At 62.9% G+C, this 115,343-nt stretch carries 92 protein-coding genes (1 of these 92 running past the window's edge); 40 read left to right on the top strand and 52 right to left on the bottom strand.

Annotated elements, in window-relative coordinates; genetic code table 11:
* The 20 genes from JF616_03015 to JF616_02920 all read right to left on the bottom strand — a co-directional run.
* Positions 1–522: the start of a hypothetical protein gene (locus JF616_03015; GenBank protein ID MBW8886706.1), read on the bottom strand. Its footprint begins 909 nt before the window's first position; the window shows 522 of its 1,431 coding nt (coding positions 1–522); the start codon lies at positions 520–522; the stop codon falls past the left edge of the window.
* 49 nt (positions 523–571) lie between these two features.
* Positions 572–1,819 (bottom strand): glycosyltransferase, encoded by a 1,248-nt coding sequence (locus tag JF616_03010; GenBank protein MBW8886705.1) that lies wholly within the window; start codon positions 1,817–1,819, stop codon positions 572–574.
* 2 nt (positions 1,820–1,821) lie between these two features.
* A complete protein-coding gene (locus JF616_03005; protein ID MBW8886704.1) occupies positions 1,822–3,255 on the bottom strand; it encodes a GNAT family N-acetyltransferase in 1,434 nt (477 codons plus the stop codon).
* 36 nt (positions 3,256–3,291) lie between these two features.
* On the bottom strand, positions 3,292–4,422 hold the full coding sequence (locus JF616_03000; GenBank protein ID MBW8886703.1) for a glycosyltransferase: 1,131 nt from the start codon (positions 4,420–4,422) through the stop codon (positions 3,292–3,294).
* Between the two features lie 76 nt (positions 4,423–4,498).
* Positions 4,499–5,737 (bottom strand): type III PLP-dependent enzyme, encoded by a 1,239-nt coding sequence (locus JF616_02995; GenBank protein ID MBW8886702.1) that lies wholly within the window; start codon positions 5,735–5,737, stop codon positions 4,499–4,501.
* A gap of 13 nt (positions 5,738–5,750) precedes the next feature.
* Entirely contained in the window at positions 5,751–7,334 is a 1,584-nt protein-coding gene (locus JF616_02990) for an acyl-CoA ligase (AMP-forming), exosortase A system-associated (GenBank protein ID MBW8886701.1), read from the bottom strand.
* Positions 7,335–7,358: 24 nt separating this feature from the next.
* Entirely contained in the window at positions 7,359–8,339 is a 981-nt protein-coding gene (locus JF616_02985; GenBank protein MBW8886700.1) for a hydrolase 1, exosortase A system-associated, read from the bottom strand.
* Positions 8,340–8,344: 5 nt separating this feature from the next.
* Entirely contained in the window at positions 8,345–9,175 is an 831-nt protein-coding gene (locus JF616_02980) for an alpha/beta hydrolase (protein ID MBW8886699.1), read from the bottom strand.
* A gap of 7 nt (positions 9,176–9,182) precedes the next feature.
* The gene (locus JF616_02975; protein ID MBW8886698.1) at positions 9,183–9,341 is read right to left on the bottom strand and encodes an acyl carrier protein; all 159 of its coding nucleotides are present in this window, start codon (positions 9,339–9,341) and stop codon (positions 9,183–9,185) included.
* 83 nt (positions 9,342–9,424) lie between these two features.
* Positions 9,425–11,380 (bottom strand): hypothetical protein, encoded by a 1,956-nt coding sequence (locus JF616_02970; protein MBW8886697.1) that lies wholly within the window; start codon positions 11,378–11,380, stop codon positions 9,425–9,427.
* 32 nt (positions 11,381–11,412) lie between these two features.
* Positions 11,413–13,287 (bottom strand): asparagine synthase (glutamine-hydrolyzing), encoded by a 1,875-nt coding sequence (asnB, locus tag JF616_02965; GenBank protein ID MBW8886696.1) that lies wholly within the window; start codon positions 13,285–13,287, stop codon positions 11,413–11,415.
* A 138-nt stretch (positions 13,288–13,425) separates the two neighbouring features.
* Positions 13,426–16,743: a hypothetical protein gene (locus JF616_02960; GenBank protein MBW8886695.1), complete on the bottom strand. Its 3,318-nt coding sequence runs from the start codon at positions 16,741–16,743 to the stop codon at positions 13,426–13,428.
* 245 nt (positions 16,744–16,988) lie between these two features.
* Positions 16,989–17,747 carry a class I SAM-dependent methyltransferase gene (locus JF616_02955; GenBank protein ID MBW8886694.1) on the bottom strand — a complete coding sequence of 253 codons (759 nt, stop codon included), beginning with the start codon at positions 17,745–17,747 and terminating at the stop codon, positions 16,989–16,991.
* Positions 17,748–17,975: 228 nt separating this feature from the next.
* The gene (wecB, locus tag JF616_02950; protein ID MBW8886693.1) at positions 17,976–19,076 is read right to left on the bottom strand and encodes a UDP-N-acetylglucosamine 2-epimerase (non-hydrolyzing); all 1,101 of its coding nucleotides are present in this window, start codon (positions 19,074–19,076) and stop codon (positions 17,976–17,978) included.
* Positions 19,077–19,089: 13 nt separating this feature from the next.
* Complete coding sequence (locus JF616_02945; protein MBW8886692.1) at positions 19,090–19,704, bottom strand: polysaccharide biosynthesis/export family protein; 615 nt, start codon at positions 19,702–19,704, stop codon at positions 19,090–19,092.
* A gap of 91 nt (positions 19,705–19,795) precedes the next feature.
* Positions 19,796–20,680, bottom strand: a complete 885-nt coding sequence (locus JF616_02940; GenBank protein ID MBW8886691.1) for an SGNH/GDSL hydrolase family protein — start codon at positions 20,678–20,680, stop codon at positions 19,796–19,798.
* A gap of 3 nt (positions 20,681–20,683) precedes the next feature.
* A complete protein-coding gene (locus JF616_02935) occupies positions 20,684–21,286 on the bottom strand; it encodes an acyltransferase (protein MBW8886690.1) in 603 nt (200 codons plus the stop codon).
* Entirely contained in the window at positions 21,286–22,098 is an 813-nt protein-coding gene (locus JF616_02930) for a class I SAM-dependent methyltransferase (GenBank protein MBW8886689.1), read from the bottom strand. Before JF616_02930 ends, JF616_02935 begins: the two co-directional genes overlap by 1 nt.
* On the bottom strand, positions 22,095–23,087 hold the full coding sequence (gene nadE, locus JF616_02925) for an NAD(+) synthase (protein MBW8886688.1): 993 nt from the start codon (positions 23,085–23,087) through the stop codon (positions 22,095–22,097). The genes JF616_02930 and nadE overlap by 4 nt, the downstream gene beginning before the upstream one ends.
* Positions 23,088–23,100: 13 nt before the next feature.
* Complete coding sequence (locus tag JF616_02920; protein MBW8886687.1) at positions 23,101–23,367, bottom strand: acyl carrier protein; 267 nt, start codon at positions 23,365–23,367, stop codon at positions 23,101–23,103.
* A gap of 97 nt (positions 23,368–23,464) precedes the next feature.
* On the opposite strand from JF616_02920, the gene JF616_02915 reads away from it, so the two are divergent.
* Complete coding sequence (locus JF616_02915) at positions 23,465–25,021, top strand: AMP-binding protein (GenBank protein MBW8886686.1); 1,557 nt, start codon at positions 23,465–23,467, stop codon at positions 25,019–25,021.
* Positions 25,018–25,944, top strand: coding sequence for a peptide chain release factor N(5)-glutamine methyltransferase (locus JF616_02910; GenBank protein ID MBW8886685.1), 927 nt, complete (start codon positions 25,018–25,020; stop codon positions 25,942–25,944). The genes JF616_02915 and JF616_02910 overlap by 4 nt, the downstream gene beginning before the upstream one ends.
* Before the next feature lie 58 nt (positions 25,945–26,002).
* Here the strand turns inward: JF616_02910 and asnB (JF616_02905) are convergent, their stop codons facing one another.
* A complete protein-coding gene (gene asnB, locus JF616_02905) occupies positions 26,003–27,922 on the bottom strand; it encodes an asparagine synthase (glutamine-hydrolyzing) (GenBank protein MBW8886684.1) in 1,920 nt (639 codons plus the stop codon).
* 120 nt (positions 27,923–28,042) lie between these two features.
* Here asnB (JF616_02905) and JF616_02900 point away from each other — a divergent pair, with 120 nt between their 5' ends.
* Together JF616_02900 and JF616_02895 are read left to right on the top strand one after the other, a co-directional pair.
* A complete protein-coding gene (locus JF616_02900) occupies positions 28,043–29,086 on the top strand; it encodes a FemAB family PEP-CTERM system-associated protein (protein MBW8886683.1) in 1,044 nt (347 codons plus the stop codon).
* Between the two features lie 2 nt (positions 29,087–29,088).
* Entirely contained in the window at positions 29,089–30,351 is a 1,263-nt protein-coding gene (locus tag JF616_02895; protein ID MBW8886682.1) for a TIGR03087 family PEP-CTERM/XrtA system glycosyltransferase, read from the top strand.
* A gap of 63 nt (positions 30,352–30,414) precedes the next feature.
* Here JF616_02895 and JF616_02890 read toward each other — a convergent pair whose 3' ends face one another.
* From JF616_02890 to JF616_02855, 8 genes are all read right to left on the bottom strand, one after another.
* On the bottom strand, positions 30,415–31,110 hold the full coding sequence (locus tag JF616_02890) for a hypothetical protein (GenBank protein MBW8886681.1): 696 nt from the start codon (positions 31,108–31,110) through the stop codon (positions 30,415–30,417).
* 177 nt (positions 31,111–31,287) lie between these two features.
* Positions 31,288–31,455: a PEP-CTERM sorting domain-containing protein gene (locus tag JF616_02885; protein ID MBW8886680.1), complete on the bottom strand. Its 168-nt coding sequence runs from the start codon at positions 31,453–31,455 to the stop codon at positions 31,288–31,290.
* Between the two features lie 461 nt (positions 31,456–31,916).
* Positions 31,917–33,662, bottom strand: coding sequence for a PQQ-dependent sugar dehydrogenase (locus JF616_02880; protein MBW8886679.1), 1,746 nt, complete (start codon positions 33,660–33,662; stop codon positions 31,917–31,919).
* 546 nt (positions 33,663–34,208) lie between these two features.
* Positions 34,209–35,414: an L-2-hydroxyglutarate oxidase gene (lhgO, locus tag JF616_02875; GenBank protein MBW8886678.1), complete on the bottom strand. Its 1,206-nt coding sequence runs from the start codon at positions 35,412–35,414 to the stop codon at positions 34,209–34,211.
* Positions 35,415–35,422: 8 nt separating this feature from the next.
* Positions 35,423–36,661 (bottom strand): VanZ family protein, encoded by a 1,239-nt coding sequence (locus JF616_02870; protein ID MBW8886677.1) that lies wholly within the window; start codon positions 36,659–36,661, stop codon positions 35,423–35,425.
* 68 nt (positions 36,662–36,729) lie between these two features.
* Positions 36,730–37,968, bottom strand: a complete 1,239-nt coding sequence (locus JF616_02865) for a GNAT family N-acetyltransferase (GenBank protein ID MBW8886676.1) — start codon at positions 37,966–37,968, stop codon at positions 36,730–36,732.
* 141 nt (positions 37,969–38,109) lie between these two features.
* Entirely contained in the window at positions 38,110–39,066 is a 957-nt protein-coding gene (locus JF616_02860; protein MBW8886675.1) for a decaprenyl-phosphate phosphoribosyltransferase, read from the bottom strand.
* A complete protein-coding gene (locus tag JF616_02855; protein MBW8886674.1) occupies positions 39,054–40,391 on the bottom strand; it encodes an FAD-binding oxidoreductase in 1,338 nt (445 codons plus the stop codon). The genes JF616_02860 and JF616_02855 overlap by 13 nt, the downstream gene beginning before the upstream one ends.
* Positions 40,392–40,487: 96 nt before the next feature.
* Here JF616_02855 and JF616_02850 point away from each other — a divergent pair, with 96 nt between their 5' ends.
* From JF616_02850 to JF616_02840, 3 genes are all read left to right on the top strand, one after another.
* Entirely contained in the window at positions 40,488–41,192 is a 705-nt protein-coding gene (locus JF616_02850) for a urate hydroxylase PuuD (protein MBW8886673.1), read from the top strand.
* Between the two features lie 10 nt (positions 41,193–41,202).
* Complete coding sequence (locus tag JF616_02845) at positions 41,203–41,610, top strand: cytochrome c (protein ID MBW8886672.1); 408 nt, start codon at positions 41,203–41,205, stop codon at positions 41,608–41,610.
* Positions 41,611–41,680: 70 nt separating this feature from the next.
* Positions 41,681–42,778, top strand: a complete 1,098-nt coding sequence (locus JF616_02840; GenBank protein MBW8886671.1) for a hypothetical protein — start codon at positions 41,681–41,683, stop codon at positions 42,776–42,778.
* Here the strand turns inward: JF616_02840 and JF616_02835 are convergent.
* Positions 42,767–43,834: a 3-hydroxyacyl-CoA dehydrogenase gene (locus JF616_02835; GenBank protein ID MBW8886670.1), complete on the bottom strand. Its 1,068-nt coding sequence runs from the start codon at positions 43,832–43,834 to the stop codon at positions 42,767–42,769. The two genes, JF616_02840 and JF616_02835, sit on opposite strands and share 12 nt — an antisense overlap.
* Before the next feature lie 122 nt (positions 43,835–43,956).
* Here JF616_02835 and JF616_02830 point away from each other — a divergent pair, with 122 nt between their 5' ends.
* On the top strand, positions 43,957–44,592 hold the full coding sequence (locus tag JF616_02830; protein MBW8886669.1) for a superoxide dismutase: 636 nt from the start codon (positions 43,957–43,959) through the stop codon (positions 44,590–44,592).
* 6 nt (positions 44,593–44,598) lie between these two features.
* Here JF616_02830 and JF616_02825 read toward each other — a convergent pair whose 3' ends face one another.
* From JF616_02825 to JF616_02810, 4 genes are all read right to left on the bottom strand, one after another.
* Entirely contained in the window at positions 44,599–46,353 is a 1,755-nt protein-coding gene (locus JF616_02825; protein ID MBW8886668.1) for a hypothetical protein, read from the bottom strand.
* 246 nt (positions 46,354–46,599) lie between these two features.
* Positions 46,600–47,430 carry an RNA polymerase sigma factor RpoD/SigA gene (locus JF616_02820; GenBank protein MBW8886667.1) on the bottom strand — a complete coding sequence of 277 codons (831 nt, stop codon included), beginning with the start codon at positions 47,428–47,430 and terminating at the stop codon, positions 46,600–46,602.
* A gap of 108 nt (positions 47,431–47,538) precedes the next feature.
* Positions 47,539–47,865, bottom strand: a complete 327-nt coding sequence (locus JF616_02815) for a DUF971 domain-containing protein (GenBank protein ID MBW8886666.1) — start codon at positions 47,863–47,865, stop codon at positions 47,539–47,541.
* An 8-nt stretch (positions 47,866–47,873) separates the two neighbouring features.
* A complete protein-coding gene (locus JF616_02810; GenBank protein MBW8886665.1) occupies positions 47,874–48,986 on the bottom strand; it encodes an Mrp/NBP35 family ATP-binding protein in 1,113 nt (370 codons plus the stop codon).
* Between the two features lie 75 nt (positions 48,987–49,061).
* On the opposite strand from JF616_02810, the gene JF616_02805 reads away from it, so the two are divergent.
* Positions 49,062–50,357 carry a nucleotide sugar dehydrogenase gene (locus tag JF616_02805; GenBank protein ID MBW8886664.1) on the top strand — a complete coding sequence of 432 codons (1,296 nt, stop codon included), beginning with the start codon at positions 49,062–49,064 and terminating at the stop codon, positions 50,355–50,357.
* Between the two features lie 38 nt (positions 50,358–50,395).
* Here JF616_02805 and JF616_02800 read toward each other — a convergent pair whose 3' ends face one another.
* Positions 50,396–50,755: a hypothetical protein gene (locus JF616_02800; protein MBW8886663.1), complete on the bottom strand. Its 360-nt coding sequence runs from the start codon at positions 50,753–50,755 to the stop codon at positions 50,396–50,398.
* Positions 50,756–51,065: 310 nt separating this feature from the next.
* On the opposite strand from JF616_02800, the gene JF616_02795 reads away from it, so the two are divergent.
* The 3 genes from JF616_02795 to JF616_02785 all read left to right on the top strand — a co-directional run bounded on the left by JF616_02795 (position 51,066) and on the right by JF616_02785 (position 52,879).
* Positions 51,066–52,079 carry an NAD-dependent epimerase gene (locus tag JF616_02795; GenBank protein ID MBW8886662.1) on the top strand — a complete coding sequence of 338 codons (1,014 nt, stop codon included), beginning with the start codon at positions 51,066–51,068 and terminating at the stop codon, positions 52,077–52,079.
* A gap of 64 nt (positions 52,080–52,143) precedes the next feature.
* Positions 52,144–52,323, top strand: coding sequence for a hypothetical protein (locus tag JF616_02790; GenBank protein MBW8886661.1), 180 nt, complete (start codon positions 52,144–52,146; stop codon positions 52,321–52,323).
* Positions 52,313–52,879 (top strand): hypothetical protein, encoded by a 567-nt coding sequence (locus JF616_02785; GenBank protein MBW8886660.1) that lies wholly within the window; start codon positions 52,313–52,315, stop codon positions 52,877–52,879. The genes JF616_02790 and JF616_02785 overlap by 11 nt, the downstream gene beginning before the upstream one ends.
* Here JF616_02785 and JF616_02780 read toward each other — a convergent pair.
* From JF616_02780 to JF616_02765, 4 genes are all read right to left on the bottom strand, one after another.
* Positions 52,859–53,566: an SIS domain-containing protein gene (locus JF616_02780; GenBank protein MBW8886659.1), complete on the bottom strand. Its 708-nt coding sequence runs from the start codon at positions 53,564–53,566 to the stop codon at positions 52,859–52,861. The two genes, JF616_02785 and JF616_02780, sit on opposite strands and share 21 nt — an antisense overlap.
* A 150-nt stretch (positions 53,567–53,716) precedes the next feature.
* Positions 53,717–53,917 (bottom strand): hypothetical protein, encoded by a 201-nt coding sequence (locus JF616_02775; protein ID MBW8886658.1) that lies wholly within the window; start codon positions 53,915–53,917, stop codon positions 53,717–53,719.
* Positions 53,918–53,927: 10 nt separating this feature from the next.
* On the bottom strand, positions 53,928–54,362 hold the full coding sequence (locus JF616_02770) for a hypothetical protein (protein ID MBW8886657.1): 435 nt from the start codon (positions 54,360–54,362) through the stop codon (positions 53,928–53,930).
* Positions 54,362–56,185, bottom strand: coding sequence for a carbamoyltransferase (locus JF616_02765; protein MBW8886656.1), 1,824 nt, complete (start codon positions 56,183–56,185; stop codon positions 54,362–54,364). Before JF616_02765 ends, JF616_02770 begins: the two co-directional genes overlap by 1 nt.
* A 103-nt stretch (positions 56,186–56,288) precedes the next feature.
* On the opposite strand from JF616_02765, the gene JF616_02760 reads away from it, so the two are divergent.
* The 22 genes from JF616_02760 (at position 56,289) to JF616_02655 (ending at position 87,971) form a co-directional block, all read left to right on the top strand.
* Complete coding sequence (locus tag JF616_02760; GenBank protein ID MBW8886655.1) at positions 56,289–57,974, top strand: hypothetical protein; 1,686 nt, start codon at positions 56,289–56,291, stop codon at positions 57,972–57,974.
* Positions 57,975–57,982: 8 nt separating this feature from the next.
* Entirely contained in the window at positions 57,983–60,310 is a 2,328-nt protein-coding gene (locus JF616_02755) for an SLBB domain-containing protein (protein ID MBW8886654.1), read from the top strand.
* A complete protein-coding gene (locus JF616_02750) occupies positions 60,307–62,460 on the top strand; it encodes a bi-domain-containing oxidoreductase (GenBank protein MBW8886653.1) in 2,154 nt (717 codons plus the stop codon). The genes JF616_02755 and JF616_02750 overlap by 4 nt, the downstream gene beginning before the upstream one ends.
* Positions 62,461–62,616: 156 nt before the next feature.
* Positions 62,617–66,195 (top strand): acetylxylan esterase, encoded by a 3,579-nt coding sequence (locus JF616_02745; protein MBW8886652.1) that lies wholly within the window; start codon positions 62,617–62,619, stop codon positions 66,193–66,195.
* 124 nt (positions 66,196–66,319) lie between these two features.
* Positions 66,320–66,754, top strand: a complete 435-nt coding sequence (locus tag JF616_02740; protein MBW8886651.1) for a hypothetical protein — start codon at positions 66,320–66,322, stop codon at positions 66,752–66,754.
* 3 nt (positions 66,755–66,757) lie between these two features.
* Positions 66,758–67,891, top strand: a complete 1,134-nt coding sequence (locus JF616_02735; protein ID MBW8886650.1) for a DegT/DnrJ/EryC1/StrS family aminotransferase — start codon at positions 66,758–66,760, stop codon at positions 67,889–67,891.
* Positions 67,888–68,646, top strand: coding sequence for a methyltransferase domain-containing protein (locus JF616_02730; GenBank protein MBW8886649.1), 759 nt, complete (start codon positions 67,888–67,890; stop codon positions 68,644–68,646). The genes JF616_02735 and JF616_02730 overlap by 4 nt, the downstream gene beginning before the upstream one ends.
* 236 nt (positions 68,647–68,882) lie before the next feature.
* On the top strand, positions 68,883–69,815 hold the full coding sequence (locus JF616_02725; GenBank protein MBW8886648.1) for a glycosyltransferase family 4 protein: 933 nt from the start codon (positions 68,883–68,885) through the stop codon (positions 69,813–69,815).
* A gap of 7 nt (positions 69,816–69,822) precedes the next feature.
* Positions 69,823–70,476 (top strand): methyltransferase domain-containing protein, encoded by a 654-nt coding sequence (locus JF616_02720; GenBank protein MBW8886647.1) that lies wholly within the window; start codon positions 69,823–69,825, stop codon positions 70,474–70,476.
* The gene (locus JF616_02715; GenBank protein ID MBW8886646.1) at positions 70,469–71,617 is read left to right on the top strand and encodes a hypothetical protein; all 1,149 of its coding nucleotides are present in this window, start codon (positions 70,469–70,471) and stop codon (positions 71,615–71,617) included. Before JF616_02720 ends, JF616_02715 begins: the two co-directional genes overlap by 8 nt.
* A 143-nt stretch (positions 71,618–71,760) precedes the next feature.
* The gene (locus JF616_02710; GenBank protein ID MBW8886645.1) at positions 71,761–72,537 is read left to right on the top strand and encodes a class I SAM-dependent methyltransferase; all 777 of its coding nucleotides are present in this window, start codon (positions 71,761–71,763) and stop codon (positions 72,535–72,537) included.
* Entirely contained in the window at positions 72,524–73,639 is a 1,116-nt protein-coding gene (locus JF616_02705) for a GNAT family N-acetyltransferase (GenBank protein ID MBW8886644.1), read from the top strand. Before JF616_02710 ends, JF616_02705 begins: the two co-directional genes overlap by 14 nt.
* The gene (locus JF616_02700) at positions 73,636–75,093 is read left to right on the top strand and encodes an oligosaccharide flippase family protein (GenBank protein MBW8886643.1); all 1,458 of its coding nucleotides are present in this window, start codon (positions 73,636–73,638) and stop codon (positions 75,091–75,093) included. The genes JF616_02705 and JF616_02700 overlap by 4 nt, the downstream gene beginning before the upstream one ends.
* A 1-nt stretch (position 75,094) precedes the next feature.
* Positions 75,095–76,999, top strand: a complete 1,905-nt coding sequence (asnB, locus tag JF616_02695; GenBank protein ID MBW8886642.1) for an asparagine synthase (glutamine-hydrolyzing) — start codon at positions 75,095–75,097, stop codon at positions 76,997–76,999.
* Between the two features lie 16 nt (positions 77,000–77,015).
* Positions 77,016–77,798 (top strand): class I SAM-dependent methyltransferase, encoded by a 783-nt coding sequence (locus tag JF616_02690; GenBank protein MBW8886641.1) that lies wholly within the window; start codon positions 77,016–77,018, stop codon positions 77,796–77,798.
* 31 nt (positions 77,799–77,829) lie between these two features.
* Entirely contained in the window at positions 77,830–79,404 is a 1,575-nt protein-coding gene (locus tag JF616_02685) for a glycosyltransferase family 4 protein (GenBank protein MBW8886640.1), read from the top strand.
* A 58-nt stretch (positions 79,405–79,462) separates the two neighbouring features.
* Entirely contained in the window at positions 79,463–81,649 is a 2,187-nt protein-coding gene (locus JF616_02680; GenBank protein MBW8886639.1) for an alginate lyase family protein, read from the top strand.
* The gene (locus tag JF616_02675; GenBank protein MBW8886638.1) at positions 81,637–82,611 is read left to right on the top strand and encodes a hypothetical protein; all 975 of its coding nucleotides are present in this window, start codon (positions 81,637–81,639) and stop codon (positions 82,609–82,611) included. The genes JF616_02680 and JF616_02675 overlap by 13 nt, the downstream gene beginning before the upstream one ends.
* A gap of 3 nt (positions 82,612–82,614) precedes the next feature.
* Positions 82,615–83,727 carry a glycosyltransferase gene (locus tag JF616_02670; GenBank protein ID MBW8886637.1) on the top strand — a complete coding sequence of 371 codons (1,113 nt, stop codon included), beginning with the start codon at positions 82,615–82,617 and terminating at the stop codon, positions 83,725–83,727.
* Positions 83,724–85,088: a hypothetical protein gene (locus JF616_02665; protein MBW8886636.1), complete on the top strand. Its 1,365-nt coding sequence runs from the start codon at positions 83,724–83,726 to the stop codon at positions 85,086–85,088. Before JF616_02670 ends, JF616_02665 begins: the two co-directional genes overlap by 4 nt.
* Positions 85,085–87,043 carry a right-handed parallel beta-helix repeat-containing protein gene (locus tag JF616_02660; GenBank protein ID MBW8886635.1) on the top strand — a complete coding sequence of 653 codons (1,959 nt, stop codon included), beginning with the start codon at positions 85,085–85,087 and terminating at the stop codon, positions 87,041–87,043. Before JF616_02665 ends, JF616_02660 begins: the two co-directional genes overlap by 4 nt.
* 28 nt (positions 87,044–87,071) lie before the next feature.
* Positions 87,072–87,971: a glycosyltransferase family 2 protein gene (locus JF616_02655; GenBank protein MBW8886634.1), complete on the top strand. Its 900-nt coding sequence runs from the start codon at positions 87,072–87,074 to the stop codon at positions 87,969–87,971.
* A 13-nt stretch (positions 87,972–87,984) separates the two neighbouring features.
* On the opposite strand, the gene JF616_02650 is transcribed toward JF616_02655, so the two are convergent.
* Complete coding sequence (locus JF616_02650; protein MBW8886633.1) at positions 87,985–89,115, bottom strand: glycosyltransferase family 4 protein; 1,131 nt, start codon at positions 89,113–89,115, stop codon at positions 87,985–87,987.
* 218 nt (positions 89,116–89,333) lie between these two features.
* Here JF616_02650 and JF616_02645 point away from each other — a divergent pair, with 218 nt between their 5' ends.
* Together JF616_02645 and JF616_02640 are read left to right on the top strand one after the other, a co-directional pair.
* Positions 89,334–90,404, top strand: a complete 1,071-nt coding sequence (locus JF616_02645) for an NAD-dependent epimerase/dehydratase family protein (GenBank protein MBW8886632.1) — start codon at positions 89,334–89,336, stop codon at positions 90,402–90,404.
* Positions 90,401–91,207, top strand: coding sequence for a WecB/TagA/CpsF family glycosyltransferase (locus JF616_02640; protein ID MBW8886631.1), 807 nt, complete (start codon positions 90,401–90,403; stop codon positions 91,205–91,207). Before JF616_02645 ends, JF616_02640 begins: the two co-directional genes overlap by 4 nt.
* Positions 91,208–91,261: 54 nt before the next feature.
* Here JF616_02640 and JF616_02635 read toward each other — a convergent pair whose 3' ends face one another.
* The 9 genes from JF616_02635 to gmd (JF616_02595) form a co-directional block, all read right to left on the bottom strand.
* Positions 91,262–92,050, bottom strand: coding sequence for a class I SAM-dependent methyltransferase (locus JF616_02635; protein ID MBW8886630.1), 789 nt, complete (start codon positions 92,048–92,050; stop codon positions 91,262–91,264).
* Positions 92,051–92,320: 270 nt separating this feature from the next.
* Complete coding sequence (locus JF616_02630) at positions 92,321–94,570, bottom strand: carboxypeptidase regulatory-like domain-containing protein (protein ID MBW8886629.1); 2,250 nt, start codon at positions 94,568–94,570, stop codon at positions 92,321–92,323.
* Between the two features lie 13 nt (positions 94,571–94,583).
* Entirely contained in the window at positions 94,584–97,139 is a 2,556-nt protein-coding gene (locus tag JF616_02625; GenBank protein MBW8886628.1) for a hypothetical protein, read from the bottom strand.
* Positions 97,136–98,011, bottom strand: a complete 876-nt coding sequence (locus JF616_02620) for a TIGR02147 family protein (protein MBW8886627.1) — start codon at positions 98,009–98,011, stop codon at positions 97,136–97,138. Before JF616_02620 ends, JF616_02625 begins: the two co-directional genes overlap by 4 nt.
* A gap of 81 nt (positions 98,012–98,092) precedes the next feature.
* Complete coding sequence (locus JF616_02615; GenBank protein MBW8886626.1) at positions 98,093–100,396, bottom strand: hypothetical protein; 2,304 nt, start codon at positions 100,394–100,396, stop codon at positions 98,093–98,095.
* A 154-nt stretch (positions 100,397–100,550) separates the two neighbouring features.
* Positions 100,551–102,137: a hypothetical protein gene (locus JF616_02610; GenBank protein ID MBW8886625.1), complete on the bottom strand. Its 1,587-nt coding sequence runs from the start codon at positions 102,135–102,137 to the stop codon at positions 100,551–100,553.
* A 104-nt stretch (positions 102,138–102,241) separates the two neighbouring features.
* Entirely contained in the window at positions 102,242–103,783 is a 1,542-nt protein-coding gene (locus JF616_02605) for a hypothetical protein (GenBank protein ID MBW8886624.1), read from the bottom strand.
* A gap of 9 nt (positions 103,784–103,792) precedes the next feature.
* Positions 103,793–104,833, bottom strand: a complete 1,041-nt coding sequence (gene gmd / locus JF616_02600; protein MBW8886623.1) for a GDP-mannose 4,6-dehydratase — start codon at positions 104,831–104,833, stop codon at positions 103,793–103,795.
* 65 nt (positions 104,834–104,898) lie between these two features.
* Positions 104,899–105,933, bottom strand: coding sequence for a GDP-mannose 4,6-dehydratase (gmd, locus tag JF616_02595; GenBank protein ID MBW8886622.1), 1,035 nt, complete (start codon positions 105,931–105,933; stop codon positions 104,899–104,901).
* 102 nt (positions 105,934–106,035) lie between these two features.
* Here gmd (JF616_02595) and JF616_02590 point away from each other — a divergent pair, with 102 nt between their 5' ends.
* Complete coding sequence (locus JF616_02590; GenBank protein ID MBW8886621.1) at positions 106,036–107,331, top strand: homoserine dehydrogenase; 1,296 nt, start codon at positions 106,036–106,038, stop codon at positions 107,329–107,331.
* Positions 107,332–107,346: 15 nt separating this feature from the next.
* On the opposite strand, the gene JF616_02585 is transcribed toward JF616_02590, so the two are convergent.
* Positions 107,347–107,781: a hypothetical protein gene (locus JF616_02585; GenBank protein MBW8886620.1), complete on the bottom strand. Its 435-nt coding sequence runs from the start codon at positions 107,779–107,781 to the stop codon at positions 107,347–107,349.
* A 283-nt stretch (positions 107,782–108,064) separates the two neighbouring features.
* On the opposite strand from JF616_02585, the gene JF616_02580 reads away from it, so the two are divergent.
* The gene (locus JF616_02580) at positions 108,065–109,507 is read left to right on the top strand and encodes a sugar transferase (protein ID MBW8886619.1); all 1,443 of its coding nucleotides are present in this window, start codon (positions 108,065–108,067) and stop codon (positions 109,505–109,507) included.
* A gap of 303 nt (positions 109,508–109,810) precedes the next feature.
* Complete coding sequence (locus JF616_02575) at positions 109,811–111,010, top strand: hypothetical protein (protein MBW8886618.1); 1,200 nt, start codon at positions 109,811–109,813, stop codon at positions 111,008–111,010.
* Between the two features lie 7 nt (positions 111,011–111,017).
* Here JF616_02575 and JF616_02570 read toward each other — a convergent pair whose 3' ends face one another.
* Positions 111,018–111,911, bottom strand: a complete 894-nt coding sequence (locus tag JF616_02570; protein ID MBW8886617.1) for an HAD-IB family phosphatase — start codon at positions 111,909–111,911, stop codon at positions 111,018–111,020.
* Between the two features lie 48 nt (positions 111,912–111,959).
* Between JF616_02570 and JF616_02565 the strand changes: the two genes are divergently transcribed.
* On the top strand, positions 111,960–113,897 hold the full coding sequence (locus JF616_02565; protein ID MBW8886616.1) for a DUF4954 family protein: 1,938 nt from the start codon (positions 111,960–111,962) through the stop codon (positions 113,895–113,897).
* A 402-nt stretch (positions 113,898–114,299) separates the two neighbouring features.
* On the opposite strand, the gene JF616_02560 is transcribed toward JF616_02565, so the two are convergent.
* Positions 114,300–114,614: a hypothetical protein gene (locus tag JF616_02560; GenBank protein MBW8886615.1), complete on the bottom strand. Its 315-nt coding sequence runs from the start codon at positions 114,612–114,614 to the stop codon at positions 114,300–114,302.
* Between the last annotated feature and the right edge of the window lie 729 nt (positions 114,615–115,343).

Here is a 115,343-nt window from a genome sequence, read left to right as displayed (position 1 = left end):
CTGGTACTTGGCCGTGTAGATGGCATGGAAAACGTTGTTGGCGTCCATCTGCGCCGACAATTGGTAGAAGCCGCCGCCGCTGCCGAGCGTATCGAGCGTGCTGCGGTGCCAATCGTGGCCGTCCGACCAGACGTAGTAGACGTAAGCGTATTGCCAGTCGTGGTAGATGATGTGGGGATTGCCGTCCTTGTCCAAGGCCATGTCGATCTTGGCGTCGGATCCCGCCCCGGTGTCGATGGTTTGCTTTTGCCAATTCCGGCCGTCGAACTCCGCGAAGCGTACGTCGTAATGCCCGCGATAACCCACCTTGAGCTTACCGTCCGGGGCGTAACGCAGCTTTGAATAAAACCCGATCTCCTTGCCGTCCTGATGGCTGGAGTCCACGGCGTAGTAGTACCAATAGAACGGGGCGACGTCGGCCTTCCGGGCCGGGGCCGCCCGCTTGGCCGCGGGGCCGCCCTTGGCGGCGAAGGCCGCGCCTATCAGTGAGCATAAAGCGAGAAGTCGGATCAGGTTGCGCATGGGGATCCCTTATGGGTGATGACTGTGTTTTCGATTTCGGTTTCCGGTTTCATTTGGCATTGCCGAGGCCGGCGAATATCCCGGCCAGACGCTGGGCCTGGTTCTGGCGCGAAAATCCGCGCGCGGTCCCGGCGCTGGCGGCGGGCAAAGCCTGGCCCGCTTGCACCGCACGCACCCATTCGGTGACGGCCCGCGCGATCGGTTCGGGATCTTCCGGCCGCACCACCGTTCCGGAGGCGGTCTCTTTCACCAAGCGGCCGGTTTCGCCCTCATGGGTGGTCAAGGCGAGGATGGGGCGGCCAACGCGCATGTATTCGTACAGCTTGGCGGGAATCTGCGCTTCGCAGCTGGGCCCTTGGAAAAGCAAGAGGATGTCCGACGCGGACATGATGTCGATGGCTTGCGCGTAAGGCACCGGCGACTTCAGCCGGACCACGTCGCCCAGGCCCAGATCGGCGATTTCCTTTTGGTAGATGGCATCGTTGCCCGTGCCCATCAGATTGACTTGCAGTTGTTCGCGGCGGATGCCGCCGCGATCGATGGCCAGCTTAATGCCGCGGAAGAAAGGCACCGGGTCGCGATCGACTTGTTCCAGGAGGCCCGCATGCGTCAGAGTCACGGGACCGGGCGCGCGCGCGCCCGAGTGCGGCGGCAGCCGGGAGAAATCGTTCTCGTCGAAGCCGTTGGAGATGACGGTGAGCTTTTCTTTGGGCAGTTCGGGATAGCGTCGGTAGAAAAGATCGGCGATGCCTTGCGTGGTGGTCAAAGCCTGCGTGCACTTGCGTATGGCGGCGGCTTCGATGCGCTTGCGCGCCCACAACACGGGCTTGGGCACTTCCAGGAATTCGTCCCACATCGGATCGCGGAAGTCGGCCACCCAGGGCAAGCCCGTCCATTTGGCCAGCGCATGGCCGATGACGTGCGCGCTGGGGATGGGATAGGTGGAGTAGATGGCTTCGATCCTCTTTTTGCGGATCAGGCGTTTGCCGTCCAGCACGGCGGCGGGGATCCAGGAGGCATGCTTGTCGGGAATGCCCAGGAAGGCGGGGTAACGCCCGGCTATGCCCATGTGCTTCTGCGCGTCCAATCCGAAGCTGCGATGCACTTCCACTCCGGCGGGCAACTGGTTCACCGGTTTGGGATCCACGGCCACGTAAGCCCGGGGGTTCACCGTAAGCACCGTCGGCTCGATGCCGTAGTCCGGCAGGTAGCGGGCGAACTTGAGCGTGCGCAAAAAACCGCTGCTGCCTTGGATGGGGGGGAAATGGAAAGCGATGATGAGAACACGCTTAGCCACCCTTACGCGCTTTCCAAGGACATGTATTCGTATTTCGGGAAGATCTTTTCCAGATCGAGCAAAGCCCCGTCCTTCGCCAGGAATAGCGACTTGGCCAACCGATGCGTCCGGGTGAATTCGCTTTTATATTCGTCGCCGCCATACCCGAAATCATAGAACTTGAATCCCTTGGCGATGGCGTCCTGTACGGTATGCATGACCAGCAGCTTGCCGGCCCGGAGGTCTTCCAGCTCTGGAGTGCGGCCGGAAAAAAAGTACTCCCGGCGGTTGCCGATGTCAAAGCAGGCATGGGCCGCGATGCGGCGGCCTTCCACTTTGGCGAAAAACAGATGGAATATACCGATCTTAGCCCCTTCCATCGCTATCTGCCGGTGGAAATCGATGGTGGAATCGTTTACCGCCACCGAGTCGCTGCCCCAACGCTGCCGATGCAAGGCCAAGTATTCTTCCACGTCCGCGCTGGACAGGTCCGCGGGGGCGATGTCTTCGAAGGAGCCGTTCGCCTCCAGGAATTTCTTCAGGTAGCGGCGGAAATAATAGCGGCGACTGGAGCTCAAGGTTTGCTGGAACTCTTCCACCGATGCGGGCAGCTTCAGATGCGGGTAGATGATCACGTCGGATGCGATGGCCTCGCGCGCTTTGCGGGCCGCCTCGCCGGGAGCGCCCTCCGCCGGGATGCGGCCAAGTAAGGATTCCAGTTCCTGCTCCAGGCCTTTGCGCGTGGCCTGGAAGGTCAGCAAGGTGGGGCCTTGCTTCCCTAGCTTTTCCTTGAGCGCCTCGATCGATTCGCACAACGCCGCATCGGCCGGGACGGTTTCCTTAAGCCCCGCCAGCGCCGAGTCCAAGGGATGCAAGGTCCAGGGATATACGCCGCCGCGATAGCGGTTGGTGACCAGGCCGCCTTTCCAGCCCGCCTGCAAGCGCGCCTCCGCGGCCTTTTTCAAGCCGGGAAGATTGGGCGAATCCTCCGGGATGTACCCGAGGAAAAGCAGCATGTTCTGCTTCTCGGCATGCGCGCACAGGAAATCCAGCAAGGCCGCGAGGGTATCTTCGCGGTTACCCGGGTGGATCAGCAGATCCTGGTAGAAGACCGTGACCGAGTCGGCGCAAAAGCAGAGCACCTTAAGGGGAGGGGCGTTGGATTTCACGGTGACGGAAAAGACCGCGAGCGGGGCCAGGCCTACCAACTTGCCGTCGGATTCCGCCGCTGCGAAAAAGCATTCTTCCAGGCGGCTGCGCATGCCCAGGAAATTGCGCATGCGCTTGCTCCCGAAATCGCCCTCTCCGGGTTCGCTATGGAATTGCTTCCACCAGGCCATGGGCACGGGCAATTGATGGAAGGTGAGGTTGCTTTCCGCCTCCCGCGCCAATACGCGCGCCGGCTCGAGAAGGGCGTCCCTTTCCGCCTGGGTTTCCGCCAACCTCACTTCAATCATATCCGCCTCCTGGCCATGCAACCGGCCCCGACGGGCCTAGCTTGCGGCATGGCCCGATAATTCCGTGTAAAGTCCGGCATAGGTTGCGAGGAACCGCCTATTATCATATTCCTTCTCGACCTTCGCACGGTTGCGCCGTCCCATTTCCGCCCGGGAGGCCGGGTCGTCCCGCAAAGCCAGGATGGCCGCGGCCAAGGCCGCATCGTCGCCGCTTTCGAAAAACCTCGCGTTCTCCCCCTCGGCCAGCCAAGCGGCATTGCCGGGAACGCGGGAAGCGATCAGCGGCAGGCCGCAGGCCATCGCTTCCAGCAGGGTATTGCTCATGCCTTCGTAGACGGAAGTATTCAGGTACAGGTCGAAACGGCCGTACCAGGCAGGTACGTCGGCGCGGGCGCCGGCGAAGTCCACCATTTCCGCAACGCCCATGGCGCGGGCCTCATCGGCCAGCTTGGCCTGCAACGGCCCGTCTCCCACCAGGGTCAGGCGCATGCCCCCGGCTTGGCCCGCGGCTTTGAGCCTTTGGAGCGCCCGGAGCGCGCAACCGATATCCTTGACCTCGTCCAGCCGCCCCACCATCCCCATCTCGAATCGCGCCGGGTCGCGTGCGGAGTCGCCGCGCGTTTCCTTGGCATGGAAGCGCGACAAATCGACGCCGTTGGGAATCACGCGCGGGATACCGGCGGCCAGCCGCCAATGCTTGCATACGTAGGCGGCGATGACGCCGTTCACGGGGACGATGGCGTCGGCCATGCGGCAGAGGATGCGCTGGGCCCATAGCCGCTTCCAAGGGATGCCGGCCAGGTCGGACCGGTTCAAGCCATGTTCGCCGTGCAGGATGACCGGGCGGCGCGCCAACCAGGCCGCCGTTATGCCATAAAACATGGTCGACCAGTTATGGGTGTGCACCGCGGTATAACCGCCCGCGCGTATGAAGCGCGCCAGCCGGAGGATGCGCAGGGGATGCAGGCCGGAGGGGACGGGGAAATAATGGTGGGGGGTGCCGGGAGGCAATTCCAGGCGGCCGCTTTGCGGCGGGCGGAAGCTCAGCACCTCCACCGCGAAACGCCCGCGATCAAGCCCGCCGGCCAGGCGGGCGATGCGGTTTTCCATCCCGCCTATTCCCAGCGATTGGATGATGTGCAGGATGCGGATGGACGGGCGCGGCATGGATGATTCGGAAAGGTATCAATTGCTCTGATCCGCGAGGGGGCGGTCTCGGCCGCGCCCCGCCTCGCGAACGGCTTCAGAGCAGGACTTCCCGGGGCGGCGGATGGCTGAGGAACCCCACCGGGCTCATGCTGGGCCCGTAGGCCCCCGAATTCGGGATGGCCACGAAATCGCCCTCGTCCAGGGCCGGCAGCTCGATGCCCATGCCGAAGGTATCCAAAGGGGTGCAAAGCGGCCCCACCACGTTCACTTTTTCCGTCGGGCCGTTCATCTTGTTGGCCGCCGCCAGCACCATCTGCCGGCGGATGGGGCTTTGGCTGATATTGCCCGAGGCGGCGAGATGATGATGCATGCCGCCGTCGAGGATGAGGAATACCGTGCCGCGGGATACCTTCCGGTAGCGCACCTGCGAAACATAAATCCCGGCCTCGCCCACCAGGAACCGTCCCAGTTCGGTCTTGAAGCGCGTGCCCGGCAGCTTGGGCGCGTACTCGGCGAAAAGCCTGCGCACGCCTTCGCCCGCGCGTTCCAAATCCAGCGGGGCATCGCCCTTGAAGTACGGGATGCCGAAGCCCCCGCCCAGATTGAGGATGTCGATTCGGCAGCCCGTCGCCGCCTTCAGGCCCACGGCATACTCGAGGATCTTGCCGAACGCCTCCACGACGGAATCGGCGTTCAGATTCTGGGTTCCGGAAAAGATATGGATGCCTTTGAAGCGGACGTTTTTGGAGGCTGCCAAGCGCTGGATGAGCGCGGGCACGCGCTCGCTGTCGATGCCGAATTGCTTGGAGCCGCCGCCCATCTTCAATCCCGAGCGCGAGAATTCGAAATCGGGATTGACGCGGATGAGCGCCTGGGTGGTCTTGCCGGTTTCGGCGCAGATGGCCTCCAAGTGGTCCAGTTCCCTTTCGCTTTCCAGGCTCAAGGTCCCGATGCCGTTGGCCACCGCGAAGCGCAATTCCTCCCGCGATTTCCCGGGGCCGGCGAAGCTCATCTTGGCGCCGGGGACGCCGCCCTTGAGCGCCACTTCCATCTCGCCTTGCGAGGCGAGGTCCACGCCGTCGTACCATTGCCCCAAAAGCCGCACAATGTCCGGGTTGGGATTGGCCTTGACGGCGTAGGTGATCAGCAATTCCTTCGGCAGCACCGCGCGGAGGGCGTCATGGCGCCAGCGAAGAATGCCGGTGTCGTAGATGAAGAGAGGCGATCCGTATTGGCGCACGATGTCGGCGATGGGCTTTCCCGCGACCGCCAAAGCGTCCCCGATGCGGCCGAAGCGGGTTCCGGGGAAGAATTCGGTGGCGGGGCTCAGCATGGAAGGGAGGTTTTCATTTCGGAGCGATCCCCAATTTGGCGTACACCTGCGTTTTGATCAAGGCGCGATCCAATTTGCCGTTGGCGTTCCTGGGCAGGTCCTCGCGGATTTCGACGTGTTGGGGGATCATATAAGGCGGCATGGATGTTTTGCAATAATCTAGCAACTCCCTCTCTTGCAAGGCGGCGCGGCCCTCCGCGGGAACGATCACGGCGTAGACCGCCTGGCCGTAAACCGCATGGGGAATGCCCAGCGCCATGGCGTCCTTGACCATGCCGGAGGCATGCAACTGCTCTTCCACTTCGGTGGGGCTGATGCGGTTCCCGGAGCACTTGATCATTTCGTCTTTGCGTCCCACGAAATACAGCAGGCCTTCTTCGTCGATGCGCACTTGGTCGCCGGAGAAAACCGCCATTTCCGGCACCGGCACCTCCGCCGGCTGTAACGGGCTGCGGCGGTAGCGGACAGCGGTGAGATCGGGCGCGTTCCAATACCCTTGCGCCACCAGGACGCCGCGATGGACCAGCTCACCGGTTTCCCCCGGCCGCACGGGCTTGCCGTGTTCGTCGACGATGATGATCTCTTCGCCCGGAATGGCTTTGCCCATGGAAGTGGGATGGCTGTCGACCAGGGCTGGATCCAGGAAAGTGGATCGGAAGGCTTCCGTGAGGCCGTACATCAGGAAGATGGACGTGCCGGAAAGGTTCTGGCGTAGCTTACGCACCACGTTCTCCGGGACCGCGCCCCCGGAGTTGGTGATGTACCGCAGCGAGGGGAGGTTGCCTTGGTTGAGGCCGGGGAGATCCACTAATTGGATCCAACCGGCGGCCACGTTGGCGATGCCCGTGACCGCATGCTTGCGCGCCACGGAAACGACATCCCGCGGGAACAGGTATTCCATCAGCACGATTTGCGCCCGGTTGAGGAACGCGGTGGTCAATTGGTTGAGGCCGTAGTCGAAACCGAAGGTGAGCAGGCTGAGGAGGCGATCGTTTTCCGTGAGCTGGAGGAATTCGGATACGATACGGGCCCCGGCCACGATGTTCAAATGGCTGAGCACAACGCCCTTGGGTTTGCCCGTCGATCCCGAGGTATACAGGATGGCGGCGAGATCGGGTTCCACCACGCGCGGCCCGCGCCGGGTATCCGGAGCCGCGGCCATGGCGGCGCTCCAATCCAGCACCTGCACGCCCGGCAGCGCCGCGCCTTTGCCCTCTTCCGGCTTTCCGATGGCGACGATCAACTTCAGGCAGGCGGCCTCGCCGAGCACTTCCGCGATGGCGGGAAGGCGCGCGTAGGTGGTAATGAGCACCGTGGTGCCGCTGTCCCGGATGATATGCGCGGCCTGATGCCCCAGGTTCTGCCAGCGGATGGGCACGAATACGCCTCCCGCCATGGAGATCCCGAAAATGGCATTCACCTTTTCGATGCGCTTTTCCAGGTAGAAGCCCACGCGATCGCCCTTGCCGATGCCCGCCTCCATCAGGATGGCGGCCAGCTTCGCCGAATCCGAGCGCACGCGCGCGTAGGTCCAGGCATCATCCTTGTGCAGGACGGCGTTCTTGTTCGGGCAGGCCTCGGCGGCCGCGGATAAAATGTCGTGCAATACCCTTATCACCGCCTATCCCTCCCGCCCGGGCGTCTTGTCCCAGGCCTCCATGGTCAAATCGCATACGGCCTTTTTCCATTCCGAAGCCGTAAAGGTATGATCGGCCCCGTCCACGATGCGCATATCCGTGCGATGCCGTCCCCGGCGTTTTCCGGTATCGCGCTCGCGGTACAAGGCCAGGAATTCCTGCGCGGTAAAATCGTCCGTGCTCATGATCAGCGTTAACGGACCCGCGTAGGCCTCGAGGGCTTCCATCACCAACTCGGGCAGTCCTTCCGGATCATCGCCCGGTCCCACCAGCCCGGGAGGCGCGGCCGGCGCGGGAGCGGCAACCGGGGCGGAGGAGCTGCCAGCGTCGGCGGCGACCGCGGCGGAGGGGACGCCGGCGTCGGCGGGTCCGGTTTTAGGGGAGCGCGTATCCGATGCTTGCGTCGCGCTTTTGGCCAAGCCGAAAAAGGAGGAGAGCACCTTGCGCGGATCCATCCGGAAGGAAAGCAGCTTCTTCCAGAACGCGGGATCCATGATGCGCTTGCGGTAATAGTGCTTGAGCAGCGCCTTCGCGTGGCCCTGCTGCGAATGCACATAAGGGTTGCATAAGATCATCCCGGAAACGCGGCGCGCCGCCTGGCGCGCGTTCAGGGCGCAAGCCGCCGAGCCGTCGCATAGGGACCAGAGCACGGTTTTGCGTAGGCCCGGGAAACGCTTGTGCAGGTAATCCAAGGCGGCTTCCAGGGAGGGGCCGGCGTAGGCGAAGCCGGCGAAATCCCCTTCGCCGTCGCCGATGCCGGCATAGTCGAAGCGAAGCACGGCCAGGCCCCGGCGGCAGAGCTCCCGGGCGATGAGGGTATAGGAACGGTGGCTTCCGACCCGCGTTTGCGGACCCCCCACGATCATGACCAGGACCTCTTCCGCCTGCGCCGCGTCCTGCGGCAAATGCAGGATGCCGTACAAGGCCTTGCCCGAGGCGAGGAAGCGGACGGGTTCCTCCATCATGGCTCCTAGGCTACGGAGGCTATCCAGCCGGACGTGAGCTGCGGCAGGGAAGGGGCTTCCCAGCGCCAATACCGATCCCAAAAAGGCACTTCGCGGGCATGCTGCAAAGGCGCGGGCCGATTGGAGGCGCGCAAGCCCTCGGCCATCCGCTTGAGGGCGTCCGGGGGCGCATCCGCTTCGGTGATGGCGGCCAGGCAAAGGGGGAAGGGGAATTCGCAGGCGGATAACGGAGGCGTTTTCGTCGCGAAGCTTTCATACAGGCGGCGAGTCACCGGATAGCCCATGACATCGAGGGTTTCGCCCGCCTCCAGCCGCTTGACCAGGCCCTTCACGGAAAAGCCTTCGGCGTTGCCGGCGGCGAGTTCGGAGCTGAACTTCTGCCGCAAGAACTGGGTCATGCAGGTTTTGAGATCGGGCAGGGGCTGCCACAAGACCGCGAAGGCCACGTCGCTGCGGCCGGCGGCATATAAGGCGGCCAGGTTGGCGCCGGCCCGCAAACCCCACAGGCCCACGCGCGCGTTCCCGGTGCGCTTCCGCAGCCAATCCGCCGCGCAACCCACTTCGGCCACCCAATCCTCCGCGGAGGCATCCTGCAAATCGCCTTCGCTGTCGCCGCAGCCGCTGAAATCGAAACGCAGCACGGGAATGCCGGCCGCGGCCAGGCCGCGCGCAGTGCGGACGATGACCGCATGGCTTTGGTTCTTCTCTTCCGCGAAGGGATGGCAATACACCACGCCGCCCCGCCGGGCGGGCCCCGCCGCCGGGTGGAAAAAGCCGAGCAGCCTTTTTCCGCCGACGCCGTCGAAGAAAAACATCTCTTCGCTGGATCCCGTCATCCCGCCCTTAGAGCTTTCTTTTCACGAGTTCCGCCAGCGACTCGACGGTTTCGAAGGACTCGGCGGAAAGTTCTTCGTCCTCGAAGGCGAATCCGAAATTCTCCTCCAGCGCCACGATCAAGCTGTTCACGGCCATGGAGTCGAGCAGATTTCCGATCAACTTCATGCCGTCGGGGATGGGCTTGTCCCGGTATTCGCCGCCCACGCTGCGGGCCACGATCTTCCGTACGCTTTCCTTGATGTCTTCCGTCATAGGTCCCTTCCCGATGAGCCCGGAACCCCGGCGGCGGCGGAGAATCGCGACGATGCGCGGCTGGCGCTCCCGTCGACATGTTCCCGCAGCCAGAGTTCCAGGAAAAAAATGTAATAAAGGAAGTATCCGAAATAGGCCGTCTTGTCCGCCTGGGCCCGCTTGTACAGGCCGTCCACGAAGGCGTCGTGGAAGATGCCGCGCGCCTTGAGGCGCCCATCGAAAAGCGCGTCGCGCAGCATGTCGTTGAATCGTCCCTTGCGGAACATCCACTGCACCACCGGCAGCCCGAAGCCGTGCTTCTTCTTGTTGATGATCTCCAGCGGCAGGATATCCTTGAAGGCTTCCTTGTACAGGTAGCGGAGCGCGCCATCCTTCACCTTGAGGTTGGAGGGGATAAGCCCGGTGAACTCCACCAGTTCGGTATCGAGGAAGGGATAGCGCACCTGCACTCCCGCCAGCTCGGTCATGGTGTTCACCTTGCGGAGATCGTTGTCCATCAAGGTATTCTTCAAATCGTGATACAGGTAACGATCCAATTCATCCGTGGTCTCGGCGCCTTCCAGGATGCGGCGCGCGATTTCCTGGGCGTTCAGGAACTGGCCCTGGCCGGCCAGGAAACCGGCGGCGAAGATGTTCTCGCGTTTGCCGAAATAGAAGGACAAATCATACGCGTGGATGCGCTCGTGCAAAGGCGCATGCTTACGCGCCAGGTAATTGGCCACCTTGCGCATGGGGCCTACCTGGGCCCACTTGGGGGTCGCCCCCACCGCCAGCGACATCGCCATTTCCACGGCGGGATTGAAGCGGTGGAAATCCTGGTAATAATCGCGGTAGCGGGAGTTGCCTCCGAAAATCTCGTCGCCCCCGTCCCCTCCCATGATCACGCGCACGCCGGATTCGCGCGCGCGCCGGGCGCAGAAATAGGTGGGGATGACGGAGGAGTTGGCGAAAGGCTCGTCGAAAGCGCGCACGATCAGGGGCAAGGCGTCGACAATATCGTCCCGGGTCACGTAGTATTCGTCGGCCTTGGTCTTGAAGCGGTTGCTGGCGATGCGGGAAAATTCCATTTCATCGTAGCCGGGCTCTTCGAAACCGATGGTGAAGGTTTTCGCCCGGCCCGGGTTCAATTCGCTGAGCAAGCCGGCGATGAGGCTGGAATCGGTTCCGCCGCTGAGAAAGGATCCGAGTTCTTCCGGGGTCTTCACCCCGAGGGCGGCCTGGCGCTGCACCGATTGCCGCATCAGGCGCCGCATGCCGGCGATCATTTCGCCTTCGTCCGCCAGCTTCGGCTCGGGGTATTTCATGTTCCACACGCGCGCCGTTTCCGTCCGCCCGCCGGAAATGCGCAAGACATGGCCGCCTTCCAGCTTGCGCGCCGAACGGTAGATGGTGAAAGGCGTGGGGATCATCTCCATGAACAGGTAGCTGCACACGGCTTGGTGATCGAGCGTAGCCTGGAAGCCCGGCAATCCGGCCAGAGAGGCCAAATACGTGGCCACCACGATGCGCTCGTCGTCCTCGTGGACGATCAAGGGCCGCACGCCCAGGCGATCGGAAAAGGCCAATCCCTTGCGCTTGCCCTTGTCGTATATGAAGACCCCGTAAATGCCGGCCACCTTTTCGAACCACGATTCCCCATGCCGCCGGTACAAAGCCGCGATCAAGGCCGCTTCGCCGGCGTTCTCGGGGACGCCGGCGCTACCGGCCAATTCCTTGCCGTTGTAAATCTCCGCGTCGCAAGCCACAAGCACGGCTTCGTCCTCGTACAGGCATTGCCCGGAATCCCCCTTGAGGGCGTCGATGGCGCCGGCCGCCACGTTGGAAAAGGCCCGGCTGGCGGGCGCGGGAAGCGGCTGGGCCGGATTCCCGCTGCGGGCGGCCACGGCTTCCCGGAGCATGGCGTCCACGACATCGGTGCGCGCCGGCTCGCTTTCCCGGCGATTGACTATCACGCAAATTGCTCCCATACGCGCTCGCTCTCCGCTCAGATTTTCCGGGTATCGCCGTCCAGGAAGGCCTGGTTCCACAGTTCGAAATTGATAAGGCTCCAGATCCAGATGCTGTAGTCGCGGGATCCCCGATCATGCTCGCGCAGCATCATTTCGACCATGTCCTGGCGGAAGAATCCCCGCTGCCGGAAGCGGGGGCTGGTCAAAATATCGCGCGCGAAATCGCGCAAGGCGCCCTGGAACCACTTCTCGCGGGGGATCGCGAATCCCTGCTTCTTCTTGGCCAATACCCGGGGCGTCAAAAAGCGCCCGGCCAATTTGCGGAGGATGTACTTCCCCTTGCCGTCCTTGATCTGCAATGCGGGCGGGATGGAAGCGGCGAATTCGACCACGGTATAGTCCAGCAGGGGCGCACGCGTTTCCAGGGAGTTGGCCATGGACATGCGATCGACCTTGGTGAGGATGTCCTCGGGCAGATAGACCTTGGTATCCAGGTATTGCAGGCGGCTGAGGCCGGACGCCGGGGCGCCCTCCCAATAAGCGAAGACGGAGGCGGGATCGCGCTCGGTCAGCTTGCGGCCCCATTCGCGCGCGTACAGGGCTTCCTTGATGGGCGGGAATAACTCGGGGATGTCGCCGCGTTCGAAAGCCTCCAGGTGCCCCAAGCGGCGCATCAGGTTGCGGCCCGGCGCGTTCCAGGGCAATAGGCGCCCGGCCGTCCCGCAGACCATGCGGCGCAGGGGGGCCGGGATGGCTTTGTACTTATCGTAACGATCCCGCCCCAAATAGGCGTTGTAGCCGGCGAACAACTCGTCGCCGCCGTCGCCGGAAAGGATCACCGTCACCTCGCGGCGGGCCGCCTGGCATACGTAATAGGTGGGCACGGCGGAAGAGTCCGCGAAGGGCTCGTCGAAATGCCATACCAGGGACGGCAGGATGGACAAGGCGTCGGGCCGCACGATATGCTCGCGATGCAGGGTGCCGAAGGCATCGGACACGACGCGCGCGTCCTCCAGCTCGTTGAATTCCTTCTCCTCGAAGCCGATCGTGAAGGTGCGCACGGGCTCGCCGGAGACGCGCGCCATCAGGCCCACGATGACGCTGGAATCGAGGCCGCCGCTCAGGAACGCGCCGAGCGGGACGTCGCTGATGAGGCGGCGCTTCACGGCCGCCTGCAGCAGGGTTTCCAGCTTGTCGACGTAATCGTTTTCGGTTTTGCAATCGGGGTCGGGCGCATAACGCACGTCCCAGTACTTCTCGACGCGGGTTTTCCCGTCTTCCCAAAGCAGGAAATGGCCCGGACGCAGTTTCTGCACATCCAGGAAAGCGGTGCGCGGCGCCGGTATGTAGCCGAACGAGAAGAAATCGTCGATGGCCTCCGGGTCCAGGCGGCGCGGCACTTCCGGTTCGGCCAGTAGCGATTTCATCTCCGAGGCGAAAATGATCCGTTCGCCGGTGGCATGGTAGTAGAACGGCTTCTTGCCCATGCGATCGCGCGCGGCGAAGAGCACCTTGCGCTTGTCGTCCCACAACGCGAAGGCGAACATGCCGTTCAGCTTCGCCAGCAGCTTGGTTCCGTAGGCGGCGTAGCCGTGCAAGAGCACTTCCGTATCGGAGTTGGTGCGGAAGGAATGGCCTTTATCGATCAATTCCCGCTTGAGTTCGGGGAAGTTGTAGATCTCGCCGTTGAATACCACGGTGAGCGATCCGTCCGGGGTGGCCATGGGCTGCGCGCCGCCGGCCAAATCGATGATGCTAAGCCGGCGATGCCCCAGCGCGGCCTGGCCCTGGATCAGCACGCCGGAGCCGTCCGGGCCGCGATAGGAAATCAGCCCGCACATGGCCTCGAGCACCTGCCGCTTGCTTTCCGCCGACCCCGAACGGAGCACGTATCCGGTGATGCCGCACATCGATCAGCCCAACTTCGCCGCAAAGGCGGTACGGTTCATCGCCCGGTACCAAAGAACGTTCTTGTTTTCAGGATGACTCCGGAATGGGCGGAAAACGCCCGCAAATCTAGAAAGAATGGCCCGGATTGGGTCATTCCTTCAGGGGCGCGTCAGCACGATGCTGTCTTCGACATCGGTTCCGCTCACCAGTCGGCAAACGAATTTCTGCCCGCCGATTCTCCTGCCTTCGCCGTCGCGGCCGTCCCAATATACGGAACGGGCTCCCGGGGCCAGCGATCCCACCTGGAGAACCTTGATCAAGGCGCCGCGTATCCCGTAGAAGCGCAGGGAAAGCGGGGAGGCGCCGGCCCCCTCGGGAACCCGCAAGCGCAAGCTGAAGCCGGCCCCATCGGCCACCGCGCCCGGCCGCGCGAAGGCGTAACCGGCGTGTTTCCCCGCGGGCTTATGCACGGCCAATTGCCCCGCCTTGATGAAAGCCACGTTGGAAATGTCCGAAACGTTGCCGACATCGTCGTAGGAAACCATGGCGAAGTAATAATCGGCATTGCCGGGGATATTGATGGGCTTGAAGGTTTCCTTGGCGCCCACCGATTGCGGTGCGGGCTCCCCGGTCGTGTTTTCCGCTCCCCAGAAGGACACTTCCTGCTTCTCTTGGTAGGCTTTCGCCTTGAGGAGCAAGGCGGTATCGGTAGCGGGCAAAGGATCGTTCAAATCCGGCCAGCCGGTCTTGGTGGTTGCATCCCAGCGCTTGGGGAAATCCACGATGGGCGAGAGGCCGTATTTCACCTGGTACTTGGCGGCCTTGCCGGAACCGCCGTCGCCGCCCGGAGCGGTCCAACGCAATACCAGCCGATCCCCTTCCTGCGTCACGGCCAGATCGGTGACCTTGGCGGGGGGCACGGTATCGAGTTCGCGGCTCCGCCAATCCGCTTCCCACAAATTGATCAATTTCATTTCCACGGCGCTGCCGTAGGTGTATGTGCTCGCGTAAACGAGCTTGCCGTCGTTCACCACCTTGAGCAAATCCTTCCGGCCGCTGGCGAGGTATCCGTTGATGAGCCCCTGGAAGCCCTCCGAGGCCGAACTCGTGAAGCTGCCCGCGAGGCCCACGTCGGTATAGCGCTTACCGTCCGATAGGTAATCCGCCCAGCCGTCGTAGGAAAAACCCGTGTACTTGCCGGCGACCAGGCCCGAGCGCCACTCGAAGGATTTCCCGGCGAAGATGACCGCGTCGCTGATGTTTTCGTCATGGGTGGCTTCCCAATAATTCCGCAGGCAGCGCACGGCTATGCCGATTTGGAAATCCGATCCGGAGAAGAAGGCAGGCGTGGCCACGCCGAGATGGGCGGCCTTCCAGACGGTTTCGATGTTTCCCATGTACAGCTTGTCGTTTGCCTTGGCGATATAGCCGATGGGATTGAGACGCGCGAGATTGCGGTTGGAATAGGCGGCGATTTTCGCCGGGTACAGATAACGATCATCGCCGGTGATTTCGTAGCCGTGCATGGCCACCACGCCGGGACGGGCGATATAACGGGGCCCGTAGGAGAAGATGGCGACGGTGTTCACGTCCAGCTTCGTGCCTTTGTGATCGCGGTAAGGCCAATAACCGTAGTAGCCGTAGGCGCGGAAGAACACGTAGCACACGGCCCGGATGGCGGCGCTTTCCACGCCGTCGCGCACGCCCGGATCCCCGGTCAGCAGGTAGTATTCCAGGCCCTCCATATTGATCATGTGGCCGGAATCGGGAAGGTTGTCCCGGTTCCGGGCATAGCCGGGATAGGCGGTGATCTTGATCGAGTAATTGTTCTCGGGCGTATCCATGTTGGAAATGCCGGGCGCGGAAAGGTGGTCTTCGGGCGCGGCCATGAATTTCAAATCGTCCCAGCGGTTATATCCGCTCTGGATGGGCATGACTTCCGTGTAGTACTGGGCGCGGCTTTCCCATAGCTCGTACTCCTTGGGATTGCCGGTCAGCAGGTACTTCCAGAAGCAGCTCGTGAGGTTTTCATGATCGCCGCCGCCGTTCTGCTCTTCCAGCTCGCCCCAGGTAAGCCAAGTCGTCGCGGCGGGCTTGGCCAGGCGCTGCCATGCCGACGGCGCCATGCGGTTCCAGGAAGCGTCCGGGGGGATGCCGAAGCCGCCGTCCCAGGCCAAGGTGGCGCGGTACCATTCCCGCGGCGCCAGCAGCTTTAGCGGCGCGTCCACGCCTTTCCAGAAATCGGTGAGGGCGCCGGCGGCGGCCGCCCCCTTGGTGAACGCCAGGCGGAAGCGGTGGCTCTTGAGGCTCATGGGATCCAGGGATTGCGAAGCCCCGGAAGCGGCGAAGAGTTCGAGCGAGAGCTTTCCCTTGGAAATGGAAATCCCTTGCGGAGCGTTGGGCGCGAAATCGCGCACCGCCGCCATCACCGTTACGCTGCCATCGCTGAGGGCGCCCGCTCCCTTGGCGGCGGTCCCTCCCGCGCCCCCCGTAACCGTGTAGGCGCTCGAGCCCTGGTGCAAGGTGGCCGCGGTCGCCCCCGCCGTGCCCTGCGACTCGGTTTCGCCCAGCAAGGTATAAGTCTGGGAAGCGCCCAATTTCAGGTTCAGGTCCAGGCGGTATTGCTTGAAGGGCCAGACATACGCCACATAGGGAGTGGAGCCGGTGCCCGGCTCGGTGCCCTCCAGATAGGTGTTGGTCAATGCCCATTGCACGTCCACGAACGGCAGTCCGGCATAGGCGGTGATGAAAGCGCGGTATCCGTACAATCCCTTGGTCGCGCCCCCGGAAGCCGCGTAATGGCGGCCTTCCACGCGGATGACCACTTTGACCGGGCCTTGCTCTTCGATGACCACGCGTTCGGGAGCCTTGGTGGCGGAGGAATGCTCCTGATCCTCGGTGGCGCCGCCGGCGGCCCAATCCGCCGCGGTAATGACGGCCGCATTGGCCGCGTCCGGAGCGATGATCTGTTCCGCGTCCGAGAATTGCCCGTTCCCGTCCGAATCCAACCATAGCGATTCGAAAGGACCCGAACGTTTTTTCGAGACGATGAATTTCAAGGGACCGGTTTCCACGGTGACGCCGTCGGCGGCGTCGGTGACCTTGATCCCGGAGGTGGCGGCGGAAGGGGCATCGTCCTTGAGGCTATAGGCGGCCACGGCTTGGGAACCCGCATTGGCCTGGAAGTCGCAAAGCACCCATTTGGCGGAAGGGTTGGCGCTGCCGAGATCGTTCTTCTCGTACCACCACCGGCTTAGGGCCTTGAATTGGGCCGGCACGTTCTTGCCCGCGGCGTCGACGATGCGCAATTTGGAGAGATCGGTAACGGCGCCGGCGGGCAGAGGGATGCCGGCCGTAACGGGTTCGCCCGATCGGGCTACGGCGGCCCAATTGTGTACTTCCAGGGGGACGTTGAGCGCGGCACCGGAAATGGCGGCGGATGCGAGGAGAATAGCGATGAAATTAGAACCGTTCATGGTGACTCCCTGCAATTCCGTGCCTCGTAAACGGCGAGGACTTGAACAATCGGCGCCGGCTAGAGATTATAGCCCCGCCTTAAGGCCTAAGCAAGCGCATTACGCCCCATGTTTCCGGCCCTGAAACCGTTATTTCGGATGAAAAGGCCGTAAACGCGGGAATCAAAATAAGACATCTACCGGGATTGAACGGTAACAAGTCCCTGGATTTTGACTTACCCAAGGCCTATTGGCAGATGTCTCGCTTAGCGGCTCGGATCGACGCTGTAGAGTACGTGCATCCAATTCGAGCGGCGCCCGGTGACGGCGACCTGCGCCCGCTGCAAGTGGGTGGCGGCGAAGGCGAACGCCCGCTGGGGAAGGCTGCGTTGGGCGGGACGGACCAGCTTGGCTCCGCAATGGATGCAAGGCTCGTCCTGTTCATAGGTCCCATACGGGTTCGCCGCCCAATCGTACAGCCGTGCCGAAACGCCGTTGGTGCGCTCCTGGCTTTCCCCCACCAGCTCCGTCTTCTCGGCGCGCAATTCGGGGAACAGGCATTCCAGATTCAACTCGTTGAAAACGTTCACGTGGCCGTAAGGGGGATTCTTGCCTCCGCAGGTCGCGCAAGTGGTGCGGCCCAGGCGGAGATCCTGATCGTACGGCACGCCGATGATCAGATTGCGCCGGGTGACGCGGGTCAGTTCCGCGCAAACCCTGCGCAGTAAACGCTCGGGAATATGCTCGAGCACTTCCACGCACATGACCAAATCGAAGGCGCGATCGGGAAAAGGCAGCCTCGCCGCATCGCCCACCACCCAGGCCAGGGAAGGCGGAACGGAGGCCGGTTTCTCGAGATCGCAGGCGATGACGGTTTCATAACGTTGCGACAGGCGCACGCTCAGGAACCCGTCCCGCGCCCCGATGTCGAGGGCGGTCCCGCCGCGTTCGGGGATGAGGTTGAACAGGGCGGCGATGCGCGCTTGCTCCCGCGGCGAATACCGGAATGCGGCGGCGCCGGGCATGACGGCATCCTCCGTCGGGGTCGCCCCCATCGTAGGCGGAGATTCGCCCCGCATGGATTCCAAAGTATTACTCATATTTCGTCCGCGGCCATAATCAGTTAATTATTCCTCAAGAGAGGATCCAGCCTTTTCTTGCAAACCGTTCCAACGGAATAAATCGGAAACAGGTTATTCCCTAAACCGTGTCGGAAAATCTTACTATCGCCGCTATGGCTGGGAGTAAAGCGCTCACGCGCCGAGGTAGTTTTCGACCAAGCGCACGATGCGCTCTCCGGCTTTGCCGTCCCAGCCTTCCGGGGTGCCGCCCTGTTTCCACCGGCCCGCGAGGATCCGATCGACGGCGTCGATGATCTTCGCGGGATCGTTGCCCACCACTTCGCTGGTCCCGATGGACACCGTCACCGGCCGTTCGGTGTTGTTGCGCATGGTGATGCAAGGAATGCCCAGGACGGTGGTTTCTTCCTGGAGTCCGCCGGAATCGGTGAGCGCGAAGCGCGAATTCTTATTCAGCTTCAGCATCTGGTGGTAATCCAGGGGTTCGCACACCTTGATGCCGGACATGGCCTCGAACCGGCTCCCCAGCCCGAACTCGCGGATCATCTTCATCGTGCGGGGATGGGCCGGGAATACGATGGGGATCCGCTTTTGGATATGATCGAAAGCGCCCAACAGGCCCGATAGCACTTCCTTATCGTCCACGTTGCTAGGGCGATGCATGGTCAGGAAGCAATATTCCTTCGGCTTAACCCCCATCGTTTCGAGGATGGGATTGTCCTTGGAATGCTCCACGTTGTCCAGCAAGGTATCGATCATCACGTTGCCGGCGAAGAGGATGCGGTCGGCGGGCGCGCCGGAACGCCGCAAGTTCTCGTTGGCATCGGGATCGGTGGTGAAGAACAGATCGCAAAGCACATCGGTGACGACGCGGTTCACCTCTTCGGGCATTTTCATGTCCCATGACCGCAGGCCGGCCTCGACGTGGGCGACGGGAATCCAAAGCTTCTTCGCGGAAATGGTGCAAGCCATGGTCGAATTGACGTCGCCGACCACGATCACCAAATCCGGCTTTTCCCGCTGGCAAACCTTCTCGAACTCCACCATCACCTTGCCCGTCTGCTCGGCATGGCTGCCCGATCCCACTCCCAGGTCCACGTCGGGTTTGGGGATATGCAATAGATCGAAGAATGACTTCGACATTTTCTCGTCGTAATGCTGGCCGGTATGCACCAGGTAGGGTTTGAGTTTGCCGGAAGCGTTCATCGCCTTGATGATCGGCGAGACTTTCATGAAGTTCGGGCGCGCCCCGCAGACAAGGATGACCTTTTTCATAGGATGGATACGCTTAGCGCCCGTTCTGGTTTTGGAGGACGAGATAGGTGATGTAGAGGGTGATGACCCCGGTAACGATGCTGGTCACCTGGGCGGTTACGCCGATGGTTTCCTTGAACCAATACCATGCGCCGGTATTATCGCGCGGCACCGGAACCACGATGATATCCCCGGAGAGGAAACCGGCGTTGGCGAGGGTGCGGCCCTGGGAATACATGTCCAGGAAGGGGATATCGACCAGATGCCCGCCCCGCCAGATCACGATCTTATCCAAGGTCCGCTCTCCCGCGATGCCTCCCGCCATGCGCGTGGCCTCCCACACCGTCGCGTTTGGGGGAACGTAAAACTGGCCCTGATGAGCGAAGTGGCCGAGGAAGGTGATGCGCCAGGCCGGGGATACCTTGAGATGGGTGTCCTTCAGGTAGTTGGCCAAGCGTTCGGAGAGGAAGGTCTCGACTTCTTCCTGGCTGCGGCCGCCCACCTCGATCCGGCCCACGATGGGTAAATCCACGAAGCCGGTCGAATCGATCGGATAACCGCCCCGGATGATGCCGGCGGTGTCGAGGGGGATTTCGATGGTAAGCGCCGCTCCGGCTACGAAGTGTTCCGAGCGCGGCTCCGTCGGCAAGGGGGCGGCTCCCGCATGGATCGCCAAGACGAGCGCTGCCGCGAAAAGGACGGAGATTGGGAATCTGGGGGAAACCATCTTCCGGGGAAAGCTAAGAATTGGGCCGCGGCCCGCCAATGGCTCCCGCGTCGCCAACGGGCACCGGGCGGGACGGGACGCGCGCCAAGGTACGCAACAATGCGCGCGCGGCGACCTTGCGCCCCAAGGCATTGAGATGGCCGCCATCGGAAGAGTATTCCCGCGCTAGAGCCTCCACCAATCCCCCGCGGCCGTAACGGACGAGGGTCCCGTCGGGACGGGTCGATTCGATCGCGGCCAGGTCGAAGATGATCCGATCGCGGAAGCTATCCCGTATGCGCGCGTTGAAGCGCGCGCGGCGCGCGTTGTCGTCGGGCCGGCCGAGCCAGCGGCCAAGCATCCCTTTGAGGGCGTCGAGCCTACCGCGCGCCCCGAAATCGGGAACGGTCAACGGCGAGGTAACCGGAACCACGACGAGGCCGGGATGTTCCGTTTCCAGATCGAGTACGGTCCGGCGGTACGCCCCGAACAGGGAGTCCGGATCGACTCCGGCGCCGGCCGCCAGATCCACGTAGCAGATCTTGACGAGCGCCACGTTCACCTTGCCCCGCAAGGGCCCGTCCAACCGAAGCTTGAAGTCGGAGAGTTTCCCGATGGGATCGCCGTTCCTGCCCACCTTGGCCTCGGCGAAGAAGGCCGGGGGCAAGGCGGAATCCCCGGTGCCGTGAATCACGCGGAAGGCAGTATCGCCCGCTTGGGAACGCAACTCTTCCAGCCCGTCAACGATGTTGCCGCCCACGCTTTGATGGCCGAAGAAAACGCGCAGGGCTGATGTCTTGGCCAGATCGGCGGCCAATCCGGGATCCGGGACGAAAGCGGTCACGGACGCGCTACCGGTTTCCTTGTCGCAGGAACACAGGGCGAGCAATGCGATTCCGAGCGCCATGATTCTGCGCATGCTTCATTCCTCCGCCTGGGATTCCGCTGCGGCGAGCTTCTGGCCGATGCCGGGCTTTTCCAGCGGGGACCCCCCGCCCTCGGGCCGCTTGCGCCAACCCACCACGCGTCCGGGATTTCCCGCCACGATGGAAAAGGCCGGTACCGATTTCGAAAGCACGGTGCCGGCGGAAATGATCGCTCCCTTGCCGATGCGAACGCCTGGCTTCACGAAGACGGAGGCGCCCAGCCACACGTCGTCCTCGATGACCACGGGGTTTTGCTCGTATCCTTGTTCCATCCAAGGGATATCGGGATCCTCGAAGCGATGGTTCACCGACCAGATCTTGACGTCGGGACCCGTCGCCACGAAATTGCCGATGGTGATGCCGCCGCCCGCGGTGAAGAAGGTCCCGTCGGCGAAGGCGCAGGAATCCCCGATTTTCAGGCGTTCGGGATTGGTGATGCGGATGTTGGTGTGGAAGACCGGATTGGTTCCGCAAGCCCCCAGCCACCGCGGCAGGAACACCTTGCGCAGCTTGATGCCCGTCTTCCCGGGGAGGCGGTTCAGGAACCAGAAGAAGAACTCGGGGATTTCCGAGCGCATCGTCCAATACCAATTCTTCATCAGCCGCGCCTCCGGCAGACGAGCATCTCGAAGGACGGGCCTTCGCGCAGGACCATGCCCAGCGCGCGGTCGATAGCATAGGTGAAGGCCCCGGCGGCGCCCGGAGCCCGTTGGATGAGGCGCGCCGTAAAGCGGTCCCAAATGGCGTCCATGCGTTTTTGCGCTTGCTCGGAAAGGTGGTCGTGGGTTTGCACCGCGAAGAAGAAAGTGGGCGTGCGCGAGACGATGTCGAACCCGGCCTTATCCAATGCGCGGACGAAGGTTTCCAAAGTCCGCAGCTTGAGATAACCGAAATCGAGCTCCTCGCGATGGGGGAACACGTCGTGGATGGCGAGCAGCCCTCCCGGCTTTACCGCTTCGGCCATATTCGCGAGGGCTACCGGAAACCGTTCGTCCTCCACGATATGGTAGACCATGTCCACCGCCGTGACCAAGTCGAAGCCCGTGCCGGTGAGCTTGGCCAACCCCGGCTCGCCCAGATCCCGCTTGTGGAAGGAGTAAGCGGGGAAACGTACGCGTAGGGCATCCGTGGCGGCTTGGCTGATGTCGATGCCGACCAGGCGGGCCACGCCGGCGCCCTTCCAAGCCTCCACGTAGACTCCGGTGCCGGTCGCGATTTCAAGTACCGAGGCGCCTTTCGGGTGGAAGCCGGCGCGGCGCAAATCACGCATTAGGCATTCCACCTTGCGGCGGTAAAGCCATTTGTTATAGGCGACGGGCAAATCGATATGGCCCGATTTGGTGAGATCGATGACGCGGTAACGTTCCGCCCAATACTCTTCGCGATCGAACGGCTTGGCCGCAGATGTCATGCCTTCGCTCCCGTCTCGGTAACGGCCTCGACCAGCCTGGGGCCAAGATGCAGGTAGCGCGTCGCGCTGCGCTTGGCATCGATATCCTTATAGACACGTTCCACTTGCTCGGCGGTAATCCCGACCGAGGGAGCCACTTCCGCGGGCGCATACCCGCGGTTCTTGCCCAGAAGGCACAAATCCATCTGGGCGTAAGGGAGCGCGAAATAGAATTCGTCCTGGCCCTGGGGGAGGGAATAGGTATCGGTGGTGGGCGGCCGGCGGCGGATTTCTTCGGGTACGTTCAGGTATTCGGCCAGCGCATAGACTTGCGTCTTATACAGATGGGCGATGGGCTTGATATCGGCCGCGCCGTCGCCTTGCTTCACGAAGAAACCCTGATCGTATTCGAGGCGGTTCGGCGTGCCCGTGGTGGCGTAGTTGAGCCGATCGGCATGGTAATATTCCAGCATCTTGCGGATGCGCTGCTTGAAATTGCTGGCGGCCACCACTCCCAGATACGCCTCTAGGGGCAGTCGTTTCTTGGTCTGGGTGCCGTCGGGGGCTTGCGCCACCACGTGGAAAACGTTGAGGCCGCCTCCGGAGACCCCGCCGGAGAGCACGATTTTGCATTTCCAATCGGCCGCGTATTCGGGAATCACGGTGCGGATGGCGGCATCGCGGCGACGGTAACATCCGGCGGCATCGAGGAGCGCGGTGATGTCTTCCACCTCGGAAGCGACGCTGAAATGGCGAGCGACCGACTGGCTCAGGTCCAGGGTGTCTTCGGAGGAATCGCGCTCGGGCATATGCAGGCCGAAGACGCGTTCGGCGCCGATGGCGCGGACGCAAAGGGCCAGGGTAACCGAACTGTCGATGCCTCCGGAAAGCCCGATTACGACGCCCTTGCGGCGCACGGAGAGGAGATAATCGCGCAGGGTCGCCGCGATGCGATCGGCTTCGGATGGGTAGTCGAGGACTAAAAGCGCGGGGGAAAATGGGGCCGGCATGTGCTGCGCCCGCTCAGGCTTTCGCGGCTTTGCGGAGTACGAACGCGGTCAGGTTCTGCAGAGTGTCGAAATTCTCGGGCAACAATTCTTCGTCGGCGACGGAGATGTTCCACTTTTCTTCCAGGAATCCGACGAACTCCAGGATTCCTGTCGAATCCACCAAGCCGCTGTCCAGGAACGAATCCTGATCGCCAATCGTCTTGGCGTCCTTCCCGAGCAGGAAATTCCCGGCCACGAAATCCCGCAAAGCGGACTTGACCTGATCGGATGTGAAACCCATGACGACTTACCTCTTTTAGATTTACTACTTACACAATTATTCGACCGGATCAAGATAAAGCTAATTTTACCGGTTCACCAGGGAGAGATTCAGCCAAATGGATCACCGATACCAGAGATTATTGCACGACAGCCTGCTTGACTCAAGTACGCGCTTTCCTTCGAAAACCGCTTTGGTTGTGGAAGGAAAGCCATACCGCTACGACAATTTGAGGGAGCAAGCTTGTAACCTGGCCTCCTTCTTGTGTCGGGAAGGTTTACAACGCGGGGATCGCGTGGCCATCTACATGGATAATACCTGGCCCTGCGTCGTATCGATTTTCGCGATCCTGATGGCGGGCGGAACCTTCGTGGTGGTGAACCCGCAAACCAAACCCGATAAGCTGCGCTTCATCCTCAACGATTGCGGCGCCCGGTTCCTCTTCAGCGACGGGCACATCGCAACCGCTTTCGTCGAAGCCCTGGCGGACGCGCCTTCGATCCAATCGGTCATCGCTTCGGGAACCCTTCCGGCCGCATGCCCGCGCCCCTTGATCGCTTTCGATTCGGCTGTCGCTACGCCTGCCGGGAAGTTGCCGAGCCAGATCATCCCCCTGGATCTGGCCGCCCTCATCTATACCTCGGGCAGTACCGGCAATCCCAAGGGCGTGATGATGACCCACCAGGCCATGACATTCACCGCCGGGAGTCTAATAGAATATTTGCGCTTGCGCGACACCGATCGCATCCTGAACGTCCTGCCTCTCGCCTTCGACTACGGCCTCTACCAATTGCTGATGGCCATGCGCCTGGGCGCCACGCTCGTGCTGGAGCGTTCCTTCACCTATCCCGCCCAGATCCTGAACCGGGTGCAGTCCGAAGGGGTCACCGTCTTCCCCGGGGTGCCCACCGTCTACATGACCCTTTTGGGAATGCACGCGCGCAAGCCCCTTTGCTTCCCTTCGGTGGAGCGCGTCACCAACACGGCGGCGGCCCTGCCGGCCGACATCGTGCCGAGGTTGCGCGAGATCTTCCCCAATGCCCTCATCTTCCGCATGTACGGCCTTACCGAATGCAAGCGGGTGTGTTATCTGGAGCCCGAGTTGATCGACGTCAAGCCCGAATCGGTCGGGAAAGCCATCCCGGGCACGGAAGTCTTCCTGCTCTCCGAGGACGGCAAGCCCGTGCCGCCCGGCGAAACCGGCGTCCTGTACGTGCGCGGCCCCCACGTGATGCTCGGATACCTCAACCGTCCCGATCTATCCGCGGAGATGCTGAAACCGGGGAAGCTGCCGGGCGAACGCGTGCTTTGCACGCAGGATTTCTTCCGCATGGACGCGGAAGGCTTCCTCTACTTCGTGGGCCGCAGCGACGATATCATCAAGAGCCGCGGCGAGAAGGTGAGCCCCATCGAGGTGGAGAATTGCCTACACGGGATTCCCGGGGTGCGCGAGGCCGCCGTGGTGGGCGTCCGCGACGCGCTCATGGGCGAAGCCATCCGCGCCTACCTGGCCTTGGAAGAAGGCGCCGCGCTTTCCGACAAGGAGATCAAGGCCCATTGCCTGGCGCGCCTGGAGAATTTCATGGTACCCAAAGAAGTGATCTTCCTGCCGGAGTTGCCTAAAACCGCCACGGGGAAAATCCGCAAGAAGGAATTGTCCCGGGAGCCGCTATGACCGACCTTTCCGGCTTCGATGCGGCAGCCGAGGCCCGCCTTTCCGAGCTGCAATCCTTTTGGTCCCCGGCCCCTGACATGCCCGAGGAAACAGCGGAAACGGTTTTGAAGGCCTTGTGGCTGGCCGCCGCGGGAAGCCCCGCCTCGGCGGTGCGCGCGGCCACCCTGCCCTTGCCCCCTCTCGACGACGCGGCCCAGGCTCGCCTCTCGGCCCTGTTCGAGCGCAAGCGCGCGGGCGAGCCCCTGGCCCACCTTACCGGCCGGCAGGACTTCCTGGGCCTGGAGCTTTTGGCCGGGCCCGAGGCCCTCATCGCCCGCAAGGAAACGGAAATCCTGGCGCGCGCCGCCTTAGGCAAACTGAAGGCCATGGCCGGCCGGGAATTGCTGGTGCTCGAACCCTGCACCGGCAGCGGCAACGTGGCGCTGGCCATCGCGGCGGGCGAACCGCGCGCCCGCATCTTCGCCTCCGATCTTTCCCCCGAGGCCGTCGGCCTCGCCCGGCGTAACCTGGAGGTTACGGGTGCGGGCCGCGGGGGGGACGGGACGGGCCTCCGGGTGGAGTTCCGGGTCGGCGATTTGCTCTCCCCTTTCGAAGAGGAACGCTTCCAGGGCAGCGCCGATCTGGTCGCCTGCAACCCTCCGTACATCTCTTCCGCCAAGGTGCCCGATCTTCCAAACGCGATCGCCCGCGAGCCCTCCATGGCTTTCGACGGCGGCCCTTTCGGGGTATCCATCCTGATGAAGCTGATCAAGCAGGCCCCGCGCTTCCTGAAGCCCGGCGGCTGGCTTTGTTTCGAAGCCGGATTGGGCCAAGGCGAACCGATGGCCAAGCAATTGCGCCGCTCCTCCGACTACGATCTGGTGGAAACCGCCTGCGACGAGGCGGGGGCCGTGCGGGCGCTCATGGCGCGCAGATCGGCTTAGCCCGCGGCCGAGGCCGCCGGACAGGGAACCGGTACCGGAAGCCGGAGCCCTGGATCCCTTAGGACAAAAAATGATGGTGCAGCAATTGGGTGGAGGCCATGGCCACCACCCCCATCTCTTCGCGTTCGCCGAGATGGCCGCTTTCGCTCTGACGGGCCTTGTCCAGAAGCCGCGTCGCCGCTTGCGGGTCGAAATAGCCCGTGGCCTGGAGCGCCTCCGGGGTCAATAGCGAGGCGGCCAGGTTCTTGCCCGGATCGGAAAAGCAACGGCTGATCGGGGCCCGGTAGGGATGCTTGGGCCGATTCACGATGGCGGGGGGCAGCACGTCGGCGTAGGCCTGCTTGAGGATGTACTTCTCGGTCAAGGTCTTCACCTTGTACTTGGGCGGGATGGTGGCCGCGAATTCGATCAGGCGATGGTCGAGGAAAGGGAAGCGCCCTTCCACCGAATGCGCCATCAGCATGCGGTCGCCTTGCGAGCAGAGCAGATAGCCCGACATGAATACCGCCATCTCCAGGTATTGCGCGCGGCAGAGCGGATGCCAGCGGCGCATCTCGGGATCGACGTAGGCGTCCAGATCGGCGATCAGTTCCTCCTCCGTCCCCAGGCTTTCGCGGAAGGCGGGAGCGAACAGGCCCTTGATCCAACCGGTATTGCGCCAGCGGATCAGATGCGAGTAATAAGGATGATCGACGTCGGTGAGGCCGCGCTTAAAGAACTGGCGCCAGAAGGCGCCGGCCGCGGCGTTCTTCGCCACGTACCCGTATAGGCCCGAAAGCGGCAGGGAGCGCCAGACCGCTTCCGGGCTGCGCGCCCAGAAACGGCGGATCTTATCCTCCCGGAAGATATTGTAGCCGCCGAAGATCTCGTCCGCCCCTTCCCCGGTCAGGACCACCTTCATGCCGTGCTTGCGTACCAGACCCGAAAGCGACATCAACGGGGCGGGGGCCGTACGCGTCATCGGTTTTTCCGCGAAGCGGACCACGTCGGAAAAGGCTTCGCCGATATCGGCGTAATCGACCTCCATGATATGGTGATCCGTGCCGAGGAACTCCGCCATCTGCTTCTGGTAGGCCCGCTCGTCGTAGGCCGGATCGGCGAAGCCGACGGAAAAGGTGGTGAGGCCGGGATTATGGTGGCGCTTCACCAAGGAGGCGATGATGGAGGAATCCAGGCCCCCGCTCAGGTAGGAGCCGACCGGCACGTCCGCGCGGAGTTGCAAGGCGGTCGCATCGTGCAGCAAGGCGCGCAGGCGCTCGATCCACCACGATTCCGGGTGATCCTCATAGCCGCCGCGATCGGGGAAACGGTGCTTCCAATAGGCGTGGATGCGCATCGATCCCGCTTCCGCGACCAGCACGTGGCCGGGAGGTAGTTCCGAGACTCCTTTGAATACGGTGCGGGGCGGGATGTTGGCCCAGAAGGTGAAGATTTGCCCCAGGCCGCGGGGATCCATTTCCGCATTAAGGCCGGGATAGCGGAACAACGCCTTCATTTCGGAGGCGAACAGGAGGGCTCCGTCCGGAGCGGTGGCATGGAAGAGGGGCCGGATGCCCACCCGGTCGCGCGCCAGGATCAGGCGGCGCTTAGGCTCGTCCCAGACGGCGATGGCGAATTGGCCGTTGAGATGGTTGGGGAAATCCAGGCCCCATTCCTCGTAGCCATGGACGATGACCTCGGTATCCGTCTTGGTCTTGAAGCGGTGGCCCAGCGCCTCCAGCTCGGCCCGGATCTCGACGTAATCGAAGATTTCCCCGTTGAAGACCACGGCAATGGTACCATCCTCGTTGTAGATGGGTTGACGGCCGCCGGCCAGGTCGATAATGGACAAGCGCCGCTGGCCCAGGGCAATCCCGGGCTCGGCATGGTAGCCTTCCTCGTCCGGGCCGCGATGGATGAGGGCGCGGGTCATCGCCCTCAAGACCTCGGGATCGGGAGGGCGCCTGTCGGGATAGACGAATCCGGCGATTCCGCACATAGAAAATCAACCTCCGGGACGGGACAACCAAAGATAAACAATAGGCGCGGAAACCCGCGGAGCCCTTTCCCGAACGCTTGTCAATTATTCAATTTCCTTACTTCCGAAATCCGAGGACGCTTGCCCATCCAGACCTGGACTCCCAAATCCCCTCTTAGCGGCAATGACGCCGCCGCGTGGGACGCTTATGTGGCCGGCCATGCGGGCGGCACCGTTTTCCACTCTACCACGTGGCTGGAAATCCTGGACCGTAGTTACCGGCGTCCCTACCATCACTTCGCGGTGAAAGAGGACGGGCGCATCCGCGGATTGGTGAGCGTGTACCGGGTGCGCGGCCTTTCGGGAAAGAAAAGCCTGTACTCCTTGCCCTTCACCGCCTACGGGGGCGTCCTGGCCGACGATGCGGCCGTGGCGCGTCAGCTCCACGACGCCTGCCTGGAAGAGGCGCGGAAGGAGGGCGCGGGCATGGTCCATCTTCGCAACACGGTGGCTTCGGGGCTGGACTTGCCCACTTCCGATCTCAACGTGCAATTCTCCAAGCCCCTCCCCGATACCGAAGAGGCCTGCCTGGAATCCATTCCGCGCAAGTCGCGGGCCACGGTGCGCAAGGCCATCCAGAACCATGGCCTCGCTTACGTCGTCAATCGCGACGTCGATCTGTTGTGGCATCTGCATGCCGTGAATCTCAAGAAGCTGGGGACGCCCGTTTTCCCCAAATCCTTCTTCCGCGCCATCATGGAAGCGATGGGCGAAAAGGCCGACATCCTATTCGTCCTCCAGAAGGGCAAGGCGGTGGCCGGCGTGATGAACTTCTACTTCCGCGACATCTGTAACCCCTACTTCTCCGGCTCCCTTCCGGAATCCAATTCCACCGGCGCCAACAATTACATGTATTACGCGCTCATGTGCCACGGCCTGAAGAGGGGATGCAAGCGATTCGACTTCGGCAAAAGCCGGCGCGGCAGCGGATCCTTCGACTTCAAGAAGAACATGGGTTTCGAGCCGCAACCCTTGCCGTTCCAATTCATCTTCAACACCCGCAGCGAGCTGCCCACTTTCAACCCATCCAACCCCAAGCTCGCCCGGTTGCTGGATATCTGGTCCCGCCAACCGCTCTGGACCTCCAAGCTCGCCGGCCCTTTCCTGAACCGTTTCCTGCCTTGACGATGTCCTCCCCCCGCCTCCTCTACATCGCCCACCGCATCCCCTATCCTCCCAACAAAGGGGATAAGATCCGGTCATACAACGAGGTGCTTTTCCTTTCCAAGCGTTACGAAGTCGATCTGGTTTGCTTTCTGGAGGGCCCGGAGGACATCAAACACCTTAGGGTACTGCAAGATCTCTGCCGCACGGCCACCGGCTTCTATCGCGGCCCGCTCCTCAAGGCCTGGCGCCTGTTCACGGGCTTCCTGACCGCCCGGCCGTTGAGCGTGGCCATTTACGATCATGGGGCGATGCGCGCCAAGATCCGCCGCCTTATCGGCGAGCACGAATACGCCCGCATCGTGGTCTTCTCGAGCCAGATGGCCCAATACATCCCGGACGAACGCCTCCCCGGCACGGTGCTCGATTATTGCGACGTGGACTCGCACAAGTGGGACAATTACGCCGATCGCCTGCCCGTCTATTTCGCCTGGTTCTACCGCCTGGAGGCCCGCCGCCTCTTCGCCTTCGAGAATGCCGCCAGCCGCCTGGCCCTGGCCACCCTGTTCATCACGCCCGCCGAGCGCCAGATCTACCTGGGGTTGGGCGGCCAAGGCAATCTCCTGGTGATGGGGAACGGCGTCGATACCACCTACTTCGTCCCGAGCGAAGCCGGGGACGGTAAACCTGAAGGCGGAGCGCAGGGAGGCGAGGCGCCTCGGGGCGGAGCGCCCCGGCCCGAACCGGGCCGCATCCTCTTCACCGGGGCCATGGATTATTTCCCCAACGAAGAAGGCGTGGCCTGGTTCGCCAAAGAAGTATTCCCGTACGTGCTCAAGGATCATCCCCATGCGCGCTTCGTGATCGCCGGCAGCAATCCCACCGCGCGGGTCCGGGCCCTGGCCCGCGTCGACGGCGTGGACGTGACCGGTTTCGTGCCGGATATGCGCGCCGAACAGGCGAAGGCGCATATCGTGGTAGTGCCCTTGCGCATCGCGCGCGGCATGCAGAACAAGGTCCTGGAAGCCATGTCCAGCGGCAAGGCCGTGGTGGTGGGCAAGGCCGCCATGGGCGGCATCCACGCCGAGCATGGCCGCGATCTCTTCGTAGCCGAAACGCCGGCGGAATTCCGGTCTTGCCTGGGCCGCCTGCTATCCGATCCCTCCATGGTGGAGTCGATGGGCAAAGCGGCGCGCGCCTATATCGTCGAGCATCTGTCGTGGGAAAGGAATCTGGAACACGACCTGCTCCCGTTGCTGGCCGGAAGCACCGCTCCCGGCCCCTAAATCCGGAAACCTCACTCGCATCCGATGCGGGCGGGGGCGGCCCAAAGGGCTACCGGAAAAGGCTCATCTCTGCAGGGGTTGGGGATCCGGTCGCGTTCCGGGCGCTGCCGACGGGGCCGAAACGGCATCTTCAAGGGGATTCGCGGCCGAGGCGAAAGCCGGCGCGCCGGCGCCGGCCAACCCGAAGAGCTTGGAATTTTCGTGACGCACCGAGATGATCCGGCCCGGATTCCCCCCGACCAGGCAGCCGTCGGGAACGCTGCGCGACAGCACCGTGCCGCAATTCACGGTCACCCCGTCGCCTACATGGATGTTCCCGTACAGGATGCATCCCGTTCCGATCCACACGTTATTGCCCACGATAGGCAGGCGGGGGAGGCCCCCGGAGAGGCCGGTCCCGATGGTCAGGTTATGCGTGACGCTGACGTTCTCCCCGATGCGGGTCCTTCCGATGTAAATGGTTCCCAGATGGCCGATGTAGAATCCGGGTCCAATCTCGGCAGCGAAGATATCCACGTGATGGAAGAACCTCACCAGAAACGCGAGGTATTCCGAAAGGATGAAAATGGGAGCGGCCCAAATCCGGCCTTCGCGCAAAAGGGCCCGGCAATACCGGGTCAGGCGGTACACGGCTACGCATTGCAAGCCCAGATGGGTGGACCAGAGCTTGGCTTTCCGCCAGAACGTGACGGTCTTCCCGCCGAATTCGATTCGGTAGTATTTCTCCAGATCGGCTCGGAAAGGGCGGGTAGTTTCCATTTTGCATCGGAATCCGATACAGGATTGCCGAATGATCAAAATTAACGTTCGCGGAAACCCCTGAGCCAGGGAAATCCGAGGATGGAAACGGGAAACGGCCGTACGCGATTACGGCGGTTAGAGGACATTTTCGCGAACATCAACGGGCCGCGCAGGTGCGACCCGTGGTTCCCCGCTTTATTGATCCTTGAGCAGTCCGCGCGCAGCCAAAAGGCCTAACGCTCCCGCCCCCAGCATCGCCAAAGATCCCGGCTCGGGTACTGCCGGGATAGGGTTCGCGTTCCGGTCCAAGTCCGCGGTGGCGGCAATCCGCGCATCCGATCCGTCATCGCCTGGCTGTGTCACGTCCAAGTCCGGCGTCTCCGAATCAGGGCCCTCTAACGGATACTGCGACAAGCCCGTACCGACCGCGCCTCCGCAAAGCCGCGACGGGATCGGGTAGCCTTCATCCATTCTTCCCAGCCCGAAGGGGAGGTTCGCCGCCCCATAGCCGCCATGGTCTTTCGCAAGCCCCCTGTCCCGCGGAGCCAATCCAGGCGAACGATGCCCGCGGTGGCCGATCCACCCGGGGGCCCAGGGATCATAAGTAGCCGGCACGGTCCAATACCCCCCGTGCCCGCCTACGGAGGTTTCCGAGTGGATGGGCGCCGAGAATGATCCCGTAGCGAGGACGAGAAGGAGACCGGCTGCCGCCGGGAGTGAGTTCATCGGTCGCATTCGGACCACCTTACTTTAGAATCTGTTAAAAACCTAATTTGAATCTGAATAAACCTTTACTGGCCGTCGATCACAATATGGACTTTAACTCACGGTGAAACTGTAATCCCCGTCACAATCTTTCCTGATTCCGGGAAGGTTATGGTGATGATGCTCACACCTTGACCCGGCCTGCCCAAAGAGTAGGTTTGGGGCCCTGTACCGCGCCAAATCCCGATTTCACGCCCTTTCAGGTCCTTCTCGCGCACTACATGACTGCCCGCTTCACGGATTTCCAATGACCGCGCGCCCAAGCGGATGTCCGGTTGCCGGCCCGGGAGCCTGCGGATCGCTTCGGAAGCCCCCGGATGGCAGGACCCCGTGTACTCGAAGCGGCCAATCTGGGTATTCGGGGAGGTTGAGTGCCAACCGTCCCCGTAATCGACCACATAAATTGCCCCATCCGCGCCTTGTTCCACATCCAGGGGACGGCTCAATTGCTGGTCCGCGCTAACCATAACCGAATCGATCACGTAAGATCCGGTTTCGTCCAATTGCAGCACGCGGAGGCTTTTGGTAGCCCGTTCGGCCAGGAACCAGGCCTTGTCGAAATGCGGCGGGAACTTGATAGTCGAAGGCGATTCCGGGTCGTAATGGTAGAACGGGCCTACGGTGGGATGGTTGCCGACCAGGAATCCGTAGTTGAGCAGGTTGCTGTAAGCGTAGCGCGGGGTATCGGCGGGCGGCAGGGTTTTGGGCCCGTCGTTCCAGACCGAATTGTTCATCGGCGCTTTGGGATCGGGATTGTTATCCACCCACGGATGCATGCCTTCGAGCAGGAACTCGTTCTTGCCGGCCCAATAGGGATAGCCTCCGTAGACGGGATGCATGGCGACATTGTCCTCTTCGACGCGGGTCATGCCCATGCGGTTGGGGCCGAACTCGCCCCAGGTCACCCAGCCCCGCACGGGATCGACGGTGATGGAGTAGGGATTGCGGACGCCTTTGATGTAGATCTCCGGCTTCACCATGGACGTGTCGGCATAGACGCCGGCCAGGCTGTCCTGCCCCTTCTGCTTGAACCAATCCGAGTAGTATTCGGCGAAATTGCCTTTGGGGATGGTATAGCCTTTGGGCGAATCGTCGGGATGGATGCGCAGGATCGCTCCGCGCAGATTGCGCAGATAGGAAGAGGTATACTCGGCGCTGAAATCGCGGTACTTCTCGTTCACCGAAGGCGAAAGCTCGGTATTGGCGCCGACGTTGATGAGGAGGTTGCCGTCCGGATCGAAGGCCATGCCCGCGCCGCCCAGCACTATCGCCTGCAAGTGGGTATGTTCACGGACATAGGGGATCTCCAGGATCACCTTTTCCGAAGCCATGGGGATGGAGTCGCCGTCCACTTCGAAACGCGAGATGCGGTATACCGGTTTGTCCCAGGGCTCGTAGCGGAGAAAGATGCGATGGTTCTTGCCGAAGCCGGGATCGAGGGCGATGGCTTCCATGCCCGTTTCGGCATCCGGACCGGTACTATCGACCTTGTCGGGGGAATCCGTCCAGGTGTTCAGGGAGAGCAAGGTGCTGACCGTGCTGTCATCGGGGTTCCATCGCTTCACCTTGCCATGCCGCTCGATGAAGTAGACGTCCACCTTGCCGTCCCCGCGCAGGGCGGTGGCCAGCTTCAGGGGTTCATTCAAGGTGGAATCGGTCGTCCCTTGGCTGATCAGCTTGGCGTAACGGAATTCGCCCGGCTTCCAATCGGAACACGCCGGGGTCGTGAAGGCCGCCCGCACGGGCGCGAAAGCGATGAGCAAAATGGACAGGAAGAACGCCGGCGGCAAGAACGATTTGGACATGGTTCTCTCCCGATCCCGCATGGGATCCATTCGATTCAGGGCGTCGAACCCCCGTGGACGGGGTCCATCAGGTGATGCGACGGATTTTTTGACGAAGCGCTACGGAGGGAAAATACGCTTTCGCTTGGGGGTATGGAAAAGAAATCGAAGACTGGTTGTGGGCGCTGCGCGCGTGGGTCTCTGCGGGTTCGTCCCGGCGGGGACACCGGGCGCGCACGGCGCTAGGCCGATCCCCGGGTCTTTCCACGTTCCGGGAATAGGCAGGCCCGCGAATCTTTCTTCGGGGCCGTGGATGCGCGTTCGCGGGCCATCGGTAAACCGGTTATCGCCTATTTCCGGAACGTGCCCGCTTGTTATGCGCCCGGCGCCCCCGCCGGGCCGACCCCGCGCGGTCCCGCGTCGCTTGACGGCCAGCCGCCTTCGCTTTGTGTTGCCGTGTCGGGGCTGGCGCCTTCTCCCTCATCTTACGGGGGAACGGAGAGAAATGCCGAGTTGAGGGGGCGGGATTATGGGGCGGGGTGGACGGGACGATCGGCCCCGGCGCGCTCAGCGGGTAGCGGCGGTGTAGCGGGAGACGATTTCTTCGCCGATGGCCAGGGAGGCGGTGGCGGCGGGGGAGGGGGCGTTGAGGACGTGCAGGCTGCGTTTGCCTTCCGCGAAGGCGAAATCGTCGACGAGGGATCCGTCGCGCTTGAGGGCTTGGGCCCTCACGCCCGCGCCGGCAGGCGTCAGCATCTCCGCGCGTACTTCGGGTAAGAGGCGTTGCAGGGCTTTCACGAAGGCGGCCTTGGAGAACGAGCGATGGAATTCGCCCAGGCCCATGCGCCAATGGCGCGCGGCCAGCTTGCGGAAGCCGGGGTTCAGCAGCACCTCGGCCAAATCGCGCGCATCGAGATCGGACTTCCGGTAGCCTTCGCGCTTGAAGGCCAACACGGCGTTGGGGCCGCATTCGATGCCTCCGCCGATCATGCGCGTGAAGTGCACGCCCAGGAAGGGGAAGGCGGGATCGGGAACCGGATAGATGAGGTTCCGCACCAGCGGGGCGGCGGCGGGGGACAAGTCGTAATACTCGCCGCGGAAAGGGACGATGGCGATCTTGGGATCGAGCCCGTCCAGACGCGCCAAGCGGTCGCTCATGAGGCCGCCGCAATTGATGAAGAAGCCGGCGGAGAACTCCGCCTCTCCCGCGCCCACCACCTTGGCGTCGGGCAGATCGCGCAACGAATCCACACGGCTCGAAAGCCGCACCTCGCCGCCCAGGGAACGGATCCCGGCGGCCAGGGCCTCCGACACCTTTTTATAGTCCACGATGCCGGTCTCGGGCACGTGCAAGGCCCGGATGCCCCCCGCATGCGGTTCCCGCTCGGCGATGGATTCCTTTTCCAGCACGCGCACCCCGCGCAGCCCGTTGGCCTCCGCCCGCTGCCGCAAGGTTTCCAGTTGGGGCAGCTCGGCATCGGAAAGCGCGACCACGATCTTGCCGCAGATCTCGTGGGGGATGCTTCTCGCTCGGCAGAACTCCACCATCTGCGCGTAGCCGCGGCGGCACAGCCGGGCCTTGAAGCTTCCCGGCTTATAGTAGATGCCGGAATGGATGACGCCGCTATTATGCCCCGTCTGGTGGCGCGCCACGCCGGCTTCCTTCTCCAGAACCAGCACCTTGCGGCCGGGATGGGCCTCCAGCAAACGGAAGGCGGTCGCCAACCCCACGATGCCGCCGCCGGCGATAATGACGTCCGCTCTTTCGCCCATGCGCCGGCTTACACCTGCTCGTCGTCGTCCCGGGCCATGTATTCCCTGAAGGCCGGCCAGCCGCGCGAAAGGGCCAAAGCGCCGGCGAAGCCGCCCAGCACGGCTCCCAGCACGTCGGTGGCATCGGCGTAGCGGCCGGGCACGAATCCCTGCAACGCTTCCACGACGAAGGCGAGCGCGCCGGATAGCAAAACGCCCTTGGCCTCCATGCGGACCCCGGGGTGGAAATAGGCCAGCAGGAATCCCAAGGGGAAGAACAGCATCGCGCTTTCGATGAAATCCCCCAGGGCCTGGAAAGTGGTGTGCTCGTAGTAGGGCATGAATAGCACCCAGTTGAACCCGGAGTAGTGGGACGAGAAATGATAGGGATACCACGCGCGCGCCGCGGACGACAGGAAGATCATGGCCGCGCCGGCCAGGGTCCAGGTGCGCGGGCGGAGATGGAAACCGGGGAAGAAGTAGGCGATGCCGCCCGCCGCCGATCCCAGCATGGCAACCAGGGCGTCCTGGACCTCGGGCAAGCGGGATTGGATGAAGGCTTGGGAAAGCTCGAGCGCCCCTCCCAGGGCGCCCAAAAGGATCGCGCCCCACAACGCCGGCAGCCGGAGACCCGCTTCCGCGAACAGGCGGCACATGAAGAGCGAAGCCAACAGGAACCGGATGAAGCTCATCAGATCGTCATCGGGATTGGCGAACGTGAAGGGATGGCGGATGAGGGGCTTGAGATGGGAGATGACGAGCCCCACGTCCAGGCTGAAATCGAAAGGCTCCCAGCAACCGGCGATCACCAGGCCCAGGAAGATGATAGCGGGGAAGGCGGAGGGCGCGTCCAGGAAGCGGCGCGCCAGGGGATGGGTCTTGAAGCCGAGCACCGACCGCTTGAAGGACATGGCGACCAAAAGGCCGACGGCGGTGCCCACGGTATTGAAGATGACGTCGGACAGGGCGGGATAGCGCACCGGCGAGAAGATCTGCAGGAACTCCACGCTGGCGGAGAGGGACGCGCCCATCAGCACCACGGCGGCCTTGCGGGCCAGGGAGCTCTTGTAGATGAGCGAGAAATAGCCCAGGAAACCGAAGGGCATGAACAACATGATGTTCTGGACGATATCGGAAAGGATGATGTTGTCCGCGGTACCCCCCAGCGGGCGCCAATTGATGCGCTGGGCCTCGCGGAGGAATCCATGCCATCCGATGTCGAAGCGGAAAGGGAAAGTGGTGCCGTACACGACGAACACCGCGAACATGATCCACAGCAGGCGGGCGGTCTTTTTGCGGGGGCGGGCCGCCCCCGCCGGAGCGGCGGAAGGCGCTCTCAGGCCGAGATGCTTCCCCGCACCATGGGGCCCAGGGCGTTTGCCAGCTTCAAGGGGAGCTTCGCCCATACGTTTCGGGTCCATCCTAGCTTGCCCTGCGAAACGTGCCAGGCCCGTTCCAGGAAGTGGCCTTTGTCATCGAATTGGTAACGATACAAATTACTTTCCCGGGCCAACCACTGCTTCTTGAACCGGTAGGTGCCTTCGTCCTTGGTGCTGCGGCCGAAATCGACGCGCGCGCAATCCCGTTCGAAGGCGAACTGGATGGCCTCCCAGTAGAGCGCGTTATTGGGGCAATGCACCCGTTCCTCCTTAAGGGTCGAAGCCCAGGGGATGACCAGCTCGTCCTTCCACAGGATGCGGAAAAGCCCGCCGATGCACTTCCCTTCGCGATGGGCGATGCCGATGGAAGCGCCCGGGAAATGCTTGAGGACGGCGGCGAAGAATCCCTTGGCGTGGGTGGGCGAGCCCAGGTCGCGCATGTTCACGCAGAAAACCTCGTAGAATTCGTCCAGATGTTCCTCGCGGCCCCAGCTTACGGTCACGCCCGATTTCTCCGCCTTACGCACCTGGTTGCGCACCTTGGCGTCGAGGCTCTTCCAGTAAGCGTTGGCGCCGTGGTCGGGGGCCGGCTTCGCGCCGCCCTGGCCCTTACGCGTCCCTGTCTTGATAGGATAGGTGGCCGCATCGACGGGTACGGCCCCATCCCATTCCGACCAGACCGCCCCTTCCGCTATCCAGGGCTCCTCGCTCTCCAGGCCATCTTCCATTTCATCGGCCGCGACGGGGGTCCAATCGGCCTCCGGGGACTCTTCGGGCGGCTCTTCGCGCAAGGGCAGGATCATGCACACCTTCCCGTCCTCGGGAACCGGCAGGCCGGCGAGGGGAAAGCGGCTGCGGATCTCGAGGCCCGCCTTGCCGCGTACGGCTTCGGACAAAAGCTTCTCGCGCAGCACGTCCTCGCTGTCGAGATCTTCGGCCAGGATGCCGCCGTAATCCAGATAAGGCAGCGCCACCAGGTGGCGCCCGAAGGCCGCCGAGGCCAGGTGGCAGGCGGGGGCGTAGCCCCGTATCTTCCCGGTTACGGGGTCGGTCCGCACGAAGGCGAACGCTTCCTTTCCGTAGGCTTCGCGTATTACGTCGAGCCAGGCGGGGTCATGGCAATAATTGGCCTTCGGGGATCGGTCCAGGAAATCCCGGCAAGCCCGTTCCAGGCTCGGGTCGTAAATGCGAATCATATGCTACTCCTCACGGAGAGGTAAAAGGCGCGCTAGCGCCTTGGCCGCTGGTCTCCCCGCCGCTTAAAAACGGGGCGATGCGTCATTCTGTTAGGGAAGATAAATTCCGGTCGAAGGAGCGCAAAGATTGCCGACGATGCGTCAATCGGCCAATAAAAGCAGGCTTACGACCACGTATACCGCGCATGCGAGCAGAAGCGGAATGTCCTTGCGCACGTCGGCTACGGTATTTTCGCCGTAACCCTTTTCCATTACCAGATACAGGTAGCGGAATAATCCGAACAAGGCGATGGGCAAGGTATAGATGAGTCGCGCATGGGGATGGACCAGCGCGGTGCGTGGGCTGGTGGTGTAGAGGCCGTAGGTGATCACCGTGGAGGCCAAGGTGATGGCGAGCAAGGTGCGCAGGAACTCGGGGGAATAGCTGCGCAAGACTTCCCGCTTCGCCTCCAACGGCCGCACGGGATCGACGCGTTCCGCGTAACGCTTGGAGAACCCCAAGAACAGGCTCAGGTTCAGGGTGCAGAGCAGGAACCATTCCGATGGCTCTACCCCGATGCCCCAGGTTCCTGCCAACAAGCGCAGCAGGAAGCCGGCGGCGATGCAGAATACGTCCAGCAGCACCATGCGTTTGAGGATCCGGGAATACAAGGCATTGACCAAGCCGTATGCGAAGAGGCAAACCTGCAATCGCGGGCCGGCGATCATTCCCGCTCCCAGCGCCGCCGCTCCCAGCGCCGCCGCAAGGGCGAAGGCCGTCGCGGCGGACACCCTTCCCGATGCCACCGGCCGAAGGCGCTTGCGCGGATGCAGGCGATCTTCGTCCGCGTCGAGGGCGTCATTGAAGGCGTATACGGCGCTGGCGGCCAGGCAGAAGGCGACGAAGGCGGCGCCCGCGGCCCGCAACACCTCGGGATCGCGCCAATCCTTGGCGAAGAAGGCGCCGGCCAATACGAATATGTTCTTGAACCAATGCGATGGCCGCGCCAGTTCGACCAGGGCCCGCCAAAGCGGGGACGGTAAACCCGCGGGCGAAAAGGCCGACGCGTCGGAGGAGGACGCCTCGGGGCCGCGTCCGGAAGGGCTCAGACCTGCCATAGCCCTAGCCTTTGCGCCAGGCGGGAATCGCAGCGGCGGCCGCCGCCCGCTTCGGGATTGTAATGGCGCACGGTCGCCATGAAGGCGGGAGCCTCCGGGTACATGGCGCGGAAGGCCGCCGGCGAAAGGCGCGCGTCCTTGGTCAGGTACACCCGGCCGCCATGGCGGATCACCAATTCGTCGAGGCGATCCAGGGCCGCCAAGGTGGCGGGCCCGCGGTAGGGCACGTCCAGGGCCAAGGTATAGCCGCGCTTGCAGAAGGGAAGCAGCGCCTCATCATCGCCGCAGCGCTTGAGCACCGAGAGGAAGGCCCCCAGGCGCTCGCGGGCCAATAGATCCAGGACTTCCGCCATCCCCGCTTCGCCGTTGGGATCGGGTATGGCGCATTGGTATTGGAAAAAGCCCCGCCGTCCGTAGAGCCGGTTCCAGTCGCGGATGCGATCGAGAGGATAGAAGAAGGCCTCCAAAGGCTCCCGGGAACGGCCCGCGCGGGAGAAGCGGTAGAAGAGCCCGTTGAAAGCGGTCAGGGCCGGGCGGTTGAAGGCGAACCCCGGCAGAGCGAAGGGCACGGCCAGGGCGCGCCGCGGGCGCAGCGCCAAATCGGGGCCCGGCTGTCTGCCGCTCGGGGCGGCGTGGTTGCCGAGCATCAGCACGCCACGCCCCAGGCTGCGCCCTCGCGCCAGCGTGTCCAGCCAGGCTACGGAGTACTCGTACGCGTGGTCGTGCCTCGCGAAGAGCGCGAACATCGCTGCCAAATCGGGCGCGCGCAGGCGTAGGGCCTCGACTTGGGCGGTCGCCACCCGTACCAGCCGCAGCTTGGCCCGCACGATGAAGCCGGTGAGGCCGTAGCCCCCCACGGTGGCGCGGAAAAGATCGGGGCGTTCGGAAGGGGAACAGGTGAAGGTCCCGATAGGGGTGGCCACCTCCGCTTCGATCACGAATCGCTCGATCGATCCCGCGCGATGGTGATTCTTGCCGTGGACGTTGCTGGCCAAGGCCCCGCCTAAGGTCACGTCCATGGTACCCGGGGTTACGGGGAGGAAAAATCCCCGCGGCAAAACGAGGGCCAAAAGGGTCTTGAAGGTTACGCCCGCCTCGGCATCCACCACGCCCGCGGCGGCATCGAAGGAGAGAATACGCTGGAAGCGGCGGGAATTGACGGCGCGGTGGCCGGAAGCGGGCAAACCCGCATCCCCGTAGCTGCGCCCGCGGCCGCGGGGCAGGTAAGGCGATCCGATCAGATCCGATAGCCCGGCCCGGCCGTCGGGCTCCATCTCTTCGACGGAAAAGCGGGGGCGGCCTCCCCATCCGGACAATTCCCGCATGACCGTTATTATACGGAGATTCCCGGCAAGGAATGCACGCGGCATTGTCAAAATGTCCTGATTGGTTATATTTCGCCGTCATTCACGGAGGTATCGATGCAATGGGCTCTATTCAGCTTTGACGGGTTGTTATTCCTGCTTCGTTGGGGTCACTTCATTTTCGGCATCGCCTGGATCGGCATGCTCTGGTACTTCAACTTCGTGCAAGGCCCGTTCTTCGCGAAAGCGGATGCGTCGACCAAGACCGAAGCCACCAAGGGCCTCGTGCCGCTCGCGCTCTGGTATTTCCGTTGGGGCGCCATGGGCACCCTCCTGACCGGCTGGCTCATCATCATCCTGCGCGGCAGCCAGGGCGGCCACGACATCTTCATGACCAACTGGGGCGCCACCATCATGACCGGCGCCATCCTCGGCACCATCATGTGGTTCAACGTCTGGTTCGTGATCTGGCCCCGCCAGAAGAAAATCATCGCCTCGGCCAATGGCGAGAAGGTGGAGAACCTGCCCGCCCTCGCGCGCCGCGCCTTCCTGGCCTCCCGCACCAATACCCTCATGTCCATTCCCTTGCTGTTCTTCATGGGCGCCGCCAGCCATCTGGCCATCGCCGTGGATCCCGCCAAGGTGGGGATGTGGCTGGGCGTCGTGGTCGTGATCGCCGGCCTTCTGGAAGCCAACGCATTGCTGGCCGACAAGGGCGCCACCACCAAGCTCATCGAAAAGCCCGTGGGCGTCATCCACATGGGATTGTTGCTCGCCATAGTCTTCTACGTCCTGGCCGAAGTCATCCTGCATCCTCGCTAAGGAGGCCCTTTTGCCCGCATCCCATCATTCCGAAGGCGTCCCCCGTGGGCGCCTTTCCTTTTTGCGGCCGGCCCGGCTGATCGCCCGCGCCGTGGCCGCGGCCTTCCTGGTGGCCTGCGTTTTGCAATTGTGGACCGCTTGCAATAAGAAGGAAGCGGCCGGAGGCGATTCGGACGTAGCCATGGGCCGCGCCATATTCATGTCCCACTGCATCGCCTGCCATAACGTGGATCCCTCCCGGGACGGGTCCCTGGGCCCCGCCATCAAGGGCTCGTCCCTGGAGCTGGTGCAGGCGCGCGTCATGCGGGGGGAGTATCCTCCCGGTTACACCCCCAAGCGGACCACCCACATCATGGTGAAGCTCCCGATCACCGATGAGGACGTGGCGAAGATCCACAAGTTCCTGAATGCTCCGTGACCCTAGCGCGGATGCCGCGTGGCTATAGCGTGGATGCGCGTTGACCTTGGCGTGGAAGCGCCCTGACCCGATGGCCGACGCGCCTTCCCGCCCCGGACGCTTTTGGCCGCTGTTCCTGCCGCTGGCGGCCATCCTCTTGCATTTCTATTACGGGTCCATGGACTTCGCGGCCCATCCCGAGGCCGACGCCAAGTTCTACGTGACCATGAGCTCGGGCGGCCCCGCATCGGTACCGGCGCCTTACGGCTACCGGATCCTGGGGCCTTGGCTGGCCGGCGCCATGCCGATCGACGTGCATCTGGCGTTTCGCGTGCTGACCGACGCCGCAGCCGCCGGCTGCGCGCTCGCGCTCTATCTCCTTTTGATCGCTTTCGGCAACCCGGCCGCGGCCGCGGGCATCACGGTGATCCTTTGGCTGCTCAACAAATACCTGGCCGGTTTCGAGATTTGGAATTTCTACCAGCTGGACGATTTGCTGGCCCTCCTCGGGATGCTCGTCGCCCTGTTGGCCTTCGAACGCAAGCGGTGGTTCCTGTTGGCCGGGGCTTTCCTGGCGGGCATACTCGCGCGCGAAGCGCCCATCCTGCTTCTGCCGGGTTTCGCCATCGCGGCCTGGATGCGCAAATCCGGTCGGCGGGAATGGATCGCGCTCGGGCTTGCGCTCGTCCCCGGCCTCCTGGCGGCGGCCTGGATGCGCGCCCACTACCGGCTCCCCGCCGAAGCGGGCTACCTGGGGCTTCTCAAGCTCTATGGGATTAAATGGTTCTCGCCGGTGACGCCGGCACGGTACTTCGTGAACGCGTGGATCCCCATTTCCTTTTTGCCCTGGGTGTTCTTCCGGGACACCCGCGAATTCCTGCGGCGCCGTCCCGATCTCCTCGCCCTGGGGGCGGGAACCCTTTTCGCCGCGTCCCTGGGCGGCGATATGGAAAGGCTACTGCTGCCCGCCATCCCCCTGGTTTACGCCGTGGCGGCGCATCTCCTCGCGCAGCGCCCCCGCCTGGCTCCCGGCCTGGTGGCCTGCGCCGTGATCTCCCTGCCCCACCACATGTTCGGCCCCTGGATCCTTCCCAATCGGAACTGGACCCTTTTCTTCAGCCTGCTGGGGACGGCCTTGGCGGCGGCCTGGGCGTTCCGGGTGACCAGAAAACCTAGTCTAGCGGAATAGGCCGGGAATCGGGAAGAAGGCCTGGAAGGTTCGGCCGTCCTGGACGGGCGCCCTGCGTTGCCCCAAGGCATCGACGCGGGCCTCGATGGCGCGCGCGGCCGTCCCGCGCCGGATCGGTAAGGACGGCAGGGAGACGGGTTGCGTCCCGGCAGCGGGCACGAAGCAGATGCCGGTCAGGGTCGCGCCGGCGCGCGCGGGAATGACCGCTTCCTTTCCCGTCCCGTCGAGATTGGCGCGCCACACGGCCCCGGTCCCCGATTCCGTCGTGAACAACTTCCCTCCCGCCAAATCCAAGGCGATGCCGATGGGCGTATTGAGGCCGCGCATCAGGGTCTCGATGTCCTTCCGCGTCGCCGCCGTCTGCCCCGCCGGGATTTCGATGCCCGCCCGATGCACCGTGCCCTCGTCGCGATCGGTCCAATAGATCTGCTTTTTGCCCAGGTCGATGCCGACGTCGATGGGCTGGTCCAAGCCCGAGATCAAGGTCTCCACGTCCGTGCGTTTGGCGGCGGTTTGGCCCGCGGGCGGCATGGCCATGGGCGCCCGCTTGAGGGTGCCGCCATCCTTCTCGCTGAAATAGAACACGCCGCCGGCCGTATCCAGGGCCATGCCCACGGGATGGTCCACGCCCGAGATGAGGACTTCGTTCTGGCTCCCGTCCAGGTTGCACCGTTGGATTTTCAGCCCGTCGCGATCGCTCCAATAGGCTTTGCCATGGATGAGGTCCAATTGGATTTGCTTCGCGAAATAGGTGCCGGCCTTGGGCACCACGTATTCCACTTTCGATCCGTCCAGGTTGGAACGCTGCACGCTGCCATTGCCGCCCGAACCCATGTTGGTCCAATAAATCTTGCCGGCAACCGCATCGACCGCCACGCCGTCGGGGCCGTCGTTCAAGGGGACCAGGGTCTTGGCGTCGGAGCCGTCGGCGTTGGCGGAATGCAAGCCGGTGAATTCGAGCCAGTAGATACGGGCTTGCGGGGCCGCGCCCCACGCCATCCCGGCGGCGCAGAGGCAGGCCAGGAAAAGGCGCAAGGGGCGGGAAGGGACGGGCATGCCGCCAATATAGCCCGGAACCGGGCGATACGGGCGGGTTTCAGGGCATCGAAATCGTTGCGCCCCGACCCGCCAACCCGTATTTTCCCCCCTACTCCTTCAACCTATCCACGGAGACCGAAATGGCCTATTCCCTTCCTCCCCTCCCCTATGCCCTCGACGCCTTGGAGCCCTTCTACGACAAGGCCACTTTGGAAGTCCATTATGGCAAGCATCATGCCGCCTACGTGGAGAAATTGAACGCCGCCCTGGCCGGCGAAACCTTCTTCGAAGGCAGAGCCATCGAGGAGGTGCTGGCCGATCTGGATGCGGTGCCGTCCGCGAAGCGCCGGGCCGTGATCAACTTCGGCGGTGGCCATGCCAACCACAGCCTATTCTGGATCACCATGGGTCCGGGTAAGGGCGGCGAACCTAAGGGCCGCATCGCCCAGGCCATCCAGAAGGAGTTCAAATCCTTCGCCGATTTCAAAAAGCAATTCACCGCCCAGGCCCTGGACCTGTTCGGCAGCGGTTGGACCTTCCTGACCCAGGACCAGGAAGGCAAGCTGCATATCCGTAATCTCGCCAACCAGGACAGCCCCATCAGCCTGCTTGAGAAACCATTATTATTGGTTGATTTGTGGGAGCATGCGCATTACCTGAAGTGGAAGAACAAGCGCGCGGATTGGGTGGATACCTGGTGGAGCCTGGTCGCGTGGGACCAGGTGGAACGCTTGTACGCGGAGGAGCCGGCCTGGTTCGTGGAGCAGCCGGCGTAGCCGCCTTTACTTCCAGGTATCGTCGCGCAGGAACACTGCCAGATCGCAGAGACGGCGGTTTTGCGGCAGGAAGTCCCGGCCCATGCGGACCAGGCGCACGCGATGGTCTTCGCCCTGGAACTGGGCCATGAACTCGAAGGTGTCGTCGTTCTCCCAGATGGCGCCTTGGAATGCCTTAAAGCCGTTGCACTTGGCTTCGCCCGTGCCCTTGCCTTCGCCGGAGATCTTGGCCTTGGTCGTGATCACCCGCCCGAAGAGGTCGCTCGAAACGCCCCCGCTGTCGGTGACCCAGGCGCGCACGCCCCATAGCTTTCCCTGGCGGAAGGCCAGCAGGTATTCGTGGCGGACCCCTTCCTGATCGAACACGTCGAGGAGGTTGCCGTTGGCCAAGGTGCGGAAGATCTTCTTGGGGTAAGCCTGGCGGAGTTCGGTGGGCGTGCTGCCCCAGGGTACGCTGTAGGTGCCGAGCAAGGCGATGCTGCCCGGTATGACCACCGGAGCTTGTTCGTCCGCGGTCGGGCCCGCGGATTTGCGGGCGGGAACTCCCCCGGTCGGCGCGGCTTGGCGCACCAGCGCCTGATAGGCGGCATCGCGCTTTTCGGCCAGGCCGGGGAGCACGGGATCGTATTTGAGGCTGGAGTCGAAGGCTTCGGTGGCCATCCCGAAAAGGCCGCGCCGGTAATAGGCCTGCCCCAGGGCCATCCACAGCGGCGGGTTCTGCGGATGCTGGCGGGCCAGGGGATCGAGCAAGGAGATGGCGAAGGCGGCCTCGGCGTCCGGCGCCGCGTTCCCTTCGCGGCTCGCGGGCTTCCAGCCCAGGGTGGTCAGGGCCTCACGGAAATCGGGATTGCCGGGATCCTTGGTTTGCCAGGCGCGGTAGAGGGAGTCGGCCTTGGCCAGGAATCCTCGGCTCTCCCACAGCCAGCCTTGCACCAAAGCCATTTGCCCGCTATGGACGCCGCGCTCTTCCCCGTATTCCAATGCCATGCGCGCGCTGTCTTCGGCTCCGCCTTGGAAGAACAAGGCCGCCAGCAAATCGATGGGCTCGTGTTCGGCGGTGGGCAAGGCCGATGCCGGCCCCTGCTTGTAGGCCTCCGGGTCGGATTCCAGGAGGCCGATGGCCATGCGGAAGTTGAGGCGGGCGGTGCGCGCCTCGCCGCGCTGCGCATGCACGCGCCCCAGGCCCACGTAGGGAAAGGCGAACTGAGGCGAGACGCGCACGGCGCGCGCGTAATGGGCTTCGGCCGAGTCGGGTTGTCCCAGGGCCTCGCAGACGCGGCCGGCCGCGTACTGCCCGAAGGGATGGACGCTGTCGGCGGCCAAGGCCGCGCGGTAGGCCGTTTGCGCGGCGACGAGATCGCCGCCTTCCCTCCCCGCCGCTTCCAGCAGGGCATAGGCGGCCAAGGCATGCGGCAAAGGGTATTCGGGATGTTGCTTGCGTAATTCGCCCAAGCCGGCGGCGGCCTGGCCGGCTTGGCCGGCGTTCAGGGCGTCCAACGCCTTACGGTAGCCGGCGCGATCGGGATCGCTCCAACGGCGCATTTCCTTGATGCCGGCGAAGTCGCGGCCGCGGGAAATGTTCCGGGCGGCGTCCAGCCCGAAGGCCGATTCCTTGATCCGCACCGTTCCGAAGGAGGCGAATCGGGAGAGGCCGAAGCCGGCGGCCAAGCCTATGAGGCCGGCCAGCACGGTGGAAGAAGGCAGTAACCAGGCACGGCGGGGCGCGCCTTCGGGCCCTTCCCCTTGGCGGCGCGGCTGCACACGCCTTTCCTGGTTGCGCCGATCGGAAATGCGGCGGTCGGTCCGCTCGCGGCGCTCCGAGCGCTCGCGTTCCTCGGGCCCTGGATCCGCGCTCGATTGGATGAATTCCTCTTCCCCCATATCAGCCGATTATAGCATTATGGATTTTTGGGGATCCGCAAGGAAAGGACGGGCCGGAGAGAGGGCGGAGGGCGATTTCAGCGAATGGCGGGGCGCGGGACCGCAGGGCGGGGCCGCAGGGCGGGGTCAGTTTTCGGAGACGAAGGGCATCAGCTTGTCCTTCGACTCCTTGGAGCGGAGCAGCTTGCGGAGGGATTTGTTCTTGATCTGGCGCACGCGTTCGCGCGTCAGCTTCAGTTCCTTGCCGATTTCGTCCAAGGTGAACTCGCGGGAATAGTTGATGCCGTAGTACATGCGCAGCACCTTCTCCTCGCGTTCGGACATCTGCCCGAGCACCGAATCGATGACGCGCGAGAGCTCCGCCTTCTCGTTGTCGGGCTCTTGGTTGCCCTCGTTGCCGAGCACGTCCATCAGGGTGGTGACCGGATCGCGGCCGTCGCTCTCCGCGCCCAGGGGCGCGTTCAGGGAGACGTCGGCGATCTTCTCCATGATCTCGGCGATTTCCTGCTCGTACTCGACGAAGTCGGGAAGCGAGATGGTCTTCTCGTAATCGCCGCCGTTCTGGACCAGCGCCTTCTTGAAGCGGTTGACCATGGCCAGCTTGTTGGGGGGCACGCGCACGGCGCCCACCTGTTCGAACAGCGCCTTCTGGATCGATTGGCGGATCCACCAGACGGCATAGGAGATGAACTTGACTTCGCGGGAAGGATCGTAACGCTTGGCGGCCTTATAGAGTCCGAGGTTGCCTTCGTTGATCAGCTCGAGAAGCGAAAGCCCTTTGCCCTGGTAGCGCCGGGCGATGGAAACCACGAAGCGCAGGTTGCCCAGGATGAGGCGATGCATGGATTTGGAATCGCCCCTCTTGATGCGTTGCACCAAGTCCTTCTCCTCATCCGGCGTGATGATGGCATGCCGATAGAGATCGCGGAAATAGAGCTGTTCGTTTTGATCGACCAATGCTGTGCGACTCCCCCGCCAAAAGCGATATCGTCCGTCTAATCTACAATTCTAAGTCGGCGTCCCTCAAGCCTTTGCAAGGGGAGGGCCTATTCCCCGTCGGTGCCGTCAGGGGCCGGGGCTTAACTTCCTCAAGTAATCGTAGGCGTAGATCCCCGTCTTGTGGCCATCGGACCAGTGGATGGCCATCGCGTAGCGGCCCACCGAGATCAGGCGTACGGGGTGGATGTCCTTGGGGATGCGGGCTTCGTCCAGCATCTTCTCGCCGGTCCATTCGTTCACGCAGGCTGCGCAGGGGCAGGCGGACCGCAAGAAACGGGCTGGGTAGCGCGAGATCGATCCGTCGTTCCATGCGACGACCAGGATATCGGGTTCGGCGCGGGACAAGGAGGTGGGTGCGATAACCTTCGCGAAGGATTGCTGGGGATCGGCCATAGTTCGTTTCAAGCGCTCGCTTTCGGGAGGCTGTCCCAGGCGTAGTCGAATTCCCCCAGGACCCCGCTCTGGGCCGCGGACAAGACCGAGAGTTCGGAGGCGAGGAGCCCGGCGATGCGGCGGTAGGCCGCGGCTGATTCCGATGCGGGGTTCTTCTCTACGATGGGCAGCCCCGCGTCCCCGCCTATGGCCACTTCGGGCTCGATGGGGATTTCCCCGAGGAACGGGACGCCCAGGGACTGGGAGATGCGCCGACCGCCCCCCTGCCGGAAGATGTAATGCTTCTTCTCGCAGTTGTCGCAGATGAAGTAGCTCATGTTCTCGATGATGCCGAGTACGGGCACGGAGACCTTCTGGAACATCTTGAGGCCCTTTTTGGCGTCCAGCACGGACACGTCCTGCGGCGTGGTCACGATGACGCCGCCGGATATGGGAGCGCTCTGGGTAAGGGTCAATTGCACGTCGCCGGTGCCCGGGGGCATGTCGATGAGCAGATAGTCGAGGGAGCCCCAGACTACGTTGTGGACGAAGTTCTGGATCATCTGGGAGACCATGGGGCCGCGCCAAATGACCGGCTTCTCATCGTCGGCGAACATGGCCATGGAGACGATCTTGATGCCGTTGACCACCACCGGATGCAACTTCTGCTTGTCGTCCAGGACCGGGGACTCGCGTACCTGGAACATCATGTTCATCGAGGGGCCGTAGATGTCGGCATCGAGTACGCCTACCTGGGCGCCAGTCTGGGCCAATGCGACCGCCAGATTAGCCGTCGCCGTGGACTTGCCCACCCCCCCCTTGCCCGAGGCCACGGCTATCACGTGGCGTACGTCCTTGAGCAGATCGGTCTTTTTCGAGGTGGAGGTGCGGGTTACCTGGGCCGTCATGTTGACGTCTACGGAGGTCACCCCGGGGATGGCGTTGACGGCCTGGATGCATTGGGCCTTGAGGTCCTCTTTTACCGGGCAGGCGGGAGTGGTCAACTGGACGTCGAATTTCACCGCCCCGCCGGTGATCTTCAAATTCTTGACGAAGTCAAGCGCGACGATATCCTTATCCAAGTCGGGATCGTTTACGCTTCTTAAGGCTTCCAGGACTTGGTTTTCGGATACGGCGGGCATGGGGGGACAAAATATAGCTTTCCGATTCTATCTTAGAAACCGCTCTGTGGTTCGGGTTACGGAAAGGAAACGGGAATGAGCAAGAATCGTCAAATCGCCGTGGTCGGCCTCGGTTATGTGGGCATGCCCATCGCGGTTTACTTCGGACGGGTCCAGCGCGTCATCGCGTTCGATATCAACCCCCAGCGCATCGATGAGCTCAAGCGCAATATCGACCGCAACCACGACGTGAACTCGGAAGAGATCGCGAAGTCGACGGTGGATTGGACCTTGGATGCCGCCCGCATCAAAGAAGCCGATTTCGTCATCGTCACCGTGCCCACGCCGGTGGACACCGCCAACCGCCCCGATCTCACGCCGCTCAAGAAGGCATCCCTCACGGTCGGCCGCAACCTCAAGAAGGGCGCCATCGTGGTCTACGAGTCCACCGTTTATCCCGGCGCGACCGAGGAAGATTGCGTTCCAGTCCTGGAGAAGGAATCGGGGATGAAATGCGGGGTGGACTTCAAGGTGGGCTACTCCCCCGAGCGCATCAACCCCGGCGACCATGAGCATACCTTCACCCGCATCACCAAGGTGGTTTCCGGCATGGATGCGGAGACGCTGGACATCGTGGCGGAGACCTATTCCCAGGTGGTGACCGCAGGCGTGTTCAAGGCCTCGTCCATCAAGGTGGCGGAAGCGGCCAAGGTCATCGAAAACACCCAACGCGATCTGAACATTTCCCTGGTGAACGAATTGTCGGTGATTTTCCATCGCCTCGGCATCGACACGAGCGACGTCCTGGCCGCGGCCGGCACCAAATGGAACTTCCTCAAGTTCCAACCGGGGCTGGTGGGCGGGCATTGCATCGGAGTCGATCCTTACTATCTCACCCATAAGGCCGAGCAGGTGGGCTATATCCCGCAGGTGATCCTGGCGGGCCGCCGCATCAACGATAGCATGGGCCGCTTCATCGCCCGCGAGATGACCAAGGAACTCCTGAAGCTGGGCAATGTCAGCTTCGACGGCAACCGCCCGGTCATCACCGTGCTGGGCCTTACCTTCAAGGAAAACGTTTCCGACATCCGCAACACCAAGGTGGTGGACATCATCGCCGAGCTGCGTAGCTTCGGTTTCGAAGTGCAGGTGACCGATCCGATGGCCTACCCGGAAGAGGCCAAACACGAATACGGCGAGGATCCCATTCCGTTGGATAAGCTGAAACCGGCCGTGGCCGTGGTGCTAGCGGTCGCCCACGATCAATTCAAGAAGGAAGGTTGGGCGTTGCCCCAGCGCCTTCTGAGGGGCGGCAAGGGAGTGGTCGCGGACATCAAGAACCTGTTGCCGCGCGACAAGATTCCGGCGGGCATCACCCTCTGGCGGCTATAGCCCTGCAGGGTTGTGGCCCTATCCTCAGGGTTCCAGCCCTATCCCTCTTCTTCCCCCACTGCCGCGCGAGCTTGCCGCTTGATCTTCAGGCTGGCAAGCCTCTCTTCCTCTAAGCTGATTTCGCGCTTCAGAATCTCGACAACATAGGTCCTGAATTTGGCGGCCCGCATGCGGGCCAATGCCTTCAGTTTCATCACGTCCGTGCTGCTGATCCGCATGCTGATGCGGATATCCTTCCGCTGTTCCTTGGCCCATTCCCGGTAAAGGTCGATTTCGGTCCGAGGCCTGCGCCCGTACGCCGCCCGACGCAAGGCTTCCTTGAATTCCGCATCCGTGCGTGGTTTACCGGGGCGGTACTCGTCCTCCATCCAATCCCATCCGAACTCTCTTTCCGTCACGATTCCTCCCTTTCATATCCCCCGGCGCATTGGGGTCTAAAACCGTGGCGCGCCATTGGAGCTACATCCGGCGCTCCAATGGCGCGCCCGCTCAGTACGTCAATCCGCTGTATCCGAAGGCATCAAGCCAACGTTCGGCGCTACTTTGGCGCGCCGAATGGCGCTCCATTGGCGCGCCAGCCCTTTCTGTAGTGCACCTACCCCGCCCCATGGCATCCGCAAACCCGAAGCGACAACGGCCATTCATTTTAACCCTCTCCAACAATCCCCGAAGTGCGGACGGCCACGTTCTTTTTTACGTTTTCCTTCCATGCCCGAAACCCTGCTCATTACCGGCGCGGCCGGATTCATCGGATTCCATCTCAGCAAGCTTTGCCTGGAACGCGGGCACACCGTGGTGGGCTTGGATTGCGTCAACGACTACTACGATCCCGCCTTGAAGCAGGCCCGATTGGCGCAGCTCACTCCCGACAGCCGGTTCACTTTCGAAAAGGCGCAACTGGAGGACAAGGCGGCCATCGAGCGGATCTTCGTTACCTACCGCCCGACCAGGGTGGTGAACCTGGCCGCCCAGGCAGGCGTGCGCTACAGCATCGAAAACCCGCGGGCCTATATCGATGCGAATATCGTGGGCTTCCTGAACATCCTGGAGGCCTGCCGCTACCACAAGGTGGAGCACTTAGCCTATGCCTCGAGCAGTTCGGTGTACGGCGCCAACACCACCTTGCCCTTCTCCATCCACCATAACGTGGATCATCCTTTGAGCCTCTACGCGGCGTCTAAGAAGGCCAACGAGTTGATGGCCCACACCTACAGCAACCTGTTCGCGCTGCCCACCACGGGCCTGCGCTTCTTCACCGTCTACGGGCCCTGGGGCCGCCCCGACATGGCCCTCTTCATCTTCACCAAGAATATCCTGGCCGGCAAACCCATCGACGTTTTCAACGGCGGCCACCACCGGCGCGACTTCACCTACGTGGACGACATCGTCGAAGGCGTTTACCGGGTGACCTTCAATACCGCCAAGCCCAATCCCGATTGGAGCGGGGCGCATCCGGACCCGGGCACTTCCAAGGCGCCGTACCGCATCTACAATATCGGCAACAGTTCCCCGGTGGAATTGATGCACTACATCCACACGCTAGAGGACAAGCTGGGGAAGAAGGCGCAAATCAACATGCTCCCCTTGCAGCCGGGCGATGTGCCGGAAACCGCCGCCGATGTCTCCGATCTCGTGCGGGACGTGGGCTTCAAGCCCGCGACCACGGTGGAGACGGGGATCGGGCGCTTCGTGGAATGGTACCGGGGCTACTACAAGGTCTGAAAACGGGAGCGGTCTAAGCGGAACCGGGCTTCCTTCTCAGGTCAAAACGCGGTATCTTTAAGCCATGCTGTCCAAGAACGCGGATTTCCTGAAGGCGGGCCTGATCGAGCAGGCGCGCAGGCTAACGCCGGCCCAGCGGCTGGATCTCTTCGTAGAGCATTCCAAGCTCATGCGCAAACTGCGAGAAATGGGGGAACGCCGTCGCGGGGCAACCGCCATATCGAAATACCCAGATGAGCAATAAGTTCGCCGACTCCCCGCATCTCCTAGCCGCAATAGGAAAAGTTCTGGATGAGGCCGGGGCAAACTGGGCCGTAATCGGCGCGATGGCTGTTGCTTACCATGGATGGGTACGAGCCAGTTTGGACGCGGATGCCCTGCTCAGTTTACGCGGGAGCACATTCGACATCGACCAGCTTGCGGAACGTCTCAGAAGCAATGGTTTTCAAACCGAATTGAGAATGGGCGAACCCGGTGATCCCCTTGGATTCGTGGTTAGGATCAAGGATGAAGCCGGCAACCAAGCGGATTTGATCGGCGGAATAAGAAAGCTCGAATCGGTATTCTGGGACAGGGTGATTGAAGAGAGCTGGGACGGGATGCGCTTGCGAATCGCTTCCGCCGAAGATCTCATCGCGCTCAAGCTCTACGCTGGAGGCCCAAAGGATCTAGAAGACGCCGAAGGGGTTCTTCGCGTGCAAGCGGGCCGTCTTGATCTCGATTTGATCCGTAAGCTCTGCAAAGGGTTCGGGGCCCGGTCCGCTAAGGCTTGCGAGCGTCTATTGGCGAAGACGACGTGAGGCGCGTTCCGGAGTAGTACGCGGCGCCCAATCCTGAGGACGATCGTCCCCTCGGGTTTGCTCGGCAGACTTAGGCCGATCGTCCGCCTTAGGCCGCCCATCCGCGGAAGCCGCTTCCGCATAATTCTCCGGGAACATCTCCCGCTCCACCCCTTCGATCAGGATGTGCAGGACCTGCATGTGGATTTCCTGGATGCGATCGGAATTCAGCCCTGGGACGATGATCTCGAGGTCGCCCTGTCCTTTAAGGGCGCCGCCCTCCCTGCCCAACAGCAACAGGATTTTCAAGCCGGCGCGGCGGGCCGCGATGGCCGCCTTCACCACGTTGGGCGAGTTACCGCTGGTCGATAACAACACCAGCATATCGCCCGGCTTCCCGTAGGCTTCCACCCCGCGGGCGAATACTTCGTCCCATCCGTAATCGTTGGCCACGCAGGTCAAGTGGCCCGACTCCATGAGCGGGATGACCGGCAGCGGCCGGCGTTCCTTGCGGAAGCGGCCGGTGAACTCTTCGGCGAAATGCAGGGCGTCGCAAGCCGAACCCCCGTTGCCGCAGGCCAGCACCTTGTTCCCGGCGGAAAAGCAAGCCGCCAAGGCCGCCGACATGGACGCCATGGCGGCGATGTTTTCCTCATGGCCGAGGAAATCCTCCAAAGCCCTCAAGCCTTCCGCCAGCGAAGCGCGCATGCAGGCGCGTAATTCCGATGAGTCCATTGCAACGTCCCGGTTACCCCTATTATCCGTTGCGGCGGACCCGGGAAGCCAGCGCCGCGGGGCCGGCAACGGCTTCGGGAATGGGGTCTTAGGCTCCGGAAAGGGGCCTTAGCGGCCGGGGGGCTAGAAAAGCGTGTAAATGAAGGGGGCGAGGGCGGTATGTTGGCCCGCCAGCAGGAGCAGTCCGCCGATCAGGATCAGCATGACGATGAGCGGGATAAGCCACCACTTCTTGTTCTCGCGGATGAATCCGAAGAATTCCGACCAAAGCCCCGGGTTCTGGAGCTCGTCTTCGGGCGACGGCGGGGACGGTTTGCGGGCCATGGGTTTCCCTTCAATATTGCCGGAGCAGGCCCTCGCGCTCGGTCCGCTTGGACACGGGCGCGCGCCAGTAGGTGGGGGCCTTGGGATCGGGCTTGAGCCCGAGCGGATCGCGGCGGCGCAGGCGGGATAGGAGTCCGAAAGGGGTCACCACCAGGAAATACAAAACGCCCAACACCAGCGGCGAGACGATGCGCCCCAGGGCATCGCCCAAAGCCGTCCAGGCGCGATGGATTCCCCGGGCCCGCTCCCCGAGGGCCAAACAGCATAGTCCCGCGGCCGCGAAGGCGGCGGCGGCCTGCCAGGGCCAATGACCCGCACGGGCCTTCCAGGCGGAAAGGGCGAAGAGGATGAGGGCCGCCGCCAGGAAGATGAGCCCTAAGCGGCGGACTTCGGCGGCGGTGACGGGGCGGGCGTATTTCGCGCCGGTTCCAACGGGATTCGTCATCAATCCGACTCCGGCCGCGCCGCCATGGCTTCCGCCTCGGGCAAGCGCGGCTGTTCGGATTTCCGGACCACGAAATTCCCCATCACCAGCAGATCCAATCCGGTGCGCATGAAACAAAGATAGGCATCGTAGGGCGTGCAGACGATGGGCTCGCCGCGCACGTTAAAGCTGGTGTTCACCAGCACCGGGCAGCCGGTCTTGCGTTCGAAGGCGCGCAGCAAACGGTGGAAGGAAGGATTGCGCTCCGCATCCACGGTCTGCACCCGCGCCGAGCCGTCCACGTGGGTCACGGCGGGAATGGCCCCGCGCACCGACTTCAGCATGTCGAAGCCATGCACGTCCGCGGGCACGGGCGCGCCCCGCTTGTCCTCGCGCACGGGCGCGGTGAAAAGCATGTAGGGCGAATCCGTCTGAAGGCCGAACCATTCTTCCGCGCGTTCGCGCAGCACGGCGGGGGCGAAGGGCCGGAAGCCTTCGCGGAACTTGATGCGCAGATTGATTTCGCGCTGCATCTCCGGGCGGCGCGCATCGGCCAGGATGCTGCGGGCCCCCAGGGCGCGCGGGCCGAACTCCATGCGTCCCTGGAACCAGCCGATCACCTCTCCCTGGGACAAAGCCTCGGCCGCCGTATCGTATAGATCTTCGCCGGCGAAACGGCGGTAGGGCGCGCCGCGCTCGCGCAGGAGAGCCTCGATGGCATGGTCTTCATAGGCCGGCCCCAACAAGGCGCCGCGCATGGAGTCCTGCGGATCGGGCGCGCGTGCGTTGCCGCGGAAGCGGTGATGGGCCAACAGGGCCGCGCCTAAAGCGCCCCCCGCATCGCCCGCGGCCGGCTGGATCCAAATCCGATCGAAGCGCCCGGAACGCAAGAGCTTTCCGTTGGCCACGCAATTCAAGGCCACCCCGCCCGCCAGGCACAGGTTGCGCGATCCGGTGAGGCCGGCGGCCTGACGGCAAATACGCATCACCGCGAGCTCGATCACTTCCTGAACCGATCGCGCCAGGTCCATCTCGCGCTGCGTCAAAGGCGACTCGGGCTTGCGCGGCGGCCCTCCGAACAATCGGTGGAAGCGCGCATTGGTCATGGCCAGGCCGCCCAGGTAACCGAAATATCCCATGTTGAGGCGGAAGGATCCGTCCTCGCGGAGGTCGATGAGGTTGTCCAGGATGGTTTTTACGTACTTAGGGTCGCCATAGGGCGCCAAACCCATCAGCTTGTATTCCCCCGAGTTCACCTTGAAGCCGGCGTAATAGGTGAAGGCCGAGTAGAGCAGCCCCAGGCTATGCGGAAAACGGATCTCGGAGAGGATCTCGAAGTCGTTGCCCTTGCCGTGGGCGATGGTCGTGGTCTGCCATTCGCCCACGCCGTCGAGGGTGACCACCGCGGCCTCCTCGAAGGGCGAAGGCAGGAAGGCGCTGGCGGCATGGGATTCGTGGTGCATGGGGAACAGGATGCGGCCTTGGTAGCCGAGATGTTTCTTAAGGGCGTTCCGCATCCATAATTTGCCGCCGGCCCAAGCGGGCAAGGCGGATCGGAAGGAGGGCAGGCCTTTAGGGGCTACCGCGAGCCAGGTATCGACGATGCGGTCGAAGAATTTCAGGAAGGGCTTATCGTAGAAGGCGACCAGCCCTACGTCGGCGATGGAGATGCCGGCCTCGCGCAGGCAGTAGGCGACCGCGCGCTCGGGGAAGGCGTCGTCGTGGCGCTTGCGGGTGAAGCGCTCTTCCTGGGCGGCCGCGACGATGGCTCCGTCCTTGAGGAGGGCGGCGGCGGAGTCGTGGTAAAAGCAGGAGAGGCCGAGGATGAAGGGGGAAGACGCCATTCTCTTCGGAATTATAATCGGAAATGTACTATTTCCCTCGGTGTTCCGAAATCCAAGAGCGAGCATTGGCCTTCTGATCGCGCTTACGGCGGCTTCCGGATCCATGGAAGCCGCGGCCGGGGAAATATGGATCCCCGCCGAACCGATTACCTCCGCTTCGGACCCGAAATTCCCCCGGGAGGACTACTCACGGCTCGCTTCCGGCGCCGGCATCGGCAAGGCCGCGCCGGCGACTTGGGGAGAGCTCTGCGGGGATGCCAACCCGGATTCCGTTCCCGAATCGACTCCGGCCGCCGAAACGCGACGCGGCGATTGCGCCGTCAAATCGGCCCGCCATCCTCTCGACCTCGGAATCGACCTCGGTTTCTATCCTCCCATCGGCCCCCGCCAGGCCATCCGGCCTTTCGAAAGCTTCGACGGCACCTGGCAATCGGCCCGCGTCGACCCGGAGCGCGGCGCCCAATGGACCCGGCTCCCCCCCGTCGCCGCCGTGGGTCTGCGTTATCCCCTCACCGTCCATTCCATGGTCGCCTTCCGAATCGGATTGCGTCGCGACATTTCCGCCTGGAACGGGGATGCCTCCGGCTCCAACCTGCCGCTTTCCGATCGCGAGGTCGATCTCAACGAACCGTCCTTGGGATACTTCCACGCCGAAGATGAGCATTACGCCTTCACCCTGGGCCGCTTTCCGGTCCATTGGTCCCCCTCCCCCGAATACGGGCTCGCGCTCAGCCGCTCGGTCCCTTACCATAACGGGGCCGAGTTCGCCCTCAAGATGCCTCGCCTACGCTATCGCTTCCTGGCCTCCAGCCTCAATCCCTGGCTGGAAGGGACGCCCGCGGGCGACAGCGCCAGTACGGATTATCCGCCCGGATCGGAGGAATACCGGCAACGCCATTACGTTTCCGCCAACGCCGCGGGCCTTTTCCACAATCGCGTCTATGACGACCGCGTCAAAACCCTGTTCGCCCACCGCGTGGAAGGGGATCTGGGCCCGCTTTCCCTGGGCATAACCGAAACCTCCATCATCGGGGGGAAGCCGCCCGATCTCCGCGATGCCGGTCCCTTCATCTTTTTCCATAACGACTTCAAGGAAGGCTACGCCAATGGCGCCATCGGGTTGGACGGAAACCTGCGCCTGCCCGGGGGCATCGCCCTGCTCGCCGAATATTATATCGATGACGTCAATTATTCGGAAACGGAAGGAAGCCGGAATGCCGCCAATCTGCAAGGCTGGATGGTGGGGTTGCGGCACGCCTTCGCGGCGCGCGGCTGGCTGTTCGGGCAGAGCCTGCACGCCATCCGCACCGACCCGTACCTTTACGGTTACCTCCAGCCCCTCAACCAAGCCTCTTCGCGCATCGTCCTGGCGAGCAACAACCAGCGGCCCGGCGATTCGCTGTTCGTGGACAAGTACGTGATCGATTATCCCATCGGCTACTTCCGCGGCGGGGATGCGTTTGATTTCTGGTACCGTATGGACGCCTGGAAGGGCGGGCGTTTCCGCGCGACGTTTACGGCGGGTCTTCTGGCCAAGGGCCAGGTGGACTTGTACACGCCATACGAGACCTATTACTCCGCGTCGCATGATGCGCCCTCGGGCGTGGCGGAGAGGGAGCTGCGGCTGGGTTTTGAAGCCGAACGGCGGTTCGGGAGGGGCCTTTCGGCGCATGGCGGCCTCGGCTGGCAGCGCTTATGGAACGAAGGGCACGTACGCGGCGAGGACCGTATCGGCGCCCAAGCCACGGGCGGCGTGGCCTGGGAAATTCCGCCGAAAATTCTACAATAATTGCCCTAATGCCAATCACTTACAGGAAATTCCTAATCCTTCTCGGCTTGGCTTTGCCCCTTACCGCGGTGGCCCAAGGCCTGGAGGAGAAAGCCTCCCAATCGCAACGCCTGCAGGCCCAGGCGGCGGCGTCCGGCCTCGATCCCCAGACCGTCGACTCCCTCGTCAACGAACGCAGGAACCAGGAACAAGGCTCATCCCCCGATCGCCGCAAGCTTTCCTCCGCGGCCGTCCGGGAGACCGTTCCGAGCGATTCCCTCCTCTCTGGCCCGTCGGCTTACGGGGAGGATAGCCTGGATCTGTACGACACGACCGCCGTGGCGGGTAATGACAGCCTCGGTTTAAATGGCAAAAGGCACCCGCCCATGCGCCATCGGCGAGTCAAAATCCCCCCACGCTACGAACAGCGCATCTTCCGCACTACGGATAGGACCGCCTTCGGGAGCACGGCCTCGGGGGCGGGACGCGATTACATCCTCGGCGCGGGGGATCAAGTCACGGTTTCGTTGTGGGGCGACCGGGAAAAGGAGAGCGTCCTTACCTTGAGCCCGGAAGGGGCCATTTTCCTGGAAGGGGCGGGCCTGGTGCCGTTGGCCGGCCTCTCCTTGGGCGAGGCCCAACTGCGCGTGAAATCGCGCCTGGCCAAGGTCTTCTCCGGCATCGCCCGGGGAACCTCCCATGTGGCCGTGTCCCTGGGGCACGCCGGTCCCATCAAGGTGTTCGTGCTAGGAGAAGTGAAGTTACCCGGGGGATTCGTGTTCTCGGGAAACACCAGCGTGATGTCGGCCATGTACTATGCCAAGGGCCCTTCGGACATCGGGACGGTCCGCAACCTGGTCCTCAACCGGGGAGGCAAGAAATACCCGCTCGATCTCTACCGCTACCTCATCTACGGGGAACGGCTCTCCCCGGACGCCCTCCAGGATGGGGACGTGCTTTTCTCGGGACGGGCCTCCATCCTCGCCGAAGTGTCCGGGGACGTGGGCCGGGCCGCCGTCTACGAGCTTAAGAAGGGCGAAGGCGTCAAGGAAGCCCTGGAGTTCGCGGGTGGCATCAACGCCACCTCGGCCAGCCATCGCATCACCTTGCAGAGGGTGTTTCCGGATGGCCGCATCGATTACCTCGATTTGGCGTCGCCGCAGGATTACGCGAGCGGCAAGACCAAATTCGAATTGCAGGACGGGGACAAGCTTCTCGTCGAGAAATCCACCGAGCGCAGCAAGGCCTATTACACTATCGAGGGGCCGGTAAAATACCCGGGGACCTATTCCTCCGGGGCCATCCGCACGGTAAGGCAATTGGTCGACAAGGCGGGTGGTTTGCGGGAGGACGCCTATCTGGGACGCGTGCATGTGGTGCGGGCCTATCCCAACGGATCTAGCTCCCTCTTCGCCTTTTCCCTGGACAGCACCGGCATCGAATCCATCACGCTCGAGCCCAGGGACACGGTGCTTCTCTACAGTTCCAGGGACATGTACCTGCCCGACAGCGTGGAGATCAGCGGGGCGGTTTTCTACCCCGGGCGCTTTGAATTCCGCGAAGGCATGACCGCCAAGGATTTGGTCATGATGGCGGGAGGATACCTGCCGCATCATGAATCCGGCCGGCTCTTGGTTTTCCGCGGCGATCCGCATGAGCGCCGGGTAACCCAGATGCAGCTGGACGTGGCCGATGGCCTGGCCGAGACCAAGGAAAGGTTCCAGCTCAAGCCTAACGACTTCCTCCAGGTCCCTATCGACCCGCGATGGTACCAGAAGGAGGTCGTGATCCTGAACGGGCATTTCGTCCATCCCGGCAAGTACGCGCTCCTTTTCCCCGGGGAAACCCTCAACTCCGTCATCACCCGCGCGGGCGGATTCAAGCCGGACGCCTACGTCAGCGGCGCGCGCCTGTTCCGCTCCAAGGACAGCGTGGGCCGCGTGGGACTGGACTTCAATAAGGCGCTACGGAACTCGAACTCCAAGCAGAACATTTCCCTGGTTGGGGGAGACAGTATCGTCGTGCCGGAGAGGCTAAACACGGTAAAGGTCGTCGGGGAGGTGGGTTTTGCCACCAGCGTGCTGTACAAGGACGGCGCCAATGTCGAGTATTACATCGAAAAGGCGGGCGGCTTCACCCGGCGCAGCGAGAAGAACCACGTAGTGGTCGAGTACGCCAACGGCGAGACGGGAGGGACCGGGTATTTCAATCGGCAGCCTGATGCGGGAAGCGTGATTTTCGTGCCTCAGGGCCCGGAGCCCAAACCCGTCGATTGGTTCGCCGGGATCAACGCCATCTTGGGCACCCTCTCCATCGGCCTCGCCGTGGCCCTTTCTATCGCCGCCCTCTCCAAATGAAGCAAGTCCTGATCAAGCAGGGGCAGGCGGTCCTGGCCGACGTGCCCGCCCCCGAAGTCGAACCGGGAACCGTCCTGGTCCGGGTCGCCCGCTCCTGTATCTCCGCCGGAACCGAAATGAGCGGGGTAAGGGCGAGCGGGGAACCCATCTGGAAAAAAGCCCTTCGCAAACCCGAGAAGGTGGCCGAAGCGGCGCGCATGGTGCTGACCCAAGGGCTGGCGCGCACGCGTAGCGCCATCGAAGGGAAGATGAACGTGGCGGGAGCCACGGGCTATTCCGCCGCCGGCACCGTCATCGCGGTAGGCGCGGGCGTGGCCGATCTCGCGGTAGGCGATCGGGTGGCCTGCGCGGGCGCGCAATACGCGCATCATGCCGAATACATCCGCGTGCCCCGGAACCTGGTGGTACCCGCTCCCGAGGGCCTGACCTTCGAAGAAGCCTGCACCGTGACCCTGGGCGCCATCGCCCTGCAAGGCGTGCGCCGCGCGCAACCCACCTTGGGGGAGACTTTCGTGGTGGTAGGGTTGGGCATCCTGGGCCAACTGGCCGCGCAATTGCTCAAGGCCAACGGCTGCCGCGTGATCGGCACCGATCTCGACCCGGGCCGGATCGCGCTGGCCCGGCAGCTGGGGATGGACGCGGGCGTGACCCCCGCCGACGGCGATTCCATCGAGCAGGTAGCGCGCCTCTCGGACGGTATCGGGGCCGATGGCGTGATCATCACCGCCGCCTCCCCTTCCGATGCCATCATTTCCCAGGCCTTCCGCATGTGCCGCCGCAAGGGCCGGGTCGTGCTGGTCGGCGACGTGGGCCTGCATCTCGATCGTTCCGACTTCTACCAGAAGGAACTGGACTTCTTCATCTCCACTTCCTACGGGCCGGGGCGCTACGATGCGCGTTACGAAGAGCACGGGCTGGATTATCCCGTAGGCTACGTCCGCTGGACCGAAAACCGCAACATGTCCGAGTACCTGCGCCTGCTGGCGGGTAAGACGGTTTCGGTAGGCCCCCTGATCTCGGCGGCCTTCCCCGCCGAGCGCGCCACCGAGGCTTACGAAAGCCTGAAGGCCGAGGGGAAGCGCCCGCTCATGGTACTGCTGGAATATCCGGACCGGGCCGAACCGCTGCCTTCCGCGCGGGCTGTGCCCAATCCCAAGGCCATTCCCGCCCGGGCCGGAGCCGTGCGGCTGGCCGTAGTAGGCGCCGGCGGCTTCGCCAAAGGCATGCATCTGCCCAACATGGCCGCCATGCCGGAGCTTTTCCATCTGCGCGCGGTCGCGAGCCGCACCGGGCATAACGCCACGGGAACGGCCACCCAATTCGGCGCGACCTATGCCACCACGCGCTTCCTGGACGTGCTGGAGGATAAGGACGTGGACGCCGTGCTCATCGCCACGCGCCATGACCTGCACGCCTCCATGGCCCTGGATGCCTTGCGCGCGGGGAAGCATGTCCTGTTGGAGAAGCCTTTGGCCTTGAAGCCCGAAGAGGTGGAGGCCTTCCGCGCGTTCTACGAGGACGGCGCGCCGGGAATCAAGCCCATCCTCCTCACCGGCTTCAACCGCCGCTTTTCGCCCAGCGCCCGCCTCATGCAGGCTCAAGTCGCCGGTCGCGCGGCGCCCATGATCCTCGATTACCGGATGAATGCCGGGCATCTGCCGCTGGACCATTGGGTGCACGGCGCGGAAGGCGGAGGCCGCAACCTCGGCGAAGCCTGCCATATCTATGATCTGTTCACCTACCTTACCGGCAGCCGGGTGAAGGACGTGCGGGCCTCCGCCATCCGCCCCGCCTCGGGGCATTATTCCCATCGCGATAATTTCACGGCCACCATGACCTTCGCGGACGGCTCCTTGGCCACCCTCACCTACACCTCCTTGGGCTCCAAGGATTACCCCAAGGAAAAGCTGGAAGTATTCTGCGACGGGAAGGTGCTGTGCCTGGAGGATTACCGCAAGCTTGAGATCCACGGGGCCAAGGCCAAGGGCTTGAACGGAACCGCGATCGAGAAAGGCCAGAAGGAAGAGCTCGAGGCCTTCGGACGCGCCATACAGAAGGGCGGCGAATGGCCCATCCCGTTATGGCAGCAGATCCAGGCGACGGAAATCGCCTTCCGTGTCGAAACGGACCTGTCGCCTTCGCCCACGTGAAGGGCCTTTAATTCCCGCTTTAACATCCGCTTTCGCTTCACCGCATAAAAACGGTTAAGGGGACGAACTATCGCCGTTCCCCGATTTTTTCGGACTTGAATCCCGCCGCTCCCTCCGCATATGATCGGTCCAGTAACCCGCACCGGATCGAAAAGCATGAATCTTCTTAAGAAACTTCCGCGCCTCCGCGCCCTTCCCTACCTGGCATCCACCGCGTTCGCGCTAACCTTGTCCGGATGCTTCCAGACCGATCCGGAACTGACGCGCGCGCCCTTCATACCCGTCCGGCTTAACACGACTCCCGAGCCCGGCCTGAAGATCCTCGCCGGCAAGGATACCGTGACTTCCCCGGGATCGGTGATGGTAAGGCCGGACACCGCCATCACCGTGTCGGTGCCCGGAGATCAGGTCTTCGATCGGAGCGGGTACGTCCCGGGGATCGATACGCGCTTCGTCTTCCAGGGCTGGGTCGATTCCAGCCTGCGCGGGGATACCCTCTCCATCAAGTTCGAGCGGGGGGATTCCCTATCCGCCCGCTTCGGCAAGCAGTACAAGATCCTGATCGCGACCCGTACGGGCTCCGCCATCAATGTTTTCGATTCCAGCTGGCGCTGGGAGGGAGCCAATTTCACCGTGTCGGCCCCGGACCTGGCCAACGCCGATTTCCTGTCCTGGAGCGTGAACGGCGGCCGCGCGGACTCGGCCCGCTTCCTCTCATTGAAAGCGACCGAACCCCTATTCGCGCAAGCGCAGTATGCCCGCGTGTGCAGCCTTACCGTACAGAGCGATTGGACCGCGGGCTTCGCCCTGCGGCTGAACGATAGCGTCGCCATCACTCCCGTGCGCAAGCGCCTGCCCGCGGGATCGCTAGTGAAGCTCGCTTTCCCCGCCGTGACGGGAATGGACGCATCCCCCTACGTGGACGGCGAAGACGTTCGCCTGGAGGCTTTCCTGCGCCGGCGTCCCGATCAGTCAGGCCTGGATACCATCTTTTCCCTCGACACTACCACGGCGCTCGTCATTCCTACGCGCCGCGCATACAAGGTGGTGGTCCGGGTGACGCCCGATTCGAGCGGCGAGTTCACCCTCGTCACCGAACCCAAGGATCGCGCCATGCGCCAGCTCGATGGGGTCGCCGCCCTACCGAAGAAAGGTTTGGCGGAAGGGAAGGCCAAACAGGATTCCGCTTCCCAAAGCGTTCCCCAGCCGCAACCGACCCTCGATCCCCAGGCACCCTGGTACGCCGAGAACACCGTACTGCATTTGGCCGCGCGGGAGCGCGATGGGTTCTTCTTTTCACACTGGACCCTGGACGGCCAAACGCTCAGTAGCCTGGACACCGTTTCCCTGCAGGTGAAGTGGCCCGGCGCCATCGAGGCCGTGTTTCTGCCGGGACGATCCTTGCGCGTGGCCACTTGGCCCGATACCACCCTGGATCTCGAAATCGGAGGACGCCTGACCCGGGCCCCTTTGGATACGGTCCTGGAATCCACGGTTGAACTGCCTTCGCTCGGGACCCCGGCCGTGCAGGAACGCCATACCTCGGCCTTTTTCCAAGGGCCCGATACGCGCTTCGTTTTCGACCACTGGCGTTCGGATGGATCCACCGAGAACCCGCGCTCATTGAGCCCTAAAGGCCCGTGGTCGCGGGAAGCGGATTTCCGCGCTTGGCACAAGCTGGCCTTCGTGGACGCGCCGCCCGGCGGTCCCGTCGATTCCAGCTTGGCCTGGTTGCCCCAGGACACCGTCGTCAAGTTCGCGGCCCATTCCTCGCCCGAATACAGTATCACCTATTGGGAGGTGAACGGCGTCCGGCAGGAAGGCGGGGATACCCTGACCATCGCCGTAACCCAGCCTTTGCTGGTGCGCCCCCGTTATGCCGTGCGCGCGCTCGACCAAGAGTTGTCGAAACTTTTCGCGGTCTGGCGCCCGGCGCTGGGTTCCGCGGGCGGGGATCAGGCCGTGCGCCTGATCTCCGCCCGCTCGGGAACTTGCCCGGCCTTCACTTCCGGGAACCAAATCCAGGCCTACGGGGATTCCTTGCGGGCCCGCCTCATGGCCCTCTCCGGGCTCAGAGCCGATCGGCGCGCGTTGTCCCATGCCGTCCAGCGCCGCTTCCAGGGCCCCGGCTACTCCATCGAGGTCGTCCGGCTGGAAGTCTTTCCGGGGATTTACCTACCGCTCAACGTGTACCTGCCCGACGATAAGGATCCCGCTTCCTGCCCGTTAATCGTCACCCCGCCCGGCTACGAGGAGGGCGTCTCCACCGATCTGGTACAACAGCGGTCCGCCAACTTCGCACTGCAAGGCATGGTCGTGCTGGTCCCGGAAGGGTTGAACGGAAACGGGGTGCGGGCGGCGTACGAAAGCGGCGGGAACAACTACCTGGGCTATGGCCGCGAGCTATTGGGCATGCCCAGCCCCAATAGCGTCTTCCTGCAGGAATTGATTTCTTCGATCACCTGGGCGGTGGAGACTTTTCCCCAGGTCGATCCGGGCCGCATCGGCGCGGCGGGGTATTCCTATGGAGGGGCAATGTCCCTCGAACTGGGCGAATTCGATCCGCGCGTGCGTACCCTCTCCCTGCCGGCCACCCTATACGGCGGCGACTGCTCCGGCATGACGGTCCATTCGGATCTGTACGTGGAAAGCAATTACGGGCCCGGCTTCGTATGGTCACCGCCCCCGGAATTGCCCATGCTTCCTACCGATTTCGAACTGGCCATGATCTATCCGCGTTCCCTACAATCGATCGCCGGCGAATTGGACGAAGGGGCTCCGCCCGCGGCCATGGGACCGGTGCTGGCGAAGGCCAAGGAGTGGTGGGGCCTGGACGGTCATGCGGACCGGATTTTTTACTCCACCGATGATGGGAACCACAACTACCTGCAACCCCGTAGGGAAGCCAGCTACGCCTGGTTTTCGACTTCCCTGCCGGACACGGCCACGGTCCTTACCGAACGGCAAGTGCCCATATTCGATGCGAATGAACTGGAACCCAACCTGGCGGGCAGCTCGAGCTTGGTGAACAAACTTTACGCGGCGGTGGACAGCGCTTCGCAAGCGCGTTTCCAAAACTTCTCGCCCACGGGAGATTATCCGGAGCGCGTCGCCCAAGGGATGGAAGAGGTTTACGGGAACTATGTCCCGCGCACCTTGGTCCAAACCTCCGCCTGGTCGGCGGTTTCCCCCGCGGGACTCCGTATTCATGCCTTCAAGATCGAAGCCGGTTCGGCGATGTTCCCGGTTTTCGCCATCGAGAACCCGACCGTCGATTCCGGCGAAGCCCTGTATCTGCCTCGTGACGGGGTCCTCGCCGATTCTTCCGGCTTAATCGAGCTGGTCGCGCGCTACCGGAAGGTATACTGCGTCGATTACCTGGGCATCGGCGAGCTGAAGAGCAATTCCATCATGACCCATACCCTGGCGCGCCAACTGATGTTCGACGAGGCCAACCTCCCGCGCTTCATCGTGGACGGCCTGCGCGCCTGGCTGGAAACCCGGACCGGCCGTGTCGACATCCACGCCAATGGCTGGGCTTCGTCGTTTTTCGGCGCGTCCCTGAAATATCTGGAGCCTACGCATTGCGGCCGGTTCTATCCCTCGGGTGTGCCCGACGATGAGATCAAATACCTCGCTTCAGGGAACAAGATACCCGACCTTCTGCTGCGCGGGGGATTGTTCGTCCATCTTTCGGAGCTTGAGATCGAAACGGCCGCCTCGCAACGCCCCTGAGAACCCTTCCGGCCAGACCCAGGTGCCCGGGGCGTCTCTGCCGAATGCTTGGATTGATGCCGCATTTTTCTAGTTTCCACCTGCTTTCCGAGTCGTCGATCCCCGTGAAAAGGCAGGCAAAGAAATGGTTGAAATCATTTCCCACCATGCGCAAATCCTGGCCTACATCGTCCCCAACAGCTACGATGCGCCAGGTATCTCCTTCTTCACGCCCAACGAATTCTCCCAGCAACTCGCCTACATGCATCATCCGGCGGGAAAGGTCATCCAGCCGCATATCCACAATGCCGTAGAGCGAAGCGTAGCCTATACGCTCGAGGTCTTGTTCATCAAGAAGGGCAAACTTCGGGTTGACTTCTATGACAACGAGAAGACTTACCTGGAAAGCCGCATGCTCGGCGCGGGCGACACCATCCTCTTGGCCACCGGCGGGCACGGGTTCGAGGTGCTGGAAGAGCTGGTCATGCTGGAAGTGAAGCAGGGCCCCTACGCCGGCGAAGGCGACAAGACCCGCTTCGAGGCTCCCAAGGTCACCATCCGCACGGCCGCGGCCACATAAGCCATGGCGGTCCCGGTCAACGAACCGTTGCTCGACGGCAACGAGAAGAAATACCTGATCGAATGCATCGAAACGGGCTGGATCTCCTCCGAAGGCCCTTTCGTGAAGCGCTTCGAGGAGGGCATGGCTGCGCGCATGGGCCGTAGCCACGGCATCGCGGTCTGCAACGGCTCGGTGGCCCTCGATGCCGCCGTCGCCGCATTGCGGCTGGGTCCCGGCGACGCGGTGATGATGCCCGCCTTTACCATCATCTCCTGCGCGGCGGCCGTGGTGCGCGCCGGCGCCACGCCAATCGTCGTGGATTCCGATCCCGCCACCTTCAATATCGATCCCCTCCGCTTGCGCGAGCGCGTGCAGGCGGCCATGCGCGGTCCGGGGCCGCGGCCGAAGGCCATCATGGTGGCGCATATCTACGGCCTCCCCGTCGACATGGATCCCGTCCTCGAGGTGGCTCGCGAATTCGGCCTGCGCCTCATCGAGGATGCGGCCGAGATGCATGGCCAGACCTACCGCGGGCGGCCGTGCGGGTCCTTCGGCGACCTTTCCACCTTCAGCTTCTATCCCAACAAGCACGTAACCACGGGCGAAGGCGGCATGCTCCTGGCCGACGACCCGGATTTGGCCGCGCGTTGCCGCGATCTGCGCAACCTTTTTTTCGACAAGGAACGCCGGTACATCCACCAGGAAATGGGGTGGAACCTGCGCATGTCGAACATCCAAGCCGCCCTCGGCGTCGCCCAGCTCGAACGCCTGGACGCCTTCGTGGCCAAGAAGCGGCACATCGGCGCCACTTACACCCGGCTGCTCTCCGGGACCCCGGGGCTCCAATTGCCCGTGGCGCGCGCCGATTACGCCGAAAACATCTATTGGGTCTATCCCATCGTCCTGGGGGACGATATCCCCTTCGACGCGGTCGAAGCGGTGAAACGCCTTTCCGCGAAGAAGATCGGCGTACGCCATTTCTTCTGGCCCATGCATCTGCAACCGGTCTTCCGCAAGATGGGCCTGTTCGCCGGCGAGTCCCATCCCGTTTCGGAAAGGCTGAGCCAGCGCGGCTTCTACCTGCCCAGCGGCATGGCCCTCACCGACGCGCAAATGGAAGAGGCCGCCGCCGCAGTGAAAGAGGTCCTGAGATGAGCGTTTTCGGTTCCTACTCCCGATACTACAACCTTCTCTACAAGGACAAGGACTACCAGGGCGAGGCCGATTACATCGCCGGCCTGGTGCGGCAGTACTCGGGGGGCAAGGCCAAGAGCCTCATCGACGTGGGCTGCGGCACGGGGAACCATGACGTCCTCCTGGCCAAGCACGGATTCGAGGTGGACGGCGTGGATCGTTCCGAGGACATGATCCGCGTGGGCCGCCAGCGCGCCGAAGGCATGAAAAACCTCCGCTTCCATCTCGGCGACGCCACGGATTTCCGCCTGGGCAAGAAGGCGGACGCCGTCGTCTCGTTATTCCACGTGATGAGCTATCAGACGACCAACGAAGCGCTCAAGTCCAGCTTCGTTTCGGCCTTTGAGCATCTTGCCCCCGGCGGCATCTTCGTATTCGATTTCTGGTACGGGCCCGGCGTGCTCACCGATCCGCCCGTGCTGCGCGTCAAGAAGATGGAGGATGAATCCATCAAGGTGCTGCGCGTCGCGAGCCCGGAGATCCATCCCAACCGCAATGTCGTGGACGTGAACTACGAGGTGCTGATCGAGGATAAGGCCACCGGAAAGCTGGAGCGGCTGAACGAGACGCATCATATGCGTTACCTCTTCAAGCCGGAGCTGGATTTCATGCTCGCGGCCGCTGGTTTCAAAGTCGTGGATTTCCTGGAATGGATGACCTCCGATCGCGAGCCGGGCATCTCCACCTGGAACGCATGCATCGTCGCTTCAAAATGAGCGTCCCGCCCCTCCTATTCCGATAACATGCCCATCCATGGCCCTATCGGCCCTCGCACTTGGATCGAAAAGGGAAAATTCTACGTTAATCCCTCCCGACCAGAATGAAGGAGAACGTCCTGCTGCCCCCACCTCGAAGTGAAATCACGCGCGAGTGGGCGGGGATCTATCCGGAAAACGCGAAAATCCTCCTGGTCGGGGCGCTGCCCCCTCCTTTGGGCGGGGTCTCGGTTCATATGCAACGGCTTCTGTCCCTTTTGCGAGGTCGTGGATTCTCCGTAACGGTCTTCGACCCCAACCGCTACGTGTCCTTCAAAGGCCAAATCCGGCTGGCCCTGCTCCGTACCCTTCTCTTCGGCCGTTACCAGGTGGTGCATTTCCAAGGTTTCGACTTTCCGGCCTGGTTCATCGGGATGACGGTCCGCCTGCGCTCGATCCTGGGATTCAAGTTCTTCATAACCGCGCATAGTTTCCGGTTCGGCTCCGCGGGGAACACAGGCGAACTCGATGCCTGCCGAATGGCCCTGGCCGGCGCCGACGCCCTTATCGCGGTGCATGCTTCCGTTCTCGCCAAGTGTCGCGAAGCGGGCATGCCCATGCCTCCGAAGCTGACGATCCTTCCCGCCTTTATCCCGCCAGATGAGAACCGGGAGCGGGACATCTGGGGCAGCTATCCCCCGGATGTCCCGGCTTTCCTTTCCCGCCGGCGTCCCATCCTGGTCGCCAACGCCTTCAAAATCATCTTTTTCGAGAATGCCGATCTATATGGCCTGGATCTGTGCATCGAACTCCTCGCGAGGCTCCATGTCCGCTATCCCGATCTGGGGTTCATCTTCGCCTTGGCGGATGATTCCGCGGAACCGGATTACCTGGGGCGGATGAAATCGCGGATCCTGGAGCTCAGCTTGCGCGAGCATTTCTTGATTCTCTCCGGGCAGCGGGAGCTTTGGCCGCTTCTGCGCCGCGCCCAGGTTTTCATCCGGCCCACGAATACCGATGGCGATGCCATCAGCATCCGCGAAGCGATCCATTTCGGGATTCCCGTCGTGGCTTCGGACGCGTGCGTCCGGCCCGACGAGGTGGTCCTCTTCGCTTCGCGGGACTTGGACGATTTGGAAGGAAAGGTTGCGCATGTCCTGGGTAAAAAAAGGCCCACGGTTCAGGTTTGATTGGACGATGGACCTTTGCCGGGGTAAGGATGTGCTCCATCTGGGGTTCATCCAGCATTCTCATCTCTACGAAAAGCTGATCGCCGAGGGGAAATGGCTCCACGGTCAGTTGCGATCGGTGGCGAAACGGCTCGCGGGTATCGACTACTTGGCGTCCGATGTGGAAGCAATCAGCGCCAAATACGGGTACGAATGCTACGCCGGGGACGCCATGCGTTTGGAGGGGGTGCCCCTGCGGGACACGTTCGACGTGATCCTTTGCGGCGAGCTCATCGAGCACATCGAAAACCCCGGGCTCATGCTGGATGGCATCAAGCGCTTCATGCACGCCGACTCGGTCCTGGCCATCACGACCCCCAATCCCTGGTGCACTCAACGCATCGACCTCGTGAATCGCGGAATCCTCGAGGATCGCTGGCTCAATAATGAACATGTTTGCTGGTACACTTACGGAACGCTTAAACAGCTCCTCCAGCGTAAGGGATTCGAGGAAGTGGACTACGGATATTATTTCCACCAATCTAGCGAGTCGGTGTACTCAACTCCCGGCCGCTTCCTTAAGTCCCTGCGCATCGCGAAGAAGGCGTACTTCGCTTCGCGGGTTAAGCCCCAGAATTACGAAGGCCTGTTTTTCGTCTCCCGCCTCCGGTCCAATGCCTAAGAAGTGCGCCTGGTTCAACGATCATCGCGCCGCCACGACGTTGATGCTCGATGACTTATCCTTGACCGCGACTACGCTCGACGGCTCACTCGAACCCGGCGTCGATTGGGGTTACGGGCTCGCGGGGGAGGGATCGCTTTACCGCTATCTCGAAGAGACCTTGCTTTCCAGGTACCCCGAGATCAAGGGCACCTTTTTCTTTCCCCTGCGCCCGCACGCGGCCCAGAACCCGAACGCCGGATATACTTTGCTCTTCCGGGATGCCGATGCGGAATTCGCCAGGTTCCTGGATCGGGCGTCGCGCCACTTCGAGATCGCGTTCCACGGCACCGATCACGGCCGGTTCGAAGCTCCGGGGAATCCCGCGTTCGGGAATTGGATCCAGGAATTCGATATGCTCGGGCCCGGGGACGCGGATCGTCTGCGCACGGAAATCCGGGCGATGGAATCCCTGTTGGGCCGGCGCTTCTTCGGCGGAAAGTATCCCGGATACCGCAGCGGAGGGCATGGGGCGGAAATCGTGGACGCACTCGGATTCGAATGGTGGGCCGCCTCGGTGGACATGTTGGGCAGGGCGCATCCCGGGAACGCTCATGGGTATCTTCCCGGAACGAACCGGGTTCTTGATTTCCCGACCAATTTTTCCGGCGCCGCTTTCAATCCGGGCTTGCCGAGGAAGGGCGCCGCGATCCTCCTCTCCCGATTGCGGGAAACGGTCCGCCTGGGCAGGAGCGAAGAGCAGCTGCGCCACCTGTATGAAGGAGGATTCGTAATCTCGGTGCAAGAGCACCTCCAGAATGCGCGAACCGATGGTATGCGCCAAACCCCGAACGCCTATGACGACTTGGCTTCCCTGGAACGGATCTACGCTATCTTGAGGACGCTCGATGTCTGGCATGCGGACTGCACGTCCATCGCCCGCTATCTCGAGTGCCGTGATCGCACGACCCTGGCCACCCTCGATAAAGGGCGATTCGAACTGCGGTACGAAGGAAACCGGAACGACCCCCGCCTAAGCCTCCGCGCCGAATCCCCGGCCTATGTTTCCGATGCGGGTGTACGCATCGTGGGAAGGTACAAGGACGGAGCCTGGATCTTAAACAACGTGCCACCGGGCCGATACTCACAGGCGGGGGGATGATGCGATCCGAACCCGCAAAACGGGCATTGCCGGAATTCCTCAAATGCGTCGACTGCGCAAGCTTGCGGGTTCTGGCAAGCGCTAACGGGGCCGTGTGCGACGCCTGCGGAAGGGAATACGCCGATGAGGACGGAATCCTTTGCATGCTCCCCAAACGCATGGAAGAACTGCGCTTGAAGGAAATCTCCGCCCGCGACGGGAATGCGGCGAATTATGACAATGAACGCCAATCCGACTATACCCTTCTCTTGGATCACCATTCCATCGGGGCGTGGCGCTTAACAGGTTCCGAAAGGGTGCTCGACCTGGCCTGCGGCACCGGCCGGACCACGGTGAAGCTAGCCTCCCTGGCGCGAGAACTCGTCGCAGTGGATTTCTCCCTCGCCAGCCTAAAGGTCGCCAAGGCGAAATACCAACGCTCCGGTTCGCCCGCCCGGGTTTGGTTCATCCAGGCCGATGCCAATGCCTTGCCTTTCGGCCCGACCGGGCTCTTCGATTTCATCAATGCCCTGGACTTCATTCAGCACGTACCCGGATTCACGGCGCGCGAAGCCATTCTGCGTGATCTGCGCTCCTTTCTGAAGCCGGGAGGCGAATTGGCCTTGACCGCTTACCATTACAGCGATCGGAAGCGGGCCGGAGATCCGATCCGGACGGAGCCGGGCCCCGGGGAGGGCGGAAAGCAAGGCCTTCACCGGGGCGGATTCTACTACTACAACTTCCAGTTGGAGGAAGCGCTTTGCATGGTCGCCAATGCCGGCTTCCGGATACAGGCCTACGGCGTCTTCTTTTGCTCCCCGCCTCGGCTTTATCGCCTTTTCCGAAAGATCTTTCGTATGGACCGTATCCGGTTCGAAACGGTATTTCAGAAACGCTTGCGCGGCTGCGGCGAAAGGTTGTACATCCGTGCCTCGACTTGACGGTTTACGCGTAACGCCGGTGGACTCGGATGCCGGGCTCTTGGCCCTCGCGGCCGAATGGCGGGAGATGGAGTCGTCCGCCGGCAATGAAAATCTCACTGCTTCCTATGACTGGCTCATCGCATGGTGGCAAGCGTTCGGCCGGCGCGATGACGTGGATTTCGGCTTCGACAAACGGCTGCTCATATTGCGCGTGGAATCGGCGAACGGCCTCGCCGGAATAGCCCCCTTCGTCCGCGTGAAGCGCCGGCGGCGTTTCGAGGCCATCGAATGCGTGGAGTTCCTCGGCCAGCAATGGGCCGGGACTTCCCTGGATATGCTGGCCAGGCCGGAAATGCGGGAGCGGGCCGCCGCGGAAGCGCTTCGCTGGGTCGGCGAAAACGTATCCTTCCATATCCTTAACCTGCGATATCTCCCGGCGTCCAGCCCGTTCCTGTCCCTGCTTCCCTCCTTCTCGCATCCGTATACCGCGTGCCCCTCCTTGAGGCCGGAAGCATTCACCGGCTTCGAGGATTACCGTGATCGGACTTACTCCAAGAGCCTGAAGCAGAACCTGCGCACGGCCCAGAACAAGCTCCGCCAGGACGGCCGCGCCTTGGAATTCTCGTTCGCCCCGCTCGGGCCTGAGGCGATGAACGAGGTCGCGCGCTTGTCCAAATCAAAGCTCGAGGACGGCAAGCATTCCCTGTATTTGGATGAACGGAAATCGGGTTTCATTTCGCGACTGGCCGGATTGGGATCCCAGGTGCTTTTCGTTTCGCTGGACGGGGTTAAAGTGGCCTATCGTCTTAACGTGGAATATCGGGGCGCGAAATTCTGCCTGGACGCGTCCTTCGATCGCACTTTCCCTAAGTACGAACTGGGCGGTTTTTCCGTGCAGGAGAACATCCGGGACAGTTTCGAGCGCGGGCTCTCCCTCCACTGCGAGGGGACGGGAATCGATTTTTACAAAGCCAAGTTCCTCAAGGACGCCTTGATGATCAAGACGGTGGTGGCCAAAGGCAACCGATGGACGTCGTGGGCGTATGCGCGCCGCGAAACCGCTTCGGCCCGGGATACCGGAAGGGAGTTCCAGGCCCGCTGGGATAAGCTGTACGCATGATCAAGTCGTTCGTGAAATCATCCGCCCTCTATTTCGCGGCCAACGCCTTGAGCAAGGTCATGACCTTTTCCCTTTGGATATACCTCGCGCGCATTCTCTCGATGGAGGAAATGGGGAAATGGTCCCTATTGAACGTGACTATCACGGTCATCTCCTTCTTCATGACGCTGGAGCTGGTGGCCGGTTTCAACCGGTTCTACCTGGAATTCACAAGCGCGGAAGAGCGGCGCCGTTTCGAAGTCTCTTTCGTAAACCTGCTGGTGCTCATCAACCTTGCTACCGGACTGGCGCTATGGGCGGGAAAACCCCTCTTGGACCGTCTCGTCTTCCCCATGCCCCCCTGGCTTTTCGGTTTGTTGCTGGCCATGCCGCTTACCAACACCCTTTCCGGGGCGTACCTTTGCAAGCTCCGGTTGGATAACCGCGTGTTCCAGGTCCTCGCGGTCACCTTGCTCCAGGCGCTCCTCTACCTGACCGTGACGCTAATCGCGTTGCGAGCGGGCATGGAAAAGCTGCAAGCCATATTCCTGGGATTGCTGTCGCAGAACATCGTGCCGATAGTCCTCCAATTGGCGAGCATGCGCATGCGCGCATTCATTCTCGATTTCAAGCTCCTGCGGCCGGCGCTTACCTTCTCCTTATACCTCCTTCCTTCCCTGTTCGGCGCCTACCTCACGATGGTTTCGGGGAAATACCTGCTAGGGAAGCTCGGCGATGCGGCTAGCCTCGGCATATTGGAGGCCAACGGGAAATTGACCATGTTCCTGGCGATGTTCATGGATCCCATGTACCTCGCAACCACCCCGGTCATCTACCGCCATTACAAAGAGGCCGGCTTCGGAAAGCGCTACGCACAGTTGATGGGGATCAACGGGCTGGCGCTGCTCGCCCTGTCCCTTCCGATCGCCGCCTTCAGCACGGAACTCGTACGGATAATCGCCGGGGAGCAATACGCCGGGCACGCGGGGGTCGTCCTCATGCTCTTAACGGTTTCGCTGTTCTCCTTCCTTTCCCGCTATCTCGCCATCAACGAGCATCTCGCGAAAAAGACGCAATACGACATCATCCCGGAACTCGGTTCTGGAATTCTCAACATCGGGCTCTGCTTCCTGTTGATCCCGAAGTACGGCGTTTGGGGCGCTGCCGGCGCCATGACCCTCGCTTATGCCCTTCGCTTCGGGATATATCTGGTGTTCGCGGAGCGCTTCTTCCCTTCCTTGTTCGTGGGTTACCGCGATTCGCTTCTGTTCGTGGGAGGCTCGCTCCTGTTGCTCGGCCTCAACCATTTCCTCAGCGATGCCGGCGTCGCCCTGAAGGCGGCTCTCTGCTTGGCCGAATACGCGATTTTGCTTTGGATCTTCCTGAAGAGATTGGGGATCTCGCCCGCCTCAGCTTGGGAACTGACGCAAGCCTCATTGATCGGCTGGCGCGCCCGGCACAGGAACGGAGCCTGAGATGTGCGGAATCGCCGGCACCCTCGCCTTCGCCTCAGGTAGCTTCCGGGTTACCGAAGGGCACCTCACGCCCATGCGGGACGCCATGATGCATCGCGGGCCCGATGGCGGCGCCAACTGGATCGCCCCCGACGGCAAGGTGGGCCTGGCCCATCGCCGCCTGTCCATCATCGACCTTTCCACCGTGGCCAATCAGCCCATGTGCAACGAGGACGGATCGATCTGGGTGGCCTTCAACGGCGAAATCTACAATCATGCGGACATCCGCAAGGAATTGATGGCCTTGGGCGGGCATCGCTGGAAAACCGACCACAGCGACACCGAAGTCATCCTGCATGCCTTCGAGCAATGGGGCATCGATTGCCTGCATCGCTTCCGCGGCATGTTCGCCTTCGCCCTATGGGACGGGCGTTCCCGGGATTTGTGGCTGGTGCGGGATCGCATCGGCATCAAGCCCCTGTACTACAGCATCCACCACGGGCGCCTCAACTTCGCATCGGAGATCAAGGCCCTGCTGAAGGATCCCGGGCAGCCGCGGGCGCTGAACGAGGCTTCCTACTTCCACTTCCTCTCCTTCCTTACCGCGCCCGCTCCGGAGACCTTCTTCGAGGGGATCCGGAAGTTGCCTCCGGGGACCTGGCTGCGCGTGCGCGAAGACGGTTCGATCCGCGAGGAGCGTTACTGGGACGTGTGGGACCATGCCAAGCCGCTTACGGGCGTTCCGGTGGAGGAAATCCGCCGCCGCCTGCTGGACGAGTTGCGCGAGGCTGTCAAGCTGCGCAAGGTGAGCGACGTGCCCGTGGGCGTGTTCCTGTCGGGCGGGGTTGATTCCAGCACCAACGCCGCGCTCTTCTCCGAGGGGGAGGGCGGCATAGTGAAAACCTTCACCATCGGCTACCAGGGCGACAACAAATCGTACGGCAACGAAACGGAATTCGCCCGCATAATGGCGGCCAAGGTCGGCGCCGAGTACCACGAACGGTTGCTGAAGGTGGAAGACCTGATCGACTTCCTGCCCACCATGGTGCACCTGCAGGACGAGCCGATCGCCGATCCCGTCTGCGTGCCCCTCTATTACGTCTGCAAGTTGGCGCGCGACAATGGCGTCATCGTGTGCCAATTGGGCGAAGGGGCGGATGAGCTCTTCTGGGGTTACCCCTACTGGAAGCGCATGCTGGGACTGCAGCGCCTCGACGATCTTCCCGTGCCGCGCGTCCTGAAACGCTTGGGCGTATCCGCCTTGGGACTGGCGGGCAAGGGCCGGACCGACTATACGGAATGGTTACGCCGCGGCGCCGAAGGCGTGCCGGTTTTCTGGGGAGGCGCCGATGCCTTCACGCACGCCGGGAAGCAAAGCGTGCTTTCGCCGCGCCTGCGCGCCAAGTTCGCCGGCCGGACCTCGTGGGAAGCGCTCCAGCCCATCCTCGATCGTTTCCTGGCGAAAGCTTGGGACACCTCGCACCTGAACTGGATGAGCTACCTCGATCTGAACATGCGCCTTCCGGAGCTGCTGCTCATGCGCGTGGACAAAATGAGCATGGGGGTGAGCCTGGAAGGCCGCGTGCCCTTCCTGGATCACAAGTTCGTGGAATTCGCGATGGGCATCCCGCCGGGCTTGAAGACAGCGGGCGGGGAGCTCAAGACCTTGCTCAAGTCTTCGGTCCGCGGCTTGGTGCCCGACGAGCTCATCTACCGCAAGAAGCGCGGGTTCGGCATCCCCATGCACGAATGGGTCATGCAGCGGCTCGGGAAGACGATGCGCGACGAGTTGGAAGCCTTCTGCAAGCGCGTCGATCTGATCGATTTCCGCGCCGTCGAGGGTTATTTGGCGCGTTCCGAAGGCTATCCGCTTTGGTACCTATACAACTTCGCTTTATGGCACCGACACTTCATCGAAGGCGTTTGAACGCCCGGAGAATCGCATGGACTCAAAGCCGGTATCCGACCTGAATTCCGAAGTTCGCAAGCATTGGGAAAACCGTTCCTGCGGCACTTGGGAGGAAATCGTGGGCGATGCCCCGGAAAAATCCCTGGAATGGTTCCAGCGCGTGGAAAACCACCGTTACTCGGTGGAACCGTGCATCCACGCCGTCGCCCAGTTCACGCGCCATCATGGCAAGAAGATATTGGAAATCGGCGTGGGCGCGGGCACGGATCACCTGCAGTGGGCGCGCGCGGGCGCGATCTGCCATGGGGTCGATCTGACCGACGCCGCCATCGCCAATGCGCGAGCCCATTTGGGCCATTACGGCTTCGAATCGGACCTGCGCCGCATCGATGCGGAATCCTTGCCTTTCCCCGACGCCTCCTTCGATCTCGTTTATTCTTGGGGAGTGATCCACCATTCCGAAAAGCCCGAGCGCATCATAGCCGAGATCCGACGCGTTCTCAAGCCCAAAGGCATGTTCGTAGGCATGCTGTACCGTCGGCGATCCCTTGTCACGTTGCGCAGTTGGATCAAGCATGCGTTGCTGCGCGGCCGCCCGTGGCGATCGTTTCGGGACGTGCTTTGGAACCATATGGAAAGCTTGGGCACCAAGGCCTATACCGAGGCCGAAATCGTGAAGATGTTTTCGTCATTCGAAGATTTCCAGTCCCTTCCCTACCTGACGGTATATGACACGGAAAAATTACCCCAGGTTCTGAGCCGGTTCTTCCCTGATACCTGGGGTTGGTTCATCGGCATTCGCGCCTGGAAGCACTGAGGAGGCGAATCTGATCCGTCACTCCGAGAAGCTGATCGTCGCCAAAGGGCTTTCGCCTAGGGATGCAGAGGACGCGGAAATCGTCCCGTTCGAGACCTTGCGTTCGGAACTCCGATCCGGCCGGATCCTCCTCCGGCTCCTGCGACATAAAGAAGCCGAGCTTTACACGTACAGTTCGGATTATCTGCCCAAGCCATTTTCTACGGCCTTGCTCCTGCGGGCCCTTGCCCGCCGCCGCGCGTGGTTCTCCGACCCGAAAGGCCGTCGTCGCGAAGTTACCCTTCCGCTGATAACGCGATTCGCGGCGGGGTTCCTGCGGGACGCGGCGGCACGGCCCGGCCTGCTCCGCCGCATCCGCTCGGAAGTGGAGGCGATGGAATCGGAAACCCAGATCTGTTTCCCTCTGAACGCCTCTTTACGGCCACTCTACCTCCGTACCGATCTATCCGACGGGATTGTCTCAGGAGGCTCCGTTGGCCACATCTGCGGCGTACTGAACAACCTGGACGGTTTTTTCCCGAAACCGCTTTTCCTGACCTCCGACGCAATCCCGGGCGTGCGCGCCGATCTGGAGCAGATCCTGATCCGCCCGGATCATCGCTACCAGGATTTCCGGGAGATTCCCTCGCTTGCCTTCAACTACCTCCTGATGGATCGGCTCGCCTCAGAGCCACGCATCACGGCCGCCGCTTTCATCTATCAGCGTTACAGCCTGAACAATTTCACGGGCATCTGTTTGAAGCGGCGATTGCGCGTCCCCCTGGTCCTCGAATTCAACGGCTCGGAAGTGTGGGTCAGCCGCCATTGGGGGAAACCCTTGGCCTACGAATCGCTTTCCGACCGGATCGAAAAGCTGAATCTGGCAGCCGCCGATTTGGTGGTGGTGGTGAGCCGGCCCCTCAAGGATACCCTGGTCGCGCAAGGCGTTCCGCCGGACAAGATCATGGTCAATCCGAACGGCGTAAACCAGGACGCGTATGCGCCCGGGGTGGACGGAAGCGTGGTGCGCGCCCGCCACGGCCTGGAGGGCAAGCTCGTCGCCGGCTTCATCGGCACCTTCGGCGACTGGCATGGCGCCGACGTGCTGGCCGAGGCGTTCGGGCGCCTATTGACGGCGCGGCCCGACTTGCGCGACCGGCTGCGCCTGCTTCTGATCGGCGACGGGTCGCGCATGCCGGCGGTGCGCGAGGCGTTGGCGCGCCACGGCGCCGGCGATGCCGCGGTGATCGCCGGCATGGTACCCCAGAAGGAAGGCCCCGCGCACCTGGCGGCCTGCGATATCCTCGTCTCCCCGCATGTGCCCAATCCCGACGGGACCCCGTTCTTCGGCTCCCCGACCAAGCTCTTCGAATACATGGCCATGGGCCGCGGCATCGTGGCTTCCGATCTCGATCAGATCGGCGAGATCCTCTCGCATGGCCGGACCGCCTGGATGACGCGCCCGGGCGATCCCGATTCCTTGGCCGCGGGCGTGGCGGCCTTGGCCGATGACGCGGAACTGCGCGTTCGCCTGGGAGCGGCCGCGCGCGAAGAGGTGGTGGCGCGCTACACCTGGGCGGAGCATACCCGTAAGATCGTAGACAGGCTCAAGGAGCTGCGCGGATGATGCGCTGCCTTCCGCGAAGCATCGGTAAGGCCTCCGCGCGGCGGACCGTTGCGGGAGTATGCGCCTGAAACCCGGCCGGTATTGGCGTAAGCTGCGCGAGCTGGGCCCGCGCCAAGCGGTTCGACGCGCCCGCGACAAGGCGGAAGAGCGCCTGACCGCCGCTTGGCGCCGGACCCGCGCCCGACTCGCTCCGGCCTATGCGACCGTCCCGCCCGCCTGGCTGTCGGCGGGATTGCAGCCCTTGCTACGCGGCCCCGTGCCCGCCGATGCGCGGCCCGATACCGAAGCCGTCCTCCGCCTGGCCGCTGCGGCTGCGGCGCACCGCTTCGACCTGCTCGGTTCGGGGCCCGTGGTGGTAGGCCCTCCGCCGCCCGGGGTCCAGGTATCCCCGCCCAACCGCGCCGAGTCCGCCCGCCTGCGCGCCTTGATTTCCACGGGATACCGGCCCATCGATTGGCATGCCGATTTCAAGTCGGGCCATCGCTGGCCGGCCGATGGTTGGCATGCCGATCTCAATTATGGATCCACCCCCGGGGCCGACATCAAGGTACCGTGGGAATTGTCGCGCATGCAGCATCTGGCCGCGCTGGCCTGGGCCAGCGGCGAGGCGCGCGCGGGAAAGGAAGGCTTTTCCGCCTCGGAGGACTATGCGCGGGAATTCCGCGACCAGATCCTGGATTTCCTATCCGCCTGCCCTCCCGGATTCGGCGCCGCCTGGGGCTGCACCATGGACGTGGGCATCCGCATCGCCAATTGGCTTTTCGCCTGGGAGCTGTTCCGCGCCCAAGGAGCGGTGTTCGATTCCCTTTTCGAAGACGCCTTCGCCCGCGGGACGTACGAGCATGCGCGGCACATCGTGCGCAACCTGGAGTGGGGCCCGGGCCTGCGCGGCAACCATTACCTGGCCGATATCGCGGGTCTGTGCGTGGCGGCCTGCCATCTCCCGCCGGCCATCGAGAGCGATGCCTGGCTCGGCTTCGCGGTGCGCGAGCTGATCGCCGAGGCCCGCATCCAGTTCCTGCCCGACGGGGCCAACTTCGAGGCCTCGACGTGCTATCATCGCCTTTCGGCGGAAATGCTGGCCTACGCCACCGCCGCCTTCTTGGCCCTCCCCGATGGGCGCCGCGAGGCCGCGCTGGCCGCTCCCGCCGCCCATCGCAGGCATCATCCCGGATTCTTCGCCTACAGGGAACTTCCCGGTTACCCCTGGGCCGGTTCCTCGCGGCAACCCTTCCCGCCCTGGTACTTCGAGCGTCTGGAGCGGGCCGCCGAATTCACCCTCGATATCACCCGGCCCGACGGCCGCGTCCCGCAAATCGGCGACAACGATTCGGGCCGGTTCCTGAAATTGTACCCGCAGCCTGATCCGGCGGGGGGGAGCGAGGATTTCCTCGATCACCGCCATCTGGTGGCGGCCATCGACGGATTCTTCGGCCGCGCCGATTTCGCCGCCTACGCCGGCCGGGCGGCGAGCGAGACCGCCTTGGTGGGCGGCATTTTGGGCGGGCGACGCTTTCCTTCCTACCGCGGCCATCCGCTTACGGGATCGAATGCTACCGCCCTTTCTCCCCGGGCCTATCCCGATTTCGGGTTGTACGTCCTGCGCCGGGGTCCCGCCTGGCTGTGCTTCCGCTGCGGCCCGATCGGACAGCTAGGCTCGGGAGGTCACGCCCACAACGACCAGCTCTCCTTCGAGTTGGCGGTGGGCGGAAGGGTGTTCCTGGAAGACCGCGGCAGCTACCTGTACACCGCCGATTGGGACGCTCGCAACCGCTTCCGCTCGACCGCCTGGCATAGTACCCTGGCGGTGGCCGGTCGCGAGCAGGATCCGTGGGAGAATACGCGACCGGGATTGTTCATGCTGATTAACCGCAGCCGCGCTGCGCTTCTCTTCCTCGAGCCCGATCGCGTCGCGGGCCGGCACGCGGGGTTCGGTACGCCCCATGAGCGGACCCTTAGCCTCGGTGAAGGCCGGCTCGATGGGACGGACGTCTGCGCTCTGCCCGGCCGTGAAGTCCGTTTCCATTTCCGTCCGGGAGTAAGCCTTACGCTGCGCGCCGACGGGAGCGGAGTGGACGCGGAAAGCGGCGGCGTCCGCATCGCGGTGCGCGCGGACCCGGGACCGTGGTCGCTCGCCGCGTCCGAGACTTCGCCCGCCTACGGCGAGAAAGCCCCGGCGCAGGTCGCCGTGCTCGCGCCCGCCGGGGAATCCCCCGTGAAATGGTATATTGAATGGCTCCCATGAATGAAGAAGGCTTGCTCCCCTACCTCCGCATCCTCTACCGGCGTAAGCTCCTCATCCTCGGGATCGCGGCGGCGGCGGGCGTCATCTCGGGGGTGGCCTCCCTCTTCCTGCCCGTGAGCTATACCACTACCGCCACCCTGTATCCGGCCAAGCAGGCCGCCCCCCAGGGCATCGGCAACCTCCTCAACCTGGGCGAGAAGCTGGGATTGGGCGGGGCCCAGGCCAAGGATCCCATCGATATCCTGGCCGACATCGTGAAGACGAATACCTTCCTTAAGGTGATCGCCGCCAAGCCTTACTATTCCGCCCGCCTGGGGCGCCCGGCCAATCTGATGGAGATCTACCGCATCAAGGGCGAAACCCAGGCGCTGAAGGATTACTACCTGATCGAGTCGCTCAAGAAGAAGATCGATTTCTCCACCGACAAGCATTCCGGCGTGCTCTACATCGAGGTCACGACCCCGGAACCGCAACTCTGTAAGGACCTGGCCGATACCCTCATCGCCGACCTTAATGCCTATTACCGCAGGCTGGTCTCGTCCAAGAAATCCAGCTACCGGGAGTTCCTGGAGAACCGCGTGAACGAGGCCGGGGAGAGCCTCAAGGAGAGCGAGGATCACCTCCGCACCTTCAAGGAACGCAACCTATTGTCCACCAATTCGCCCGATATCTTCCTGCAGCAGGCCCGCTACCAGCGCGATATGCACATCAACGAGGAGCTATTCCTCACCTTGCGCAAGGAATACGAGATGGCCAAGCTCGACGAGCACAAGGACATGCCCGCGGTGGATGTCCTCGATGCGCCCGAGGTACCCATATTCAAGACCGCCCCCATGAAGCGCAAGATCGTCACTTTCTTCGTCTTCGTCGGCCTGCTGGCCGGCGCCGCCCTGGCGATAGCCCTGGAGAAACGCCGCGCGCTCGCCGCCTTGTACGGGGACATCGCGCGGCCGCAGGCCTGATCCGTGAAGACCGTCGCCATGCTGCTCATCGGGAACATCAACACCGACGGGCGGGTCCAGAAAGAAATCGCCACCCTTAAGGCGGCCGGCCACCGGGTGGTCCTGATCCAATGGGGTCATACCGGCACCAAGGTCGATCGCGAGCGCCTGGGTATCGACCTGGTGGAATATCCCCACCTCCTGGTCAAAAGCGCGGCCCGGAACTTCCTGCGCCAATTGCAGTTCAACTTCTGGGCCCTGGCCCGTCTGCGCGATATCAAGCCCGACATCGTGCAATGCAACGATCTCAACACCCTTATCGCCGGGGCCCTCTACTCCCGCCACGCGCGCATCGTGTTCGATGCCCACGAGCTTTTCCCCGAATCCCAGGACGGGGCCCGCAAGGCGGCCTGGTCCCTTATCGAGCGATTGACCGTGCCCCGTTGCCATGCTTTCATACAACCCGAGCGCCATCGACGCGCCTACTTCGCGAAGAAGCACGGACTCAAGGAGGACGGCATCGCCCTCGTCGAGAACTTCCCTTCCGGGCGCTATCCCTTTTCGGGACGCGATCGCCTGCGGGAGCGTTTCGCGATCCCGCGCGGTACGCGCATCCTGCTTTACACGGGCGTGCTCGGCCCGGGCCGGGAAATCGAGAGCATGATCCGCGCCATGGCCCTGCTGGACGATCGCTATGCGCTCGTCCTGCTAGGCCCCGCCTTCAAAGGCTACGAAAAGGACTTGGAAGCCGTGACCGCCCAGTTGGGTCTCGGCGGCAGGGTTCACTTCCACCCGCCTATCCCCAACGCCGAGATGCTCGACCATATCGCGGCCGGCGACATCGGCCTTGTGTTCTACCGCAACTCCAGCCTCAACAACTATTGGTGCGCTTCAAACAAGCTGTACGAGTTCATCTATTGCGGGAAGCCGGTCATCACCAACGACCATCCCGGTTTGCTCGAGGTGGTGGCCAAGAACCGCCTGGGCGCGTGCTTATCGGAAACCACCCCGGAAGGCATCGCCGCCGCGGTGCGCGCCCTTCCCGAACCGGGCACGGGCCCCGCCGCCGGCCCCGGTCAACAGTGCCCTTACCTATGGGAACGCCAGGAAGACGCCTACCTGGCCTTGTTCGCATGACCGCGCTGGCGCCTTCCGCGGACGCCACCCGGCCCCTGGCAACGACCGCGGTCGCTGGACGGGAACGGTACCTCCAATGGGCTCTCGGGCTGCTCATCTTCCTGAGCTTCTTCCAGAACGGGATCACTATCCTCATCAATTTCAAGGTGCGCCTAATCGGGTTCATCATCCTGATCATTCTGTCTTGGCGCGGCCTGCTTCTGCCCGGCCGCTTACGGGGTTACGAAAGGGCCATGCTGGCCTGGGTCGGGGCGGGAGTCGCGGCTTCGCTCTGGGATCTCCGCTATGGCCTGGACGGCCAGATGGCATACGGTATAGTCTATAATCTGATTTCCGAGTTCGCCTGGATCATGGCCTATTTCGCCGGGCGCTTCGCCGCCTCCAAGGGCGTGGACTTCCGAAGGTTGTTTTCCCTCGCCCTGATCTTCGGCATCGTACTCACCGCCACCGCCATCGCGGAGAAGTTCTTCCACGAATATATAGAGCTGTACCTCCTGGCGACCTCCCAGAACGCCTACCTGCTGGAGAACTCATCGAGCATCTTCCACCGAGGCTACGGCTTCGAGGAAAGCGACTACCGGTGCGTTTCCTGGGTGTTGGAATTCATCGCCTTCAGTTATCTGTGCGGAGTACTGGCCCTGGCCAACCTGATCTTCCTCCTGGAATACCGCAAACCGCGCTACGTCATAGGCCTATTAACCGCCATCGCCGCGCTTTTCCTCACCCAATCGCTTTCCTCCCTCGCGTCGTGCGTGCTTTGCTCCCTGATATACCTGGTTTTCGGCAAGCGCATCAAGATCTCCACCCTGGCCTGGCTGGGCCTCGCCGGAGCCGTCTTCGCCGCCGCCTTCGCGTTCCAGAAAGACGGGACGGGCCCTTTCGAAGGCATCGCCGCGCGGCTCGGGGGCGCGATCTCGGGGAAGGACCAAGGGCTCCTCATCCACTTCCAAGAATTCCATTACAGCGTCATCGATAATTTCACCCTTTTCGGGCATGGCCTGGGTACTTCGGATTTCCTGCACCAGTTGATGGGAAAAATCCTGCTCGAAGACGGCCACCCCACCATCGAGCATGAATACTTCCGCTTGCTGTACGAGACCGGCGGCTTCGGCTTCCTGATCTACCTGGCCGCCATCCTGATGGCCGCGGGCGCGGCCCTGCGCGGCTTCCGCGCCGAGACCGATCCGTGGCGCAAATGCGCCTCCGCCCTTATCGTACTGTGGTTCCTGATGCACTTCCTGGTAGGCTTCGCCCACCGCTCCTTCCCCACCTACGAATCCGTCATCCTACCCGCGTTGCTATTCGGATGGCTGCAGTATCGGGAACGGCAGTCGCCGCCAAGCCGGATAGGCGCGGCGTGAGGCGCGAGCCGGCCTGCCGATCCCTGGCGATGGCGCGGGTCGGCGCAGCCGCCGCATTGATCCTGTCCGGAGCCGCCGTCGCGCGCGGGCCCGTCGCCTACCATCTCGCCGGCGACGGCGATGATTCCCGTTCGGAAATGCAGGCCGCCCGGGCCGACTCGCCATGGCGCAGCCTGGCCCGGCTCGATTCCGCCGGGCTTTTGCCAGGCGACAGCGTGCTGCTGAGGCGCGGGGATACCTTCCGGAGCGTCCTGCGGGCCGCGCGGCCGGGAACGGAGCGGCATCCTATCGTATACGGGGCCTACGGCCGGGGCGCTTCGCCCGTCGTAAGCGGAACCGCCCTGGTGGAAGGCTGGGCCCAGGTCCACGGCCGCATCTTCGCCGCGCCCGCGCCCGGTCCCGTAACGCAGCTCTTCCGCGACGGGAAGCCGCTCCCTATCGCGCGCTACCCGAACCGCGGATACCTCCCCATCGCCGCGCCCTTGGGCGACTCGGCTTTCCGGGCCCCGCCCCTCCCGGCCCCCGCTCTGCCAGGTTCCCGCTGGGAAGGCGCTGCGCTCCATCTCCGCAGCCAACGCTTCTCCCTCGATGCGCGCGCCTTGGCAGGCTATGCGGATTCCGGCATCTATCGTCCCGATCGTCCGGCCAATTATCCTTTGCGCGCGGGCCAGGGCTTCTTCCTGAACGGCTGCCCGGCCGCCTTGGATACCGCATGGGAATGGGCCCCCGATCCGGCCTCCGGCACCCTCTACCTTTTCATTCCCCCCGGGGACAGCGCGACGGGCCACGTTTTCGAGGCTTCGACGCGTACGACCGGATTCGAAGGGATGGGGACCGCGGGAATCCGCATCGAGGGCCTCCGGTTCTTCGGCCCGGCGGGCCCCGGTATCCAAATAGATTCCGCGACAGGGATCACGATTCGTAATTGCGCCATCCTTTATCCCGGGGGCGAGGGGATCGGGCTATCGGGCTCGGGTTTCCTCCTGGAGCGGGACACGGTGGAGGGGGCCGTCGGATCCGGCATCCGGCTCGATGGAAAACGCTCCCGCTTCCGGAAGAACCTGGTGCACGGCACCGGGGTCCCCGATCGGCTGGGAAGGGCCGGCTTCGGCGGAAAATGCTGCCGCGGGAACGCGTTGGAATTCTACGGCGACAGCGTGGAGGCGGAGGGGAACCTCTTCATCGCATCCGCCCAGTGCGGCATCCGCTTCGAGGGCCGCTACGCGCGTATCGAATCCAACCTGGTGGATTCCTCCTGCTTGCTCCTCGACGACGCGGGAGGCATTTACACTTGGGCCGGCGATTACGCCAAACCGGGATCCACCGGCTCCGTTATCCGGGGAAACTCGGTCCTGAATACCTTGGGCAATGCCGAGGGTACGGGCGATGCCTCCACCAGCGCCATTGGCATTTACCTTGACGATGGCACCTGGGGGATGGAGGTATCCGGCAACGTGGTAGCCAACGCGGACATCGGGATCTTCCTCCACAATACCCGTAACCATAAGGTTACGGGCAACATCCTTTTCCACAACCGGGACATACAGCTCTACGCGAAGCGGGATTACATCGCGGAAGGCGACATGTACGGCAACGAAGCCCGCGCGAACGTGCTCTGCGGCGCGCTTCCGGGCCAACGCGTACGCGAAGAACGCATCCACGGCGTATCCAACCCCCGCGCCTTGGGGGCCTGGGCCGGCAACTACCAATGCGGGACCGATAGCGCGGGCATTACTTGCGCGCTGGATGGAAAAATCATTTGGAAAGGCCGGACCGGGCAGGCGCCGTTCCTCCGCCTCGCCCTCGCCGGCAAAGCCCGCGCCTACTCCGCGGGGCCACGGGGCCTGCTGGAACGGGCGCTCCCCGACGGAAGCCCCGCCGCCGCGCGCTTGATCCTGCCGGGCGCCCCGGACCTGTTGCCACCGGCCCGCGCCGCCGCGCGCCGAGGTCCATGACGCGGCCGGATTGCTAGTTTTCCCGCGGATGCGCCTTGCTCCCGTCGCCCTCTTCGTCTACAATCGCCTCGACCACGCCCTGCGTACCCTGGAGGCGCTGCGAGCCAACCCCTTGGCCGCCGAAAGCGAGCTGACCATTTTCTCCGACGGCCCGAAGCGGGAATCCGACTTGCCCAAGGTACAGGCGCTACGCGCTGCCTTGCGCGACCTCCGTGGATTCAAGCGGGCGGTCCTGGTTGAGCGCGAAAGCAACCTCGGCCTTTCCCGCTCCATCGTGGGCGGCGTGACCGATCTGGTGCGCGCCCATGGCCGCGTCATCGTCCTCGAGGACGATATGGTGACTTCGCCCCATTTCCTTCGCTACATGAACGACGGCCTGGAACTATACCGGGACGACGGGCAGGTGGCCAGCATCGCCGCCTATATCTTCCCGGTGCGACGCGCCCTGCCGGAAACGTTTTTCCTGCGCGGCGCCGATTGCTGGGGATGGGCCACTTGGGCGCGGGCCTGGTCGCATTTCGATCCCGACGGGCCGAAACTCCTGGCCGAGCTGCGCGCGCGCAAACTCACGCGGGAATTCGATCTGGACGGCGCCTATCCCTACACGCGGATGCTCAAGCGCCAGATCGCGGGCAAGAACGACTCGTGGGCCATCCGCTGGTACGCGACCGCTTTCCTCAAGGGGATGCTCACTTTGTACCCGGGCGTTTCCATGCTGAACAACATCGGCAACGACGGAGGCGGCACGCATAACCCCGATACCGCCGTCTTCGACGTGGAGGTGGCCGATCGCCGCTTGCGGGTGGAGCGGCTCCCCCTGGCGGAAAACCTCGAGGGCCGGCGCGCCGTGGCCGACTATTTCAGGCGCACGCGCCGCAGGCCGGGCGTGATCCTGCGCAAGATCCTTTGGAAAATCAGGCGGGGTTGAAGCCTCGGCGAGCCTAAGGCGCGGCCCGATAGGCCGCATCCAGGATGCCGGAGAGGCGGGCGGCGTATTCTTTGGGGGTCCACGCGGCCACCTTGGCGCGCCCGCTGGCGATCATGCGCCCCCGCGCCTCGGCATCGGTATAGAGCTTCCAGATCGCGTCGGCGATGGACTGCTCGCTGCGCGGGTCGAAGACGAGCCCAGCGTCCCCCACTTGCTCGGGCAGGCCGGGCACGTTGGATGTCAGCACGGGGCAATCGTTGGCCCACGCCTCGAGGAAGGGGATGTTACTGGGCCCGAAGAAGGTGGGCATCACCAAGGCCAACGCCTGCCGGTACAAGGGGTACATGTCCTCGTCCGGGACGTAGCCCAGGAAACGCACCTGATCGCCCAACCCCAGCTCGTCCTTGAGGGCCGCCAGCCGCTCGTATTCGAAACGGGGACCGCCCGCCAGGAGGAGCGGAACCGAAAACCCTTTTTGGTCCTTGAGCAGGCGCATCGCCTTCAGCAGGCGCGCATGGTTCTTGTGGGGCCAGAAGACCGCCCCGTAGAACAGGTACTCCGGCGGCAAACGGTAAGCCGCTTGCGTGCGCTCGAGATCGGCCGGGGTCACGGGCGGCAGGAAATGGGTAGGGGCCAGGTGCTGCAGGGCATGGACCCGCGCTCGCGGAGGCCCGTAGGCCCGCAGGACATCCTCGACGCCGGTATCCGAATCCGCCAGGATGGCCGCCGCCGCGGGTACGGCGTTGCGGTACATGTATTCCCGCCGCGACCATTCGCCTCCGGCCGAAACCTCCGGGAACTCCCGCTGCCAAAGGTGCTGCAAATCATGTACCGGGAAGACGGAACGATATGGCCAGAGGAAGGATTGGATCGATGGCTTGACGTAGAGCATCAGATCGATCTTCTCCCGATCGACGGCCCGGTAGCGGGGCAGCACCGGAAGGCGCCGGATGAACCCGAGCTTGGCCAGGTACATCAGGGCCGCCTCGATGCCCAGACGCGGGAATAGGGACGCGCGGGACAGGGCGATCACCTTCCATTTCGGATTCGCGACCTCGAAGGGCAGGGGTTTCAAGGTGGCGGAAAACAGCACGTACTCGTGCCCGGCGGGGCCGTAGGCGGCCAGGCATTGCACCAGGCGCACCGCGTATTGGTAGAGCCCGCCTTGGTTGCGGCGCGCGTTGAAGAAGATTCCGATTCGCAGGGGCCGTCTCCGTCGTCTGGTGCGGCCAAAATAGCAAAAGGGGGATCCCGGCGGAGACAGTTACCCGGCCGAATGCTAAATTTGCCTGCCTGCCCCTTCGGGCAGCCGCGGCACGCGCGGCCGCTATCTGTCCTGAATCCGTCCCTGGGAGAGCGTCCATGAGCATCGCACTCATCACCGGTTCCGCCGGACTCATCGGATCCGAAGCGGTCCGGCACTTCGCCGCCAAAGGCATGCAGGTCGTCGGCATCGATAACGACATGCGAAAATTCTTCTTCGGGGCCGAGGCCTCCACCGCCTGGAACCGCCAGCGCCTCGAGGCGGAGGTCAAGGGATACGTCCACAGGGACATGGATATCCGCGATACGGAGGGCATCCGCGCCCTCCTCAAGTCCTACGGGAAGGACATCAAGCTCATCATCCACACCGCCGCGCAGCCTTCCCACGATTGGGCCGCCGGAGATCCCTTCTCGGACTTCACCGTCAACGCCAACGGCACCTTGAACATGTTGCAGGCCGCCCGCGAGAACTGCCCCGAAGCGGTGTTCATCTTCACCTCCACCAACAAGGTCTACGGCGACCTGCCCAACTTCCTGCCGCTGGTCGAACAGGAGAAACGCTGGGAAATCGATCCCTCGCACCGTTACCGTCGCGGCATCGCCGAGGACATGAGCATCGACCAGAGCAAGCACTCGCTTTTCGGGGCCTCCAAAGTGGCGGCCGACGTCCTGGTGCAGGAATACGGGCGCTACTTCGGCATGCATACCGCGGTATTCCGCGGCGGCTGCCTCACCGGCCCCAACCACAGCGGCACGGCCCTGCACGGATTCCTCGCCTACCTCATGAAATGCGCCGCCACCGGTTCCAAGTACACCATCTTCGGGTACAAGGGCAAGCAGGTGCGGGACAACATCCACTCTTCCGATCTCATCGCCGCCTTCGATGAAGTATTCCGGAGCCCCGTCAGCGCGGAAGTCTTCAACATCGGCGGCGGGCGCGAGAGCAACTGCTCCATGGTGGAGGCCATCGATCTGTGCGAGCAGATCACCGGCCGCAAGATGAACCATTCCTATTCGGACGATAACCGCAGCGGCGATCACATCTGGTACATCAGCGATCTGTCCAAGTTCAAGCAGCGCTACCCGTCTTGGCGCATCCGCTACGACGTGCCGCGCATCCTGAAGGAAATCTTCGAATACAACAAGGATCGCTGGTCCGTTCCGGCATGATCAACCTCGGGAAGTTCCCCGTCCTGGGCGTGAACGTGCACGCCGTCGATTACGAGTACGCCGTGGGATCCATCGTGGAGGCGGCCCGCGCGGGCCGGCCTTGTTCGGTGAGCGCACTCGCCGTCCATGGCGTCATGACCGGCTTCCAGGATCCCGTCCACGCGCGGCGCCTCAACGGTCTCGATCTGGTGGTCCCCGACGGGCAGCCGGTGCGCTGGGCCCTGAAATGGTTGCACGGCAAACCGCTGGCCGATCGCGTTTACGGTCCCAACCTCACCCTCTTGACCGCCAAGGCCATGGCCGGGGCCGGCCTGGGGATCTACCTGTACGGCAGCCAAGCCGGGGTATTGGAGAAGTTCGCCGCCAACCTGAAGGCCAAATTCCCGGGCCTGATCGTTTCGGGCATGGAGCCCTCGAAGTTCCGCCGCTTGGACGCCGGCGAGCGGGAAACGGTGATCGGCCGCGTTAAAGCCTCCGGGGCCAAGGCGGTGTTCGTGGGACTGGGCTGCCCGCGCCAGGAGGTGTGGGCCTTCGAATATCGGGAAGCCCTTTCTATGCCGATCCTGGCCGTCGGCGCCGCATTCGACTTCCACGCGGGCACCTTGCCGCAGGCGCCGCCCTTCCTGCAGAAGCGCGGCCTGGAGTGGCTGTTCCGCCTGATCCAGGAGCCAAAGCGGCTATGGCGTCGCTACCTGATCTTGAATCCGGTTTACTTGTGGAACGTCCTCTTGCAGTTCACCGGGGTAAGGCGCTTGGCGCCGATAGGGCCGGATGGCTCTGAGAAGATTGAGTCGTTCGGGTAAGCGCCTCGGTTCCCGCTGTTACGCCGGCAGCCTTTCCGCGATACGATCTGCAGCCTAGCCAATATAGCTCCCCATCCCGGACGCGGGAGGGACCATGGAATCTGGTGTATTGGCGTAAGGGTTGATCGGGGAGGATCGGAACCGGAATCCGCCCATCCGCAAGGCGGTCCGTACGGAAGCCTCGGGACGTTCCTTGAAGGCGATGACGCAAGCCAGGCCCGGCCGCATTAGGCGCAGGCCGCAGAACAGATCCTGGACGGCGATCCCCAGGCGCAATAGCCAGGTACGGGGCGAGAGCAACCGGTATTCCCCTCGGCTGGAAGCGGGGTGGTAAAAATCGTTGAAGGAAAGCCAAGCGATGCCGGCATAACCCGAGGCTGCCACCATCTTCGAGACTTCGCGGATATCGAGCCGGAAAATGAAATTTCCGCTGGGCTCGAAATCCAGGCTGGCATCGCCTCTGAGCATCCGCTTGAAGCCCGCACGCAGGCGATCCAGAATGCGTTCGGGACCGTCCGCCGGCTCGATAAGCACCACCGCCATGCGCGCCACGCGAAGCATTTCGTAGAAGGCGATGGGCGCCCGGGGGAAATGGTGGTACGCCTCTTTGCAGAAAACGAAATCGAAAGCATCGTCCTTGGGCGTCAGGGATTCCGCGTTCTCGGCGCGGATGGCCTCCACGTAGCCCAGGCTCCGGGCCACTTTCAAGGTTTTATCGGTGATGCTGGTCGCTACCACGCGCCCGCCGCGGCGCGCGAGGAAGTTCGCATCCGATCCGTAGTTGCCGTCCCCCACCGTCATCCAGGTCGCGCCATGGCAGGCGTGCAGCAGCGGCAAGGCCATTTCCAGCATCCTTCGATGCCTCCATGCATCGTTCCCTCCGGGGCGGACGAAAACGGAAGGCAACGACGTTCCGGCGATTTCATCTTCCTGTTGGCGAGCATAAGCGGCTTGGTAGGCGGCAGCGTTGGTCATGCCGGTAAACTATTTCCACGGCGAGGCCGAACTGCCCGCGATGCGCCGGGAGGCGCTCTAATCTTCAGAGCGTGGACGAAGTCCCGGGCGCGGCAATCCTTACGCCGGGGCCGGCGAGCCGTCCTCTTTTCCGGTTCTTCAGGGCTGCGGGGGATAAACGTAGGCCGCCGGGAGACGATCGTATCGATCGGGGAGCGTCCTGTCGTAGAAAGAGATGACCACCAAGGAATCGCCCGCCACCGCGCAGGCGAACCGGTTGCCCTGCGTCGCGATCGGCTCGACGATGCTCCACTTGTTCTCCGCGCGGCGATAGGTGATGACGGTAATGCGATCGGTGCCGGTCTGGAAAAGCCCGTAGATGCGGCCGTCCAGGACCTGGAAGGAATAATCCGTATAGGCCGGCAGGACCGGCAGCGAGGCCCGATAGTCGGCCACGTTCCCGTCCAGGAGGAGGGTTGCGACCAGGCGTCCGCCATAGAGGAAGTTCAGGGCATTGTCCAATGCCGCCATGGGAGCCAGCGCCTCGGCGGGCATCCCCGTGCTGATGACGTTCCATTTGTCCTGCCCGGAATCGTATTCGCTCAAGGTCCGGAAACCGGTCTTGAAAAGGCGGCTTCCGTAAGCGACCAGCTTCGCCGGGGCCAAGCTATAGGGAGGCGCCGATCGCGTCCAGGAATCGGCGGCCGGGTCGTAAGCTTCCATCGAAGACGGCAAGTAGTCTCCATTGCCGTTTTCACGCGTAAGGATGACGCCGTCATAGGCGATCAACCGCCCGCCTACGGCCAGGGCCGGAACCGGGGTAAAGTCCTTGCGGCGAACCAGCGGGGCCGCCCGAGCCGTCCAGGCGTCGGCGGCGGGATCGTAAGCCCACAGGGAACTGTCCGCGATCAGGTACAAGGCCCCCCCTACGGGGACGGGCTCAGCCAGGACCGGAGCCTCGGAGCCCATGCGCCAGGCATCCGACGCCGGATCGTAGACGGTCAGGGCGGGGTGCGAATACTCCCCGCGGCTGCCCATCACGAACACCTTTCCGCCTATGCTTGCGATAGGCATATCGTACGGGAATTTGCCCGCGGAAGCGTAGGCGGGCCAGGGCCGGTCCTTCCCACGCTTCCAGCGCACCGCGAGCAGGGAGGTATCCGCCGACCATATCCGGCCGGCCGCGTCGGTCACGCGGACTTCGTATCCGAAAGGCCCGGCCGAATCCGGCGCCTTCGTCTCCAGGGTATCGGCCCCTTGGCGCCCGTCCACGTCCTTCTCCCGTACGGGACTTCCCGAGGCATCGGAGAACCAGGTAACATGCGCATTACCCTGGGTCGCGTTCCGGAAACGCGCGATAATCCGGATGGGGCCGCCTACCGTGGCCATTTCCGCCTGGGCGCCTTCCGTCGCGAGGCTGACGAAGGTCTTGCGGGTCGCGGGCGATACCGCCGTGACCGGGACCGAAAGGAACGTCTCACCCGGCTTGCCGTTGCTGGCGAGGACGGCCACCCTGTATTCCCAATGTTGATCCGGCTCGTTCGCCGATGCCAAGGTCCAGGCCAGGGTATCGGCGTAGACCGTATCCACGATCCGGAATTTATTGATGGGTTGGGTCGAAAGGGATCGGGCCAGGAGGGTGTCGCGGTACACCAGATAACCGATCAGATTCGGATAGTCCGATTTCGCCCAGGAAAGCCGGACCGCCCCGCTCGCGGTATCGTAATCGGCCTTGAGATCCTCGATTACCGGGATTCCGGTATAGACCGGCCGCAAGGTATCGGGCCAGGCCGTCGACGTACCGGCGGCGACGGTGAAGCGGACGAAGAGGGAGGTGTATTCGGGCAGGGTGGTGGCGATTCGCGCTTGGTAGATCCCGGCGGCCAGGCCCTCCAGGCGGAAGCGACCGGCCGCATCCACGTTGGCGTATATCGTGGTCCCCAGGAATTGGACCGTGGCCGTGGCGGGATTGTGGTTGGGCTGTAGCTGGACAATTCCCGAAAGCCCGGCGGTGGGGGCCAAGGTATCCGATGCCAGGACCCCGGGTGATCCATCGATGTTGATCGAGTCGCGGAACGCGGCCAGGCCTTCCTTGGCCGCCAGGATATTGTATTGGCCGGCAGGGATGCCGTGCAGATTGTAGCTCCCGCGCGCATCGGTTTCGAGCTTATAGACCCCCGCCGCGCTTTTGCTGGCTCCGGCCGTGCCTTTCGCGGCCCCGGGCAGGGGATTGTAGCCCACCGGGATCACGCGCACCTCCGCCCCGGCGGCCGGGCCGCCGCCCGGTTGGAAGACGTACCCGATCTCGTTCTCCACCTCGGTGCCCGCAACGCGGTCGTCGCCGCACCCCCAAAGCGCGAGTCCGGCGCAGGTCAGCGCGGCCAGCGCGATTGCGGCGCGAGAGGGCATCGGGAACTCCGTTTCAGAAAGGCGTCAACTGATACCAGGAAGGATAGTCGCTTTCCCCGGCGGGAGGCGCGTCATACCAGGTCATAATGTAGATCTTTCCGCCGGCGGTTATGGAGGCGGCCCGGGTTCCTTTTACGGGGAAAACCGCGGGTTTATAATAAGCGGGATCGATTTGCCAGGCACGGGAGGGCTGGGAGCCCACGTCCAGGAATCCCGGCAGGGAATCCAGGCTGATGCTGTAAAGGGATCCGCCTATGGAATGGAAAGCCAAATCGTATCCAAGGCTATCGTCCGCGACGTTGATAGGCCAGTACCAATTATTTTGGTAGTCAATCCCGCCGGAGGGGGTTATCGTTTTCCGTAGATTCTGGTGCACCCAAACGTAGGGATCCCCATCGACTACCCCTGCGGGTACGTGTCGGTACCAGTATCCTATGTTGTTCCCGTTCAGGGTCCATGCGTTCAGGGCCGGGTCGTAGGTGGTTTCGTTGGCATTGGGATAAACCCCGAGAACGCGGCCCCCGAAGGCGATCAAATCCGATGGTCCGCCATTCCAGATGGGCAGAACGCGGGCTAACCACGGGCTTGCCGTGGTCCGGTAAGGAGCCGGATGCATCGTCCATTCGTCCCTTGCCGGGTGATAGCATTGCCATTGGCCCGAGCCGGAAAGCACGTAGAGCGAATCGCCGAGCGCCACCGCGGAGAAACGATCGTCCGCCGCGGTCGGGACCGGCGGGGGCGCCTTGGCCAACCAGGCATCGGCGGCCGGATCATAGGCCCGCAGGCCATCGCGGAGGGGAAGCCAGATCAGGCCGTCCGCCACGTAGAGGGGGCCGTTCGCTTCCGCGGTGGCCCTGACCCGCCAGACTCCGGTCGCCGTGTCGTAAGAGGTAAATCCGCCCTCCGCCGATCCGGCGCCGCCCCCGAGCACGTAGATCGTTCCGTTCAATTCGGCCAGATGCGGTTGGCTTACCCCGAATGGTTTCCAGAGGGGCGCCGCGATCGGCCTGGGCGCCTCGGATTTAAAACGATAAATCTTGAGCCAAAGGGTATCCAATCCGGTTTGCCCGTCGTCGTCGGTCACGCGCAATACGCAGGGATAATCCACCACGGCTTGCTCCTCCACCTTGAAACTGGTATCCCCCGCCGTCACCGTACGGAATTCCCCCGTTCCGCCGATATCCCATTCATAACGCACGATCCGCCCGAACTGGTCGGTTCCCTGACCATGCAAATGCATGATATCACCCGGATAAATGATGGTATCCCGGCCGGCGTGCGCCACCGGTCTATCCGCCACGATGGAGTACGCGAAAGAGGAATCCCATGCCGTTCCGGCCTGATCCAGGGCGATGAGCTTGATCCGCAAGTCCGAAGGGCGGTTGGGGGCTACGTAGCGTAAGGTATCCTCGCCGCTCCCCGCGTCATGCAGATCCGCTTTCCTCAACGTATCGTTCCCGGAAATCCAGGCCAGTGAGCGATTGCCCCTCCCCGCATTGTCGAATGCCGCCCGGAAAAGCACGGTATCGTTCAAGCTGAACTGGCCGGGAAAGCGCGAGTCCGAAGCCAAGGCGAGATGGGTTTTCACCGTAACCGGCGGCACCGCGTTCAGGGCCGCCGATTCGAACCATTCCCCCGCCCTCCCGTTCTTGGTCTGGGCCATTACGCGGTATTCCCAACCCCGCGCCGCTCCCTGCGCCCCGATGCCGCCATAAAGAGTGTCCACGTAGAAGGTATCGGTCACCCGCGAATTGTTGATCGGCGACCCTGCGATCGATTGGGCGTTGAGCGGGTCACGTAGTACAAGGTATCCCAACAGATCGGATTTCTTGACGGGGTGCCAGGAAATCCGGGCCAAGCCCCGCAACGTATCCATGTCCACCCGAATCCCTTCCACGATGGGGATGCCCAGATAGGCTAGCGCGAAGGGTTCGGCGATATCGGTCGCCTTTCCCGATTCGATCCTGAAGCCGGAAAACAAGGCCACGTAATCGGGAAGGGTAGTGGCGAAGCGGACGTTGTAGGTACCGCGGGGCAGGGCGCCTATCTCGAAGCGGCCCTCGGCGTCGACGTTCGCGAACACCGTGGTGCCGAGCAACTGCAGGGTCACGGAAGCAGGCTCATGATTGGGCTGCACCCTCACGCGCCCGCGTACCGAGCCTTGGGCGGACAGGGTGTCGTCCGGGAGCCGGGAGCTGGACCCCGACAAGATCACCGAATCGTTGAGGGAGGCTTGGCCATCCTTCTCGGCGATAATGTTGTACTGGCCCGCGGGCAAGCCGGACACGTCGAACTCGCCCGCGGCATCGGCGGTGCGTATGTAAACGCCCGCGGCGCTCTTGGCCAAAGCCGGTTGCGGAAGGTACTCCACGGGAACGATGCGCACCTGGGCGCCTTCGGCGGGCTTTCCGTCCGTCCCGAAGATGCGGCCGCGCCCGCTGGCGACGGACGAGGGGCCAGAAGGCGACTCCTTCTCCTGGCAGCCGGAGACCAGCATCGAAGTCGCCAGGCACATGCCTCCGCCCACCGACAAAAGCAACATCTTACCCAAGAAAGAAAGTCCGTTCATGCCTGTGCCTCCCGCGCGCTACCGTTCCGCGCCGCGTCCGTCGCCTTGGTCGCCCGAGTCAACGGGAAGACCTGGAAATTGCATTGGTAAACCCTTTTATCCGGCCCGGGCTTCTCGCTCAAGGCCAGCAACCTTTTGCGTAGCGCTTTGATCTCTTCCTGGGCCCGTTCGAAATCCTGCGGCCGCAGCGCCAAGGTCAAAGCCGAAATGTCCCGCTCTTCCTTGGGAAAACGTTCCAGCGCTTCGATGCCGAGTTCGGCGTTCGCCTTCAGGAAATTGGCCAGATGCAAGGCCTTCTCGGCGGCGTCCTTCTTAAGGATGGCCGAGGTGGGGCGATGGATGCCGTTGCCGTCCTGGGCGATGAGCCCCAGGCGCTCGAGCAGCTTGATGGCCTTGCGGGCCTGGTCCGGGCGGATGGACGGTACCAGGCTCCGGCCCAGATCGGCATAGTCGCCGCGGAAAGGCTGGAACAAGAGGAGTTCACGGATGGCCGCATGATACCATTTCGAGTAGTAATCGAATTTGTCCTTGCCCAGGAAGTCGACCTTCAGATCCTTCCCGGAAAGCATGCGCTCCCAATGCCGGTTCTTCTCCTCGAGCGAACCCGCATGCGCGTAATCGACCATGGCCTCGAAGTATTCGGATTCGGCCGGGCCCAGCCCCAAGAGCTTTGTCAATTTGATTCGATAGGTGCCGGTAAGAGAAATGCGGCCTTTCACCATATCCGAGAACCAGCCGGTGGACGAAGCCCCCACCGTATCGGCGATGTATCGATGCGAAAAGCCGGGATTGAGGCGTTTTCCGGCGGCATATCTATCGCGCAGGTAAAGCCGATAATCGGTGTAGGAACGGATGTCCGGAAGCGCGGTCATGCCGCAAAGGTAACCTTCGGCGGGGTCGCGAATCAATATGGGACCGAAAAGCGCGCGCTCTAAAGACTAGAGCGCGCGGGTTCACGGTAAGGCGGGATAGGCGTAAAATGAAGGCGGTTCTTCCGCGCGGGCATCGTCCTTGCCATAATACCCCAGCACGTAAACGGTGCCCGCGGATTCGGCGCTCGCGATGCGGGTGCCATGGATGGGGAGGGGGATTTCGCGCTTCCATTTGCTATCCCCCGGTCGAAAGCTCATAGCTTCGACCCAGCCGGGGCGGACCACGGCGAATGCAATAATGCGTCCGCCAACGGCATAGGCCTGGACGGGAATGGAATCGGGAGAATACGAGAAGACGGTTCCGGCCGCGAATCCCGGTCCCGGCAGGGTCTGGTTCACATCGTTCTTTTCATCATAGGCCTGCATCGTAGAGGCGGCAGTGACGAAATAGATCTCTCCGTTAATCTCAACCTTAGCCGAATTACCCAGACTCAGACCGTATGTGGAAGTGCGCAGGCTTTGGAAGGAGCCGGTTTCCCACGCGTAGGAAGCGAGCCCGTAGTAACCGGACGACAAGTACGCCTTTTGGGCCGTGGCATACACAAGCGCGAATGACCCATAGCCGGGAGCGAGCACGCTCATACTTCCCGCGTCCGGATCATACAGGTTGCCGGATTGGTAACTGGAACCGGATATGCCCTGCCAATTCCCGATCGCCAGCAGGGATCCGGCGGCGAATAGGGGCCTGGCCGCGTAGGTGTTCGGCTGCGAGACCAGGGTTCCCAACGAATCCCAGGCATCGGCCGGAGGCGAATAGGCATAGAGCGTATTCGAGGCGGCCATATAGATTTTCCCTCCTTGCGCCACGACCGTCCCCAAGGCCGGGGCCTCGGCCGAGGTTTTCCAGGTTCGGGAAGCCGGGTCGTACACGGTCGCAGCCGTATGGGATTGGCTGCCACGGCTTCCGAAGACGTAGACCTTGCCTCCTACCGCCGCCATCGGCTGCTCGATCTGATAGCGTCCCACCATGCCGTACGCGGGGATGGGCCGATCGACCAGGCGTTTCCAGGGCGCGCCGAGGACGAGAAGCGAATCCTTCCATACCGAACCGGAAGCGTCGGTAGCCTCGATCCGCAAGCGCAGGGAATCCCCGGATGCGAGGGCATCGATCCCCAAGGTGTCCCGTCCTTGCCGCGCATCGGGTTCGCTCATGCGTATGCGATGGCCGGCGGCATCCTTCCATTCCAGCTTTTTGATCTTGCGGGTGGGATTCGAGAAAGAAACGCTCACCTGCCCGCTCTCTCCCGCCTGCAGGACCGCAAGGGAGGAGCTATCGCTCCCGAAGGAGAAAAGCGTGGTCACCGTCCAGGGTTGCGGGGCTTCCACCTTTATCCTTTCCGCGAAAGGCCCGTTGAGATCGTTGATCCCGGCGGCAGCGACGCGGTATTGCACTTTGGCCACGCTGGAGTCCCGATAAACCGCGCTTGGATCCGGCAGGCCGGTCTGCGGATTGGGCAAACCGGTCCGCGCCATCGGGAACAGGGTATCGTTGAATACCGTATCGTCGACGTTGAACCAATACGGATTGTAGGGATTCAAAGGCGCATTCTCGCGCACGATGACGTAATGATCGATCAGCGGGGAGTTGGGCCGGCTCCAGGTGAGCGTAACGACGCCGGTGGCCGTATCCATGATTGCTTTCACCCCCCTCACCGCGGGGACGCCCAGATAGACGGGTGAAAGGGGATCTTCCAGGGATTTCCCGCGGCCCGCTACCAAGGTCACCTCCAAGTTACCCTCGAGGTAATCGGAAGCCCCGTCCCGGGCGACGCGCAGTCGCAAGTGGCCGGCCGGCAACCCCGTCAAAGAGAAGGTCCCGGCGGTATCAAGCCCGACGCGGTACGGGAGGCCGACGACTTGCACCGCGAATCCGCGGGGATCGTCCCCGGGCTGGAGCTCGACCCGGCCCGATAGGGAAGCCGGGGCCCGTAAGGTATCCTCGATTCCGACCTGGGACGGCAGGAAGACGGAATCGCGCAGGCTCACGTCGCCCGAGCGCATCGCCAGGACGTTATAGAGACCCGGCGTTAACGCGGGCAAGGCGAAATGGCCTTCGGCATCCGTGCGCGCCCGGAAGGCCTGCGAGCCTGGGTCAGCGGTTTTCGCCAATGCATCCCCCGCCTGAGGCAAATAGCCTATCGGAAAGACGCGGATCTCGGCGCCTTCGACTGCGTGGCCGTCGCCATCCCGGATGGTTCCCCGGGGAACGGTGGCTGCCGAATCGGGAGGTGTGGTGACCGAGGGGGTATTGCCGTCATCGCAACCTGGCAGGATGATAGCAAGCAGAATTGAAACGGCCGCCATGGCTTGAATGCGACGGGTCATCGAGTGCTCCTGAAGTGCCCGGCGCGCGGAAGCCGGAGAATTCCCCGAATTTACTTCGGCTTTAGCCGCCGGGCAAGGACCATTCTACCTGGTTCTCCGTTATCCCTTGGGTCACGGACCCACGGGACCCAAGCCCAGCAGGTTATCCATTCCATCAAAGAAACGATTGCTTCCAACGGATGTTGCCGCCGGCCCATCGGACCCGGAAGCATCGCAGGCCCCGCCGGACCGCTTCCGCGCCTCCGGGGATGAGCGCCAAGGGAATCGAATAGTCCCCATTCCGGCCTTTCAGCTCAAGATCCGCGCTCGCGCAACGCCCCGAGGGGTCGATGGACTCGAACCGGATCCGCAAATCGGACCTGCTCTCCCCGGCGATCCGCAAATCCAGGCCCGCGGGGGAAAGGCGGGCCCTGGGCTCGCCCGGAGGCGCCTGTCCGCTAATGCCCAAGGAAGCCTCCGACGCGTACACCGGTTCCAATTGGACAGCTTCCGTACCCATTCGCACCGTTACCTCTGGGGAAAGGGTATCGGGAAGGATCTCCGCCTTGCCGATGGCGTGCCAGGATTGGAACACCTGGGTGTACTGCTTCCAGCATTCCAGGTCCGCTCCGCAGGAATTGTATTGGCCATAAGAGGCAACGGCCTTCTCATGCAGAGTGTCGCCGGGCGCAAGCCAGATCTCGCCCCGGAATGAAGGCGTGGCGAGATCGGCGAACTTCCCGTAGGTCCGTCCTTGGATGCGCAGGGAGTGTTCGATGCGATCATGATGCCACTGCGAACGCGGCAGGAGAAGGACCCTTCCCATGGAATCGGCCGCCAGCAAGTTGTCGTATGCGAAGGCTAATGCCTTGAATCCCGATCCCGCCACGGCCGGCTTCGGCGGCAGCGTTGCCGAGAGGTCCACCCAGCCCCGCCGCAAGGCGCCGGTCGAGTCGATGTAATAGATCTCGCTATCCGCCTGGGCGAGGCCGCGGTTGGGGGACCAGCCCAAGACGGCGCGCGCCCACGTTTTGCCCTCGTCATGGGAAACCATGGAAAAGTAGGGGTTCATCGTATCGTAGCTATGCCTCCGGTCGTCCATGAAGTGGAGCGCGATGACGGAATCCGAAACGACGTTTACCCGGGTATAGGAATAAAGCGGCAGCCACATCGGTACTTGCAGGCCGACGCGGGAGGAATCGATCCCGGACCCCGCGATGCGGGCGATGTGGGCCGTATAGATGCCCGTTCCCTCTCCGAAATAATAGAGCCCTTTCCTGGTCCGGAAAATCGGACCGTTATTATAACCGAGGTTACGGTCGCAGGCCCGCCAGGTGGAGCCTTGATCGTTGGATTGGTAGCCGTCGAATTTTCGGAGCAGCACGATGCCCGAATCGAACGCGGCCAAGCTTCGCTTACCCTTGGAATCCGGACAAGCAACGTTACCGGAATCCCCTCCGCATAAGGAAACCCAGGCGCCGGACTCCGACAACGCATAGGGGGTGTCCGCGGCCATGGCATAGAGGGTACGGCCATCCTCGACAAGGGTGTCGACGGATCGCCCGGCCCATTCGGCCGTCGCGGCATTCCAGGTCCTTCCGGTGTCCGCCGAAACGAACAAGCCCGAGTCCGTGGCCGCGAAGACGTTCCCCTGCCAAGGCAGGAATTGGCGCACGGGGGCCGCCGGCAGGGCGCCCCAGAGCGGGTTCAGGGTGGCGAGCAGTATCGCGAATGCGCCGACCAGGTTCCGTTCATCCCTCATGTAGGGAAGACTACTTCCGGAACCGGGGCCGGACAACCAGAACCAACCGGCCCCTCGCTCTAATTCCTAGAGCGAAAATTCCTTAAGGCGAAACCGTTCTTCGCTCACCATCCGGCCTTCGCCTCCGCCCCGAATCGGCTTCCGCGGCCTTTTCCCCATGTTTCCGTCCACCAAAAGCGCGCTTCCGCGAAGCGGCGGTAGAACCAGGAGATCTCCTGCGTTGCCGACCAAGCCGTCTCCGCATCCCCCAACCAGACCTTGGTCTGGCCGTCGATGGCGTCGTCGTGGATGGTCCCCAAGATCGACCCGCGCCCCGTCCCTTTGGTATCCCATTGCCAGCGTTCCTGGATCTGCCAGGCGCGCAAGAAGCGCCAACCGGCCTGTACGTCCAGGCTGCGGGAATCGGGCCCCAGCTTGCTGGCGCTGGGGACGTCGTAATGCTTGAAGCTGGTGTGGTTCAACCGGCCGTTATAGGTCCACGGCTCCACATGGGAATACTCCGCCACCAGGTCGGCGTCGGCCCAAGCCGCAGGCAACACCCATTGGAATCCCGCCAGCCCCGCCCAGCGGTTCTCCCAGAAGTTATCGAAGAGGGTGGCCGGCCCCAGCAGATCGTCCAGGAACAATTGGCCCCAGAGCATAAGGCCGCCGGGTGCGGTCCAGGCCGCGTCGAAGGCCATGGAGGCGTTATCGCGCCCGCCGCTATTGGCCTCGGAAAAGGTGAGCGGCACGAAGGGTAGCAGGTAGGCCGGATCGGGATCGCGGTCCTGGTAGATGACGAGATCCTCGTAGGCCAATTGCAGCGAGGGCATGGGACGGAAGGCGAGCCGGTGCAGATTCGCGTACTTCAGCACGTCGAAGGAGGAATCGGTCATCTGGAGCAATTCATCCTCGATGGACAGCCAAGGGGCGAAATCGATGCGCGCGGAGGCCTGGTAGTAAGGAGGGGTTTCGCGCGTGGCGGTCAGGGACGAAAAATACCCGGGTCCGGAGTGGACATGATCCCGTCCGGCCCGGATTGACCACCAATCATGGTCGTAATTCACGTAGTACTCGAATCGGTTGTAGGTCCGCATGTCCAGCAGGCTGTCGCCGGCGCCCTTTTCGACCGTATAGGTTTCCCCCAACCCGGGATCGAATTGGTGGCTCCATAAGGCGCGATCCGCCTCCTCGGAATAAACGATGGCATGGGTGTACCATCCCAGCCTGCCCCCCAAGGTCCCGTAGATGCGCGCCCCCAGCCCGCCTCGGGCCAGGTCGGGAGCGGTATCCCCGGCCGCGCCGAACTCGCCTCCGGCTTCGGCCAGGGGCGAGAGCAGGAAGAGGTTGCCCCGGGCGCTATCGCTCCAGCGAACCGCTTCCCCGCCCGCGGCGAAAGGGAAGCGATCCAAGAGGCGCGCCGAGTCCGAGGAGGTGAGAACGCCGCCATCCAGCCAGGCCCGCACGGGCCTGAGCGGCTGGGGAAAGGATTGGCCGGGAAGGAGGATGCCGGAACGCGCCTCGATGCGGCGCAAATCGGCGAAGGCGGGATCGCGCGCGGAGATGTCGAGGGGCGGCGTTGCGGCTAAGGATTGCAGCGCGCCGAGGCAAGCGAAAGCGGCCGCGGCCAACGCCCGGTGGGCCTCACGGGGAGCCCTGCCGGGCATGCGCATCGCCTAGCCCACGCCCTGTGCCTTCAAATCGGCTTTCATCATGATTTCCACGAGTTGCTCGAACTTCACCTTCGGTTTCCATCCCAGTTTCGTCATGGCCTTGGTCGGATCGCCCAAGAGCTGTTCCACCTCGGCCGGCCGGAAAAACTTGGGATCCACCTCGATGAGCACCTTGCCGGTTTTGCGATCGCGGCCCACTTCATTGACGCCTTCGCCGTCCCAGGCGATTTCGTAGCCGGCATAGGGCGCGGCCTTCTCGATGAATTCGCGGATAGTGTGCATCTCGCCGGTCGCCGCCACGTAATCATCCGGCTCGGGCTGCTGCAACATCATCCACATCATCTCGACGTAGTCCTTGGCATAGCCCCAATCGCGCCGGGCGTCCAGATTGCCCATCCGCACCGTCTTCTGCTGCCCCGCCTTGATTTTCGCCAGCGACAGGGTCACCTTGCGCGTCACGAAGTTTTCGCCGCGCCGCGGGGATTCGTGGTTGAAAAGGATGCCGTTGGACGCGTGCATGCCGTAGGACTCGCGGTAATTCTTCACGATCCAGAAGGCGTACATCTTGGCGACGCCGTAGGGCGAACGGGGATAGAATGGGGTGGTCTCCTTCTGGGGGACCTCCTGGACCTTCCCGTACAATTCCGAGGTGGAAGCCTGATAGACGCGGCTTTGCAGTTTGTTGATGCGCACGGCTTCCATCAGGCGCAGCACGCCAGTCGCATCCACGTCCGCCGTGAACTCGGGGGCGTCGAAGGATACCTGGACATGGCTTTGGGCGGCGAGGTTGTAGATCTCGTCGGGCCGGACGGAGGCGATGATGCGGTTCAAGCTGCTGGAATCGCCCATATCGCCGTAGTGCAGTTCGTAGACTTTACCGCTTTGCCGCGCCAGGTTCCGTGATTCCTCGATGCGGTCGCGATTGAACAAGGACGTGCGGCGGATGATCCCGTGGACGTCGTAACCCTTTTCCAGAAGGAACTCGGCCAGATAGGATCCGTCCTGCCCGGTCACCCCCGTGATCAAAGCGATTTTGTTCGGCATGCGTCTCCTCTTTCCGGGAAGGAATTATAGCAATCTCTCCCGGCCGTACATCCCGGAACGGCCGGTCAGGCGGCCGCGCGGGCGAGGTCGGCGCGCATCATCAGCTCCACCAGTTGGCCGAAAAGGATCTTGGGGGACCATCCCAGCTGGCGCGCGGCCTTGCCGGGATCCCCGCACGTGCCCTCGGAGTCGGCGGGCCGGAAGAAACGCGGGTCGATGGCCACCAGGATTTTGCCGGTATGAAGATCCCGCCCGATTTCTTCGACCTCGGTCCCTTCCCAAAGGATTCGGAACCCCCCCTGCTCCGCCGCCAGCTCCACGAATTCGCGCACGCTATGGCTCTCCCCGGTGGCGACGATGTAGTCGTCCGCCTCCGGCCGCTGGAGCATGAGCCACATCGCCTCGACGTAGTCCTTGGCGAAGCCCCAATCGCGCCGCACGTCCAAGAGGCCCAGGCGCAGGATTTCCGGGCTCCCGGCCCGCATCCTCGCCAATGCGGCCGTGATTTTCCGGGTCACGAAAGTCTCGGGACGCAAGGGGGATTCATGGTTGAAGAGGATGCCGTTCCCGGCATGCATGCCGAAGCTTTCGCGGTAATTGCGGACGATCCAATGCGCATACAACTTCGCGGATGCGTACGGGGAAAGGGGGCGGAAGGGCGTGGATTCCCGTTGCGGGCGCTCAGCGGGATCGCCGAATAACTCGGCCGAGCTGGCCTGGAATAAGCGGGCCCGGAGCTTTTCCCGGCGGATGGTTTCCAAGAGGCGAAGCACCCCCAAGGCATTGGCTTCGAAGGTCGCTTCCGGGGCTTCGAACGAGATGTTGACGCGGGATTGGGCCGCGAGGTTGTAGACTTCGTCCGGATCGATGCGGATCAGCAGATCAGAGAGGGTCCCAGGTTGGGAGAGGTCCCCGGGATAGAGATGGAGGGAACGGCCGGCGCGCGAAGCCTTTTCGACGAGCGGAGCCATGCCGGGGTGGCCGGGATGCGCGCTACGGGATATCCCATGGACGTCGTACCCTTTTTCCAGGAGCAATTCCGTTAGGTAGTAACCGTCCTGCCCGGTGATTCCGGTGATGAGCGCCGACTTCGAGGACATAGGTTCGTCCCCGTTCCGAAGGCATCGGGGCAGGGGCTATAATAGCATTTGACGCCGGACGCGAAAACGCAAAAGCAGGGTATCTTGCTAAATTCCCGTCCCATGCAAATCCGCCTCGGCATCCTGGGACTCGGTACGGTCGGCTCCGGCGTTCTCGATTTATTGGATCGGCACCGGGCCTTCTTCCGGGACAGCCTGGGTTTCGAATTCCCCGTTACCGCCCTCTGTTCCCGTTCCCAAGCCAGCCTGGACCGCTTCGCCGGCCAAGCGCCCTTCCTCACCCGCGACCCGCTCGCCCTGGTTTCCCGCCCTGATGTCGATGTGGTCTTGGAACTGGCCGGCGGCGAGGACGCCCCGCGCGCCTGGGTCGAAGCCGCCTTCGCCCATGGCAAGCATGTCATCACCGCCAATAAGGCCTTGCTTGCCAAGCATGGCCAGGATCTTTTCCCCTTGGCCGAGCGCACGGGCCGCTTCCTTTTATTCGAAGCGGCCGTCGGCGGGGGCATCCCCATCATCCGCACCTTGCAAGAAGCCTTCATCGCCAACGATATCCACGGCCTGGCTTGCATCATCAACGGCACTTGCAATTACATCCTCACCGAGATGACGCAAAAGAAACTGTCCTTCCAGACCGCGCTGAAGGACGCGCAGGCCCTCGGCTACGCGGAAGCCGATCCTTCCTTCGACATCGAGGGGACGGATTCGGCGCATAAGGTGGCCTTGCTGGCCTCCCTCTGCTACGGCAAATACGTGGACTACGGCAGCATGTCCGTGGAAGGCATCACCACGCTTTCGGACGTGGACATCGCCATGGCAGAAGAGATGGGATTCGCCATCAAGCTGCTGGGCGTGGTTTCCCAGGATCGCGAGGGGCGGATCCAAGCCAACGTGTACCCGGCCCTGCTCGAGAAAAAGCACCAGCTCGCAACCGTCGAAGGCGTGCTGAACGCCGTCTTCCTGAAAACCTCGGCGGTGGGCGCCATCTTGTTGACGGGCGCGGGGGCGGGCAAGCTGCCCACGGCCAGCTCCGTGGTCTCGGACCTGGTTTCCCTGGCGCGCCAATTGGCCACGGGCAATCCCAAGGTCCAACCGATGGGCTTCTTTTCGTCGCGGAACCGCGCCGATCTCCGCCCCATCGACGAGTTGGAGACCGAGTTCTACCTGCGCCTGACCGCGGTGGACAAGCCGGGCGTGCTGGCCAAGGTGACCGCCATCCTGGGGGAAGAGGGCATTTCCATCCGGGCCCTGGTGCAGAAGCCGGAGCATGATCCGGAACGGGTCCCGGTGATCTTCCTGACGCATTCCACCAAGAATTCGAACGTGCGGCGCGCCCTCAAGCGCATCGACGCCCTGGACATCATCCAGGCGCCCACCCAGGTGCTGCGATTCTATCGTTAGGGCCGGAAAGCCTTTTCAGGGCAGGTTTTGCAGGTCCAACAAGTCTTGCGTCCTGCCGGTGGCTCTCTTGTTCCGTTTCAAATGATCCAATGAAATGATCGGAATTTTGAGCCCGAAAAAATCATCCAGGATCCTACCGGCGAAGATTTCCGCGTTCTCCACGCCGTCGATGGAAGTGATCAAGTCGATCCGGACGGGCGGAAACCCGAGTTGGATCACGTTAGCTTCAGTCATGAAGTCGGCAGAGGTAACGCGCAGCGATGCGAATCCGAATCGGCGCAGAACTTGCAGGACCTTTTCCGCATTGGCCGCATCGCGGGCGATGAGGATATCCATATCACCCGTGTACCGGGGGTAGCCGTGGTATGCGACGGCTAGCCCGCCTACCAGCGCGAACTCAACCGACTCTTCGATTAATAAGCTTAAGAACTCTTTGAAGTCTTGGTTCAGGCTGCTGCCGGATTTCAAAATATTGCCTCCGCAGGAAAGCCGTGGCTTCGAGTCGGCGGGCGGGGGTTTGGGACAGCCAATATTCCCGATCGCCGGAATCTTCATGGAGTCGGCGAATCCGTCCGTTAACCGCTTCCGGTGCGATTTGATCTTCCCGATCCATGCTCTTCCGCTCCAGCCTATTGGTCTCCCAATTATACCAAAAGTCGCATATCCATGCCGGAATGGCCTCTCCCTCCATTTTCCATTGTAATTTAGCCCGACGGGGCCGGGGCCCTCATCCATGCTAGCGCGCAAATTCGAGAAGTACCTGATATTCGTCTCCGACGTGGTTTCCTTCAACCTCGCGTTCGCCCTCATCTTTTGGTTGCGATACAAGAGCGGCCTTTTTCCCGAGCTGTTCGATCCCGGGCGCGAGTTCGGCCATTTCTCCCGCATCGCCTTCGTCCTGTCCCTGATCTGGATCGCCTACTTTTTCATCAGCGGGCTCTACCGCGACTGGTACCTGCAATCCCGCGCGGTGCAATTGGGGGTGGTCTCCAAGGAAATCACCACCGGTTGCCTCATCATCCTGGCGGTCACCACCGGCTCGGACGTGCTGGAGCAGATCCAGCAGCATCGCCTGGGCCACGTGTTCACCTGGACGCGCGCGGCGTCCTTCCTTTCCTATTGGGTCACCTTCCTCGTCTCGGTGAACGGTTTCCGCATGCTGTCGCAAACCCTGGTGCGGCGCCTGCTGCGCAAGGGAATCGGGCTGGACCGGGTGCTGATCCTGGGGGCCACGGAAGCGGGCCTGCGCATGCAACGCGAGCTGGCCGAGGTGCCCGAGATGGGATGGAAACTCGCCGGTTACGTGGACGAGAACCCGGGGCAGCGGGGCCCCGATTTCGGCGGAGCCCCGGTGCTGGGCAAGTACGCCGAATTGCCGGAGCTGATCCCTAAGCACAAGATCGGCGGCATCATCATCAGCCACGAATCGGCGTCGCATAACGAGATCCTGCGCGTGCTTTCCCATGTGGCCGAGTTCCCGCTTTCCATCTTCATCGTGCCCGATCTGTACGACGTGGCCAGCGGGCATTTCAAGACCAGCGCCGTGCACGGCATTACCCTGAAGCAGCTTTTCCCCGAGCACATGCCCGCCTGGGAAGCCAAGCTCAAGCGCCTGATGGACATCGCCATCTCCGGGCTGGGCCTGGTCCTGGGCGCGCCGCTCATGGCCCTCACCGCCCTTTTCATCAAGCTCGACTCCAAGGGACCGGTGTTCTACAGCCAAGAGCGCATCGGGCAATACGGGAAACGATTCATGGTGCATAAGTTCCGCACCATGCGGACCGATGCCGAGGCGGCCGGGCCGCAATGGGCCAAGGCGGGCGATGCCCGGGTGACGAGGCTGGGGCGCTTCCTGCGCCGCGCGCGCATCGACGAGATGCCGCAACTCTGGTGCGTATTGTCCGGGGACATGAGCCTGGTGGGCCCGCGGCCGGAACGGCAGCATTTCATCAGCCAGCTGAGGCACGAAGTGCCGTTGTACCTGCGCCGCTTGAAGATGAAGCCCGGCCTCACGGGCTGGGCCCAGGTGAAGCATCGCTACGACACCAACATCGACGACGTGAAGACGAAGGTGATGTTCGATTTGTGGTACTTCGAGAACATGTCCTTGAGCCTGGATCTGTATATCCTGCTGCGGACGGTGTGGGTGGTGATCACCGGCCACGGCGCGCGGTGACCGGCGATCGCGGGCTCCGCGGGCCGGGGCTCAGACAGGCTGCGGGCGGGGCGAAGCGAACGAGTCGGTCGATGGCCAAGCCAGCCCTCGCCTAGGTCGCCTATCCCTTCGCAACGCGCATGCGGAATCGATGAATGAAGTCGTTGCAGGCGCTGGTCCGTTCTCCGGGCGGCGGTTCGTATCAGGAAAAATGGTCCTTTGAATTTAGTCCGCCCGACCGAGAGGGTAGTTATTATTGCCATCGGGTCCAGTCCCACGTTCCGGAAGTGAGCGGGTACGGGCTTCAGGAGCGTCCAAAGGGATATGTTCGGAATCGGATGTTGCGCCCGCCGGGCCGGAGCGGCCTTATGCGTTTTGGCGGTCGGCGCATCGGCGCAGATCCTCGTCGATGCCTCGGGGGCCCGGCAAATGGGGATGGGGAAAGGAGGCGTGGCCTTGCCGGACCAGGCCCATGGCGCGGCGTTCAATCCGGCCTTGCCGGCGCTGTCTTATCCTTGGGATAAGATTTCCCTCGAGCTCCATCCCGATTGGCTGGTCTTGTGGAACGGTCCGGAATGGGGTCCCCAGATTCGGCAGAAGTCCTGGAACGGGCCATTCACGGGGACCGCGGAAATGGGCCCCGCCTTCGACGGCTTATTGCGGGTCCCGTCGCTCTACCTGCCGCGCTTGGGATATGTCGCTTTCGATGAAAACGATTTTACGGGCGATTGGGGCGGTCGGGAACGGGTCCGGGTCTACGCCCTCACCCTTTGCCCAGCGGTGGATTTCCTCGGAGAGAAAGAAGGCCGCACCACACGCCATGCCTGGTCCTTCGGCCTGACCCTGAAATCCTACAAGTACGATCTTCCCTATGTAATATGGGAGCCGGTCCCGGCTCCGGGCTCCATCAGCGCGGAGCCCGGCTCCACCAGCGGTTTCGCCTTCGATTTGGGGGCCGCGGGGCGGAGCCTCCCGAAGGCCCTGCCCGGGGTCCGCATCGATTGGGGTATCGCATTCGCGAACCTGGGGCCACCCTACTCCTTCTTCCATTCCGGACCCTATGATTTCGATCCCTTGGATATGCGGTATCGCGCCGGTTACTCCCTGGCCTACTCGCCGTTTCGCGGTACGCGCTTCCCCATCTTCCGGGTCCTGGTCCAACAAGAATTCTCCAAGATTTTCAGCGGATACGACAGCGACCGAGTGCCTTATCCCTTCTATCAGGCCTTCTACAAGGATTTGGACGCCCCGATTTCCCGGTACTGGCGCGAGACGGAATCGCATACCGGCTTGGAAACCACTTGGTTCGGCCTGGTGAATTTGCGGGCCGGCCGCTCCATGGACCGGAGCTATGGCGAACATCCCTGGTACACCTTCGGGTACGGCCTGGAATCGGGGCGCTGGCTGGGGCCCGCCTATCTCAAATACGATTACGGTCGTGAATTGGGAACCCGGGAAAGGCGGAGGGATAATTATTTCCCCTTGCGGCGGGAGTACGGCCTCCAGGCGGGATGGCGATTCTGAAAGGTGGCTACCGTTCCGTCCGCGGAGCGCCGAATAGGGCGGCGTAGATTTCCGCGGGCTGGCCTCCCGGATAGCGCATCGCCACCCGTTCCCGCAACGCGCGCACCTGCTCCGGCGCATACTCCCGCGCCCCGGCCGCTTCCTTGAGGGGATCGCTCCCCGTCTTCGGCAGGCCCGGCCCGGCCGCGAAAACCAGCGAGGCGAATTTCCCCAGTAGCACCTTCCATCCCGGCCAACGGCCCGGCTCTTCCCAGTCCATCGACGGCCAGCCCTTTTCCCGCGCCAGGCGGCGCAGCTTGCGTTCCGGCCGCACGCAGATCGGGAATTCGGAAAACCCGAGCAGAAAGCGATCATGGTAATGATCGGAATAGGCGAATGAAAGGGCCCGGGCTTCGGCGCCGTAGCCCAGTTCGCCCATCCGCTTGAGCTTGTTCTCCCCGCGCAGATTGCCGTCCCGATAGCGCGGCAAAGCGAAAGTCCGCTCGGGCCAGATCATTTCCGAACCCTGGATATCGGCCATGGGCAGGATCGATTTCAGATGCTTCAAATAGAAAGTGGCGCTGGCGGAGAGGATCACCACCTTATGCCCCAGCAGATGATGCGTCCATAGACGGCGCAACACAGGCACGTGCAAGCGGGCGGACAAATCGGCGGCGACGAATTCCGCCGCCAGGCGATCCAGGGCATCGGCGGGCTCGAAAGCCATCGGCCATAGGAAGACCCGCTTCAAGGCATGGCTATCGATAAGGCGCAGCGCGAAGGCGATGAGGGCGATGCCGTTGGCGATCTGGAAGACCCGGCGCGCCGGGCGCTTCCGGTAATAGAAGCGCAGCCAATAGAGGATGCTATCCCCGCTGCACAAGGTATCGTCGAAATCGAAAAAGGCATGGACTTGGGCCACGCGCCAAAAGTAGCTTTGAGAAGTTATCTTCCGGCCGGGGAGCGAACCATGATCGGGAAGAACGACCAGGGCATGCTCGAAGATCTCGCGGATCGCCTTACGCAGGCGCTGGCCGCTTCCGAATTGGCTGCCGGCCTGCGGAGCCTGTCCCAAGCCGGGCAACGCCTGAAGGCGGGAAGGCCGCTCACCCAGGGCGAACGGCTATGCCTGGAGAACCAGGGCAACGCCTGTCCGGACTGGAACCGGGTGCGCATCGAAAGCGATGCCGGGCTCTCGGCCCTCCGCGGCAATACCTTCGAAGGCGACGTGCTCCTGAGCGGTTTCCACGGATCTTGGCCTGGCCCGGACGGACGCGCATGGCCGGCGGGCATGGCCGATTGCCGAGTGCGGGACGCCGTGATCGGCAACGCTTGCCTGTACCATATCGCGCGATTGGATCGCCAGGTCATCGACGAGGGCGCGGTTCTGGTGGGCGTGGGCGAACTGGATTGCCCCGCCCCCACCACCTTCAGCCTGGGCCGGACCATCCATCCCGGCGTCGAGACGGGCACGCGCAGCCTCTGGCTTTGGGACACCCTGACCTTGGAGGACGCGACGGCGGCGCTCTCCCTGACCCCGGATGCGCAGAAGGCCTTCCGGGCCCGCTTGGAATCGCTTTTGGCCCCGCTCCAGAGCGCCTTCGGCTTCGTCGGCAAGGGCGCTTCCGTGATGCATGCGCGCCATATCCATTCCGCCTACATCGGCCCGGGCGCCCGCGTGGCCGGCGCTTCGCTCATCCGCGAGTCCGCGCTGTTGGCCGCCCCCGGCGAGCCCTGCGTGGCCGCCGAAGAAGCCTGGATCGAAAAATCCATGCTGAAGCCCGGCGCGCGCGTGGAATCGGGCGGCAAGGTTTCCCAGAGCTTCCTCATGGAAGGGAGCGAAGTGGGCTGGGGCGGCATGGTCTCTCAATCCGTCATCGGCCCGGAAACGCATATCCACAAGGGCGAAGTCACCGCCTGCCTGCTCGGCCCCTTGGTGGGCTTCCACCATCAGTCCTTGCTCATCTCCGCCCTATGGCCCGAAGGGCGCGGCAATATCGCCTACGGCGCCAACGTGGGCAGCAACCACACCGGCAAGAAGCCCGATCAGGAAATCCGCCCCGGCGAGGGCAATTTTTTTGGTCTAGGCTGTTCCATCAAGTTCCCGGCCAACTACCAGGACGCGCCTTATAGCCTCATCGCCACCGGCGTGTCGACGGCGCCCCAGCGGGTGGCGTTCCCCTTCTCCCTCATCAACCAACCGCAAGGCGCGCCCGGTACGAACGGGTCCGATGGGGGCGCAGCGGGACGGGGCCTCAACGAAATCGTTCCGGGATGGATGTGGTCGGACAACGCCTATGCGCTGGTGCGGCGCATGTACAAGTTCGAAAGCGGGAGCGCCGCCAGCCGCCGCTCCCCCGATGATGATGCGTCTTCCACTTGGAAGACCGGCTTCTTCGCCGGCCGCCTCTTCGCCGCGGCCTTGGCCCACAAGGTCTTGAAGGCGCACCAGGCCCTGCGCGCGGCCCCGCCCGATCGGCCTTTCTACCTGGAGGATACCCTGCCCGGCTTGGGTAAGAATTTCCTGCGCGGCAAAGGCAGGGCGAAGGCCTTGGCCGCCTACGAGGATTACCTGGCCTTCTTCCTGATGCGCGCCTACGCCGATCGGCCGGGCGAGGCCTGGGGCATGGAGCTTTCCGATCTGGTCGCCGCCATCCGCAAGGAATTGGCCCACGGGCATCCTTCCGTTCCGGACGCGCGCTCCTGGGCGGCCGGCCAGCGCGGGCGCCTACCCGCTTTCAAGGCCAGCATGCTGGCCTCGCTGGCGCGGGACGATCAGCGGGGCCGCCAAATCTTCGACGATTACTCCGATTTCCATCCGGCGCCCGGGGACGATGCGGCCGTGGCGCGGCTGGCGGGGGATCTGGAGGAGTTGGAACGGCGGTTGGAAGCTTTCATCGGGGGATGAAAGTCGGGTTTCGGCCTTTACACCTTCAAAACCATTTCAGGGTCACGGCTAGATCAGTGAGTGGAGGCGGACCAAAGATTCAACGTTGCCGACGTGGTGGGGTTGTCTTGAGTATAGATGGCTGGGACCGGCGCCACGTCCGAATACTCCACATCAACCTTTTTGTTCGCAGCCTGGGCTGCCATCATTAAGCTGAAGAGGATTTTCCCATATCCGGCGGCATCGTCCAAGATGAACCAACAGATATAGGTATTGGACCCTTGGATTAGGTTTACGGTCGCGATATTGTGCGGCGTTCCCCCAATATTGATTCCCCGGAACGAGGACTGCCACTAGGCAGAAGATCTTCCATCCCCTATGAGCCAGCTTTTCCAATACTACTCGCTTATTCATGGCTTTCCCCTAGATCTTTACCAGTCGCACGGACAGGATTTTCTTATAGTTCGTGGGAGCGCAATTCGTACCGGCATCCTCAACCTCGAGTTTCACTGTCTGGCTGTTGGTGAAGGCTTCGACTAGTAAAGAGAGTATCTGGTTCGAACTCGCTGACCAATTCGACCCCATATGCCAATAGGTGACATTGTTGTCCATGAGGACATAGATGTTGCCGAGCGTGCAGGCAGTGGGCTTCTCGGAATTGTTCTCGCTATAAACCTGTAGCTCCTTGACCTTGCCCTGCACCGTGGTGGCGGCAGAAGGGAGACCTATGCAACACAAAACAAGGGCTAAAATCAATCGTTTCATGAAACCTCCTGAATTCGATAGTTAGATCGCGACCCAGTCCAATTCCAATCTCAGGGCATTTTCCTCTCGCGAGGCTTGCTACTGATTAGTGATGTCGCGGTCTGATCTGGGCCAGGGAAATAATAATAATTAGCGCGGAAATTTCATGAAAGCTTTATCACAACCGCAAGATTAGTTCCAGAAAGATCCGACCATACTTTGTCGGGCCTCAAAGAGCTGCCACGGATTTAGGCGCCCCCGGGTTAGCACCCGAGAATTCCTTCTTGTTTTGACAAGATTTAATACCGATTTCTCAACATAAATTTATGGCAACGATACCTGAGGATGGAAAAGGCCGACCGCGATTTCGAAATTCCGAGGACATGATTTAAACGCGTGATGCCAATCTTTCTACTGCCCGACTGGGACAAGAGTAATGTAAGCCGGATTGGCAGTCCCACTCGTAATCCATTTTGTTCCGCTTACGTCATTGTAAACCCCAGTTACCCTAATATTTTTGCCTGTAGAAATTGCGCTAAGGATGATACTCAGCCATTGGCTTTCTTTACCCGTTGGAGGAGTAATCTGGATTTGATTCACACTGTATCCGGCGCAACATGGTTTAGCACTTCCATCAGGAGCCTGTAATGTGATCATGCTATTACTTCCATTAACAGTGAGGGCTGGGAATGTAGAAAGGGGGATGGTATACCAAGGATCTCC

Source organism: Fibrobacterota bacterium (genome assembly GCA_019509785.1).
Classification (GTDB): domain Bacteria; phylum Fibrobacterota; class Fibrobacteria; order UBA11236; family UBA11236; genus Chersky-265.
Note: the sequence above shows the minus strand (reverse complement) of the source record. Positions and strands in the feature narration are given on the sequence as shown.

Bases quoted from the DNA above. Each gene is read 5' to 3' on its own strand.
- JF616_03005 (MBW8886704.1), bottom strand. From the start codon at position 3,255: ATGATTGAAGTGAGGTTGGCGGAAACCCAGGCGGAAAGGGACGCCCTT.
- JF616_03000 (MBW8886703.1), bottom strand. From the start codon at position 4,422: ATGCCGCGCCCGTCCATCCGCATCCTGCACATCATCCAATCGCTGGGA.
- JF616_02995 (MBW8886702.1), bottom strand. From the start codon at position 5,737: ATGCTGAGCCCCGCCACCGAATTCTTCCCCGGAACCCGCTTCGGCCGC.
- JF616_02985 (MBW8886700.1), bottom strand. From the start codon at position 8,339: ATGATGGAGGAACCCGTCCGCTTCCTCGCCTCGGGCAAGGCCTTGTAC.
- JF616_02980 (MBW8886699.1), bottom strand. From the start codon at position 9,175: ATGACGGGATCCAGCGAAGAGATGTTTTTCTTCGACGGCGTCGGCGGA.
- JF616_02975 (MBW8886698.1), bottom strand. From the start codon at position 9,341: ATGAAGTTGATCGGAAATCTGCTCGACTCCATGGCCGTGAACAGCTTG.
- asnB (MBW8886696.1), bottom strand. From the start codon at position 13,287: ATGTGCGGCATCACCGGATACGTGCTCCGTTCGGGGTCGGCGGAAAGC.
- JF616_02960 (MBW8886695.1), bottom strand. From the start codon at position 16,743: ATGAACGGTTCTAATTTCATCGCTATTCTCCTCGCATCCGCCGCCATT.
- JF616_02955 (MBW8886694.1), bottom strand. From the start codon at position 17,747: ATGCCCGGCGCCGCCGCATTCCGGTATTCGCCGCGGGAGCAAGCGCGC.
- wecB (MBW8886693.1), bottom strand. From the start codon at position 19,076: ATGAAAAAGGTCATCCTTGTCTGCGGGGCGCGCCCGAACTTCATGAAA.
- JF616_02940 (MBW8886691.1), bottom strand. From the start codon at position 20,680: ATGCGCAGAATCATGGCGCTCGGAATCGCATTGCTCGCCCTGTGTTCC.
- JF616_02935 (MBW8886690.1), bottom strand. From the start codon at position 21,286: ATGAAGAATTGGTATTGGACGATGCGCTCGGAAATCCCCGAGTTCTTC.
- JF616_02930 (MBW8886689.1), bottom strand. From the start codon at position 22,098: ATGACATCTGCGGCCAAGCCGTTCGATCGCGAAGAGTATTGGGCGGAA.
- nadE (MBW8886688.1), bottom strand. From the start codon at position 23,087: ATGCCGGCCCCATTTTCCCCCGCGCTTTTAGTCCTCGACTACCCATCC.
- JF616_02920 (MBW8886687.1), bottom strand. From the start codon at position 23,367: ATGGGTTTCACATCCGATCAGGTCAAGTCCGCTTTGCGGGATTTCGTG.
- JF616_02915 (MBW8886686.1), top strand. From the start codon at position 23,465: ATGGATCACCGATACCAGAGATTATTGCACGACAGCCTGCTTGACTCA.
- JF616_02910 (MBW8886685.1), top strand. From the start codon at position 25,018: ATGACCGACCTTTCCGGCTTCGATGCGGCAGCCGAGGCCCGCCTTTCC.
- asnB (MBW8886684.1), bottom strand. From the start codon at position 27,922: ATGTGCGGAATCGCCGGATTCGTCTATCCCGACAGGCGCCCTCCCGAT.
- JF616_02895 (MBW8886682.1), top strand. From the start codon at position 29,089: ATGTCCTCCCCCCGCCTCCTCTACATCGCCCACCGCATCCCCTATCCT.
- JF616_02890 (MBW8886681.1), bottom strand. From the start codon at position 31,110: ATGGAAACTACCCGCCCTTTCCGAGCCGATCTGGAGAAATACTACCGA.
- JF616_02880 (MBW8886679.1), bottom strand. From the start codon at position 33,662: ATGTCCAAATCGTTCTTGCCGCCGGCGTTCTTCCTGTCCATTTTGCTC.
- lhgO (MBW8886678.1), bottom strand. From the start codon at position 35,414: ATGGGCGAAAGAGCGGACGTCATTATCGCCGGCGGCGGCATCGTGGGG.
- JF616_02870 (MBW8886677.1), bottom strand. From the start codon at position 36,661: ATGTTCGCGGTGTTCGTCGTGTACGGCACCACTTTCCCTTTCCGCTTC.
- JF616_02865 (MBW8886676.1), bottom strand. From the start codon at position 37,968: ATGATTCGCATTTACGACCCGAGCCTGGAACGGGCTTGCCGGGATTTC.
- JF616_02860 (MBW8886675.1), bottom strand. From the start codon at position 39,066: ATGGCAGGTCTGAGCCCTTCCGGACGCGGCCCCGAGGCGTCCTCCTCC.
- JF616_02855 (MBW8886674.1), bottom strand. From the start codon at position 40,391: ATGCGGGAATTGTCCGGATGGGGAGGCCGCCCCCGCTTTTCCGTCGAA.
- JF616_02850 (MBW8886673.1), top strand. From the start codon at position 40,488: ATGCAATGGGCTCTATTCAGCTTTGACGGGTTGTTATTCCTGCTTCGT.
- JF616_02840 (MBW8886671.1), top strand. From the start codon at position 41,681: ATGGCCGACGCGCCTTCCCGCCCCGGACGCTTTTGGCCGCTGTTCCTG.
- JF616_02835 (MBW8886670.1), bottom strand. From the start codon at position 43,834: ATGCCCGTCCCTTCCCGCCCCTTGCGCCTTTTCCTGGCCTGCCTCTGC.
- JF616_02830 (MBW8886669.1), top strand. From the start codon at position 43,957: ATGGCCTATTCCCTTCCTCCCCTCCCCTATGCCCTCGACGCCTTGGAG.
- JF616_02815 (MBW8886666.1), bottom strand. From the start codon at position 47,865: ATGGCCGATCCCCAGCAATCCTTCGCGAAGGTTATCGCACCCACCTCC.
- JF616_02810 (MBW8886665.1), bottom strand. From the start codon at position 48,986: ATGCCCGCCGTATCCGAAAACCAAGTCCTGGAAGCCTTAAGAAGCGTA.
- JF616_02805 (MBW8886664.1), top strand. From the start codon at position 49,062: ATGAGCAAGAATCGTCAAATCGCCGTGGTCGGCCTCGGTTATGTGGGC.
- JF616_02795 (MBW8886662.1), top strand. From the start codon at position 51,066: ATGCCCGAAACCCTGCTCATTACCGGCGCGGCCGGATTCATCGGATTC.
- JF616_02790 (MBW8886661.1), top strand. From the start codon at position 52,144: ATGCTGTCCAAGAACGCGGATTTCCTGAAGGCGGGCCTGATCGAGCAG.
- JF616_02785 (MBW8886660.1), top strand. From the start codon at position 52,313: ATGAGCAATAAGTTCGCCGACTCCCCGCATCTCCTAGCCGCAATAGGA.
- JF616_02780 (MBW8886659.1), bottom strand. From the start codon at position 53,566: ATGCGCGCTTCGCTGGCGGAAGGCTTGAGGGCTTTGGAGGATTTCCTC.
- JF616_02775 (MBW8886658.1), bottom strand. From the start codon at position 53,917: ATGGCCCGCAAACCGTCCCCGCCGTCGCCCGAAGACGAGCTCCAGAAC.
- JF616_02770 (MBW8886657.1), bottom strand. From the start codon at position 54,362: ATGACGAATCCCGTTGGAACCGGCGCGAAATACGCCCGCCCCGTCACC.
- JF616_02765 (MBW8886656.1), bottom strand. From the start codon at position 56,185: ATGGCGTCTTCCCCCTTCATCCTCGGCCTCTCCTGCTTTTACCACGAC.
- JF616_02760 (MBW8886655.1), top strand. From the start codon at position 56,289: ATGGAAGCCGCGGCCGGGGAAATATGGATCCCCGCCGAACCGATTACC.
- JF616_02755 (MBW8886654.1), top strand. From the start codon at position 57,983: ATGCCAATCACTTACAGGAAATTCCTAATCCTTCTCGGCTTGGCTTTG.
- JF616_02750 (MBW8886653.1), top strand. From the start codon at position 60,307: ATGAAGCAAGTCCTGATCAAGCAGGGGCAGGCGGTCCTGGCCGACGTG.
- JF616_02745 (MBW8886652.1), top strand. From the start codon at position 62,617: ATGAATCTTCTTAAGAAACTTCCGCGCCTCCGCGCCCTTCCCTACCTG.
- JF616_02740 (MBW8886651.1), top strand. From the start codon at position 66,320: ATGGTTGAAATCATTTCCCACCATGCGCAAATCCTGGCCTACATCGTC.
- JF616_02735 (MBW8886650.1), top strand. From the start codon at position 66,758: ATGGCGGTCCCGGTCAACGAACCGTTGCTCGACGGCAACGAGAAGAAA.
- JF616_02730 (MBW8886649.1), top strand. From the start codon at position 67,888: ATGAGCGTTTTCGGTTCCTACTCCCGATACTACAACCTTCTCTACAAG.
- JF616_02725 (MBW8886648.1), top strand. From the start codon at position 68,883: ATGCAACGGCTTCTGTCCCTTTTGCGAGGTCGTGGATTCTCCGTAACG.
- JF616_02720 (MBW8886647.1), top strand. From the start codon at position 69,823: ATGGACCTTTGCCGGGGTAAGGATGTGCTCCATCTGGGGTTCATCCAG.
- JF616_02715 (MBW8886646.1), top strand. From the start codon at position 70,469: ATGCCTAAGAAGTGCGCCTGGTTCAACGATCATCGCGCCGCCACGACG.
- JF616_02710 (MBW8886645.1), top strand. From the start codon at position 71,761: ATGCTCCCCAAACGCATGGAAGAACTGCGCTTGAAGGAAATCTCCGCC.
- JF616_02700 (MBW8886643.1), top strand. From the start codon at position 73,636: ATGATCAAGTCGTTCGTGAAATCATCCGCCCTCTATTTCGCGGCCAAC.
- asnB (MBW8886642.1), top strand. From the start codon at position 75,095: ATGTGCGGAATCGCCGGCACCCTCGCCTTCGCCTCAGGTAGCTTCCGG.
- JF616_02690 (MBW8886641.1), top strand. From the start codon at position 77,016: ATGGACTCAAAGCCGGTATCCGACCTGAATTCCGAAGTTCGCAAGCAT.
- JF616_02680 (MBW8886639.1), top strand. From the start codon at position 79,463: ATGCGCCTGAAACCCGGCCGGTATTGGCGTAAGCTGCGCGAGCTGGGC.
- JF616_02675 (MBW8886638.1), top strand. From the start codon at position 81,637: ATGGCTCCCATGAATGAAGAAGGCTTGCTCCCCTACCTCCGCATCCTC.
- JF616_02665 (MBW8886636.1), top strand. From the start codon at position 83,724: ATGACCGCGCTGGCGCCTTCCGCGGACGCCACCCGGCCCCTGGCAACG.
- JF616_02655 (MBW8886634.1), top strand. From the start codon at position 87,072: ATGCGCCTTGCTCCCGTCGCCCTCTTCGTCTACAATCGCCTCGACCAC.
- JF616_02645 (MBW8886632.1), top strand. From the start codon at position 89,334: ATGAGCATCGCACTCATCACCGGTTCCGCCGGACTCATCGGATCCGAA.
- JF616_02640 (MBW8886631.1), top strand. From the start codon at position 90,401: ATGATCAACCTCGGGAAGTTCCCCGTCCTGGGCGTGAACGTGCACGCC.
- JF616_02635 (MBW8886630.1), bottom strand. From the start codon at position 92,050: ATGGCCTTGCCGCTGCTGCACGCCTGCCATGGCGCGACCTGGATGACG.
- JF616_02630 (MBW8886629.1), bottom strand. From the start codon at position 94,570: ATGCCCTCTCGCGCCGCAATCGCGCTGGCCGCGCTGACCTGCGCCGGA.
- JF616_02625 (MBW8886628.1), bottom strand. From the start codon at position 97,139: ATGAACGGACTTTCTTTCTTGGGTAAGATGTTGCTTTTGTCGGTGGGC.
- JF616_02620 (MBW8886627.1), bottom strand. From the start codon at position 98,011: ATGACCGCGCTTCCGGACATCCGTTCCTACACCGATTATCGGCTTTAC.
- JF616_02615 (MBW8886626.1), bottom strand. From the start codon at position 100,396: ATGACCCGTCGCATTCAAGCCATGGCGGCCGTTTCAATTCTGCTTGCT.
- JF616_02610 (MBW8886625.1), bottom strand. From the start codon at position 102,137: ATGAGGGATGAACGGAACCTGGTCGGCGCATTCGCGATACTGCTCGCC.
- JF616_02605 (MBW8886624.1), bottom strand. From the start codon at position 103,783: ATGCCCGGCAGGGCTCCCCGTGAGGCCCACCGGGCGTTGGCCGCGGCC.
- gmd (MBW8886623.1), bottom strand. From the start codon at position 104,833: ATGCCGAACAAAATCGCTTTGATCACGGGGGTGACCGGGCAGGACGGA.
- gmd (MBW8886622.1), bottom strand. From the start codon at position 105,933: ATGTCCTCGAAGTCGGCGCTCATCACCGGAATCACCGGGCAGGACGGT.
- JF616_02590 (MBW8886621.1), top strand. From the start codon at position 106,036: ATGCAAATCCGCCTCGGCATCCTGGGACTCGGTACGGTCGGCTCCGGC.
- JF616_02580 (MBW8886619.1), top strand. From the start codon at position 108,065: ATGCTAGCGCGCAAATTCGAGAAGTACCTGATATTCGTCTCCGACGTG.
- JF616_02575 (MBW8886618.1), top strand. From the start codon at position 109,811: ATGTTCGGAATCGGATGTTGCGCCCGCCGGGCCGGAGCGGCCTTATGC.
- JF616_02565 (MBW8886616.1), top strand. From the start codon at position 111,960: ATGATCGGGAAGAACGACCAGGGCATGCTCGAAGATCTCGCGGATCGC.